This is a genomic window from Pseudomonas sp. ChxA, from assembly GCF_030263855.1.
GTDB lineage: Bacteria > Pseudomonadota > Gammaproteobacteria > Pseudomonadales > Pseudomonadaceae > Aquipseudomonas > Aquipseudomonas fluorescens_CB.
The window spans coordinates 171,529-285,227 of sequence record NZ_JARPMK010000002.1 but is presented as its reverse complement, the minus strand read 5'-3'; the positions used below and the strand labels follow the sequence as shown (position 1 = coordinate 285,227).

Here is a 113,699-nt window from a genome sequence, read left to right as displayed (position 1 = left end):
CGACCGCAGGCGTGAAACGTTTCAGTTTGTTGCGGCAAGGATAAAGCGCCTTCTCGTTTTGAGAAAGGGTAATTGGTGAGATGCATCATTTCAGATCTGGTAACAGTGACAGAACGTCGCTGCCATAATGGCTGTAGAGGCTGGCTTTTGTGGGAGCTGGTTTGCCTGTGATCGTCATAGGCATCTATACAAATATTGGGGTTTGGGGGGAGTACATATCCGTTGCTGCGGTAACGGCTACTTAGGGTTCCGCCCTTACGGCGGGTCACTTTTGGCAAACGCCCCAAAAGTAACCAAAAGGTCTGTGCCCCACCACTCGGCCCCTCGCTTAGGCTCGGTGTGCCCTCACTCCGGCTTGAATCCGTGGGCCGCCGCGATGGGCCATCCTTGGCCCAGCGCGGCTAACCCGGCGTCCTGCCGGGTTACCCACGGATTCAAGCCTGCGTTCGGCCATCGTGGTTAACGGGGCGCCTCAGATCAAAATCAAAAGCAGATCAAGATCAAGATCTACAGCACGGCGGCCTGAAAGCCGACCTGAGTGGTTGAAGCAAAAGCCAGATCAAGTGCGAAGCAAAAGCCTATCTGAATACACTGAAGAGCTGCTTTTCTGTGGGAGCTGGCTTGCCTGCGATGCAGACACCTTGGTGTATCAGGCACACAGAGTTGATGCCATCGCAGGCAAGCCAGCTCCCACCTTTGACCGAGTATGGCTTTGCTGTTGCTGTTGCTGTTGCTGTTGCTGTTGCTGTTGCTGTTGCTGTTGCTGTTGCTGTTGCTGTTGCTGTTGCTGTTGCTGTTGCTGTTGCTGTTGCTGTTGCTGTTGCTGTTGCTGTTGCTGTTGTTCCGGCCCTTACATCCTTTTCGATGACGAAGTCAGCGGTCTTTTGATCTGCGCTTTTGATCGTGACCTTGATCTGAAATCGCCCCGTCAAACACGATGGCCGCAATTCGACAGGGATTTGGGGGGTAAACCGGCAGGGATGCCGGTTTAGCCGCGCTGGGCCAAGGATGGCCCATCGCGGCGGCCCCCCAAATCGCTGTCGGATTGCGGGCATGCCGAGCCTAAGCGAGGCACCGAGTGTTGGGGCGAGGACTTTTTGGTTACTTTTGCGTCCTTGCAAAAGTGACCCGCTGTAAGAGCGGAACCATAGGCCGCCGTTACCGCAGCAACGGATATGCACCCCGACCACCCAGCCCCAAGACCGCCTCAACATTAACGTTGTGCGATAGCGATAGCGTCACCTCGGCACCCCAGTGAAACCGCTGTGCTGCTATCGCAGGCAAGCCAGCTCCCACAGAAGCCGGCTCAAACAGAGGAGTTGCGCTGCTTTCTAGAAGGTGGTGCGCACGCCGAACTGCACGCTGCGCCCAGGGGCCGGGGCGATATCGCGCAGGATCGAGCTGGCATAGCGCACGGTCTGGTTGGTGAGGTTTTCGCCATTGACAAACGCCAGCCATTGGCTGCCACCCACATTGAAGTGATAACCGGCGCTGGCGCCCAAGGTGGTGTAGCCGTCGGTGCCGCTTTCGTTATCCGGCACACGCCCTTGACCCGCAGCGTGTTCCACGTCGATCCGCGCCTGCCAGCGGTCCAGTTCCCACAGCAAGCCGCTGTTCAGGCGCAGAGGCGCAATACGTGGCAACGCTTCGCCAGTGTCCAGGTTGGTGGCGCGGGTGTAATCGCCCGACAGCTCGAGGGCGAACTTGCCGTAGGCGCCTTCGCCCAGCTTCCAGTGATCCTGGGCTTCGAAACCGGCGAAACGTGCGCGCACGCCGGAATATTTGTATTCCGGGATACCGCCCGCGTCTTCTTCACCTTCATCGTTCAGCGTGCGCCCAGTGCCCAGTAAGCCGATGTAGTTGGAGAAGCGGCTGTAGAACACGCCGAAACTGCCCTTGTGCGTGCCGTTGTCAAAGCGCAGTGCCAGGTCGCTGGACACGGCTTTCTCTTTCTTCAGGTTGGCATCACCCAACTCGTAAGTGCCGGTGGCGACGTGGGCGCCGTTGGCATACAGCTCGTAGAAGGTTGGCGCGCGCTCGGTGTAGCCCAGTGTCGCGGCCAGCGACCAGACCGGCGTAAGGCTGTACACCGCGCCGGACGACAGGCTGCCGGCGGTAAAGTCATTGGATTTATCGGCACCGGCAAAGCGTGCATTGCCTTTGGCATTCGGGTCGACGTTGGTGTGTTCCACACGCCCGCCAAGGCTGAGCTTGAGGCGCTCGGTGGCCTGCATTTCTTCGAGAATAAACAGCGCGCCGGCGTTGGTGTCGGTCTGCGGCACAAAGGCTTCTTCGCCCAGAGCCGAGAACTCATTGCGCGTCACTTGGGCGCCGACCACGCCATCGAACGGGCCGAGCGGCTGGTGGCGCGCTTCAACGCGGGCTTCATAGCCTTTGTTCTTGAAGATCGTACCGGTTTCGCCGCCTTCGATTTCACGGTGTTCGTAATCGGTGTAGCCCGCGTCGAGTTTTACCGAGGTGAACGGGCCCTGCAGGTTGCGGATCTCGGACGCAAAGGCGTAGTGATCCTGCTTCATGCGAATGCGCACGTCTTGCTCGGCGGGTGAACCGTAGTTGCTGTCGTAGTTGCTGTAGGACAGCCCGGCATAACCGTCGTCCCAGGTATAGGAACCGCCGACCGCGCCGCCATCCTGGCGCCCGTCGCTGTTGCCCAGTCGGCCACTTTTGCCGGGGCCGTCTTCGGTCTCTGGGGCATGGCGGCTGCGGGCCTGGCCGGGGATTTTGAGGTCGTTGAATTGCCGCGCATTCGCGTCCAGGTGCAAGGCGAAGGTGCCGTTGCCGGCTTCCAGTTTGCCCGCGCTGCTGCGGGTGGTGTCGGCGCCGCCGTAACGCAGTTCACCGGCACCGTGGATGCCTTCGATGGCCTCGGTGGGAATGCGGTTGTCGAAGGTGTTGACCACGCCGCCGATGGCGCTGCCGCCGTACAGCAGTGCAGCCGGGCCACGCACGATTTCGATGCGGTCGACGTTGATCGGGTCCAGCGGCACGGCGTGGTCATAGGACAGCGACGAGGCATCCAGCGCGCCCACGCCGTTGCGCAGGATGCGAATACGGTCGCCGTCCTGGCCACGAATGATCGGGCGGCTGGCGCCTGGGCCGAAGTACGACGACGACACGCCCGGCTGCTTGTTCAGGGTTTCACCGAGGCTGCCTTTTTGTTGCAGGGTCAGGTCGTCGCCTTCGAGTACCGTGGTGGGCGAGGCGAGTTGTGCGCTGCCCAACGGGTTGCCGGTAATGACTTGCGGTTGCAGCTCAAGGGCGTGGGCTTCGGAGCAGATCAACAGGGCGGCGGCGAGCGGGGTCAAGCGCCACAGAGAAGAGAGAGACATCAAACATTCCTTGGTCAAACGGCACAGAAAAGAGAAGGCTTAAAACGGTATCGGGCTTGATAATTATCGTTACAATATAACATCTCTTTTTTGCCTGAAAAGGGGAACTTTTTTCCAGGGGCTATATTCAATGCAGTGCTTCCACCTCTACGCCCCGTCGGCTAAGGTGCGCGGCTGTATTTCCTCTTTTTGCAAAAGGCCTGGCATGACCGCGACAAGCAACGACCCACTTCACGGCGTGACCCTGCAGCACGTCCTCACCACGTTGGTGGAGCACTACGAATGGAGCGGGCTGGCCGAACGCATCGATGTGCGCTGTTTCAAGAGCGACCCGAGCATCAAGTCGAGCCTGACCTTCCTGCGCAAAACGCCGTGGGCGCGGGAGAAAGTCGAAGGCTTGTACGTCAAGCTGATGCGTACCAAACGCCCGCTGGATTGAGGCCATGAAGCGGTATGTGGCCACAGCTGCGCTGGCTGGCTGGACAGGGCTGGCGATTCAGCAATACCTGATTTTCTATTCGCGCTGGGAGGCCGGCGCGAGCCTGTTGGGCGGGCTGATCAACTTTTTCAGTTTCTTCACCGTGCTGACCAACACCCTGGTGGTCGTGGTGTTGAGCTATGCACTGGTCAATCGCGAGTCGGCGGCAAAGCGCTTCTTCCTGGCGCCTACCGTCAGCAGCGCTATTGCTACGAGCATCGTCGTGGTGAGCCTGGCCTACAACCTGTTGCTCCGGCATTTGTGGAGCCCCACCGGCTTTCAATTTATTGCCGACGAGTTGTTGCACGACGTGTTGCCGGTGCTGTTCGTGATCTATTGGTGGCGTTGTGTGCCCAAGGGCGCGTTGCGCTTCAAGCACATTGGCGGTTGGGTGATTTACCCGCTGGTGTACTTCGGCTATGTGCTGCTGCGCGGGCATTTGTTGGGGCAGTATCAGTACCCGTTCATCGATGTGGACAGCCTCGGTTATCCACAGGTGTTTGTGAATGCCGGGGGGATTTTGGCGGGGTTTGTTGGGATTGCGTTGGCGATGGTGGGGTTGGACAAAGTTCTTAAACGGGCAGCGTAAAAATGTGGGAGCTGGCTTGCCTGCGATGGCGGTGCATCAGAAACAAATTGTCCAACTGACCCACCGCCATCGCAGGCAAGCCAGCTCCCACATTGGATCTTCAGTGGACTTGAGGGCTTTATTCTTCTTCGCTGTCCTCGGCACGCCAGTATCCCACGGCCTTGAGGAACGCCTCATTGACCTGGTGCGTGTCCAGCAACACGCGGCGCACCTGGCGTGACAGCTTGGTTTCCGTCGCGACAAAGCTGTACAGCGAGCCGCTCGGCAGGGTCAGGTTGCGCACCGTCTCCAGCAGGTCGTCCTGGCCGCGCACCACCCAAACCACCTGCACATCGGCGGCACTGTTCAGTGGTTGCTGTTCCGCCGCATTGGCGATTTCAATCACCGCCAGCACCTTGCGCCCGGCCGGCAATTCTTCCAGGCGACGGGCGATGGCCGGGATCGCGGTTTCATCCCCGATCAGCAAGTAGCTGTCGAAGATATCCGGCACGATCATCGAGCCGCGCGGCCCGCCGATGTACAGGTGCTGGCCGACTTGCACCTGATCGGCCCAGGTGGAGGCAGGGCCATCGCCGTGCAGCACGAAGTCGATATCCAGCTCGCCGATGCTCAGGTCGAAGCGCCGTGGCGTGTAGTCGCGCATGGCCGGTTGCGGGCCGTCGCCCTTGATGTTGAACGTGGGGCTTTCCAGTGCGGCCTGTTCGGCGGCGTTCTGGGGGAACAGCAGCTTGATGTGGTCGTCACTGCCCAGGCTGATAAAACCGGCCAGTTCCGGCCCGCCCAAAGTGACGCGGCGCATGCGTGGGGTGATGTCTACCACCCGCAGCACTTGCAGGCGGCGGCGTTTGATTTCGTGGGTAACGCGATGGATAGCTTGAGTATTCATTGGTCTTTCCCGTCGGCAATGGCTTGAGCGGTGCCGTTGAGCAGCGCCGCGACACGAACGATTTCTTCCGGGCTCCAGCGCCCGTGGTGCGAGTGCAAGGCGTGGCGCAGGTTATGCACCGCCTCGTGGATTTCCGGTGGGCGGTCGTGGCCACGCAGCGAGCGCTTGCTGACATCAATGCGCATGCGCACGCCTTCTAGGGCAACGGCTTGCTCGCTTAAGAAGAGACGACCGGCGTCGGTGATTGTGTAGCGTTTTTTTCCATTCTCGGCGTCGCCGCTGATCAACTCGCTCTCTTCGAGAAAGGTCAGGGTGGGGTAGATCACGCCGGGGCTGGGGCTGTAGGCGCCGTCGAAGAGGCTTTCGATCTGGCGGATCAGGTCGTAGCCGTGGCACGGCTGTTCGGCGATCAAGGCCGGCAGCAGCAACTTCAGGTCGCCAGGGGCGAATACCCGTGGGCCGCGGCCGCCGCGTTTTTCAAACTCGCTGCGATATTCGTGTCGCATCTGCAGGCTCTCCGTCACGTCAAGATATAACTTAAGATACAACTTAAGATATATCTTAAATTGACGGTAGCCCGAAACGACCAACGGTCATGATCAGGGCTGACATGCGCTCTGACTGCCGCCTTGCAGGTAAGGCGTCAAGATCGGTGCCATGCCTTTGAGCACCTGCACCGGCAGCGCCGAGGTGAACTTGAAGTTTTGCGCCGAACTGCCTGGCACAAAGGCGGTGAGGGTGCCAAAGTAGCGCTCGCCGATGTAGAACACGAACGTGGCGGTGCGGTTGATCGCTTTGGAACTGATCACCCGGCCACCGGCGCCCATCGCTTCGATGCGGTTGTCGCCGGTACCGGTCTTGCCCCCCATGGCCATCGGCGTGCCGTCGGCCTGTACGAAGCTGCCGGAAACACGTTTGGCCGTGCCCGCATCCACCACTTGTGATAACGCGCCGCGCAGCGCGGTAGCGACCTCGGACGGCATTACCCGTTTACCCGTATCGGGGGTGTTGACCACGCGGGTTTCGTAAGGCGTGTCGGCGCCAAAGCGCAGGCTGTCGATGCGCAGCACTTTGCCGCGCACGCCGTCGTTGAGGATGATGCCCATCAGTTCGGCGAGCGCGGCGGGACGATCGCCCGAGCTGCCAATCGCGGTGGCCAGCGACGGCACCAAGTGGTCGAACGGGTAGCCCACCGCCTGCCAGCGCTGGTGAATATCCAGGAACGCCTCGACCTCCAGCATGGTGCGGATGCGGCTGTCACGCGCACTTTGATGGCGGCTCTTGAACAGCCAGCTGTACACCTCCTGGCGTTCGAATTGGCTGGCCTTGACCACTTCGCTGAAGGTCGCGTCAGGGTGGTTGAGCAGGTAACCGAGCAGCCACAGGTCCAGCGGGTGGACCTTGGCGATATAGCCCTGATCGGGCAGATCATAGCGGCCGGGGCCGTAGTCGGTGTACAGGCGTTGCAGGCGTTCGTCGGTGAGCTTGTCGGTCGTTTTAGCGCTGATCAGATGTGAGCGGACAAAGCGGTCGAAGGTGTCTTGATCAGCCTCGGGGAACAGGTAGCGGTGCACGGCCGCCATGCGGATCGCCGTGGGGTGCAGCCCATCGAGGAAGGTTTCCAGGCGCGCCTGGGTGTCTTTTTTCTGGTACTTCTTCCAGAACTTGAGCAGGAAGGTGGTGCCCTCACGGTCGGCGAATTGGGCCAGGTATTCCTGGCGCCGCGGGTCGTCATCATCCTTGAGCAATTGCGCACTGTTGTTGGGGCCTGCGTAGGTGACATAGCGCTCCAGGTCGCGCATCAGCCGGATAAACGGCAGGTTGATCGACTCGCGCAAGGCGTCTCGCAGTGATGGGCTGCGGCCATTGTCCTGGTTACGGAAATTGTGGAAGTGGTGCATGCCGCCGCCGGTAAAAAAGTCTTCGTTGGGGTTGGCCGAGTAGGTCCGGTCGAGGGCCGCATCGAGCATGTTGGCCAGGGATTTTTCGGGGTTCTGGATCAGGTAATCGACCGCCCAACGGCTGATGCGGTCCTGCTCGGCGATCTCGGTTTTTTTCAGCACAGCGGGTGTTTGCGCGGCGTAGCGAGCATGCAGCTCGCTGATGATTTGCAGGTAGGTGGTGAGCACCCGCAGCTTGGCGGTGGAACCCAGTTCCAGCTTGCTGCCCTCGTTGATGTCGAAGGGCTGGTCGGTGTTGTCGGTTTGCACGCGCACCCGCGAGCCATCCGGGGTCAGTTCGAACAGGGTGAAGCTGTAGCGCACCTGGGGCGTGCTGGCCGGTGTGAGCAGGCGCTCGCCGAGCAGGCCCATTTTGCCGGCGAAGGCGGGGTCGGCCAGTTGCTTGAGGTAGTCGGTGGCCTGGCTTTGCAGCTCAGCCTGCAAGGTGCTGGTGGCCGCCAGGTCCAGGCGGTCGAGGTCGTACAGCGGGCGGTCGAGCAGAGCAGCGAGGCGGCTGCGGGCAACGCTGATGCCCTTGTTAGTGTCGATGGGCTGCACGGTCGGCTGTTGCTGCCAGTCACGGTAAGTGACATGGGATGCCAGGGCAGCCTTGAGCAACGGCGGGTCGATCACGGCGTTTTGCGCCAGCAGGCGCAGGTGGCTGTCGGTGAGTTGCGCCAGTTCCTCGCGCCCGTTGGCCAGGTAGTGAGACGGCCGGCGCTGGGCGATCATCAGCGACAGCACCTGGCGCAAAGCCAGGCCACGTTGCGGCACATGGCCGGCATCATTTTCGCTGCCGCTCAAGGCCTGGTTCACCTGTTTGAAGTCAGCGCCGTACCACACGCGCAAACCCTCGGCCATGCCATGCACTTCGCCATGCCCCGGCACGGCGGACAGCGGCACGCTGTTGAGGTAGTCGCGCACGATGTTCTGGCGTGCCACGCGGGTGTCTGGCCCAGTCTGGTAGGCGCGCACTCCTGCGGACAGCATCTGGCGCAATTTTTCACTGCCGGACAAGGTCAGGCCGTCGGGCGAATGCCGGTATTTTTCCAGCTGAGTGGCCAGGGTACTGCCGCCGGCACTCTGACCGGGCAGGTGCAATACCTTCGCGACTTGCGACCAGGCCGCCATGGCAAAGCGCGGCCAGTCCACCGCCGGGTTGGCCTGCGGCTGGGCGGGGTCGAGCATGTCACGGTTTTCGATGAACAACAGGCTATTGACCACCAGCGGCGGGATGGCGGCAAAACTTGAGTACAGCTGCTGCGGATATTCGAACTGGTACAGGGGCAAGGCGCGACAGTCGGTGATCGAAAGGCCGGCCTGGATTTTCTCCGGGTAAGGCACGAAGAGACCGTGGCCGGCGTAGCTCATCAGCGCTGGCGAAAACTGCACCTGGGACTCAATCACATAACCACGCTTGAGCAGGCGCGGCAAAAAGGTGCCGAGGTCGCTGTAGCCCAAGCGGCGGTCGAACGGGCCGGCGCCTGGGTAAACCATTGCCTGGCTGGGGCCGGGTTCAAGCCGGTAGGTGAGGTTGTGGGCCAGGCGGCTCAGTTGCCGGGCTTGCAGGGCGGATGTGCGTATCTCTTTGGCGGCGGCGAACCCCAGGGCAACCAGCACCATCAACACAATCAGCCAGAACAGGCGCCGCATGGGGTGGGGCCTGGGTTTATTTTTGGGTAAAGGCGCTGGGTCCGAACTGCCTTGTAATTTCGCAGCCTTGGTCGATTCGGTTTGCCACAGTGCGCCCATAGTCGATTGATCCTGCACGCAGATTGATCGGACTTGCCTGAAGCTTAGTCGCTGGGCGATCGCTGTGAGGGAATTGTGATTGGGTTGTCGGAATCTTCTTTGAGGGCGTGTGAATGCAGGGTGGGTTGCGACGTTTTGTCGCTCAACGCAGGTAAGATGCTCCTGTAAAGTGGCTTTTTGGCCGAGTCTTTCACTGAATTGTATGGTTTTTATAGTGAAAGACCCTGCTCCCGGCTTTTTATACTGCACGCCCCGCTGATCTTGCCCGGCAAGAAGGGCCCGTCCATGAGGCGGCCCCGGTTTCGACAAGGGCGCAGGCTTACCGGCCTGCCTCCTGGAAACTCGACGGACAATCCAATAACAAAATGAGGTTGTTTCCCTATGCCTGTCGGCAAACCACTGCCCCCTGGCGAGACCGCCCAAGGCGGCCCGCTCAAACGTGAACTGGGTGAACGGCATATCCGTTTGATGGCGCTCGGCGCTTGCATCGGTGTCGGCCTGTTTCTCGGCTCGGCCAAGGCCATCGAGATGGCCGGCCCGGCAATCATGCTCTCGTACATCATCGGTGGCCTGGCCATTCTGGTGATCATGCGGGCCCTCGGTGAGATGGCCGTGCATAACCCGGTAGCCGGCTCGTTCAGCCGTTATGCCCAGGATTACCTCGGCCCGTTGGCGGGCTTTCTCACGGGGTGGAATTATTGGTTCCTGTGGCTGGTAACCTGCGTGGCGGAAATCACCGCCGTGGCGGTGTACATGGGCGTCTGGTTCCCCGACACGCCCCGCTGGATTTGGGCCTTGGCGGCGCTGATCAGCATGGGCACGATCAACCTGATCGCCGTCAAGGCCTTTGGTGAGTTCGAGTTCTGGTTTGCGCTGATCAAGATCGTCACGATTATTGCCATGGTGATCGGCGGCGTCGGCATCATTGCGTTTGGCTTCGGTAACGACGGTGTGGCCTTGGGTATTTCCAACCTGTGGGCTCACGGCGGCTTCATGCCCAACGGCGTGCAGGGCGTGTTGATGTCCTTGCAGATGGTGATGTTCGCCTATCTGGGCGTCGAGATGATCGGCCTCACTGCCGGTGAAGCACGCAACCCGCAGAAGACTATTCCCAGCGCCATCGGCTCGGTGTTCTGGCGCATCCTGCTGTTCTACGTCGGCGCGTTGTTCGTGATCCTGTCGATCTACCCGTGGAATGAAATCGGCACCCAGGGCAGCCCGTTCGTGATGACGTTTGAACGTTTGGGCATCAAGACCGCTGCAGGCATCATCAATTTCGTGGTGATCACCGCCGCGCTGTCGTCCTGCAACGGCGGCATCTTCAGCACCGGGCGCATGCTCTACAGCCTGGCGCAGAACGGACAGGCGCCGGCGACTTTCGGCACCACCTCCAGCAATGGCGTACCGCGCAAGGCGCTGCTGCTGTCGATCTTCGCCTTGTTGCTGGGCGTGTTGCTCAACTACCTGGTGCCTGACCAGGTGTTTGTGTGGGTGACCTCCATCGCCACCTTCGGCGCGATCTGGACCTGGCTGATGATCCTGCTGGCCCAGCTCAAATTCCGCAAAGGCCTGAGCCCGGCCGAAGCGGCGGCCCTCAAGTACCGCATGTGGCTGTACCCGGTCAGTTCCTACCTGGCGCTGGCGTTCCTGGTGCTGGTGGTGGGCCTGATGGCGTACTTCCCGGATACGCGTGTGGCGCTGTATGTGGGGCCTGCGTTCCTGGTGCTGCTGACGGTGTTGTATTACGTGTTCAAGTTGCAGCCGACCAATGCGGCGGCACGCTCCGTAGCCTGACGGCCTGGCGCACAACAAAAAGCCCCTTGATCGGGGCTTTTTGTTTTCAGGCGGTGGCCATGCGTGTCGATTGGTCCAGCCGTTTATTGAACTCCAGCCAGGCGCCCAGCATCGCCATCAAGGCAACGCCCACGAGCGCGGTAAAAATCTGCATGGCAAAGGCATCACCGGCCATGGCGTTGACCATGTCCGCCAATGGCGCCAACAACACGCCAAGGCAGAACACTTCCAGCGAAAAGCGGCCCATCCGGCAGGTCTGCTGTGCCAGCCAGTTTTGCGTCCAGGCACGCCCCGGCAACAGTTTGGCGGTGACATAGGCCAAGGCCAGGAAATGCAGCAGACGCACCGGCGACAGGTCGGTCTTGCTGATCGGGTACAACAGTTCGCTGAGCGCGTGCGGCATCAATGCGTCATGCACATCGGGCCAGCGCCAGCCGATCGTGATCACGCCGGCCATCAATGCGTAGGTCGCGGCCGTCATGAACAACGGCTGCCGCAGCAGTGGCCGCTTATCCTGCGCGCGGGGTTGTTGCCCATGAATCGCCGCCGCGCCACCCAGCACGAACAGGAACTGCCAGGTCACCGGGTTGAAGTACCACACCCCGTCGGCAATCGCGGCCAGGTTCCAACCCAGGTGTGGCGCCAGCAGGTACACCGCCATCGACACCGCGACCACCCACAAGGTTTTGCGCAAGAGCCACGGCAACACCAGCGGCAGGCAGGCCAGCAGCACGATATACAAGGGCAACGGGTCCATCAGGTTGGGCTTGAAGCGCAGCAGCAGTTCATCCACCAAGGCTTGCTGTGGTTGGGTGACAAAGTGCGTCAGGCCCATCTCCTGCACCAGGTCGCGGGTTTCCACATGGCTGTTGGCGAAGAACACGATGCCCATCAGCATCGCCAGCAAGAAGATATGCACCACGTAAAGCACCCAGGTGCGCCGCAGGATCTTCAGGCAGGCCATCCAGTAGCCTTCGCGTTGCAAGACCTTGCTGTAGGCCAGCACTGAGGCGTAACCGGCAAGGAATACAAACACTTCAGCGGCGTCGCTGAAACCGAAATTACGCAGGGTGATCTGGCCGAGTGGGTTGTGGGGGACGTGATCCCAGAAGATAAAGATCAACGCCAGGCCCCGAAAAAAATCGATGCGCGGGTCGCGTCCGTTCAGCATGGCAGCGGGCTCTTGAACAGGGGTTTAAGTCATGACAGGCGAATGCGCGTGTTGTCACACGCCGCACGTCGGGCGGGCGCAGGTTGGCGGTATTTGTAAGCAATTGCAAAGGCTGGGTATTACTGAATGTCTCTAGACATCGATGACGACCAAGGTGCCGCAGCTACCGGGGCTTACAGCATGAGGAGTGCCGGCTTCTACCAGGTACATCTGGCCGGCAGCAACGTGTATTTGCTCGGTGCCGATGCTCAGGCACAACTGGCCGCTGACTACCAATAACCCCTCATTGTAGGCATGGGTTTCCTCTTCATAAGGCTGCTCATCCATACGCAACACCTTGATCCGCGCTGGGCCAACCTGGCCCAGTCGCGTGGATTTCCAACTGTCGGGCAGTTGCGCGGCAATGGCGCTGAAGTCGAGTAACGGCATGTGAAGCTCCTTGTTTCAACGATGCCGTCGGTGGTCCGGTTCAGCAGGGAGTGGGTGTTTTCAGAACGCGTCCATCAGCAAGACACGGCAGGGTTTGGCCTGGTACTCGTTGATTTTCGGCACCAGCCGGGTGAAGTGTTCCGTCTGGCAATGCGTGTCCAGCGCCGCCTGGTCGGGCCACTGCTCGATAAAGATAAAGTGCCCTGGGTCTTTTTGATCGATAAACAGGTCGTAGGCGATGCACAGTGGTTCCAGGCGGGTTTTCTCCACCAGTTCGGTGTACCAAGGGCGCACGGTGTCCAAGTGTTCAGGCTGGATAAAATCTTCAGCGATGACTTTCAACATGGCAGGCGTCCCTTACGCAGCGGCGACTTCATGTGGCTCAAAACTATCGGCCCGCGCCATCTGCCACATGCGCGAATAGAACTCGCCGTTCACCTCGCCGGTGAGCAACTCGCCAGGCTTGAGGAACACATGCAGCTGCGAGAACAGTTTGATCTCGGTCGCCGACATGCGCCGTACCAAATGCTTGGCCGACAACTGCGACGGATGATCCAGGCCGGCAGCGGCGAGCATTTCCGCCAAGGCGTGCAGCGTGTTGCGGTGGAAGTTGAACACGCGCTGGGCTTTGTCGGGCACCACCAGCGCACGCTGGCGCAGCGGGTCTTGTGTAGCCACGCCAGTCGGGCATTTGTTGGTGTGGCAGCTTTGCGACTGGATGCAGCCGATGGCGAACATAAAGCCGCGTGCCGAGTTGGCCCAGTCGGCGCCGATAGCCAGCACGCTGGCGATATCGAAGGCGCTGACGATCTTGCCGCTGGCGCCCAGCTTGATCTTGTCGCGCAGGTTCAGGCCCACCAGGGTGTTGTGCACAAACAGCAGGCCTTCACGCAGCGGCACGCCGATATGGTCGGTGAATTCCACCGGCGCGGCGCCGGTGCCGCCTTCCTTGCCGTCGACCACGATAAAGTCCGGAAGGATGCCGGTTTCGAGCATGGCCTTGGCGATGCCCATGAACTCCCACGGGTGGCCCAGGCAGAACTTGAAGCCCACCGGTTTGCCGCCGGACAGTTCACGCAGTTGCGCGATGAACTGCATCATCTCGATGGGCGTGGAAAACGCACTGTGGCGCGACGGCGAGATGCAGTCCTCGCCCATCATGATGCCGCGCGTCTCAGCAATTTCCTGGGTGACTTTGTGCTTGGGCAGAATCCCGCCGTGGCCGGGCTTGGCACCCTGGCTCATCTTGATTTCGATCATGCGCACTTGCGGGTTCTGCGCCTGCACGGCAAAACGTTCCGGGTCGAAACGGCCATCGCTGGTGCGGCAGCCGAAGTAGCCGCTGCCCAGTTCCCAGGTCAGGTCGCCGCCGTTTTCACGGTGGTAAGGGCTGATGCTGCCTTCGCCGGTGTCATGGGCAAAGTTGCCGAGCTTGGCGCCTTGGTTCAACGCGCGAATCGCATTGGCGCTCAACGAGCCGAAGCTCATGGCCGAGATGTTGAATACCGAGGCCGAGTAGGGTTGCGTGCACTGCGGGCCGCCGACCATCACGCGAAAGGCGCTGGGATCGCTGAGCGGCGCCGGGCGCATGGAGTGGCCGATGAACTCAAAGCCCGACTGGTACACGTCAATCAGAGTGCCGAAAGGCTTGTCGGCGGATTCGTTCTTGGCGCGTGAGTAAACCAAAGAACGCTGTGCCCGGGAAAAGGGCAGGGCGTCGCTGTCGGATTCGAGCAGGTATTGGCGGATCTCCGGGCGGATGGCTTCCACCAAGTAACGGATATTGCCCAGGATCGGGTAGTTGCGGCGCACCGCGTGCGGGCTTTGCAGCAGGTCGAAAAGGCCGATCAGGCTGAGGACGCCGGTGACCAGGGTGATGGGCCACAGCCACTCATGTTCGATAAAAGGTAGGCTGGCGAGGGTGAAAATAACGCACACGGCAAAGAAGGCGTAACGGCTTAATAACGACAGGCTCATACGGGTTTCCTTGGGTTCGGACTCATCGGCTAGGCGTTTTGCGCCTGAAGAAAGATCGAGAACAGCTCCGACTGGGATTTGATCCCTAGCTTGCTGTACATGTGTTTCTTATGGACTTTCACGGTTTCAACAGAGATTTCCAGCTTACGGGCGATTTCCTTGCTGGAGCAACCGCTGAGCATCAAGCGGCCTACATCCAGCTCGCGCGCAGTGAGTTGTGCGCCCCAGTCATCATTTTGAATCGGCGGTTGCGGCGCGCTCACCTGGTTCAGTTCATGGGGCAGGCGCTGGCGCAGCAGGCTCACCACCCACGGCTGGATCAGTGACAGCAGGGCAATTTGCTGTGGGTCAAAACGCTGTTTCGAACCCAGCGACAGGCACAGGGTGCGCCCGTCCGGCAGGTGGCAATTGAACTGGATTTCATCGGCCACCACGTTCAGGCGAAAGTAACGCTGGTAGTACTCGGTAAGCTCGAAATGCTCCGGCGCCACTTCCGCCAGGCGCAACAGGCCGGTGCGCGCGTGTTCGCGGCTGGCGATGTAGAACGGGTCGAGCAGGTACAGGCCGTTGAGGTAGTCCTGGAACAGATGGTCCGGCGTACCGTCGGCGCCTGGGCATTCGGCGAACACCAGCGGGCGGTGCTCACTGCTGAACAACAAGGCCACCCAACTGTCGGACGGCACGTATTGGTCCAACAGCCGCACCAGTTGGGTCCAGAAATTGGGCTGGTCCAGGGCGTCTATCATTTGCCCCACCGAACGGTGCCAGGCGATGTCTTGCAGCGTCATGCTCATCAATCTACCCCTATCGGGTTACCTCGGCCGCGTAATTCCCTGGCCGGTGTTGGCTGCGCATACTGCGGCACAGATAAAGAACAAGGAATACCCATGAAGGTCGAATTTGCCCAATTGGCAGGCCGCGATAACGGTACAGCTTACAACCTTGAGCGCGCCTTGGCGGCCATTGCTGCATGCGCCGCCGACACGCAACTGATCGTCTTCCCGGAAACCCACCTGATGGGCTTCCCGTCGTCCGAGACCGTCGCCGCTATTGCCGAACCGGTGGATGGCCCAACCGTTCAAGCGGTTATCCAGGCGGCCCGTGCGCGCAATATCGCCGTGGTCATCGGCATGGCCGAGCACGATGCTGGCCAATTCTATAACACCACCTTGCTGATTACGCCCGACGGCGTCGCCCTGCGTTATCGCAAGACGCACCTGTGGGCTTCGGATCGCGGCGTGTTCACCGCTGGCGATCGTTACGCCACCTGCCTGTGGAACGGCGTGCGCGTCGGCCTGCTGATTTGCTACGACATCGAGTTCCCGGAAACCGCTCGCGCCCTGGCGCAGTTGGGCGCCGAACTGCTGATCGTCACCAACGGCAACATGGACCCTTACGGCCCTACGCACCGCACCGCGATCATGGCCCGCGCCCAGGAGAACCAGGCGTTTGCGCTGATGGTCAACCGGGTCGAAGAGGGCGACGGCGACCTGTTGTTCGCCGGTGGCAGCGCCCTGGTGGACCCGATCGGCACTTTGCTGTTTGAAGCGGGGCGTGAGGAAGGGCAATTCACCGTCGAGCTGGATCTCGACCAATTGGTGGCGGCTCGCAAGGACTACCGCTACCTGGATGACCAGCGCTTGAAATTGCCCGGCGAGGTGATTGAGCGCAGCGATGGGACGCGCGAATTGCTGATCCCCCAAGCTTAAGACTGGCCCCTTGTGGCGAGGGAGCTTGCTCCCGCTGGGGCGCGTAGCGGCCCTAAGATTTTGGGGCCGCTGCGCAGCCCAGCGGGAGCAAGCTCCCTCGCCACAACAGCAGCATCAATCATAAAAATAGTTTGCGCTTCACCGACTTCAGTTCTGCCATAAATCTAATAAATCAGCGGAGAATCGCTCATGGCTCGTTTGCAACGCACCCTGTCGTTAGGGTCGGTGGTGCTGTTTGGCATCGCCTATATGACGCCGATCATTGTGCTCGGCACCTTCGGCATCCTCGCGCAATCCACCGGCGGTATGGTCCCGGCCGCGTACCTGGCGGCCCTGGTGGCGATGTTCTTTACCGCCATGAGTTATGGACGCATGGCCTCGGCATTCCCGGTGGCCGGTTCCGCCTACAGCTATGTGCGCAAGGCCATCAGCCCCAAGCTGGGCTTTATCGCCGGTTGGGCGGTGTTGCTCGACTACCTGTTCCTGCCCATGGCCATCTGGCTGATTGGCGCTGCGTACCTGCATTCGGCGTTCCCGGCGGTGCCGCAGTGGGTGTGGGTGCTGGCCTTTATCGGTATCACCACGGCAATCAATATCATCGGCCTGAAGCTCGCCAATGGCATCAACGCGCTGCTGATGCTGGTGCAATTTCTGGTGCTGATCGCGTTTGTCGCGCTGTGCATCCACTACATCGGTGGTGACGCGAGCAAGCCGCTATGGACCATCGCCCCTTTCTTCAACGGCCAGATGCACATGCCGCTGATCATGAGCGGCGCGGCCATCGCCTGCTATTCGTTCCTGGGCTTTGACGCGGTCAGCACCCTCACCGAAGAAACCCGCGACCCACGCCGCACCATCCCACGGGCGATCATGTTGATCACCCTGATCGGCGGCCTGATCTTCGTCGGTGTCTCGTACTTTGTGCAGATCGCTCACCCGTCGTTCGAATTCGCCGATGTGGATTCGGCGGCCTACGAGATTGCCCGCAACGTGGGCGGCGACCTGTTTGTGTCGATCTTCCTGATCGGCCTGATCGTTGGCCAGTTCGCCTCGGGGCTGTCGGCCCAGGCCAGCGGTTCGCGGCTGTTGTTTGCGATGGGCCGCGACGGCGTGTTGCCCAAGTCATTCTTCGGCACCTTGCATGCGCGCTTCGGCACGCCGGTCAACAGCATCCTGCTGTGTGCGGTGGTGGCCTTGCTGGCGTTGAAACTCGATGTGACCACCTCCACCTCATTCATCAACTTCGGTGCATTCCTGGCGTTCAGCCTGGTGAACCTGTCGGTGATCTTTCACTACTGGATCGGCGCCAAACAGCGCGGTGTGCGTGAGCTGATCCTGTTCCTGGTATTCCCGACCATCGGCCTGTTGGCGGACCTGTGGCTGATGGTCAGCCTTGATCACTTGGCGATTTACCTGGGCGTGGTGTGGTTGGCGATTGGCTTGGTGTACCTGGGTTTCCTCACGCGCGGTTTCTCGAAGCAACCACCGGAAATGGACTTCCAGGAAGCGGCATAGAAGCAGTCGGCCTATTCTTATTGCAATCGGTTCTCGTTTGGGCGCATGATTTGTGTTACTGTATAACACTTGAATCGCACCCAGACGCCCCGGAGGCCTTATGAAAGCTGGAATTCACCCCGACTACCGCACCGTGCTGTTCCACGACACCGCCGCCGATGTGTTCTTCCTGATCGGCTCTACCGCCGACAGCGATCGCACCCATACACACAGCGACGGCAACACTTACCCGTACATCCCGCTGGACGTGTCCAGCGCCTCGCACCCGATCTACACCGGCCAGCAGCGCAAGACCCAGGTCGAAGGCCGGATTGCCGGGTTCAACAAGCGTTTCGCTTCGTTTGGGTCGAGCCCGAAAAAAGCCGAGGCGTGATGCGTTTGTGTTTCACCTCGAAGGCCGCTGCCGTTTCTGGAGCGGCTTTTTTTTGCGCTGATATCGTAACGCCATCACTTTTCCGAGAAACCGACTAAACTACTCGGTAAACGCCAGGAAGGCAGACCCAGACCATAAGGACCGCACACCGACGATCCGAGGTGTCCCATGGGAGAGTCCGTTACTTTCAACGATGCCGACCGCCCCGTAGTGCTGTTGATTGACGCCCACCCGGACGTATTGCACAGCCTCATGCAGTTGCTGCGCCTGGAACCGTTCGAACTGCACAGCGCCACCTGCGCCGCCGACGCCCTGGCGCTTCTCGCCAGCCAACCGATCGACCTGGTGATGAGCGCCGCACGCCTGCCGGACATGGACGGCGCCTCGCTGCTGGCGCATATCCACCAACACTATCCACACACCGTGCGCATCCTGCTGACCGGCGAGACCGACCTGACGCTGATCATCAAAGCCATCAACGAAGGCCAGATCTACCGTTACCTGAGCAAACCCTGGAACGATGAGGAATTGCTGTTGGCCCTGCGCCAGTCCTTGGCTCACCAGCATTCCGAGCGTGAACGCGGGCGCCTGGAACAGCTGATCCAGCAGCAGAACGATGAACTCAAGCAACTCAACGCCAGCTTGGAAAAGCGCGTGGTTGCGCGCACCAGCGAGCTGCAGCAAACCGCCGATATGCTTGACCTTGCCTACGAGGAACTCAAACACAGCTACGCCACCGGCACCGAAGTGTTCTCGCTGCTGGCCAACTTGCGCCTGCCGCGCGCCAAGCAAACCAACCGGCAGATCATCGAACTGGTGCGCACTTGGTGTGTTGCCCACGGCGTGGATGAAGCGAGCAACCGTGACCTGACCATGGCCGCCGCGCTCTACAACATCGGCAAGTTGAGCTGGAGCGACAGTATGATGGCCTCGCCCTCGGACCTGCTGCACAGCAGCGACCGTGAGCGCTACCGTGCCTACGCGACCCAAAGTGAATCGTTGCTGATGACCCTGGAACCGATGAAAGATGCGGCGCGGCTGATTCGTCATCACCAGGAGCGCTGGGATGGCAGCGGGTTTCCCGACCATCTCAAGGGCGAAGCGATTCCCGCCGGTTCACGCCTGCTTAAACTCGCAGTGGACTTTATCGAGCTGCAAAAAGGCCTGATCCTCGAGCGCCAGATGAACAGCGACGAAGCGCTGCTGTACATCCGCAAATACGCCGGAAGGTTGTATGACCCGGTGATGGTTGAGGACTTTGTACTGGTCTGCGCCACTTACCTCAATGACGTGACCCTGGGCGACCCCAACGTGAAAGTGTTGGGCACCCGCGAGCTGGCAGAGGGCATGGTGCTGGCGCGCAACCTCAATGCCGACAACGGCATGTTGCTGCTCAATGCCGGCAAGGTGCTGAACCTGCCGTTGGTGGACAAGTTGATTGCGTTCGAGACCATGGAAGGCGCGCGGTACAGTGTGTTTATCAAGGAAGACGCAGTCATCCTGGGCTGAACACGCTTAAAACTGTGGGAGCTGGCAAGCCAGCTCCCACATTGGATTGCGGCGTGCCTGTGGCTCATGTGATCCTTGTGCTCTTTGCATCCAAGGAAGATCTCGAATGCCATCCGTTATCCGCATCGCCGCCGCCCTCCTGATCGGCAGCGACGGCCAAACCCTGCTGGTGCGCAAACGTGGCACCCAGGCCTTCATGCAGCCCGGCGGCAAGATCGATGCCGGTGAGCAACCCGTCGAGGCGCTGGCCCGTGAGCTGTACGAGGAACTTAACCTGCGTATCTCCCCGAGTGATGCAGTGTACTTGGGCAAATTTTCGGCGCCTGCCGCCAACGAGCCGGGTTTTACCGTGCAAGCCGAGCTGTTCCGAGTACACATCGACGTGCCGGTGACGCCCGCGGCCGAGATTGAAGAAGTGCGCTGGATCGACCCGGCCGGTGAGGGTGGTTTGCACTTGGCGCCGTTGACCCGCGATTTGATCCTGCCGTTTTACCGAAAGTCGCTCACTGCATGCTGATTCGCAAGCTGGGGGTGAATGACGCCGAGGCTTATCGGGCGTTGATGCTGGAGGCTTATGGCGCCTATCCCCAGGCGTTTACCTCGAGTGTGGCGGAGCGCGCGCGGATGCCGTTGAACTGGTGGGAAAAGCGCATTGAGAGCCCACTGGATTACTTGCTTGGCGCCTTTGAAGGGGGCGTCTTGGCCGGCATTGTCGGCCTGGCCTTCGAACCTCGGGAAAAGGCCCGGCACAAAGTGACGCTGTTCGGCATGTACGTGACTGAGGCTTATCAGCGCAAGGGCCTGGGCCATCAGTTGGTGGAGGCGGCACTCGATGCCGCGCGACGCCAGCCCGGCGTTTAACTGATCCAACTGACCGTCACCGCCGGCAACGACGCCGCCTTCGCGTTGTACCAGCGCTGCGGTTTTATTCAGTACGGCCTGGAACCGTTGGCGGTGCGGGTGGGGATCGAGTACTTCGACAAGATCCACATGTGGCGTGAACTCAAGGGCGACTGAAATTCCATAGGGGAGCCATAGTTCTGTGTGGGAGCTGGCTTGCCTGCGATGGCGGCTTTTGGTGGTGTACATATCCGTTGCTGCGGTAACGGCTGCCTATGGTTCCGCTCTTACAGCGGGTCACTTTTGTAAAGACACAAAAGTAACCAAAAAGTCTTCGCCCCAACACTCGGTGCCTCGCTTAGGCTCGGCATGCCCGCAATCCGACAGCGATTTGGGGGGCCGCCGCGATGGGCCATCCTTGGCCCAGCGCGGCTAAACCGGCATCCCTGCCGGTTTACCCCCCAAATCACTGTCGAATTGCGGCCATCGTGTTTAACGGGGCGATTTCAGATCAAGATCACGATCAAAAGCGCAGATCAAAAGACCGCTGACTTCGCCAGCGAAAAGGATGTAAGGGCCAGAGCAACAGCAACAGCAACAGCAACAGCAACAGCAACAGCAAAGCCATCCTCGGTCAAAGGTGGGAGCTGGCTTGCCTGCGATAGCATCAACTCGGTGTACCTGATACACCGAGGTGTCTGCATCGCAGGCAAGCCAGCTCCCACAGAAAAGCAGTTCTTCAGTGTATTCAGATAGGTTTTTGCTTCGCACTTGATCTGGCTTTTGATTCAACCACTCAGGTCGGCTTTCAGGCCGCCGTGCTGTAGATCTTGATCTTGATCTGCTTTTGATCTGAGGCGCCCCGTTAACCACGATGGCCGAACGCAGGCTTGAATCCGTGGGTAACCCGGCAGGACGCCGGGTTAGCCGCGCTGGGCCAAGGATGGCCCATCGCGGCGGCCCACGGATTCAAGCCGGAGTGAGGGCACACCGAGCCTAAGCGAGGTGCCAAGTGGTGGGGCACAGACCTTTTGGTTACTTTTGGGGCGTTTGCCAAAAGTGACCCGCCGTAAGGGCGGAACCCTAAGCAGCCGTTACCGCAGCAACGGATATACACCCAATACGCCAATATTTGTGTAGATACCTATGCTTCGACCGCGGTGCATCAGTCAATGAATGCCCCAACTGATCCACCGCAATCGCAGGCAAGCCAGCTCCCACATTAGAGTCCTGATTGTTTTCACCTTTGTGCGTGATTAACGCACGGCGCTGACCCCATCCAAGGTCGAAAACGACGTGTCCTTGGCCGTCAGCAAGAAGTCGCGCATATACGGCGCGTCCAGCATGTCCGCACGAATCCCCGCATACAACGTCGCAAACAAACCTTTCTCGCCCAAACGCTTGGCCTTCACATACCCACGCGAGCTGTATTCATGCAGCGCCCAATGCGGCATGCCGCACACGCCACGGCCGCTGGCCACCAGTTGCATCATCATCACCGTCAGCTCCGAGGTGCGCACCTGGGCAGGTTCCACGTCGGCGGGCTCCAGGAACCGCGTGAAAATGTCCAGGCGGTCGCGCTCCACCGGGTAGGTGATCAGGGTTTCGCTGAGCAGGTCCTGCGGCACAATGTACGACTTGTTCGCCAACGCATGCTGGTTGGCCACGGCCAGCATGGCTTCGTAGGTAAACAGCGGCACATAAGTGATGCCCGGCAATTCCAGCGGGTCGGAGGTCACCACCAGGTCCAGGTCGCCACGGGCCAGGGCCGGCAGCGGCGCGAAGGCAAAGCCTGAGGCCAGGTCCAGCTCGACTTCCGGCCAGGCATCGCGGAACTGGTCGATGGTCGGCATCAGCCACTGGAAGCAGCTGTGACATTCGATCGCCATATGCAAACGCCCAGCGGTGCCACCGGCCAGGCGCGCGATGTCGCGCTCGGCGCCGCGCAGTAAGGGCAGGGTGGCATCGGCCAGTTGCAACAGGCGCAAGCCGGCGCTGGTGAAGCGCAGCGGCTTGGTCTTGCGCACGAACAATGGCATGCCCAGGCGTTCTTCCAGTTCCTTGAACTGATGGGACAGAGCGGACTGGGTCAAGTGCAGGCGTTCGGCGGCTTCGACCAGGCTGTCGGCTTCGCGCAGGGCATGCAAGGTCTTGAGGTGGCGGATTTCGAGCACAGGCGCTCCATGAATATAATTTGTGATGAAGATATATGGCGTGAGTTTGTCTCATGTTGCTGTTCATGTCGACCATGACCGTTGGGCGCACTTCATCAAACTGTCACGTAACTGTGGCAGCGCGCTTGAACAAACTTCATCAGACTCGCGCTCTACTGGGGTTCTGCGTTTCGGTGTTTTTCATGCGCGTGTGGTTTTTACTGGCCGCTCTATTGTTCGGCCTGCCGTCTTTTGCGGCGTCTCGATGTGATGTCAATGTCTCGACTCAAACGGTCGACCTGGAACAGGTGAGCATCGCCTACCAGAGCATCGGCCGTGCGTCCGACCCTGCGTTGCTGCTGGTCATGGGCCTGGGCGGGCAGTTGATCCACTGGCCGGATGAAGTGGTGGTGGCCTTGTGCGAACAGGGTTTTCGGGTGATTCGCTACGACAACCGTGACGTTGGCTTGTCCACCTGGCGCCAGGCGCCCGCCAGCGCCAACCTGACGTTTGAAGTGCTGCGCTACAAGCTCGGTTTGCCGGTGGCGGCGCCGTACACGCTGACCGATATGGCCGACGATGCGTTGGGCTTGATGGACGCGCTGCAGATCCAGCAATTTCACGTGCTGGGCGCAAGCATGGGCGGCATGATCGCTCAGCACCTGGCGGCCATGGCGCCGCAGCGGGTCGAAAGCCTGACGCTGGTAATGACCAGTTCTGGCGCCGAAGGCCTGCCGGCGCCCAACGCGGCGTTGGTGCAGTTACTGTCGCGGCGCAGCGCGCCGAACCGTGAAGTGGCGCTGGAGCAACAAGCCGATTTGCTCGCAGCCCTGGGCAGCCCCAACGTGAAAGATGATCGCCAGGCGCTGCTGCATCAGGCCGCGCTGTCCTACGACCGCGCCTTCAACCCGGACGGCGTGAAGCGTCAGATCATGGCGATTCTGGCCGAGCCGAGCCGCGTGCCATTGCTTAACCAATTGCGCGTGCCGACCCTGGTGGTGCACGGCACCGCCGACCCGCTGTTGCCGGTAATGCACGGCGTACACCTGGCCGCGCATATCCAGGGCAGCCAGCTTAAGCTCATCCCGGGCATGGCCCACCGTTTCCAGGAAGCCTTCAAGGCGCCGCTGTTGACGGCTGTGTTGCCGTATCTCAAAGCCCATCGCGAAGATGCCGCGCATTGGGCGCAGATCGACCTAGGCGAGCCTTCGAAGGTGCTGTGAAGTTGGTGTATGGTGCAACCTTTATGGCGCACATTAATGCCAGCGAGGTTGCCACCATGAGTACTCCCCTGAAAATCGATTTCGTCAGCGACGTGTCTTGCCCCTGGTGCATCATCGGCCTGCGCGGCCTGACCGAAGCCCTCGACCAACTGGGTAGCGAGGTGCAGGCGGAGATTCATTTCCAGCCGTTTGAGCTGAACCCGAAGATGCCGGCCGAAGGGCAGAATATCGTCGAGCACATCACCGAAAAGTATGGCTCCACTGCCGAGCAATCCCAGGCCAACCGTGAGCGTATCCGCGACATGGGCGCGGCGCTGGGCTTTGCCTTTCGCACGGACGGGCAGAGCCGCATCTACAACACCTTCGATGCGCACCGGCTGCTGCATTGGGCGGGGCTTGAAGGGTTGCAGTACAACCTCAAGGAAGCGCTGTTCAAGGCGTATTTCAGCGATGGCCAGAACCCGTCCGACCACGCGACGCTGGCGATCATCGCCGAGAGTGTTGGGCTGGATATCCAGCGTGCGGCTGAAATTCTGGCGTCTGACGAGTACGCTGCTGAAGTCCGTGAGCAAGAGGAGTTGTGGATTACACGCGGTGTGACGTCAGTACCCACCATCGTGTTCAACGACCAGTACGCGGTCAGCGGTGGGCAGCCGGCTGAAGCCTTTGTGGGCGCGATTCGTCAGATCATCCAGGAAGCCAAAGCCTGAGCGCCGATGAATCTTCCTGTGGCACTTGGCTTGTGTGGGAGCTGGCTTGCCTGCGATGCAGGCGCTTCGGTCTGTCAGTCAGGCCACGGTGAGGCTATCGCAGGCAAGCCAGCTCCCACAGGGTCAGTCGAACTTGTAGCTGATCGCCGTCTGCACCTGGCCCTGGTTCACGTTGCCGGTTTCTTTGACGATGGTGCTGTTGGCCGCCGAGCCCACCAGGTGTGTCCAACTGGCGCTGGTCAACAGTGACCAATGGCTCGCCAGTGGGAACTCGAAACTCTGGGTCAGCGTCAGGTTCTGAAAGCCCGCGCTGGCGTTATAGGCGCGGATGCCGGACGCCGCTGACTCTTTATCGTCAACGCCAAAAAACGCCTGGGTCTGGCGCGCATCGGCAAAATGCGCCATCAGGCCGGTGCTGCCGATAATGCCGCCGCCCAGTGGGTAGCCCAGCTCGCCACCGACCTTGCCCAACACACCACTCTGATCACGTGGGCCGCCGACGGCCTGGCCGACCTGGGCGTACACGCGCCAGAACTCGGCCGGTGCGTACTGGATAAAACCTCCGACTTCGGCCATGTCCGGCACATCACGCAAGCCACGCAGCGAGCGATCGGCGGTACGGCCCGGCAGGTAATTGATATACGGGCCGGCGGTGAAACCGTTGGTATTGAGTGCGCTCCAGGTCAGGCCATCGTCGGTGCCCAGGCTCACATTGCCCCAGTCCAGATCGAAGTAGGGAATCGGCCGGGTTTCGTAGCGGCTGCCTGTCGGGTCATGGGGCTGGTAGCTGACGCCCGCGCCAACTTCGCCGGTAATGCCTTCGGCCAATACCGTGCTGGAAAAGCTCCACAGCCCCAGCAAGCCGGCGAATACAGCAGAAGTAACCTTGAACATGGAGCGTTTCCTTATCTGAACTTGCGCGCATTCACGCGCGAAGAGCCTCCCGGACGCAAGCACTCATCTTGTTTGTAGCAAGCTACAAAAATTGTAGCTCCTGCGACACAAATCCCCCTATATATCGCCAAAAAACCCAGCCCCGCTGGGCTTTGGCCAGTTGGCACAGTCTCTGCAATACCCCTGGCACAAGCGCAAAGAGCGCTACTCCTCAAGGTAAACGCAATGATCCAGTGGCATATCGTGTGCGACTTCGACGGGACCATCACCCCCACCGACGTCATCGACAACGTCCTCCAGCGCTTCGCCGGCCCCGAGTGGGAAACCATCGAACAGGAATGGCTGGATGGGCATATCGGTTCCCGCGAATGCCTGAGCCGTCAACTGGCGCTGATCAAGGCCACCCCAGCTGAACTGCTGGCGTACTTCGACAGCGTTGAAATCGACCCGGACTTCCCGGACTTCGTCGATCACGTCATGGGCCTGGGCGCGACCATCGAAGTGGTCAGCGACGGCATCGAGCAAGGCATCGCGCGCATCCTGTCGCGCAACTACGTGACCTTGCTGCCGATCCTCGCCAACCGCCTGCGCCAGGTCGACCAGAACAGCTGGCGCATCGACTTCCCGTATTCCAGCGACGCCTGCCGCGCCGCCTCCGGCAACTGCAAATGCAAATCCACGCCGCGCAACAAGCGTGTGCTGGTGATCGGCGACGGCAAGTCCGACATGTGCGTGGCCTCCACCGCCGACTTCGTCTTCGCCAAAGGCAGCCTCGCCAAGTACTGCGAAGCCAACAACATTGCCCATGCGCGCTTCGACACCTTTGCCGAATTGCCCGCATTGCTTGCCGCGTTGCCACAAGGCATCGCCGCTAACTCCGGCGCCTTTACCGCCGACCTCTCTGTTGAAAATCAGGAACTCTTCCACCATGTCTGATATTCGTATCGCTACCGCCGAAGACCAGATTCTTCTGGATAAAGAAGCCAAATACTGCTCCTACGGCGACACCGTCCACTACATCGAGCCGCCGCGTATTTTCAGCCGTTGCGAAGGCTCCTACGTGTGGGACACCGAAGACCAGGCCTACCTCGACCTGCAAATGTGGTACTCGGCCGTTAACTTCGGCTACGCCAACCCGCGCCTGAACAACGCGCTGAAACAGCAGATCGATACCCTGCCGCAAATCGCCAGCCAGTACTTGCACAAAGGCAAGATCGAGCTGTCGGAAATGATCGCAGTCGATGCCAAGAAAAAATTCGGCCTCGATGGTCGCGTGCACTTCAACGTCGGCGGTTCGCAGTCGATCGAAGACTCGTTGAAAGTGGTGCGTAACGCCTCCAACGGCAAGAGCCTGATGTTCGCCTTCGAAGGCGGCTACCACGGCCGCACCCTCGGCGCGTCGTCGATCACTTCCAGCTTCCGCTACCGTCGCCGCTACGGCCACTTTGGTGAACGCGCCAACTTCATTCCGTTCCCGTACCACTTCCGCGGCCCTAAAGGCATGACCAAAGAAGAGTACGGCAGCCACTGCGTGCAGCAGTTCGCACGTTTGTTCGAGACTGAATACAACGGCGTCTGGGACCCGAAAACCAACCAGTGCGAATACGCAGCGTTCTACGTCGAGCCGATCCAGGGCACCGGCGGCTACGTAATCCCGCCGATGAACTTCTACCGCGAATTGAAGCAAGTGCTGGATCAGCACGGCATCCTGATGGTGTCCGACGAAATCCAGATGGGTTTCTACCGTACCGGCAAACTGTGGTCGATCGAACACTTCGACGTACAGCCGGACGTGATCGTCTTCGGTAAGGCGCTGACCAACGGCCTCAACCCACTGGGCGGCATCTGGGCGCGTGAAGAGCTGATCAACCCGAAGGTCTTCCCGCCAGGTTCGACCCACTCCACCTTCGCCTCCAACCCACTGGGTACGGCGGTAGGCCTGGAAATGTTCAAGATGACCAGCGAAGTCGACTACGGCGCGATGGTCATGGCCAAGGGCAAATACTTCCTGGAAGGCCTGCAAGACTTGCAGAAACGTTTCCCTATCATCGGCGACGTCGACGGCCTGGGCCTGGCCCTGCGCTGCGAAATCTGCGGCCCGGATGGCTTCACGCCGGATAAGGCGACCCTGGATTACATGGTCGAAGAAGGCATGAAGGGCGACATGATCGTGGATGGCCAGAAACTCGGCCTGATCCTCGACGTGGGCGGCTACTACAAAAACGTGATCACCCTGGCACCGTCCCTGGAAATCAGCTACCCGGAAATCGACCTGGGCCTGAAACTCCTCGAGCAACTGCTGGTGCGGGCGACCACGCGGTGAACGCCATCGGGATCGACCTCGGTGAAGGTGGTGCCGGCTTCGTTCTCGGTGAAGGTCCGGTCGGGATCCTATTGATCCACGGCCTGACCGGCACCCCGACGGAATTGCGCCAGGTCGCCAAAGGCCTGGCCAAGGCCGGTAACTGCACGGTGTACGTGCCCACGCTGGCGGGGCACTGCGGCGATAACAGCGACCTGCAAGCCACCGGCTGGCTGGACTGGTACGAAGGGGTGCGCAAGACGTTTGCGCAGGTCAAGCAACGCCACGCGCAGGTGTTTGTCGGTGGCTTGTCCATGGGCGCGGTGATGTCGATGTACGTCGCCGCCGAACACCCAGGGCAAGTGGCCGGGCTGTTGATGTATTCGACCACCTTGAAGTACGACGGCTGGAGCATTCACAAGCTGGCGTTTTTGACGCCGTTGCTGATGAAGATCCCGTTCGGCGTGCACATCTGCCGTTTCGAAGAGAAGCCGCCTTACGGCATCAAGAACGAGCGCCTGCGGGCCATCGTCGAGCGTCAGATGAAGGAAGGCGAAAGCAGCGAGGCCGGCTTGCTGACCATGGAGGGCATCACGGTGCGTGAGTTGCACCGTATGAACGCCGTGGTCAAAAAGCGCATGCCCGAGGTCAAGGTGCCGGCGCTGGTGTTGCACTCCATCGAGGACGACATCACCAGCCGCTGGAACGCTGATTATGTCGAGCGTCACTTGGGCGGCCCGGTGACCAAGATTCTGCTGGATAACTGCTACCACATGATCACCGTCGACCTGCAATACCGCCGGGTGATCGAGTTGAGCGCAGAATTTGTCGAGCAACACGCCGCTCCGGCTGTGCAGGCGCCCGTGGACTATCGACAGCGGGCATCAGCCTAAGGACTAGACGTGATTACCGCCCAAGCCTTCTCGACTATCCGGGCCATCCCGCGTTGCGCCTGGAATGACTGCTTTCCTGCAGCCCTGGAGGATTGGGATTTTTACGTTGCCGTGGAAAACGCCGCGATCGATGATTTCAAGTGGCGTTACCTGGCCGTCTACGACGATGAAACGCTGGTGGCCGTTGCCGCCGCGTTCATCACTTATTATCGCCTCGACACCACGGTGTCGGGCGCCGGCAAGCGCTTTACCGAGCGCCTGGAGCGACTGTGGCCGGGTGTTTTGCGCTTGCAGTTGTACGCTATCGGCTCGCCGGTGGCCGAGCGTTGCGACGCGGGTATCGCCAGCCACGTGCCCCAGGAGCAGCGCCCACTGTTGATCAGGCATTTGCTTGAGGCGGCACGCCAGGATGCGAATACCTTCGGGATTGGCCTGGTGGCGGTCAAAGACGTGCCGACCAATGACCTCGACTGGGCAGACAATTGCCGCCAGGCAGGCTTTCAGAGCATGCCAAGCTTACCCAGCGGCTGGCTGACGGTGCCTTACGGCTCGGTGGACGCCTACTTGGGCTCGCTGTGCAAGGCGACCCGCAAAGACTTGCGCCGCAAGTTGCGCGCGCCAGGCCCACGGGTCGAATGGCGGCACACCATTGATGACGTGTTGCCCGAGGTGATGCGCCTGTACGAAGACACGCTCAGCCGCGCCGATTTGCAGTTCGAACGGCTGCCGGCGCGTTATTTCACCGGCATTCTTGAACAGCTGCAAGGGCGTGCGGTCTGTGCTCTTTACTGGGTGGACGAGCGCCTGGTGGCGTTCAACCTGGTGCTGTTGGACCAGCACCGGCTGATCGACAAGTTTTTCGGGCATGACCGTGAGTTCAGCCGTGAGTACAGTTTGTACTTTCGCTACTGGCTGACCAACGTCGACTACTGTATTGCACACAAGATCCCGGTGTATGAGTGCGGTCAGGAGGGCTATGCCAGTAAGCTGCGCCTGGGGTGCGAGTTCCAGGGCAACAGCATGTTTTTCCGTCACCGTAACCGGCTGCTCAACGGCCTGCTCAAACTCGTTAAAATGTACATAAGACCGGACCGTTCCGACCCTGCCATGGCTGCTGCGATAAGCGAAACCTGATGATCACCAAGACCCGCCAGAAAGCCCGCCCCTTTGCCATTTCGCGTTGGAGCGTCCAGCGCAAGCTGGTGCTGGCGTTCTGGCTGGTCAGCGTTATCCCGACCATGATCGCGGCCGAACTGGCGGCGACCACCTTGTCGCAGATTTTCGACAGCAACGTGCGCATCTGGTTGCAAGAGTCGACCAAGATCGTCAAGGACGAAATCGGCGACATCCTGCATGACAACGCGCGCATGGCCAAACTGTTCCTGCGCTACACCGCGCCACCGTCGAGCAAGCAAGCGGCCAAGCATGACCGCCTGACCGCCGACATCGCCGACGCCACCGATATCGATGTGGTCGCGCTGATTCGCGTGAGTGACCACAAAGTGGTGTTCAGCACCGCGGCCGACGATGTGGTCAAGCAGATCAACCTGACCAGCAACGCGGTCCTGCAGACCGTGCAAGTGGCCGGTGTGACCACGGGCCTGGTGGTCTCGACCTTCGAAACCACCCAGGAAGGCGTCGATTACCTGCTGCTGGTGGCCACGTACCTGGACAGCAGCTTCCTCACCAGCGTGGCCGATGTGCACTCCCTCGACCTGCGCCTGTACCTGGCCAACCCCCAAGGGTTTTCCGAGATATTCTCGACCCAGCGTTTTGAAAACCACCCTTCGCGCATCCCGAAGAGTGTCGAAACAGCCATGCGCGCCACCAAGCAGCCGAGCGAGCAGTTCACCAATAACTACAGCGGTTTGTACTGGCCGATCTTCAATGATGCCGGCGACCTGCAGGGTGTGATCTTCAGCGGCCTGCTGCGCCACACCAGCCTGGTGGGGCTGGTGAACCAGAGCAATCTGTTCGTGCTGATTTTCCTGCTCAGTTCTGCGTTGTCGCTGGGCGCGGGTGTCTTGGTGTCACGGCGCCTGACCAAACCGCTGCGCGATTTGTCCCAAGGCGTGGACGCAGTGATCTCGGGCAATTACGAGCACCGTGTATTGGTCACCGGCGGCGATGAGCTGGCGCAGCTGAGCAGCACCTTCAACCATATGACCGAGCGCCTGGGCGAGTTGCATCACCTTGAAGCGCAACTGCGCCGCCGCGACCGGCTGCATGCTTTGGGCGAAGTCGCCATGGGCCTGGCGCATGAGATTCGCAACCCGTTGGGCATCATCAAGACCGCCACCCAACTGCTGCACCGGCGTGTCGACCTGCCGGACACCGACAAGCGCCACTTGGAATACGTGATCAGCGAAGTCAGCCGCATCAACGACCTGATCACCGAGTTTCTGGATTTCGCCAAACCCAACCCGCCGCTGCGTGTGTTGCAGGCGGCGCGCCCAGTGGTGGAAGAAATCCTCGGCTTTTGCACCCCGGAGCTGGCCACCCATAACATCGATGCGCACATCGATGACCAGGCGCCCGGCGCGACGATCTACGCCGATGCCAAGCAACTCAAGCAGGCGTGCCTGAACCTGATCCTCAACGCCATCGACGCGATGCCCGAAGGCGGGCGCCTGACCTTGGGCATTCGCAGTGTGGACGGCAATACGGTGATCAGCATCGCCGACACCGGCCAAGGCATTCCGGCCGATATGATCGAGCGCATCTTCACACCATTCGTCACCACCAAGGCCTCCGGCACGGGCCTGGGGCTGGCTAAAGTCTATTCGATCATGGAAAGTCACGACGGCAGCATTGAATGCGCCAGTGAGAAAGATGCCGGCGCCACCTTCAGCCTGTACATTCCGGCCCATGGCGAAGACGACGGCGACGATGAGGAAGTTCATGACGCATAACGTATTGGTAGTCGACGACGAGCCCAAGCTCTGCGACTTGCTGTCATCGGCCTTGAGCCAGAACGGCATTCAGGTGTTTACCGCCGGCAACGGCCTGCACGCGCTCAAGGTGCTGGAGCAGGAAGACATCGACCTGGTGATCAGCGACTGGCGCATGCCGGGCATGGACGGGCCGGCGTTGCTGGCCGAGATAAAAGTGCGATTTCCGGAGTTGCCGGTGATCGTGATGACCGCCTACAGCACGGTGAAAAACGCTGTGCAGTCGATGCGCAACGGTGCCTATGACTACATTGCCAAACCGTTCGATATCGACGAGCTGGACATCACCGTGGCCAAGGCCTTGCAGTTTCGCGACATCATGCGCGACAACGCACGCCTGCGCGCCGAGCTGGATCACCATGCGCAGTTCGACAGCCTGGTGGGCGACAGCCCGGCGTTTCGCCAAGTGCTGCACGCGGTCGATTCGGTACGCGACAGCAACGCCACCATCCTGCTGACCGGCGAAAGCGGCACCGGCAAGGAAATGGTTGCGCGAGCGATTCACAAACATGGCAGCCGCGCCGACAAGCCCTTCGTGGCGGTCAACTGCGCGGCCATCCCCGAAGGCTTGTTGGAAAGCGAGATGTTCGGTCATCGCAAAGGCGCCTTTACCGGCGCCGTGGCCGACCGGGTCGGGCGCTTTATGCAGGCCGACCAGGGCACTTTGTTTCTGGACGAGGTGGGCGATATGCCTTTGGCGTTGCAGGCCAAGATTCTGCGGGCCTTGCAGGAGCGCGTGATCGAGCCGGTGGGCGACCCCCGCGAGCGCAAGGTGGATGTGCGCGTGATCGCCGCCACCAACAAAAACCTGCTGGATGCGGTGGCCAATAAAGAGTTTCGCGAAGACCTGTATTACCGCCTCAATGTATTCCCGATCCCATTGCCGGCCCTGCGCGAGCGCGCCGAAGACATCGTGCCCCTGGCCCGGCACTTCGCCCAGACCCTGAGCGCAACTGCCGGCAAACGCATCACCGGTTTCAGCCCCGAGGCGTTGCAGGCGATGGCCGCTTACCACTGGCCGGGCAATATCCGTGAGCTGCAAAACTGCGTGGAGCGGGCGACCATCGTGGCGGCTTCGCCGGTGATCGAAGACATTGACCTGCCCGCTTACCTGTTTGCGTCCAAGCCTGCCGAAGACGGCGTGACGGCGTTGCTCGGTGACACACCGGGCGTGCCTGCCGACCTGGATGCGGCGCTGGCTGAGGTCGAGAAAACCTACATCATGGCCGCGTTGAACGAGAGCAACGGCGTGCAGGCTGCGGCCGCGGCGAAGATCGGGATTTCCGAGAGGAGCTTCTGGTATCGGCTGAAGAAACTCGGGATTCAGGTCGAGAAGATCATCCGCTGATCTATCAGGCTCACCATGAAACCAAATGTGGGAGCTGGCTTGCCTGCGATGGCGGTGTATCAGCCAACTCATCTGGCACAGACATACCGCCATCGCAGGCAAGCCAGCTCCCACAGGTTTAACCGAGGTGTGTCAGGCGTGGACGCGCACCCACACGCTCACCAACACCGTCGCCGCCATCAGCCATGCCACCGCCGCCACGGCGAGTGACGCTTCAAGGCGCATGCGGTCGACCAGCACATACAGCGTCGCCAGATACACAAAATACGGAATGATCGACCACATCCCAAACAGGATCGTGGTCTTCAAGTCGTCCAACGAACGGCCTTTGCCGACAATGTAATGCGCGATCAGCGCGAACGTCGGAAACAGCGGCACCAGGCCTGCGATGTAGTAATTTCTGGTCTTGGCCAGCGCCGCCAGGATCAGCACCACCGCCGCGCCCAGGGCGGCTTTCAAGAGTAAGTCCATCAGTGGCTTAACCCGTATTTCTTGACCTTGTCGAACAGCGTGGTCTTGGCCATTCCCAGTTCCAGGCTGGCCTGGGTGAGGTTGCCGCCGCTGCGTTGCAGGGCGTCGTTGAGCAGGTTGCGCTCGAAGGCTTCCACCGCTTCGGTAAAGGCCAGGCCGTGATTGCTGGTGCCGGCGCCGCTTTTCTTGAAGGCCGGCAAGCCCAGGGCGAAACGCTCGGCAACGTTGCGCAGTTCACGCACGTTGCCTGGCCAGTCATGGCTCATCAGGGTCGACACGGTCTGGTTGTCCAACTCCGGTACGCTGCGGTCAAAACGCAGTGATGACTGCTGCAGGAAGTGTTCGAACAATTGCAGGATGTCTTCACGGCGTTCGCGTAGCGGTGGTAGTTCCAGGGTCACGACGTTGAGGCGGTAGTAAAGGTCGCTACGGAATTGGCTGGCGCGGCTCAGTTCGTCGAGGTCGGATTTGGTCGCGGCAATCACCCGGCAATCCACCGCCACGCTCTGGTTCGAGCCCAGGCGTTCCAAGGTGCGTTCCTGCAACACACGCAGCAGTTTGATCTGCAGGTTGATCGGCATGCTTTCCACTTCGTCGAGGAACAGCGTGCCCTCATGGGCGTGTTCGATCTTGCCGATGCGCCGCTTGCCCGCGCCGGTAAAGGCGTTGGCTTCGTGGCCGAATATTTCGCTTTCGAACAGGTTCTCCGGCAGGCCGCCGCAGTTCAGGGCAACGAACTGATGGTCGTGGCGTCGACTGAAATCGTGCAAGCAACGCGCGACCAGTTCCTTGCCGGTGCCGGTTTCGCCTTCAATCAGCACGTTGGCCGAGGTGTCGGCCACGTTAGCGATCAGCTCGCGCAGGTTCTGCATGGCGGGCGAGCGGCCGATGATGCGGCCTTCCAGCGAGTCGCGTTCGGCCAATTGGCGGCGCAGCGACCAGACTTCCCGTGCCAGCCCACGTTGCTCAAGCGCGCGGCGCGCCACGTCGACGAGGCGTTCGGGGGAGAAGGGTTTCTCCATGAAGTCGTAGGCGCCATTGCGCATGGCGCCGACCGCCATCGAGATATCGCCATGGCCGGTGATCAGCACCACCGGCAGGCTTTTATCCAGGGCCTTGAGGCGGGTCAGCAGCTCCAGGCCGTCGATGCCGGGCAGGCGAATATCGCTGATGACAATGCCGGCAAAGTTCTCGCCGATGCGCTTGAGCGCTTCCTCGGCACTGCCCACACCCACGCTGTGAATGTCTTCCAGCGCCAGGGCTTGCTGGCAGCCGAGCAGCACATGGGGGTCGTCTTCGACGATCAGAACGGTGAGGTCTTTAGGATCGGTACTCATCATGTCGACTCAGCTTTTTGGGTGCCCACCAACGGCAGACACAAGACAAAGGCAGTACCACCACTGGCCGGGTGCTCCACGGCGAGGTTGCCGCCGGTGGCCGCCGCGAGGCTGGCGGAAAGGGTCAGGCCCAGGCCCAGGCCTTGTTCGCCGGGTTTGGTGGTGAAGAACGGTTCGAATAAATGTTTGCGCGCTTCGGGGTCGATGCCGTGGCCATTGTCGCGCACTAGCAGGCGGTATTTGCCCTCGCTGTTGTGACCGTCCAGCCACAGTTCGGGCGCCGGTTGCGCCTGCATGGCGTCGAGCGCGTTGCCGATCAGGTTGACCAGGATCTGCTCCAGGCGGGTCTGGTCGATCTGCAATTGCGCGCTGGAGAAGTCACGGTGCACGGTCAACGGCAGGCCGTCCAGACGGGCGCCCAGTACCTGGAAGGCGGCGTCCACGGCTTTGCCGAGGTTGGCTTCGCCTTGGTCATCACCGCGCCGGGCAAACGAGCGCAGGCTGGCGGTGATGCGGCCCATGCGGTCGATCAGTTCGTTGATGGTCTTGAGGTTGGCGCTGGCGGTGTCGAGGGCACCACGCTCCAGGAAGCGCACGGTGTTACCCGACAGCGTGCGCAAGGCCGCCAGTGGCTGGTTGAGTTCATGGGCAATGCTGGTCGACATCTGGCCGATGGCCGCCAGCTTGCCGGCCTGCACCAGTTCATCCTGGGCGCGGCGCAGGGTTTCTTCGGCCTGGCGGCGCTCGCGGATCTGGCCCTTGAGCCGTTCGTTACTGGCGCGCAGGTCGGCGGTGCGTTCGGCAATCCGGCGTTCCAGCTGGCTGTTGGCTTCCTGCAAGGCTTCGCGCGCAGCGAGGCGGGTGGCGATGACTTTACGCCGCTCGTTCCAGGCAATCAGCAGGAACGCGACCAGGCCAAACGCCACCGCCACCAGAATCCCCTGATTGATCGCGGCGCGGCGCAGGTCGTTAAGTGGGGTCAGCAGGGTGAAGTTCCACGGCGTGTCACTGAGCGGGCGGGTCTGGGCCAGGTAGCTGACTTCGCGCTCGTCGGCCACCACTTCGCTGTTGGCCGGAAAGGTGAGTTTCTCGGTGCCTTCGTTCAGACGCTCGCGGGCCAACGGCTCCAGCTCGTTCAATGTCGCCCAGTAATATTGCAGGCTGTGGGCCAGGCGTTCCTTGGTGTCATCGCTCAGCGGGCGCACGGCCTTGAGGCGCCGGGCCGGGTCGCTGGAGAGAATGATGATGCCGTTCTCGTCGCTCACAAAGGCTTCCAGACGCGCGCGCTGCCAGCGTTCTTCGAGTGCTTCAAGGCGCACTTTGACCACGGCCACGCCGATGATCTTGCCGTGCTCTTCGAGGCCGTGGGCCAGGTAGTAACCAGGTTCGCCGTTGGTGCTGCCAATGCCATAGAAACGGCCGGGCTGGCCGCGTACGGCATTTTGGAAATAGGCACGGAAGGACAGGTCTTCACCCTGGTAACTGTCGGCATCGCGCCAGTTACTGGTGGCCAGCACGCGGCCGGTGGTGTCCATCACGTAGATGGCCCGACTGCGACTACGTCGGTTCAGGCCTTCGAGGTAATCGTTGACCGTTTGCCGGGTTTCCTGGCTCGGGTCGGCCAGCAGCTTGGAGACGCTGGACTCCAGCTCCAACAGGCTGGGCAGGTAGGTGTATTTGCTCAGCTCGCTTTCGACGGTGCGGGCATGCAGCTCCAGCTGGCGTTCGCCGTTGTCGCTGAGGGTGCGGATGCCATAGTACTCACTGACCCAGAAGCCGATGTAACCCAAGCCGATCATCAGGGCGATGATCAACGGCGGCAGGAACAGTTGGCGAATCAGACGAGGTTTCACGGCAAGTGATGGCGGTGCGGCGCGAAATTGGTTGGGGTCGCATTTCATCACAGATGCCTTGGGTCAGCTACCAATGTGAATACAAGGATCTTTGCCTGGGAATGCTGATCGTGGCGAGGGAGCTTGCTCCCGCTGGAGAGCGAAGCGCTCCCAGCTTTTGGGGCCGCTGCGCAGCCCAGCGGGAGCAAGCTCCCTCGCCACAGACAAGCCTGTCAGCACTGCCTGTATTCAGCGTACTTAGTGCTGCAGGATTTTCTCAAGGAAGTGCTGCGCGCGTTCGGAGCGGGCGCTGATGTCGCCGAAGAACTCCTCTTTCGGGCAGTCTTCGATGATCTTGCCGGCGTCCATGAAGATCACGCGGTCGGCCACTTTGCGCGCGAAGCCCATTTCGTGGGTCACGCACATCATGGTCATGCCTTCGTGGGCCAGTTGCACCATCACGTCGAGCACTTCGTTGACCATCTCCGGGTCGAGCGCCGAGGTCGGTTCGTCGAACAGCATGACGATCGGGTCCATGGCCAGGGCGCGGGCGATGGCCACACGTTGTTGCTGGCCGCCGGAGAGCTGGCCCGGGTGCTTGTGGGCGTGCGCCGACAGGCCAACACGGTCAAGCAGCTGCAGGCCTTTTTTGGTGGCTTCTTCCTTGCTGCGGCCCAATACCTTGATCTGCGCGATGGTCAGATTTTCGGTGATGGTCAGGTGCGGGAACAGTTCGAAGTGCTGGAACACCATGCCCACGCGCGAGCGCAGTTTGGGCAGGTTGGTCTTCGGGTCGGCGATGGAGGTGCCGTCGACCACGATGTCGCCCTTCTGGAACGGTTCCAGTGCGTTGACGCACTTGATCAAGGTGGATTTGCCCGAACCCGATGGCCCGCACACCACGATCACTTCGCCTTTTTTGACCTCAGTGCTGCAATCGGTCAGCACCTGGAAGTCGCCATACCACTTGTTGATGTTCTTGATAGAGATCATACGGCAAACCTTTTTTGCAGACGCTTGACCAGCAGCGAGGCGGAAAAGCTGATGATGAAGTAGACGACACCGGCGAAGATCAGGAACTCATTGGAGCGGCCGATGATGTCGCCGTTGGAACGGGCGGAGTTGAGGAAGTCCACCAGGCCCACGGTGTAGACCAGCGAGGTGTCCTGGAACAGGATGATCGACTGTTGCAGCAGCAACGGGGTCATCTTGCGGAACGCCTGGGGCAGGATGATCAGACGCATGGTCTGGCCATAGGTCATGCCCATCGCCTGGGCTGCGCCCATCTGGCCCTTGGGGATCGACTGCACGCCGGCCCGCACGATTTCACAGAAGTACGCGGCTTCGAACATCATGAAGGCCACGACGCAGGAGGTGAACGCGCCGATCGGGGTGTCTTCGCCGGTGATCCAGCGCAACACGAACGGCACCGCCAGGTAGAACCAGGTGATCACCAGCAGCAGCGGGATCGAGCGGAAGTAGTTCACATAGGCGCCGGCCAGGCGTGACAGCAATTTGCTCGACGACAGGCGCATCAGCGCCAGGACCGTACCCAACGCGATGCCGCCGACCACGCCCATGACCATCAACTGCAAGGTCATGACCATGCCGTTCCACAGGCCCGGGATGGCGGGGATGATACCGCTGAAATCGAAGTCCATTATTTACCCCCCACGGAGATCAGGCCGGGCACCGCGACTTTCTTCTCGATCACGCGCATCAGCAACATCAGGCTCATGTTCAAGGTGAAGTAGATCAACGTGGCCAGGGTGAAGGCTTCAAACAGGTTGGCCGAAAACTCGGCGGTCTGTTTGGTTTGCGCCAGCAGTTCCATCAAGCCGATCAAGGACGCCACGGAGGAGTTCTTGAACACGTTGAGGAATTCCGAGGTAAGCGGCGGAATGATGATGCGGTAGGCCTGGGGCAGCAGCACGTTCCAGTAGATCTGCGGCAGCTTGAAGCCCATGGCGCGCGCCGCAGCTTCTTGGCCACGTGGCAGCGCCTGGATGCCGGTACGCACTTGTTCGCACACACGGGCGGCGGTGAACAGGCCCAGGCACACGACAACGCTCAGGTAGGCCGAGGTGGTCGGGTTGAGGTCTTGTTTGTACCAGTCCTGCAGGTTCTGCGGCAGCATATCGGGCACCAGGAAGTACCAGATAAACAGCTGCACCAGCAGCGGCACGTTACGAAACAGTTCCACGTAGCAGGTCGCGATGCCCGCCACGATACGGTTTGGCACGGTGCGCATGACCCCCAGAATGGAGCCAAGCAACAAGGCGATAATCCATGCCACGACAGCGATGGCGATGGTCCAGCCCAAACCTGCGATGTACCAGTCGAGATAAGTCTCGCTGCCAACGCCGGTGGACTTGAAAAACACGCCCCAGTCCCAGTTGTAATTCATTAGGGTCTCCCCTCGAGATCGATCGATGTACAAGCACCCGCTTGGGGAAGATCCTTTCCCGCCTGACGGTGAACGCCAGGCACACGCGATCGGCTCGAAAACCGCCAGGTCGAGTGTTCCACATTGAAGCCAGCAGGTAGTAACAGACGCCTGAGGGAGCGGTGGCTCCCCCAGGGCATAAGCTTAGTCAGGTATCAGATTTTTACGTCAGGGGCTGGCTTGTCGCTTGGGTTAGCGATCAGCTCCTTAACCTTTTCGCTCATCGGGAAGTTCAGGTTCAGGCCTTTTGGTGGGATCGGGCTCTCGAACCACTTGCTGTAGATCTTGTTGATCTCGCCAGATTTGTACAGGGCGACGATGGCGTCATCCACGGCTTTCTTGAAGGCCGGGTCGTCTTTACGCACCATGCACGCGTAGGCTTCGAAGGACTGAGGAGTACCGGTGATGACCCAATCGTCCGGCTTCTTGGCCTTGGCTTCTTCGCCGGCCAGCAGGGCGTCGTCCATCATGAACGCAACGGCACGGCCGCTTTCGAGCATCTGGAAGGATTCGCCGTGGTCTTTGGCGGAGATGACGTTCATGCCCATTTGCTTGTCGGCATTCATCGCTTTGATGATGCGCTCGGACGTGGTGCCGGCGGTGGTCACGACGTTTTTGCCTTTCAGGTCGGCAAAGTCAGCGTAGGTTGGCTTGCCATCTTTGTCCTTCTTGACCAGCAGACGGGTGCCGATTTCGAAGATGTTGACGGTGAAATCAACTTGCTGGGCGCGTTCGGCGTTGTTGGTGGTGGAGCCGCACTCAAGGTCCGCAGTGCCGTTCTGGATCAGCGGGATACGAGTCTGCGAAGTCACCAGGTTGTACTTGGCCTTCAGGTCGGGTTTGTTCAGGTCTTTTTTCAGGGCTTCAACCACAGCCAACTGAACGTCGTGGGAGTAGCCCACGGGTTTGCCCGAGCCATCCGCGATGTAGGAAAACGGAATGGAGCTGTCGCGGTGAGCGAGGGTGATGGTGCCGGAGTCGTTGATTTTCTTCAGTGTGCCGGTGAGTTCGGCGGCGAAAACTGGAGTGCTGATCAGAGCAGCAGCGATAGCTGCGCCCAGGATATGGGGAACGATGCGCATCAATACTTCCTCGACATTTGTTTTTTTTATGAAGCCTGCTAAGCGGCTCTCTTTGTACTGCGAATGCCCATGACGGCTCCTAAGGCGCCTCAGGCAATCGTCAGGGAGTGTAGAGCATGAGTCGTGCCATACCGGAAATAAAAGGTTATTTGATTGATTTATAAGGAGATTAACTTTGTGTTACGAGGGATTTGTAGCGCTTTGGTCCGGCAAACCGAATGGGGTGGGGTGTGGTGTTCGGAAAACCGAATGCTCAGGAAGGTATTCCGAGCAGGGCTTTTGTGGGAGCTGGCTTGCCTGTGATGGTCATAGGCATCTATACAAATATTGGCGTCTGGGGGGAGTACATATCCGTTGCTGCGGTGATGGCTTCTATTGGTTCCGCTCTTATAGCGGGTCACTTTTGGCAAACGCCCCAAAAGTAACCAAAAGGTCTGTGCCCCACCACTCGGTGCCTCGCCTAGGCTCGGCATGCCCGCACTCCGGCTTGAATCCGTGGGCCGCCGCGATGGGCCATCCTTGGCCCAGCGCGGCTAACCCGGCGTCCTGCCGGGTTACCCACGGATTCAAGCCTGCGTTCGGCCATCGTGGTTAACGGGGCGCCTCAGATCAAAAGCAGATCAAGATCTACAGCACGGCGGCCTGAAAGCCGACCTGAGTGGTTAGATCAAAAGCTGAAGCGGATTTGCATACACCTGGGATCTGCTTTTCTGTGGGAGCTGGCTTGCCTGCGATGCAGACACCTCGGTACATCAGGCACACCGAGTTGATGCCTTCGCAGGCAAGCCAGCTCCCACCTTTGACCGAGTATGGCTCTGCTGTTGCTGTTGCTGTTGCTGTTGCTGTTGCTGTTGCTGTTGCTGTTGCTGTTGCTGTTGCTGTTGCTGTTGCTGTTGCTGTTGCTCTGGCCCTTACATCCTTTTCGATGACGAAGTCAGCGGTCTTTTGATCTGCGCTTTTGATCTTGATCTTGATCTGAAATCGCCCCGTCAAACACGATGGCCGGAATCTGACAGTGATTTGGGGGGTAAACCGGCAGGACGCCGGTTTAGCCGCGCTGGGCCAAGGATGGCCCATCGCGGCGGCCCCCCAAATCACTGTCGGATTACGGGCATGCCGAGCCTAAGCGAGGCACCGAGTGTTGGGGCGAGGACCTTTTGGTTACTTTTGCGTCCTTGCAAAAGTGACCCGCTGTAAGAGCGGAACCAATAGAAGCCATCACCGCAGCAACGGATATGTACACCACCAAAAGACCGCCATCGCAGGCCATCTCCCACAGGGGAAGGTGTACGCTTTAGAAGGTGTAGTCCGCCGACACCACCGCCGCACGCCCGTCACCCGGTACTGCCCAACCGTTGTTACGGATGCGCGTCAGGTATTCCTTGTCGAACAGGTTGTTGACGTTCAACTGCAGGTTCAGCTGTTTGTTGACCTTATAACCGAGCATCGCGCGCTGTACCGCGTAGCCAGGCGCAGTCGGTGCCCCGGCGGCGCTGACCAGGTACTGCTTGGATTGCGCGGTTATGCCGTAGCCCACTTGGAAGTCATACGGCAGGTCGTAAACCGTCCATAGGCTGGCTGCATGTTTGGGCGTGAACGGCAGCGGTTCGCCTTTCTGCGCGTCGAACCCGGTGGTTGCTAGGGTAAAGTCGCTGGCACTGCGCAGTACGCGGGTGTCGAGGTAGGTGTAGTTGGCGAAGACCTTCCACTTGTCCGTGATCGCGCCGCTCAGGCCCAGCGCAACGCCGTCTGCACGTGCCTTGCCGTCGAGCGATTGCGTGCCGCTGAGGTTGGTTGGGTCGTTGCTGGCGACTTTGTAGTTGGTGCGGTCATTACGGAAAACTGCGCCAGTGATCGACAGGGCGTTGTCGAAGAAGTCCCACTTGGTACCAATCTCATAGCTGACCGCGGTTTCCGGGGAGACGTTGCAGTTGTTGATGGCGGCCGTGTTGTTCTTGGCCGGGGTGTAGCAACTGCCGTTGACGCTGGCCTGGGACGGCGTCTTGCTATTGCCGTAGGCGATGTAGATGCTGCCGTTTTCGGCCGGCTTGTACACCAGCGCCAGGCGATAGGACGTCAGGTCATCCGCTTGGCCGAAGCGCCCGCCAGGGGTTTCCACGCCGGTGCTGGAGTAGGCATTGGTCACCGAACTGCCGGCGTTGTGCTCGTAGCGCAGGCCACCGTTGATTTCCCATTGCGGGTTGAGCTTGAGCGTGTCGAAGGCATAGGCGGCGCGGTTGTTAAGCGCACCGTCGATGTGCGCCGCACGGGTGAAGTTGACCGGGCCGGTCCACTCCGAGTTCGGGTCACTGAAGCTGACCGGTGGCGGCACGATGGTGCTGCCGTTGGCGTTGGTCAGCCATTTGCCGGTGTCCGCCTCGTATTCCTCGCGGCTGATGGCGATGCCGGTCACCAACGTGTGCTCGACGAAACCGGTGCTGAAGTGGCTGGTCACGTCAGTCTGGTTGGTGAACATTTTGTTCTGGGTGTTGCGCTCGTTACCCAGCGAGCCACCGCTTGGCTGGAAGTAGCCCGGCGCGAGGCCTGCGGTACACGGGGCGCCGGTGATCTGGGTGCCGGTGGCCAGGCAGCCGGCCTGGGCGCCTTCGGGGCCGGAGGCGCGCAGGTCTTGGCGCACGCGCTCGACGCGGGTGAAGTTGCGCACCGATACGGCGTCGTTGAAGTCGTGCTCGAGCTTCAGGCTGAACGCGTCCGAGGTGATTTGCTGGTCATTGATGTTGTGGTAGCCGTAGTAATCGCTCCAGCCCACGCCCGGCATCGGTTTGCCGTTGTAGATAGGGATGCCGTATTGCGGCGTGTTGTCGTCTTTCTGATGCTCATAACTGACGGTGACGCGTGTTGGCGTGCCCAGGCCGAAAGCGATCGAGGGCGCGATGCCCCAGCGCGAGTAATCTTCATAATCGCGGCCCGGCACGTCGTTACCATGGGCCATCAGGTTCAACCTGAAGGCGGTGGTGTCGTTGAGTTGCTGGTTGGTGTCCAGGGTGAGGCGCTTGTAGCTATCGGTGCCGATACCGGCGCTGATAGTGGTTTTATCGCGCAGCTCAGGTTGCTTGGTCACCAGGTTGATGGTGCCGCCGACTGCGCCGGAACCCGAATACACCGAGCTTGCGCCGCTGACCACTTCGACCTGTTCGAGGTTGAACGGGTCGGTGCGGCTGTATTGCGCGCTGTCGCGCACGCCGTCGACGTAGATGTCGCCGCTGGCCGAGAAGCCGCGCAGGTTGATGCTGTCGCCATAACCGCTGCCGCCTTCGCCGGCCCCAAAGGTGATGCCGGGCACGGTGCTGAGCACATCGCGCAGGGTCAGCAGGTTCTGGTCATGAATGACTTCCTTGGGCACCACCGTGATGGTCTGCGGCGTATCGCGCAGCAACTCGGTGTACTTGGGGGATGAGGGAGCGGCGGGGTTGTAAGTGCTCTGGCTCGGCGCCTGACCTTCGATACTGGTCGCGCCGAGCTGGATTACGCCCGTGCCGTCATCTGCTGCAGTCTCCGCTGCATAACTGAATCCTCCCTGCGCAGCCACTGCCAAACCCACTGCCGACGCGAGCAAATGTCGCGATGAAAGGGGGGCAGAACTGATCCCGGTAGCCATTGATTATTCTCGTGTGGGTGAAAGTGAGAGGCGATCGTAATTGATAAAGGATCTCAAATGTAATAGTTTGTAACGAAATAATTCATGAAACTTTTGCGGTCCTGGATCGCGGTGTAGGGCAGCCATGCAAAGCGACGCAGCGGATATCGGTGAAAACCCACGCACCTATGCACGTTGGGTCATGCATGCCGCGCAACTGGGCGATGCCGATGCGCAGGCGACGCTGGCCCAGTTGTTGCTCGACGGCCGTGGCGTGCAGAAGGATGAGGCGCTGGCGCTGAGCTGGTTTCGTATCGCCGCACGCCAGCGTCACCCCATGGCGATCAACATGATCGGGCGTTGCCTGGAGAACGGCTGGGGCTGCGTCATCGATCTGGCGGATGCGGCGCAGCATTATCGACAGGCCGCCGACCTGGGCCTGGATTGGGGGTTGTACAACTACGGGCAATTGCTCACCGGTGGGCGCGGTGTAGAGCGTGACCTGGGGGCGGCCTATGCGCTGTTTGCGCAGGCGGCGGACAAGGGGCACGCCAAGTCGATGAACCTGCTGGGGCGTTTCCACCATGAAGGTGTGGTGGTGCCCAAGGATGTGCGTCTAGCCAAAGCGTGGTATCAGCGCGCGGCGCAGGCCGGGGATTTTCGTGGGCAATATAACCACGCCGCAGAGTTGGTGGCGGAGGGCGATGAAGCCCAGGCCTGCGCATGGCTTGAGCGTGCGCTGGCGACGGCGACGCCGGGGTTTCTGCAGGCCGCTTACCCGGTGCTGCTGGGCTCGGCGTCCAGCGCGATTCGAGACATGGGCCTGCGTTATCAGCGCCAGGCACTCGCGACATAAAAAAAGCCCCTGGACCTCGCGGTACAGGGGCTTCTCGTTACTGCCTGCGATCAGGCTGCTTCAATCTTCGCGCGGTTCTGCTCAACCTTGGACAGGTAGCGCTGTACGTTGTCTTGCTCTTGCGGTGTGGTGAACAAGCCCAGCTTGGTCCGGCGCCACAGCACGTCCTGCGGTTGCGTTACCCATTCTTCGGCGCACAGGTAATCGACTTCGCGGGTGTACAGGCCGCCACCCAGGTGTTCGCCCAGGTCAGCCAACGATTGCACACCTTCGAGCAAGCGCCAGGTACGGCTGCCGTACGTGGTGGACCAGCGGCGTGCGATTTCGCTCGGCACCCAGTCAAACTTGGCGCGAATCGCTTCGGCCAAGGCTTCTGGCGTAGTCATGTTTTCGCCACCCGGCAGGCTCGCCGTGGCGGTCCAGCTTGGGCGCATCTGCGTGAAGAACGGCGCCAGTTGCGCCATCGCCGACTCGGCCAGCTTGCGGTAGGTGGTCAGCTTGCCACCGAACACCGACAGGATCGGCGCTTCACCGTTGCCGCCAGACAGCGACAGGGTGTAGTCACGCGTAATGGCCGACGGGTTGTCCGATTCGTCGTTGCACAGTGGGCGCACGCCGGAGTAGGTGTGCACGATGTCCTCGCGGCTCAGCTGCTTTTTGAAGTGCGCGTTGACCACGTTGAGCATGTAGTCGGTTTCACCTTCGGTAATCGCAACCTTCGCCGGGTCGCCGGTGTACTCACGGTCGGTGGTGCCGATGATGGTCAGGTGGTTCAGGTACGGAATAGTGAAGACGATGCGCTGGTCTTCGTTCTGCAGAATGTGCGCGTGCGCACCTTCGTAGAGTTTCGGCACGATCAGGTGGCTGCCCTGAATCAGGCGGATGCCGTAAGGCGAGTCCAGCTTCAGGTCTTCCTTGATGAACTTGGCGACCCACGGGCCGGCGGCATTCACCAAGGCGCGGGCGCGGATCGAAAACAGGCTGCCATCGGCGCGCTCCATGTTCATTTCCCACATGCCGTTGCTGCGATGTGCGCTGATGCAACGGGTCTGGGTGTGGATATGCGCGCCTTTTTCACGGGCGGCCATGGCATTGAGTACCACGAGGCGGGCGTCGTCGACCCAGCAATCGGAATATTCGAAGCCTTTGGTGATCTCACTTTTCAGCGGGCTGTCGGGGCCGAACTTGAGGCTCTTGGAACCGGCGAGTTTCTCGCGCTTGCCCAAGTGGTCGTACAGGAACAGGCCCGCGCGAATCATCCACGCCGGGCGCAGGTGCGGACGGTGCGGCAAGACAAAGCGCATCTGTTTGACGATGTGCGGGGCCTTGGCCAGCAGCACTTCACGTTCGGCCAGCGCCTCGCGCACCAAGCGGAATTCGTAATGTTCGAGGTAACGCAGGCCGCCGTGGATCAGCTTGCTGCTGGCCGAAGAGGTGTGGCTGGCCAAGTCGTCCTTTTCGCAAAGGAATACCGACAAACCGCGCCCGGCTGCGTCTGCTGCAATGCCGACGCCATTGATCCCGCCGCCAATTACGGCAACGTCATAGACTTCAGCAAGCGGTGGAGCAGGCAAGGTGGAAGGGTTCATCGGCTGGCCTCGCGATCTTTTTCGTCTTGGAATTCGAACATTAATGTTCATTTGCGAAAATGGTAGCTGATAAACGCGCGCACAGCCACCCGACTTCGATTGAAAAAACTCATCGAAGGGCAGAGAAAGGAAGAATTGTGAACATGAGCCTAGGGCATGCTCGGGAGTTTTGGTGTCGGATCTATCGCTATCGCGGGCAAGCCCGGCTCCCACAGTTGACCGGGTTCCAACATGAAAATGCGGTCAACTGTGGGAGCGGGCTTGCCCGCGATGGCGGTGCTACAGGCGCTAAACCACTTCCAGCCGAACTTTGTGCTGATTCAACAACTGCACCAACGCCGGCACCGGCTGCTGATCAGTCACCAAGCAATCCACCAGACTGATCGGCCCCAAGCGAATCATGGCATTGCGCCCGAATTTGCTTGAGTCCGCCGCCAGAATCACCTGGCGCGCATTGGCGATGATCGCCTGGGAAACCCTGACTTCCTGATAATCAAAGTCCAACAAGCTGCCATCTTCATCAATGCCGCTGATGCCCACCAAGGCAAAGTCGACCTTGAACTGGTTGATAAAGTCGACACTTGCCTGGCCCACCACACCGCCGTCACGGCGCACATTGCCGCCGGTCAACAGCACATCGAAGTCGTCCTTGGCACTGAGCATGGTCGCAACGTTGAGGTTGTTGGTGATGATTTTCAGGTGGTTGTGATTGAGCAGCGCACGCGCGATGGATTCGGTGGTGGTGCCGATATTGATAAACAGCGAGGCGTGATCAGGGATTTGCGCGGCAATGGCTTCGCCGATACGTTGTTTTTCGTCACGCATCTGGTCGGCACGCATGGCGTACGCGGTGTTCTCGACACTGGAGTCATAGGCCGCGCCGCCGTGGTAGCGGCGTAGCAGATTGGCGTCCGCCAGCTGGTTGATATCGCGGCGGATGGTTTGTGGGGTGACAACGAATAGCTGCGCCATCTCCTCGATACTGACGTAGCCGCGTTCGCGCACCAGTTCGAGGATTTGTTGTTGGCGGGGAGGCAGATTCATGGGGCGTCCTTTGGGCTGCCATACAAAAGTGGCCCATGATGCCGCAGCAATCGACTCCCCGCCAGTTACAACCCGATATGGGTCCGGCGGTTGGCTTATTCAGCGCCTTCGTGCGGTTCCCAGTCGCGGGTGCGGCTGACTGCTTTTTGCCAACCGGCGTAGAGCTTCTCTTTGGCGGCTTCATCAAGCTGTGGTTCGAATTCGCGCTCGATCACGGCCTTGCCACGCAGTTCGTCCAGGCTGCCCCAGAAACCGCAGGCCAGGCCTGCCAGGTACGCGGCGCCAAGTGCCGTGGTCTCGCGCATTTGCGGGCGCTCGACCTGGGTGCCGAGGATGTCGGCCTGGAACTGCATCAGGAAGTTGTTGGCCACCGCACCGCCGTCCACACGCAGGGCTTTGAGGCGTTCGCCCGAATCCTGTTGCATGGCGTCCAGCACGTCGCGGGTCTGGTAGGCAATCGACTCCAGGGCGGCACGAATAATGTGGTCCACGCGCACGCCACGGGTCAGGCCGAACAGTGCGCCACGGGCATACGGGTCCCAGTACGGAGCGCCCAGGCCGGTAAAGGCTGGCACCAGATACACGCCGTTGCTGTCCTTGACCTTGCCGGCGAAGTATTCGGTGTCGGTGGCGTCGGCGATGATTTTCAGCTCGTCACGCAGCCATTGCACGGTGGAACCACCGTTGAAGACTGCGCCTTCGAGGGCGTAAGCCACTTCACCACGTGGGCCGCAGGCGATGGTGGTGAGCATGCCGTGCTTGGACTTCACGGCTTTGTCGCCAGTGTTCATCAGCAGGAAGCAACCGGTGCCGTATGTGTTCTTGGCCTGGCCGGCTTCTACGCACATCTGGCCGAACAGTGCCGCTTGCTGGTCACCGGCAATCCCGCCGATGGCGATGCCGCTTTTGGTACGGCCGTAGATTTCCGAGGAGGACTTAACTTCCGGCAGCATTTCGCGCGGCACGTCAAGAATCTCCAGCATCTTCGCATCCCACTCCAGGGTATGGATGTTGAAGAGCATGGTGCGCGAGGCGTTGGTGTAGTCGGTGACGTGGGTCTTGCCGCCGGTAAATTTCCAGATCAGCCAGCTGTCGACGGTGCCGAACAGCAGCTCGCCATTACGCGCACGCTCACGGCTGCCTTCAACGTTGTCGAGGATCCACTTGAGCTTGGTGCCGGAGAAGTACGGGTCGGTGACCAGACCGGTGGTGTCGCTGATGTATTGCTCGTGGCCATCGCGCTTGAGCTGCTGGCAGATCTCGGTGCTGCGGCGGCACTGCCACACGATCGCGTTGTAGATCGGGCGGCCGGTGATCTTGTCCCAGACCACGGTGGTTTCACGCTGGTTAGTGATACCGATGGCGGCGACCTGGTCATGGTGCAGGCCGGCTTGTGCCAGGGCCTCGACCATCACCGCGCTCTGAGTAGCGAAGATTTCCATCGGGTCATGTTCGACCCAACCGGCTTGCGGGTAATGCTGAGCGAATTCACGCTGGGCGGTGCAGACCACGTTGGCGTCACGATCGAAGATGATCGCCCGCGAACTGGTGGTGCCCTGATCGAGGGCAATGATGTAGTTCTTATTCTGAATGTCGGTCATGTCAATTGCCTTGGACGAAATAAGGAAGTCAGAAATCAGCCTGGGCCGCGAAGGGCAGGGGACCAGGCCGGCGCTTTCAGGAAATACGAGTCTTGCCGTTGACAGCCGTGTCAGGTGTTTCTTCAGCTATAGCAGGTGCGGCGCTCGGCAGGTGGCGGGCAATCAGCCCGCGATACGCTGCAGCGCCGAGGCAGGCGCCGACAATCGGCGCGAAAATCGGTACCAGGAAATAAGGGATATCGCGGCCGCCAGTAAAGGCCATTTCACCCCAGCCGGCGAAAAAGGTCATCAGCTTGGGGCCGAAATCCCGCGCCGGGTTCATCGCAAAGCCGGTCAGCGGGCCCATGGCACTGCCGATAACTGCAATCAGCAGGCCGATCAACAGCGGGGCCAACGGGCCGCGGGGCAGGCCGTTGTTATCGTCGGTCAGGGCCATGATCACGCCCATCAGGATGGCGGTGATGACCATTTCCACCAGGAATGCCTGGGCCGTGCTCAGCAGCGCATGTGGGTAGGTGGAGAACACCGACGCCAATTCCAGGCTGGCCTGGGAGCCGCGAACCATATGGTGAGTTTGTTCGTAATCGAAAAAGAGGTTGCTGTACAGCGTGTAAACCAACGCCGCCGAGCAGAACGCGCCAGCGATTTGCGCGAGGATATAGAAGGGCAGTTTGCGCTTTTCGAAATCGGCAAAGATGCACAGGGCGATACTCACCGCCGGGTTGAGGTGCGCCCCGGAAATACCGGCGCTCAGGTAGATCGCCATGCTTACGCCGACCCCCCAGATGATACTGATTTCCCACAACCCGAAGCTTGCACCCGCGACCTTGAGCGCAGCGACACATCCTGTACCGAAGAAGATCAGAAGCGCAGTCCCCAGGAATTCGGCCATGCATTGGCTCGAAAGTGAAGGCTGTTGAAGAGCAGTAGTCATGGCAAACCTCGATTGTTGTTCTTGTTAGCGCACAGCCTCAACGAGCCGTTGCGCAGTTTTCACCGTAACCAGGATCCCCATCCTGGTTGCAGCTTCCCGCTGGAATACCGCAGGGCTATTCCTACAGTATTCGGAAACGAAAAAATATAGACAAGAATGACCGCTGTCAAAGGTCGAAAGTGAACCATTGGTCATTTTCGAACTATTGGTCTGGTGAATGATCACGGGCAGGGCTGCAAGTGCGCATGGCTGGAGGGGCGCACTAGAGCGTTTTGCGCGGGCTTGGCCTAGAATTGGCGATCTTTTTGCTGCGCCAGGAGTAGTCATGACCCCCGCACTGGACCTGTTGAAAAAAGTTCGCGCCGAACATCGCGTACACAGTTACGAGCATGACCCCAAGGCAGCGTCCTATGGCCTGGAGGCCGCGGAAAAATTGGGGCTCGACCCGGCGCAGGTGTTCAAGACCTTGCTGGCCAGCAGTGAGAAAGGCGAACTGTTGGTGGCGGTGGTGCCGGTCGTCGGAAGTCTGGACCTTAAGGCCCTGGCCCATGCGGCCGGCGTTAAAAAAGCCGAGATGGCCGACCCGGCGGCAGCGCAACGCTCTACCGGCTACCTGTTGGGGGGCATCAGCCCTTTAGGGCAGAAGAAGCGTTTGCGCACATTTATCGATGAGACCGCGCAACAGTTTGCGACGATTCATGTGAGCGCCGGCAGAAGGGGATTGGAAGTGGAACTGGCCGCAGCGGTGCTGGCCGAGCATACCCAAGCCAAGTTCGCCCCGATTGGGCGGGGCTGAAACTCACGTCTGAATGCACTAAAAAACCTAATGTGGGAGCTGGCTTGCCTGCGATGCAGACACCTCGGTCTATCAGACGGACCACAGTGATGCCATCGCAGGCAAGCCAGCTCCCACATTTTTTACCCGGTTTCGTCAGTTGGTCAGTGAGCGGGGCTGTAACGGCGAACGCCGGATTCGACCTGAGGAATCTGCGCCGCGGTACTGCCGGACGCTTGGAACAACACCAGATGCTCCGCCGCCACCCGAATCCCCACCTGCGCACCCACCTGATGGTCCGCATGGCTGGGGAAAATCGACTCCAGCTGTGCGCCGGTTGGCAGTTGCAGGCGGTACAAGGTCGAAGCGCCAAGGAAGGTCTTGCCGACGATCCGTGCCTTCAACGCACTGTCCGGTGCGTAAACGATGTCATCCGGGCGTAGCAACACATCCACCGCGCCACCGGTTGGCCAGGTGTAGGCACGGTTGCCACGCAAGTCACCCAGTTCGGTGCTGACCGATTCCGGTGAGCTCAATTGCCCACGAATGAAGTAACCCTGGCCGATAAAGCTGGCGACATAGGGCGTCTGCGGTTCGTGGTAGAGGTTGTAGGGCGTGTCCCACTGCTCAAGACGGCCTTCTTTGAATACGCCCACCTGATCACTCACAGCGAAAGCTTCTTCTTGATCATGGGTGACCAGAATCGCACTGGTGCCGCGTGCCTTGAGAATGTCGCGCACCTCATGGCTGAGCTTGCGCCGCAGTTCGCCATCGAGGTTGGAGAAGGGTTCGTCGAGCAGCAACAGTTGCGGTTCCGGCGCCAGCGCGCGGGCGAGGGCAACGCGTTGTTGCTGGCCGCCGGAAAGCTCGTGGGGGAAGCGCTTGCCGAGATTTTTCAGGTTGACCAGCTCCAGCAGTTCGGCAACCACGCGATCTTTTTGCGGGTGCTTGCGAATGCCGAAGGCGATGTTGTCGGCCACGCTCAAATGCGGAAACAGCGCGTAGTCCTGGAACACCATGCCGATGCGACGTTTCTCCGGCGCCAGGGTGAACCCGGCGCTGGAGATCACTTCGCCGGCCAGGCTGATTTCGCCCTCGTGCACCGGCTCAAACCCGGCAATCGCCCGCAGGGTCGTGGTTTTGCCGCAACCCGAGGAGCCCAGCAGGCAACCGATGTCGCCGGCATTGAGGTGCAGGTTGAGGTTCTGCACCACCCGTTGATCTTGATAGCCGCATGCCAGATTGCGCAGGTTCAGCAGTAATGGCTGGCTCATGCGTGGTGGTACGACGGCGGGACGAGGAATTCGAGCAGCGCCTTTTGCGCGTGCAGGCGGTTCTCGGCCTGGTCCCACGCCACCGAGCGCTCATCGTCGAGCAGGTCCAGGCTGATCTCTTCGCCACGGTGCGCGGGCAGGCAGTGCATGAACAGCACGTCCGGCGCGGCCAGGTCGAGCAGAGCACGGGTCACCTGGAACGGCGCGAACAACGCCAGGCGCTTGGCGGTTTCTTCCTCCTGGCCCATGGAGGTCCAGACGTCGGTGCTCACCAGATGCGCGCCGATGACCGCGTCACGCGGGTCACGCACCACGGTCACGCGATCGCCGGCCTGGGCCAGGAAACGTGCATCCGGCTCGTAGCCTTCGGGGCAGGCAACGCGCAGTTGGAAGTCGAACTGGATCGCCGCTTCTATATAGCTGTTGCACATGTTGTTGCCGTCGCCGATCCAGGCCACGGTCTTGCCCTGGATCGAGCCACGGTGCTCAAGGAAGGTTTGCATGTCGGCCAGCAACTGGCACGGGTGCAGATCATCGGACAGGCCGTTGATCACCGGTACGCGCGAGTTGGCGGAAAATTCGGTCACGGTGCTGTGGGCAAAGGTACGGATCATCACCGCATCGAGCATGCGCGACATCACGCGGGCAGCGTCGGCGATCGGCTCGCCACGGCCCAGTTGAGTGTCACGCGAGGACAGGAAGATGGCTTGGCCACCCAGCTGGATCATGCCGGCTTCGAACGACACGCGGGTGCGGGTCGACGACTTCTCGAAAATCATCCCGAGCACGCGGTTTTTCAAAGGCTCGAACAGTACGCCGCGGTTACGCAGGTCTTTAAGCTCAATGCCTCGACGGATCACGCTGACCAGCTCTTCGGGCGTGCAATCCATCAGGGAGAGAAAGTGCCTTGCGCTCATCATTAACTACCTTTTTGCAACAGACCGCAGATACTCAAAGCCTTGTTTATTGTGACAACGGGCGAGACCTGCGGCGAAAGCCGCACGGGGCGACGAAATAGGGGAAGGCGCGATCTTATAATTAAATGTCGCGTCTTACCAATAGGGCTACGGTTATTAAGGGTGTTCAAGAGGGGCGCCTGCGCGCTTTTGAAGACTGATTTCTGACAGCAGCGACCCATTTGTACACTGGCGCCGAGACCTTTTGCAATGTGTGGGGGCGGGCTCGGGCCAGGCTGCGTCGGTTTCAGAGGTGCTGTAGCAAGTTTTGAAACATTTGCTCACGGTCTGGCCTATGCCCTTTGATTCACGCGGCGAACGTTGCTGGTGCGCATCCAAGTGACGGGCCATAGTTGGGCCAAAGCCCAATAAAGAGACTGGCCATGACCAAGACTCTCCACCACCGTGCCTGCCATCTGTGTGAAGCCATCTGCGGCCTGACCCTGGAAACTACCCAGGCGGAAGACGGCAGCCTGGCGATCACTTCCATCAAGGGCGACCCGCTGGATACGTTCAGTCGCGGACACATCTGCCCCAAGGCCGTGGCGCTGCAGGATATCCAGAACGACCCGGACCGCTTGCACCAGCCCATGCTGCGCGTGGGCAGCGACTGGCAGCCGATCCCGTGGGATGAAGCCTTTGCGCTGGTAGCCGAACGTCTGGCGGGCATCCAGGCACGACACGGGCAGAATGCGGTGGCGGTGTATCAGGGTAACCCCAGCGTGCATAACTATGGGTTGATGACCCACAGCAACTACTTCCTTGGCTTGCTGAAGACGCGAAATCGGTTTTCCGCGACCTCGGTGGACCAGTTACCCCATCACCTCACCAGCCACCTGATGTACGGCCATGGCTTGTTGCTGCCGATTCCGGATATCGACGACACCGACTTCATGCTGATCCTGGGCGGCAACCCGTTGGCGTCCAACGGCAGCATCATGACCGTGCCCGATGTGGAGAAACGCCTCAAGGCCATCCAGGCCCGTGGCGGCAAAGTGGTGGTGGTTGACCCACGGCGCAGCGAGACGGCGGCGATTGCCGATCAACATGTGTTCGTGCGGCCCGGTGGCGACGCCGCGTTGCTGTTCGGGCTGCTCAATACCTTGTTCAGCGAAAACCTGACCCGCGACAGCCATTTGCCGATTGCCGGCCTGGAGGATGTGCGCCAGGCGATTGCCGGGTTTACCGCTGAAGCCATGAGCCGCCAGTGTGCGGTGCCTGCCGAGCAGATCCGCCAGTTGGCGCGGGACTTCGCCGCGGCGGACAAGGCCGTGTGCTACGGGCGCATGGGCGTATCGACTCAGGCATTCGGCACGCTGTGCCATTGGCTGGTGCAATTGATCAACCTGGTCACGGGCAACCTCGACCGTGTCGGTGGCGCCCTGTGCACCACGCCGGCAGTGGACCTGGTGGCCTCCACTGGCGGTGGGCACTTCAATCGCTGGCAAAGCCGGGTGTCCGGGCGTCCTGAGTACGGTGGCGAGTTGCCCGTATCGGCCCTGGCCGAAGAAATGCTCACCGAAGGTGAAGGGCAGATCCGCGCCCTGGTGACGGTGGCCGGAAACCCGGTGCTGTCCACGCCTAACGGTCGCCAACTGGAGAAGGCCCTGGACGGCTTGGAGTTCATGGTCAGCGTCGACCTGTATATCAACGAAACCACGCGTTATGCCGACCTGATCTTGCCGTCTACTTCGGCGCTGGAAAACGATCACTACGACACCACGTTCAATATGTTTGCGGTGCGTAACGTCACCCGCTTCAATCGCGCGATTCTGCCCAAGCCTGCCGGCGCGTTGCATGATTGGGAGATCTTTGTCGGTTTGGCCAAGGCCTTCGCTGCGCACACTGGCGCCGTGCTCAAACCGACCATGGCGCCGGCACAGATGATCGACTTTGGCTTGCGCGCCGGGGTCTATGGCGATGCGTCCGAGCACAAACTGTCGGTGGCCATGCTCGCCGATCATCCCCATGGCGTGAACCTGGGGCCGCTCAAGCCGAACCTGGCCGCGCGCTTGAAAACCGCCGATGGCCACGTGCAAGCGGCGCCTGCGGTGATCCTGGCAGATCTGGCGCGCTTTGCGGCGCAGCCGGTGCCAATGGTCAATGAACTGTTACTGATCGGCCGTCGGCATGTACGCAGCAACAATTCCTGGATGCATAACTATCACCGCCTGGTGAAGGGCAAGCCGCGCCATCAACTGCACATGCATCCCGACGACCTTGCCAGCCGACAATTGAGCGATGGGCAGTGGGTGCGCGTCAGCTCGCGCATTGGCGATATCGAAGTGGAAGTAGTGGCCAGCCTGGACATGATGCCCGGCGTGGTCAGCCTGCCTCACGGCTGGGGGCACGGTCGGCCGGGCGTGCGCATGAGCATCGCCAGCAGCCAGCCTGGGGCCAGCGCCAATGACCTGACCGACGAGCGGCAATTGGACGAATTGTCTGGAAACGCCGCGCTCAACGGCGTGCCGGTGCAGGTGGCCGCCGCATAAGGCCCGAGCACTGCGCTGGAATTTTGCGTTACAATGCGCCACCGTGCCGACCTGTGAGTCGCAAAGTTCCAGCCGAGGTGTTCCATGGATATCATCGAAACGATCAAAGAGCAGATTGCCAATAACACCATTCTGCTTTACATGAAGGGCGCCCCGAACGCTCCTCAGTGCGGTTTCTCCGCGAAGGCTTCCCAGGCCATCATGGCGTGCGGCGAGAAATTCGCTTACGTGGATATCCTGCAAAACCCGGAAATCCGCGCCAACCTGCCGAAGTACGCCAACTGGCCAACTTTCCCACAGCTGTGGGTAGCCGGTGAGCTGGTCGGCGGTAGCGATATCATCACTGAGATGGCTGCTGATGGTTCGTTGCAAGCGCTGATCAAAGAAGCAGCGGTAAACGCGGCAGCCAAGACTGACGCGTAATGCGCCAGCAATAAAAAGCCCCGCTTCTCGAAAGAGAGCGGGGCTTTTTTGTGATCGTTCCCACGCTCCGCGTGGTAATGCATCCTGTGACGCTCTGCGTCACCATGCTCAAGCATATTCCCCGCGCAGAACGTGGGAACGATCTTCAGCGCTTATTCACCCATCTGCGATTGCAGGTAGTTTTCCAGGCTGACTTTAACGATCAAGCCCAGCTGGGTTTCCAGCCAGTCGATATGCTCTTCCTGATCTTCGAGGATATCTTCGAGCAGCTCACGGCTGCCGAAGTCGCCTTTGGTTTCGCAGTGAGCAATGGCGGCCTTGAGGTCGCTGTGGCTCTTCTGCTCGAACTTGAGGTCGCTGCTGATCATTTCCTGGGTGTGCTCGCCGATGTTCAGCTTGCCCAGGTCCTGTACGTTCGGCAGGCCTTCCAGGAACAGGATGCGCTTGATCAGCGCGTCTGCGTCCTTCATGGCCTTGATCGATTCTTTGTATTCACGCTTGCCGAGCTTTTCCAGGCCCCAATCGTCGTACATGCGCGCATGCAGAAAGTACTGATTGATCGCGACCAGTTCATTGGCAAGGATTTTGTTGAGTTGCTGGATGACTGAGATGTCGCCTTTCATGACTGGGGTCCTGCCCTGTAATAGCTGTGTATAAGGCGGAGTTTGAGCGGCGAAATCCTTAGTGTCAAACCTAAGTTATTGAATAATAAATGAAAATTAATCGGAATAAGAATGTTTGTGTTCCGCGTCTTGGCGCTAACTAATTGAATTACGGGCATAAAAAAACCGGACACTAAGTCCGGTTCTTCAAAACGCGCCTATTTAAGCGTGTGTAAATTCTGCTGAGTAGGGGAGCGCGGCCTGAGCTGTTTGCAGCTGCGTCAGGGTTTCCCGTACCACTTGCTTGGCGAGGCAAGCACATTTGCCGCACTGGCTGGCAACGCCGGTGGTTTCACGTACTTCCTTGTAGCTGCAGCAACCTTCGTAGATTGCTTCGCGGATTTGTCCGTCGGTGACGCCAGTGCAGAGGCAGACATACATAAGGGAGAACCATCGCGGGTTTAAGGCTTAAGTGCGATGGATCTTAATGTTAACGAGAATGATTGTCAAAGTAGATTCGCAGGCTATTGCCAGGTACCTGCGACGCGCTGACGAACGGTTTTTTCAGTGTATGATGGTCGGTCTTCACGAAGCGTGACTGCGTCACGGGGCTGTCGCTTAACTGCGCCAGACTTGGGCCGGTCCTTTTACTTCAATCGTCACCCCTACATCAGGAGATACCCAATGAGCGTACTCGTCGGCAAACAAGCCCCGGATTTTGACGTACCTGCCGTCCTCGGCAATGGCGAAATCGTAGACAGCTTCAAACTGTCTGAGGCCATCAAAGGCAAATACGGCCTGGTGTTCTTCTACCCGCTGGACTTCACCTTCGTATGCCCGTCGGAGCTGATCGCTCTGGACCACCGCATGGACGATTTCAAGGCGCGCAACGTTGAAGTGGTCGCCGTTTCCATCGACTCCCATTTCACCCACAACGCCTGGCGCAACACTGCCATCAATGATGGCGGCATCGGCAAAGTCAAATACACCATGGCTGCCGACATGAAGCACGACATTGCCAAGGCCTACGACGTTGAGTCCGAAGGCGGCGTGGCGTTCCGTGGCGCGTTCCTGATCGACGACAAGGGCGTTGTACGCTCGCAGATCATCAACGACCTGCCGCTGGGCCGTAACATGGAAGAACTGATCCGTCTGGTCGACGCCCTGCAATTCCACGAAGAGCACGGCGAAGTCTGCCCTGCCAACTGGAAAAAAGGCGACAAAGGCATGAACGCTTCGCCAGAAGGCGTTGCGGCTTACCTGACCGAGAACGCTGGCAAGCTGTAAGCCTCGTTTCAGGTACAAAAAAACCGGCCCGTGAGGGCCGGTTTTTTATGCACCGCATTTTTGACTCTGTGGCGAGCGAGCCTGTTGTGGCTAGCAAGCTTCTGTGGCGAGGGAGCTTGCTCCCGCTGGGCTGCGAAGCGGCCCCAAATCCTGACACCGCGGTTTAACAGGTCAACCGCGGCGGTTTTATTGGGGGCCGCTGCGCAGCCCAGCGGGAGCAAGCTCCCTCGCCACAAGCCTCAGTCGCCGAAGTCTTCCCAGCCGCCCATCTGTTTCCAGCGGTTGACGATGCCGCAGAACAGTTCGGCAGTCTTCTCGGTGTCGTAGCGGGCCGAGTGGGCCTCACGACCGTCAAAGTCGATACCGGCTGCCTGGCAGGCTTTCGCCAGTACCGTCTGGCCATACGCCAAACCGGCGAGGGTGGCGGTGTCGAAGCTGGAGAACGGGTGAAACGGGTTGCGCTTCATGTCCAGCCGCGCCACGGCAGCATTCAGGAAGCCCAGATCGAAACTGCTGTTGTGGCCAACCAGAATCGCGCGTTTGCAGCCATTGGCCTTCAACGCTTTGCGCACACCACGGAAGATATCGGTCAGCGCCGCTTCTTCACTCACGGCCATGCGCAGTGGGTGATCGAGCTTGATCCCGGTGAACTCCAGGGCGGCAGCTTCGATATTTGCGCCTTCAAACGGCTCCACACGGAAGAAGTGGGTGTGTTCCGGGAACACAAAGCCCTGTTCATCCATGCCGATGGTGGTCGCGGCGATTTCCAGCAACGCGTCGGTGGCGCAGTTGAAACCACCGGTTTCTACGTCGATGACAACCGGCAGATAGCCGCGAAACCGCTCGGCCATCGGGTGGCGAGAACCGCCACCACTGTGCTCGTGTTCGTCGTCGTAATGGTCTTCACTCACTTGCTTTCCTCCAGCAGGCGCCAGCGCAGTGTTTCACCGGCGCGCAGCGGGATAACAGTCAGCTCGCCAAACGGCAGGCTGGCAGGGGCGGTCCAGTCTTCACGAACCAGGGTAATGCGGTCGGTGTTCGCCGGCAGGCCGTAGAAACGCGGGCCGTTGAGGCTGGCGAAGGCTTCAAGCTTGTCCAGGGCGTTGCGCGTCTCGAATGCTTCGGCATACAGCTCGATGGCGGCATACGCGGTGTAGCAACCGGCACAGCCGCACGCAGCTTCTTTGGCGTGCTGGGCGTGGGGCGCCGAGTCGGTGCCGAGGAAGAACTTCGGGCTACCGCTGGTAGCGGCGTCCAGCAGGGCCACCTGGTGGGTGTTGCGCTTGAGGATCGGCAGGCAATAGAAGTGCGGACGAATCCCGCCCACCAGCATGTGGTTGCGGTTGTAGAGCAGGTGATGCGCGGTGATGGTTGCGCCGACGTTGGCTGAAGCCTCGTTGACGAACTGCACGGCGTCGGCGGTGGTGATGTGTTCGAACACGACCTTGAGGGTCGGGAACAGCTCGACCACGCGGCGCATATGCTCGTCGATGAAGATCTTTTCACGATCAAACACATCCACGTCGCCACGGGTGACTTCACCGTGGATCAACAGCGGCATGCCGACTTCAGCCATGGCTTCGATCGCTGGCAGGATCTTGTCGATACTGGTCACGCCGGAGTCGGAGTTGGTGGTCGCGCCCGCCGGGTACAGCTTGGCGGCATATACGAAACCGCTGGCCTTGGCCTCGCGAATCTCGGCAGGCTCGGTGCGGTCGGTGAGGTAGAGCACCATCAACGGTTCGAAGCGGCTGCCGGCCGGTCGTGCAGCGAGGATACGCTGGCGATAGGCATCGGCTTGCTCGGCATTACGCACCGGAGGTACCAGGTTAGGCATGATAATCGCGCGGCCAAACGTGCGCGCTACATCGGCCACGGTTTGGGGTAACGCAGCACCATCGCGAAGATGAATATGCCAGTCGTCGGGACGCAGCAGGGTCAGGCGGTCGGACATTGGGGATTCCAGGCGGGTCAATCTGGTGGGAATGCTACCGGAAAAGACTCTTGCAGGCACTCGCTATCAAGTTTTGCCGCACGTGTCCGATATCCCTGGGTATGCCTTAACGACGTATGACGCTTTGAAGTGTTGTAGAAACCAGTGGAGCCTCCCGTGCGCCAGCATTATCTAGCCCTGCTCAGTGTGTTCGCCAGCCTGCCTGCGATGGCACTCACATTCCAGACACGTCTGGAGAATATTGAGTGGAAGGTGGAAGGCGACCAATTCGAGTGCCGCCTGGCCCAGCCGATCACCGATTTCGGCTCGGGTGAGTTCGTGCGCCGGGCTGGCGAGCAGGCGACATTTCGCCTGAAAGCCTATAGCGGCGCGCTCGGAGCGGGCTCGGCGACCTTGTTGGCGGCGGCTGCACCCTGGCAGCCGGGCCGTGGTGATATCAACCTGGGCGCCGTGCGTGTTGGCAGTGGCGACGTGCTGTTCAACAGCTCCCAGGCCCAGGCTGGGCGTTTGTTCACGGGTTTGCTGGAGGGGCGTAGCCCGACGGTGCGGCATTACGGGCGTGAGGGCGGCTACTCGGAGGTCCGCCTGTTGCCGGTGAAATTCAACAAGGCCTTCAACGACTATCAACTGTGCACCACCAAGCTGTTGCCGATGAATTACGATCAGGTCAAACAGACTGAAGTCGGCTTCCCCGGTGGCGGTATCGAGTTGGACGCCGCTGCCAAGAAGAAGCTGGACGTGATACTCGCGTTCATGAAAGCCGACCCGACGGTTAATCACGTCGAGCTCAATGGTCATTCCGACAACAGCGGTAACCGCCTGACCAACCGTGACGTTTCGCGTCGTCGTGCCCTGGCGGTGATGGACTACTTCAAGGCCAATGGCATTCAGGAGTCGCAGATCACCCTGCGTTTTCACGGTGAAAGCTACCCACTGGCGCCCAATACCAATGCCGCCAACCGCGCCCGCAATCGCCGCGTGAATATTCAGCTCGAACGCGTGGCTGCCCCCGAAAAACCGGCACCCCAGGCCACTGGCCCGAGCAGTGCGGCACACACGTCATAAGGTGCGACCATCGGTCGCCCACTCGACATAATCTGTCGCTTTATCTTCATTTGCTGTCGCGCCTCTGTAAATTCACGGTTTTGGTCGGTAGAATCGACGGCTTTCCGTACAACCCCGTGGAGTGATGGCATGGCCGACGTAAACAAGGTCGTTCTCGCGTATTCCGGCGGCCTGGACACTTCGGTGATCCTCAAGTGGCTGCAGGATACTTATAACTGTGAAGTGGTGACCTTCACCGCTGACCTGGGTCAGGGCGAAGAGGTCGAACCTGCACGTGCCAAGGCGCAAGCCATGGGCGTGAAAGAGATCTACATTGACGACCTGCGCGAAGAATTCGTCCGCGATTTCGTCTTCCCGATGTTTCGCGCCAACACCGTCTACGAAGGCGAGTACCTGCTGGGTACTTCCATCGCGCGTCCGCTGATCGCCAAACGCCTGATCGAAATCGCCAACGAAACCGGCGCCGACGCCATTTCCCATGGTGCTACCGGCAAGGGCAACGACCAGGTGCGTTTCGAACTGGGCGCCTACGCCCTCAAGCCAGGCGTGAAAGTGATTGCTCCTTGGCGTGAATGGGACCTGCTGTCCCGTGAAAAGCTGATGGATTACGCTGAAAAGCACGCAATCCCGATCGAGCGTCACGGCAAGAAGAAGTCCCCGTACTCGATGGATGCCAACTTGCTGCACATCTCCTATGAAGGCGGCGTGCTGGAAGACACCTGGACCGAGCACGAAGAAGACATGTGGAAATGGACCGTCTCCCCGGAGAACGCTCCAGACAAGGCCCAGTACCTGGAACTGACCTACCGCAACGGCGACATCGTTGCACTGGACGGCGTCGAAATGACCCCGGCCACCGTGCTGGCGACCCTGAACCGTATCGGTGGCGAACACGGTATCGGCCGTCTCGACATCGTCGAGAACCGCTACGTGGGCATGAAGTCCCGTGGTTGCTACGAAACCCCAGGCGGCACCATCATGCTGCGCGCTCACCGCGCCATTGAGTCGATCACCCTGGACCGTGAAGTGGCTCACCTCAAAGACGAGCTGATGCCCAAGTACGCCAGCCTGATCTACACCGGTTACTGGTGGAGCCCGGAGCGTCTGATGCTGCAACAGATGATCGACGCCTCCCAGGTCCACGTGAACGGCGTTGTGCGCCTGAAGCTGTACAAGGGCAACGTGATCGTTACTGGTCGCAAATCCGATGAGTCGCTGTTCGACGCCAACATCGCCACCTTCGAAGAAGATGGCGGCGCCTACAACCAGGCGGACGCGGCAGGCTTCATCAAGCTGAACGCGCTGCGTATGCGCATCGCTGCCAACAAGGGTCGCAAGCTGTTCTGAGTGCTTGCCTCGTTGTAAAAAATGGCCCCTTGTTCCAGGGGCCATTTTTTTTGCCCGTATATAAAGGCAGGCGCTTTAAATACAGCCCGATGTTTAAGCGATGCGCTGTCGTTTAAGTTTTGTTGAATATCGAAGTTGAACGCGGCCGTTTCAGCGGCAATGTGTTTATTTCTGTACGACTGAATGAATTTTTTACACCTGCACAGGAACTATGTCTTACGGAAAATTCACTACCTAAGTACAGCGAGTATGTAGGGCGCTGAAACTTCTGTAGGAAATAGGGATGTAAATAGGTATGTTGAATGGAACTGAATCAGTTGATTTTTTTTCAGCTGTTCGCTGGCCTTGCTGCGACAAGCAAGGGGTATTTCCTGAAAGTCATGTGCGGTACATTTACCTCGTACCCATTCTGCGGTGCATATTTCACTCAAAATATGTATGGCCCCGGAAAGTTCTGAAGGGTTCCATAAAACCTGACGCACCAGAGTTTGTGTTTTTTTGTAGGTTAATTCCTATATCGTTGTGGGTTGGGTCTCTGCTTGCTGTTGCTTGGGGGGGAGCGCTATGCCAACTAGGAAACGACTAGGCTATTGTGCTTGCTCTAAATAATTCGAACAGCGAAATTGGACTTTCTCATGAATAAAGTGCTGATCGTGGATGATCATCCCGTCATTCGTCTTGCTGTGCGCATGCTAATGGAACGTCATGGTTATGAAGTCGTTGCCGAGACTGATAACGGCGTCGATGCGTTGCAACTTGCACGGGAACATATGCCGGACATTGTCATACTGGATATCGGAATACCCAAGCTCGATGGCCTGGAAGTCATTTGCAGGCTGGCCTCCACCAAGCAGGCTACACCCGTCAAGGTGCTGGTGCTGACGTCCCAGGCGCCTGGCCATTTCTCCATGCGCTGCATGCAGGCGGGGGCGGCGGGCTACGTGTGCAAGCAGCAGGACCTGACCGAGTTGTTGAGCGCCATCAAGGCGGTGCTCTCCGGCTACAGCTATTTCCCCAACCAGGCGCTCAACTCGGTACGCTCGACCATGGGCAATGCCAGCGAGGCGGATATGGTTGAACGTTTGTCGGGTCGCGAGATGATGGTGCTGCAGCAACTGGCCCGAGGCAAAACCAACAAGGAAATTGCCGATGGCATGTTCCTGAGCAACAAAACCGTCAGCACCTATAAGACTCGGCTGTTGCTCAAGCTCAATGCGCGTTCCCTCGTGGACCTGATCGAACTGGCCCAACGCAACGGCCTCGTATAGAAACGGGTGCGGTTGCGCACCAAAGCCCGAATAACCGGCAAAAAAAAGCCTCCGTCAGGAGGCTTCCGGCTGTCAGCGCATCGATCAGAGGTCGAAGTCGTAATCGGCCAGTTGTTTTTGCAAGCGTCGCTCTTCCAACAGGTTGTCGATAGTGCGGCGTTTGCTCAAATTGGTCTTGGCCACCTCTGCCACAGGGGCGTCCCCTTCGTCATCCGTCACTTCAACGAGATCGTCTTCTACATCCAGTTGTTCTTTGCCAGTGCTCATAAGGTTAACTCCAGGCTAAGACTGCCGTTGGCGCCCCTTATAACGATAATCCACGAACGGGTAAAAAAGATTTTTTCAATCGACTGATCGAGAAAACCAATGAACCCTCAATCGTCGCTGGTTTTGTCCTTGTATTCGCACAGGTCTTCGATGCGGCAACTCCCGCAGCGAGGCTTACGGGCCTGGCACACATAGCGCCCGTGCAGGATCAGCCAGTGGTGGGAGTCGAGCAGATAGGGCTTGGGCACAAACTTCATCAACTGCTTTTCTACCTCGACCACATTCTTGCCACGCGCGATGCCGGTTCGGTTGCTGACGCGGAAAATATGCGTGTCCACAGCCATGGTCAGTTGCCGGAACGCGGTATTGAGCACCACGTTCGCGGTTTTGCGGCCTACGCCGGGAAGGGCTTCCAGGGCTTCGTGGGTTTGTGGCACTTCACTGCCGTGCAGCTCAACCAACAGGCGGCAGGTCTCAATGACATTCTTGGCCTTGCTGTTGTACAGGCCGATCGTCTTGATGTACTCCGACAAACCCTCCACACCCAAGGCATAAATGGCTGCTGGCGTGTTGGCAACCGGGTAGAGCTTGGCCGTAGCCTTGTTGACGCCGACGTCCGTGGATTGTGCCGACAGGATCACCGCAATCAGCAACTCGAACGGCGACGAATAGGCCAGCTCGGTCTTGGGTTCCGGATTGTCTTCATGAAACCTGCGGAAAATTTCCAGGCGTTTTGCGGCGTTCATGGGGCAGTTGTTTCCTTGCAGGCGATCAGCGCGATTGTAGCAATACACAAGGCAGGGTTACGCGCTGTTATGAGCATCCACTTGGCGTTGCGCGTCATCGAGTTTGCTTTGCGCCTCGGCCAGTTGCTGTGGGGTGGCGTTTAGATCCTGGGCTTTCTTCAATGCTGCGCGGTGCATGGCCAGCTGGATTTTAGCGCGCTTGAGGTCGGCGCTATTACTCGGCGCCCTTGCTGGCGTCGGTGTGCTCTGTACTTCCAGTGCGGCCAGCGCCTGCTCCGCTGCTTCGAACTGCTGCTGCAGCACGATCAACTGCGACTGCTGTTCAAAAGTCGGCGGGTGACCAAATGCCTTGAGGGACTTATGCAGTTGGGCGCGGCTCATGGCAACGGTGATCTTGGCTTTTTTTACCGCTGTATCCCGGGCCGCCTGAGCGTGATCGGCTTGCACAGGGGCAACCGGTGGGGCCAAACGTTTAGCCCGCGCCAGGCGCTCGGCGAGTTTATGCGCTTCCTCGCGTTGCAGCCGCGCATTGCGTTGCTCAAAGCGCCGCCGCGCGCGGTCGCGCTTGAGGCCGCGTTCGTGGTGTTGCAGGTCATTGGCTGCCAGGCCGCCGACAATCGCCAGCACAGTGGTCGCTGGACGCATTTCAATGCAATCCACAGGGCAGGGCGCAACACACAGGTCGCAGCCGGTGCACTCATCCATGATCACGGTGTGCATCAACTTGGCGGCGCCGACAATCGCATCCACCGGGCACGCCTGGATGCATTTGGTGCAGCCGATGCATTCGGCTTCGCGAATGTAGGCGACCTGGGCCGGGGCTTCGCCGCGACGGGTGTCCAGTTCCAACACCGGCACGCGCAACAGTTGGGCCAGGCCAGCAATGGTTTCCTGCCCTCCGGGCGGGCACTTATTGATCGCCTCGCCTTGCGCGATACCCTCGGCGTAAGGCTTGCAACCCGGATGCCCGCATTTGCCGCATTGGGTCTGCGGCAGCAGCGCGTCGATACGTTGAATCAAGTTCATGGGGTGATCATTGGTATGCCGGTTGAATAAACAGGGCCTGTTGGAGTGGCTAGTGAGCCTGTTGTGGTGAGCGGGCTTTCTGTGGTGAGCGGCTTTTTGTGGTGAGTAGACCTTCTGTGGTGAGCGGGCTTTTTGTGGTGAGTAGGATTTCTGTGGTGAGCGGGCTTTTTGTGGCGAGCGGGCTTGCCCCGCGTTGGGGCGCGGAGCGGCCCTTGGTACAGACACTCGGTTTAACAGGCATAGTGCGGCGACTTTATTGGGGCTGCTGCGCAGCCCAACGCGGGGCAAGCCCGCTCGCCACAAGAAGCCCGCTCGCCACAAAAAATCCCGTTTGCCACAGAAAGCCCGTCTGCCACGCCAGGCCAGCTGACCGCAGACGGGCTTTGCAGGCTTACTTGATACGCTGACCCGGCTTGGCACCGCTGTCCGGGCTCAACAGGTAGATCTCTTCGCCGCCAGGGCCGGCCGCCATCACCATACCTTCGGAAATACCGAACTTCATTTTGCGTGGCTTGAGGTTGGCGATCATCATGGTCAGGCGACCATCGAGCTTGGACGGGTCCGGGTAGGCGCTCTTGATGCCGGAGAACACGTTACGTTGTTCGCCACCCAGGTCCAGGGTCAGGCGCAGCAGCTTGTCGGCACCTTCTACGGCCTCGGCCTTGACGATCAGCGCAACGCGCAGGTCGACGGCGGCAAACGCGTCGAAGTCGATTTCTGCCGAGATCGGATCCTTGGCCAGCTCACCGTTACCGGCGGGCGCAGCTGAACCGGTGTCGGTCTGGCTGGCGACCAGATCTTCTTTCGAAGCGTCGGTCATGGCCTGGACTTTCACTGGGTCAATACGCGTCATCAACGGCTTGAACTCATTCAACTGATGGTTGCTCAGCAGCGTGGCGTGGTCGTTCCAGGTCAGCGGCGCGACGTTGAGGAATGCCTCGGCATCAGCGGCCAGTAATGGCAGCACCGGCTTGAGGAAAATCACCAATTGACGGAACAGGTTGACGCCCGTGGCACAGATAGCCTGGACTTCAGCTTGCTTGCCTTCCTGCTTGTTCAGCGACCACGGCGCCTTGTCGGCGATCCAGGCGTTGGCGCGGTCGGCCAGGCCCATGATCTCGCGCATGGCGCGGGCAAAGTCACGGGCTTCATAGGCGTCGGCGATGCTTGGCGCGGCGGACAGGAAGGCTTCGGTCAGTTCCGGTGCGGCGTTTTCAGCCACCAGTAAACCGGCATTGCCCTTGTGGATAAACCCGGCGCAACGGCTGGCGATGTTGACCACTTTGCCGACCAGGTCCGAGTTGACCTTCTGTACGAAGTCTTCCAGGTTCAGGTCCAGGTCGTCGACACCACGGCCCAGCTTGGCGGCGTAGTAGTAGCGCAGGTATTCCGGCGACAGGTGGTCCAGGTAAGTGCGCGCCTTGATAAAGGTGCCACGGGACTTGGACATTTTCTGGCCATTGACCGTCAGGTAGCCGTGTACGGCGATACCGGTTGGCTTGCGATAGCCCGAACCTTCGAGCATGGCCGGCCAGAACAGCGCGTGGAAATTGACGATGTCCTTGCCGATGAAGTGGTACAGCTCGGCGGTGGAGTCCTTGGCCCAGAACGCGTCGAAGTCCAGCGCAGGCGTGCGGTCGCAGAGGTTCTTGAAGCTGGCCATGTAGCCAATCGGCGCGTCCAGCCACACATAGAAGTACTTGCCCGGCTCGCCCGGGATCTCGAAGCCGAAGTACGGCGCATCGCGGGAGATGTCCCACTGCTGCAGGCCGCTGTCGAGCCATTCGGAGAGTTTGTTGGCCACGGCGTCCTGCAAGGTGCCGCTGCGGGTCCAGGTTTGCAGCATCTGCTGGAAGTCCGGGAGCTTGAAGAAGAAGTGCTGGGAATCCTTGAGCACCGGGGTGGCGCCGGAGATTGCCGACTTCGGGTTCTTCAAGTCAGTCGGGGCGTAGGTTGCACCACATTTTTCGCAGTTGTCGCCGTACTGGTCTTCGGTGCCGCATTTAGGGCAGGTGCCCTTGATGAAACGGTCGGCCAGGAACATTTTCTTTTCCGGGTCGAAATATTGGGTCACCGAACGCTGGTCGATGTGCCCGGCTTCCTTCAAACGCAGGTAGATCTGGCTCGACAGCTCGCGGTTTTCTTCGGAGTGGGTCGAGTGGAAGTTGTCGAAGTCGACCAGGAACTCGGCAAAGTCGGCGCTGTGTTCAGCCTGCACATTGGCGATCAGTTGTTCCGGGGTGATGCCTTCCTTCTCGGCGCGCAACATGATGGCCGAACCGTGGGCGTCGTCCGCGCAGACATAAATGCATTGGTTGCCGCGATGCTTCTGGAAGCGCACCCACATATCGGTCTGGATGTACTCAAGCATATGGCCAAGATGGATGGAACCATTGGCATAGGGCAGGGCGCTGGTGACGAGGATCTTGCGTGGCTCGGACATGGGGCTCGGCTACTTGATGAAACGGAGGTCGGCCACTATAAAGCGCCGGGAAATATATTTCACCCCGTGGCGCTGTTTCTGAATCTTCCCAAGGCTCGAAAGCATGCCGTTGGGCGGCCGGAACGGTTAGGATAGCCGCCTGTTTCAGTCAGTCTTTTTTCGGGAGTAGCCCATGAGCGCCGTCAATCGCGCAGCGGTGGAAGCCGTTCTTCGCCAGTACACCGACCCCTATTTGAACCAGGACCCGGTCAGCGCCGGCTGTGTACGTGCCATTGAAGTCCAGGGCGACCAGGTGTCGGTCCAGTTGGAACTGGGCTACGCCGCCGGTTTGTTCAAGAGCGGCTGGGCGCAGATGCTGCAAATGGCCATCGAAGGCCTGGAGGGCGTGCGTTCGGCCAAGGTCGACATCGAGTGCGTGATCGCCGCGCACAAGGCCCAGGCGCAGATCCCTGGCCTTGCCAACGTCAAGAATGTTATCGCCGTGGCCTCCGGCAAGGGCGGCGTGGGTAAATCCACTACCGCCGCGAACCTGGCGCTGGCGCTGGCCCGAGAGGGGGCGCGCGTGGGCATCCTCGACGCCGATATCTACGGCCCAAGCCAGGGCGTGATGTTCGGCATCGCCGAAGGCACACGGCCCAAGGTCAAGGACCAGAAGTGGTTTGTGCCGATTGAGTCCCTGGGCGTGGAAGTGATGTCCATGGCCTTCCTCACCGACGACAACACACCGATGGTCTGGCGCGGGCCGATGGTCTCCGGCGCCTTGCTGCAACTGGTCACCCAGACCGCCTGGGGCGACCTCGATTACCTGGTGATCGACATGCCGCCAGGCACCGGCGATATCCAGCTGACCCTGGCGCAAAAGGTGCCGGTGGCCGGTTCGGTGATCGTGACCACGCCTCAGGACCTGGCGCTGCTGGATGCCAGAAAAGGCGTGGAGATGTTCCGCAAGGTCAACATCCCGGTGCTGGGCGTCGTGGAAAACATGGCGGTACACATCTGCTCCAACTGCGGCCACGCCGAGCATTTGTTTGGTGAAGGTGGCGGCGAGAAGTTGGCGACCCAATACGGGGTTGAATTGCTGGCGTCGTTGCCGCTGGCGATGGAAATTCGTGAGCAGGCCGACGGCGGCAAGCCCACCGTGGCTGCAGAGCCCGATGGACCGATCGCTATGGTGTATCAGGAGTTGGCCCGGCATGTAGGCGCGCGGATCGTCCTGCAGGAAGCGGCGGCACCGGCGATGCCGACCATCACTGTCAGCGACGACTGAGTCGTCTGAATGAAAAAAGCCTCGACGTTGTCGGGGCTTTTTTATGCGTGTTGATCAGTCAACGGTTCTCAATTACGCGTTTGCGCAATTGCACGTGTAAGCATTTGCTTACTTTTTCGTAAGTGTTTGGTTTTTTTACCGGGCATGTCCATCTCGAAACGGTGAACGAATTTTCTATCCTTATGAAAAATAACAATTATTTATACTTGAATGGGCGTTCAAGTCTGTCAGCCGATCACTTGGATCCCATTGAACTTCCCTCGGAACTCTCTAAGATCAGCCCTGTGTCCACGGATTGGCACAGCCATCAAGGAACGATGGTTGAAGGAACGTCGCAGGATGCGATTCATCAGGATGATGAAAAGGAATACAGGGACTAGGGAAAAAATGTGGGCGGGTCATACCGCCCCTTTTTTTTGCCTGCAGAAAAGTGAAACCGACCACCCAGAAACGCAAAAAGGCCCGCAAGGGGCCTTTTTTATTGGGCGGCGGCGCTTTCAGCGCTCGAGGTCTGCAATCTTACCTTTCTTGCCATCCCACTCCGCTGCGTCAGGCATCGGATCTTTACGTTCAGTGATATTTGGCCAGACTTCCGCCAGCTCGACGTTCAACTGAATAAATTCCTGCATCTCTGCCGGGACTTCGTCCTCGGAGAAAATAGCGACGGCCGGGCATTCTGGTTCACACAGGGCGCAGTCAATGCACTCATCCGGGTGGATAACCAGGAAGTTCGGGCCTTCGTAGAAGCAGTCCACCGGACACACTTCGACGCAGTCGGTGTACTTGCACTTGATGCAGTTGTCGGTAACGACGAAGGTCATTTCTAATTCTCTCCTCAGGCGGCGGCAGCGAAACCCTTTGTGGCAGGGCTCGCGAGGTTCGGGAGCGATAGCCTGCAGGCCAGGCTAATAACCTGCAGCATCCCAAACCGCGCGAGAGTCTACCAGCTTGCAAGCCCGTGCGTTATATCCGAACTTGCAGTGCATATAACATTTCGAGCGCTTTGCGCGGCGTCAAGCCGTCCAGGTCAAGCTTTGCCAGCTCATCCAGCACCGGATGGGGCAGGCTGGCGAACATATCACTCTGGTGCGGCGCGCTGGGTTTGCTGCTGGTTTTGGCCGGGCTTGCCACAGGAATCTCATGGGGCAGGGCGGTTTCTTCCAGGCGGCTCAAGTGTTCGCGGGCACGGGTGATGACCTGCGCGGGAACCCCCGCCAACTGCGCCACGGCCAAACCGTAACTTTGGCTCGCCGGCCCCGGCAGCACGTGGTGCAGGAACACGATGCGCTCGTTGTGCTCGGTGGCATTGAGATGCACGTTGGCCACCAGCGGCTCGCTTTCCGGCAACACCGTCAGCTCGAAATAGTGCGTGGCGAACAGCGTATAGGCGCGCAAATGCGCCAAACGCTCAGCCGCCGCCCACGCCAGCGACAGACCATCGAAGGTGCTGGTGCCGCGTCCCACTTCGTCCATCAACACCAGGCTGCGTTCGGTGGCGTTGTGCAGGATGTTGGCGGTTTCGCTCATTTCCACCATAAAGGTCGAACGCCCACCGGCGAGGTCATCACTGGAACCGATCCGCGTGAAGATGCGGTCCACCAGCGACAACTCGCAACTGGCCGCCGGCACAAAGCTACCGATGTGCGCCAGCAACACGATCAAGGCGGTCTGGCGCATGTAGGTGGATTTACCACCCATGTTGGGACCGGTGATCACCAGCATGCGCGTGTCGTCATCCAGCGACAGGTCGTTGGCCACAAACGGCGTGGTCAACACCTGCTCCACCACCGGGTGGCGGCCCTGCACGATACGCATGCACGGCTCACTGACAAAACGCGGGCAATTCAGGTCAAGGTTCAGCGCACGCTCGGCCAGGTTGCTCAGCACATCCAGTTCCGCCAGGGCGGCGGCGGTGTCTTGCAGCGGCGCCAAGCGGCTGATCAAATCTTCGAGCAACGCTTCATACAGCATCTTTTCGCGCGCCAGGGCACGGCTCTTGGCCGACAGGGCCTTGTCTTCGAACTCTTTAAGCTCCGGCGTAATGAAACGCTCGGCACCTTTAAGGGTTTGGCGGCGCTGATAGTCAATCGGCGCCGACTCGGCCTGTTTGCTTGGCAACTCAATAAAGTAGCCGTGTACGCGGTTGTAGCCGACCTTCAAGTTGGCCAGGCCGGTGCGGGCTTTTTCGCGGGCCTCCAGATCAATCAGGAATTGCCCGGCGTTTTCGCTCAGCGATTGCAGCTCGTCCAGCTCGCTGTCGTAACCGGTTTTAAGCACGCCGCCGTCACGGATGATCGCCGGCGGGTTGTCGATAATGGCTTTTTCCAGCAGCGCTGCAAGGTCCGGGTAAGTGCCGGCCGTTACGGCGAGTTGTTGCAGGTGCGGCGTGTCCAGCTCGGTCATGGCCACTTGCAACTGCGGCAGCGCGCTCAAGGCATCGCGCAGGCGCGCCAAGTCACGTGGCCGCGCATTGCGCAGGCCAATCCGCGCAAGGATGCGCTCGATATCGCCGATTTCTTTAAGCTGCGGCTGCAGGTTCTCAAAGCGATAGCGATCCAGCAGGCAAGTAATAGATGTCTGGCGCGCTTGAAGCACGGTCAAGTCGCGCAGTGGGCGGTTCAACCAACGGGTCAGCAAGCGGCTGCCCATGGCCGTCTGGCAACGGTCGACCACCGATTGCAGCGTGTTATCGCGGCCACCGGCCAGGTTGGTGTCCAGCTCCAGGTTCCGACGGCTGGCGCCATCGAGCACCACGGTGTCATCCAGGCGCTCATGGCGCAGGCTGCGCAAATGCGGCAGGGCGGTGCGCTGGGTTTCCTTCGCGTAGCTGAGCAAGCAACCGGCAGCGCCGATGGCCAGGGTCAAGGTCTCGCAGCCGAAGCCTTTAAGGTCCTGCACCGAGAACTGCTGGCACAGGCTTTTCAGCGCCGTATCGCGCTCAAAATCCCACGGCGCACGCCGCTTGGTCCCACGGCGTTTTTCCGCCGGTAGATCCTTGGGCCAATCATCCGGAATCAACAACTCCACCGGATTGATGCGCTCAAGCTCCGCCAGCAGGTTCTCCCAGCCCTTGATCTCCAGCACACTGAAGTTGCCACTGGTGATATCCAGCACCGACAGGCCAAACAAACGCTCATCGCCCAACACCGCTGCGATCAGGTTGTCACGACGCTCATCCAGCAACGCCTCATCACTCACCGTGCCCGGCGTAATAATGCGCACCACCTGACGTTCCACCGGCCCTTTGCTGGTCGCCGGGTCGCCGATCTGCTCACAGATCACCACCGATTCGCCCAGCTTCACCAGCTTGACCAGGTAGCCTTCCAACGAATGGTAAGGAATCCCACACATCGGAATCGACTGCCCCGCCGACTGCCCACGCGCGGTCAGTGTGATGTCCAGCAGCTTGGCGGCCTTCTTCGAGTCTTCGTAGAAGATCTCGTAGAAGTCGCCCATGCGATAGAACATCAACTGATCAGGGTGCTGGTTTTTCAGGCGCCAGTACTGCTGCATCATCGGGGTGTGGGAAGACAGATCGGAGGTGTTTTTACTCATCAGATAGTTAGCAAATTCGTTAAAAGGAGTGGGGCAAAGATGGGGCCCTTGGCCCTGCTAATTTTGCGATGGCGGCAAGGTTAACACGCGAGGTCGAGGGTTCGCAGGTCACAAACAGCCAGGTAAAACCTAAAATGGCGCAACGCCCAATGGCCAACACTCTCAAGAATGAACACCAAACCCGTGGCGAGGGAGCTTGCTCCCGTTGGACTGCGCAGCAGTCCCATGCTCTTGAAGCAAAGAGCAGGGGCCGCTTCGCAGCCCAGCGGGAGCAAGCTCCCTCGCCACAGGTTAGCGGTGCTTGTGCTTCTCTTAAGTGATCGGAGGGAGCTGAATTGGCAGCGACGGAGGCGAGGGTAGTGTGGCAAGAAGCTAAGCGCCCTCACCACAGCTTAACGGTTGCCCGCTCTGTTCAATTCGTGCTCAACCGTACTCCGCCGTTCATGTTCAGCGCTGCAAGGCGCGCGTCGAATGCCTGCATAAAGTCTCGGTAACCATTTTTCCCCTTCAAGGGGTCGGGTAGATCGTTGAAGTAGCCCAATTTGCGGCCTGGCAACAGCGCTTCCACAATACTGTGGTGCCCGCCAGCAACCATTACTGCCGTGTGGGTGAGTAAAAGCGTCTCAACCTGTGCCCGTTCAACTGGGGTGCGCTGGGCTTGGGGTTTCTGCATTTCCAGCGCCTGAAGAATAAATTGCATGCTGCCTGAAGCGCCGCCGATGAAAGGAACGCCACTTTTGCTGAACTGCCTGGCCGTCGAGGATTCGGGGGCTCTCATAAAGTCAGCTTTGGCATGAACGATTCCTTGCTTGAAGAAATTCTCCGTTGACGGACGACGATGCAATTCGTCTGCAATACCGGCATGGCGGTTAAACAGGCTGCTGTCTCGAACCTGGTCTTGGCGCCGCATTGTGCGCCCGCGATCGGTAAAGAAAGGCTGTTCACGGATGGCATGGTGCAGTCCTGGATTGGTGAGTTCCAACAGCGCCCCTGTAAGGTCGAGCATCTGTTTGAAGTCCAGCGTATCCAGCAGGCGCTTTATCAGTTCCGTTGCGGGCTCTCGTCGTTTAACCCCTTCATTAATATTCTTTTTTACTGCATCTGCATGACTGAATCTCGCCATCTGCGCGGCATGCGTCGCCGTAGTCATGCCAGGTGTCTGACGTAAGTGAGTGTCGTAGGCCTGTTTGTAATTATGGGTGGTCGCGATCAAATTGAAGATATGCGGCAGAAACAACTTTGTTTGCGCCGGGCTTATATTTTCCAGCGTTTTGACAGCCCAACTTGATTCGCGTTGAGTCGCGCCCACGTCATTCTGTCGATGATCAAGTTCTGCCGGGCCACGGTTCTGATTGATCAATGCTTGATTGAGCCCGGTCCTGGCCTCTTGCGGCCTTTGGCTGGAAGACGCGATTGCGTTGGGCGACGGCAAAGGCGGCACGGTGGGAAGTTTGATACCCACGTACTTCCCGCTGGGGCCATCATGAGTGCCCAGTGCGTGCAATTCGAACCCGTGGTTTGCATCCACGCTGAAACTGGCACGAATAGTCACTTTGGCACCATTCACCATGACATTCGCTTCGTAAACGGCGTGCGGGCTATTCAACGTGGGCGGCGTTTTCAGGCTGATGGGGCCTTTGCCTAAATTATTCTGGAAGAGCTGTGCCAACGCCTGCTCATCAGTTGTACCCGCTTGGCCTTTTTGTGCCAGGGCATCCAGTGATCGCTTGCTGATTGACTGCTGGTAAAGCCACTGCGGGAAACTGACCACGGGAGCAGTGGCAGGTTGTTGGGCGCCGGTGATCGCTGGCGGCTGTGCAGGAACCTGGTTATAGCGAGCTGGATAGTTCGAGGTGGGATACATAACGAGTGATTTCAGCGCCAAGTGGGTGATAGCTAGTGAGTGGAGTGATCGGCGCTGAGGTTCCGGAGTGGGACGGCAAACATTTGGGGGCCGGCGCGTTCCTCGTAGCACCGACCCTGCTTGATGGTTAAATCCCTAAAGCGCTGCATACACCAGTGATGACAGCCGGCCAGGCCGAGGGTCAATCATCGAATGACTGCCCGAAGTCGTGGTGACAAACCCAAAGCTCACTCGCCTCTCGGGGTCGGCGAAGCTTATCGGACCACCCAGCCCGATATGGCCAAAGGTGCCCGGGCCCATTGCGTGGGAAGCCGCTGGGTCACGTTGCTGTTCCAGCATGCAGCCCAAGCCATAACGCATTGGGCGCATCCAGACCCGATCCATGCCGTGACTGTGCTCTCGTGTGAATTCACTGAGCAGTTCGCGACCGATAAAGTGTCCGGCCATTAATGCCGTGTAAAAACCGGCTAAACCGTGCGCTGTGCCATGCCCGCACACCGCCGGTTGCTGATAGGCCCACCAGCGTGGGTCACTGGTTCGCCTGGGCACCATTCCGGGGTTGGTGAAGGCGAGTGTCGCGATGTGCGATGGCTCGTTTTTGAGCACCGTGCGCAACGCTTGCGAGTAACTGTCACCGACTCGTCCGCTGGCATTGTCGAAACGAGCAATGCGATGAAAGTCTTTTGCGTCCACGCCTAGGTGAACGTCGAGGGCGTGGGGATCTAGAATCTCTTCATGGATAAAGACACAGGGATCACGCCCGTCCACCCGGCGAATCAGCTCACCCAGGATCCAGCCAAACGTCGTGGTGCCATACCCCAGGTCTGTCCCCGCTTCCCACCAAAGCGGCTCGGCCTCCAGGACTCGCACCATATGCTCCCAGTCATACATCATGGCGTTATGGCCGGGGGCTCGCAGTGCCGGAAGGCCCGCGGTGTGATTCATCACCTGACGCAAGGTGACCTTGGCTTTGCCGTTTTGGGCGAACTCTGGCCAGTAGCGGGCCACGGATGCATCCAACTCCAGCTTGCCCTGTTCAACCAGCATCAGCACGGCCACCGCGACGTAGGGTTTTACCACGCAAAAGGTATTGGCCAGCGTGTCGTGCCGCCACGGCGTGGTGCCTTCCTGATCCGCCGTACCGGCCCATAAGTCGATAACGCGCTTTCCGTCTACTTGCACGCATAGCCCTGCACCACGTTCCTGCGGATCATCAAAAATGTCCTCGAAGGCCTGCCTGACCGCTGCGAACTGCTGCGCACAGATCCCTTGTGCTTTCATACTTCAGACTCCTTGTCGTTGTAGTGCTGCCCTTGATACGTGCGAGCGCGATGGCACTCACCCCCGCGACCGCGTGTGAGCGTGCTTAGTGGAATAACGATTCGCGCGCTTGTAGGTGCCGAAGTCATTGAACCTGACACCGGCTTGCGCCATGACTTTATGCGCATAGGCTGCCGTCATCTGGCGAAGATAGAACGGGTCTCTGACCACAAAGTGATGAATGCTGTGCGTGCTGCCAAAGTTGAAACAGAACAACTGAAACGGCCACAACCACCAGGGGTTCATCACTTGAGTTTGTTGTAATGGATTGCGCGGGGCAACATCGCCATAATAGTGCATGTTTGAACTGATAAAGAACAGGCAGAACTGGCGTATTAAATTGGGTGCGATAAGAATAACAATGGCGCTATTAACTATCTCCATTAACCCCAGCGTTGCAGCGGAAGGGTGAGCCTCCTGGCCCAGGATTGAGCCAAGCCAGACAGTTGCGTGGTAGCCAAGGAACACATACCAGCACCCCCAATACAACAGGCCAAACGGTGTATTGAGCCGAATAATCTTGCCTAACAACTTTACCTTTTGCCGCCATCCAGGTGCAAAAATCGCGTTGAGAAAACCAAATATAAAACCATCCATCAGTTTCAATAAGCGCAGTATTCCCCACGGGCTACCACTGGTCGTTATCCAGGCCTCGACATCTGAGGCAGTTCCGGATTCCTTGTGATGATGAAAGTGCAGACTGCGTCTTAACCAGGGACTGGGCATGCCCGGTCGGGCCAGCCAGCAAAAAAACATCATGGCATTATGGGCCAGTGGCTTTTTTCTGAAATAAAGACGATGAATCAAGTCGTGCTCGATTTCATGAATAAACGAAGTCAGTAGCGCATTGATAAAAATACACAGCCATGCGGGTATAAAACCCTTGATGTAGAGACCTCCTGTGATAACCATGCCCGCTAGCGAAAACACCATGACACTCGCGCCCAGCGCATTCTGGTGTTGCAAAACAGGATAACGTTCGCGCAGGTAATTACCATGCTCGGTAATGCTGCGGGTGACCGTATCGATCTTTTCCTGATCGGTAGTTAGCCGATCAACTTCAACGGCTTTTTCCAAGACTTTCATCCATTCATCCTCTGCTTGCGTCAGGGAATTGCCAGCCTTGTCAAGCCGGCCACGTCAACTGTTTGAAACTGTAAAGCAATAGGTGTTTAACGCTGTTGCGTAAATCCACTGAATGCAAAATCGACGCTGTGTCAAAAACTTGTTAGGATTAATCCAGGCCTCGAAATGATAAGACAAGTTCAAGTCTTTGCAACTGTGTATTTTGGGTGGGTCCAGTGTTACGGATGTGTAAGGAATTAGTGATTTAGTTACAGTTTGTACAAGTATAAAAAGGACTTTGTACAACTATTGCCAAGGAGGCACCATGAGATCGCATCGCATTAGATATTTCCGGCACTCTCTGCAAGCGCCTTGCGATAGCATCGAGAAAATACCCAGCCGTGATGTATTTGACGCGGTGTTTTGCGATGAGGCAGCAGACGAGGCGGTGAATCGCGCTGGCCTGGAAAGGCTTATTCGCTACCTGCAGTGCGGGGATACCGTGGTGGTCGATAGCATGACCTCGCTGACTTCCAGTACCGAACAACTGTGTAGTCTTATTCGGCGGCTGGTGGAAAAACAGGTAACGCTGGAGTTTCTAAACGAAAACCTGATTTTCCGGCATGACTGTCTTGAGGTTGTGGAGACCATCATTGCGGTAATGGAGCGGATTGCAGCGTTCGAACGCGCCACAAGGAGGGAAAAACAGGCAACCGGAATCGCTGCCGCAAAGGTCCGTGGGTGCTACGGCGGTCGCAAGAAAAAACTGTCCGACAATCAGGTGGTGAGTTTAATTGGCCGAGCCAGCGCAGGAGAAAACAAATCTAAATTGGCGCGTGATTTTGATATCAGTCGTCAGACACTTTATCGTTATTTGAAACCTACATAGGGCTTGTCAGCGGCCGAATGCAGCCGGGCAGAGGTGGAAAATTTTTGATATTGCATAAAATATGCAATTTAGCATTTGCCAACCCCAAAAACTCCCGGCACTATCGCCGTTATGCAAAAACGCAACGTTTCAACCGTCTTAAGAGAGCTGCTGGACCGCGACCGGATCTCCCCCACGGAGCTTCACCGGCGTACTGGCGTGCCTCAATCCACACTCTCGCGGATCCTCAGCGGCAAGATCGTTGATCCGTCGGACAAGCACATCTCGCGTATCGCCGAGTACTTCCGCGTCAGCACCGACCACCTGCGCGGGCGCGCGGCGCTGGGCGCTGGGCGCGATGACGGGCGCGACCCGATGCATTCGGAACTCAAGGATATAAGCCTGTGGGACGACGACACGCCCGTTAATGATGACGAGGTGTCGATCCCCTTTTTGCGCGAGGTTGAATTGGCTGCTGGATCAGGAAGATTCGTCATCGAGGAAAGCGAGAAGGCCAGCCTGCGGTTCGGCAAGCGCAGCCTTCGCCACAACGGTGTGCAGTTTGACCAGGCCAAATGCGTGACAGTGCGTGGCAACAGTATGTTGCCGGTGCTGCGCGACGGCGCGACGGTCGGGGTGAATGCGGGCAAGAGCGGCATTGGTGACATCGTCGATGGCGACTTGTATGCCATCAATCACAATGGCCAATTGCGGGTGAAACAGCTCTATCGCCTGCCTTCCGGGATTCGCCTGCGCAGTTTCAATCGCGATGAGCACCCGGACGAGGACTATAGCTTCCAGGATATCCAGGATGAGCAAATCAGCATCCTCGGCCATGTGTTCTGGTGGGGCATGTACGCCCGTTAACCTTCATGCGTAAGACAAAGCCCGCCCCTGTGCGGGCTTTTTTTCGACCTTAAAAAACCGGCAAACCCCTGGCCCATCTGGGTCTCAATGCACTGATGCATTCCTTGAGTAAAAATAAATGCATTTGTGCATTGACTGTATATGCATACATGCATATTCTCCATCTCAAGCCAGCCAACAAGGTGGTGGAGGCGGCAAGGATGCTGCCAAGGAAAGTGACAAGGACGCCACGCAATATCGGCAAGGACGCCATCGAAGCGATGGCAGGGATGCCAGGCAACACCGGCAAGGATGCCGACGCTCTTTAGTTACACCGCTTCAAAAAAAACAGGCAGCGATGAACCGGCCTTAACGGTTCAGAGGGTTGGCAACTGACCCGGGTGTGCAGCGTAAAGCACCAGAAGCAGTTATCCGGCAGACAGGGATCGTGGTCGGAAAAACATTGAGGAAAGAACCGTACCGCGCCAGTAGCGCCGAACGTTCGAGGAAATCATTACTGAAAGGCCCGGGCAACCGGGCTTTTTGGAATGCCGACCTATCGAAGCATGTGTAAATGAAGAATGGACTATTGAGTGCTCAGCCAGGAGGCGTGACATGACAAATGAACAACAAGCGTTAGCGGAAATGCCTATCTGGCTGGTCATCGTATTGGCAGTGATCGGCGGTGTATCCGGTGAAATGTGGCGCGCCGACAAGGAGGGCGCACGTGGCTGGTCGCTGATCCGTCGCCTGGCCCTGCGCTCCGGCGCGTGCATGGTCTGCGGCGTTTCAGCCTTGATGCTGTGCTACGCCGCCGGCATGTCGATCTGGACCGCCGGCGCCATTGGCTGCCTCACCGCAATGGCCGGCGCCGATGTCGCCATCGGCCTTTATGAACGCTGGGCGGCCAAGCGCATCGGGGTCAACCAAGGCTCCGGTCAAGACCCGCAGTAACCGTTGCAAGGACGCTATTTAATATGACCCTTATCGAAAAACCCTCCCAACTGCCCCTTGCCATTAGCGCGGCGCTGCATGCGGCCTTCCCGGCCTTGAAGGTCGGCAATCACCAGGATTTTCAGGGCGCCCTGGATAAAACCGGCGTGTTGATCACGGTCGAAGGCAATGGGCCGGGCATTCGCTCTCGTGAAGGGCGCAAGGCTCACGCCCTGACGATTTCGCTCCGGGCCATGGTGGCGCCGGGTGCGCTGCCATTTGATGCCTGCGACCTGGCCAGCCAACTGATGGACCAGGTGCTGGATAACCGTTGGGGCCTGCCCTTGGCCCAGTGTGATTTGCCGATAAATATCGTCGCCGCTCCGGTTGCTGCAACAACAGCAGAAACGGACTACGACACCTGGACTGTTTCCTTCACCCAGACCGTCTACATCGGGCCGGTGTTACTCACAGATCCTACCGGCCAGCCGCTGTTTGCCCGCACCTGGGAAGTGTCGAACATCGACGATCCCGACCAATACAAACCACTGGCGGAGTAGCCCATGTTCGACGCGCTGTTACGCATGCAACTGGGGCCGATTGTCGAACGCCTGGCAGAGATGGAAACCCAACTTGAAGACCTGTATCGACGCGCCGAGAGTTTTTGCCGGATCGGCACGTGTCAGTCGATCGACGCCGCCAGCAATACCTGCAAGGTCAGCCACGGTGATTTGCTCACGCCGGCCATCCGCTTTTTCAACCCCAGCGCAGGCGCACAAACCGAAACGCGCATCCCGTCGGTGGGCGAGCAATGCCTGTTGCTCAACTACGGCGGCGGCGAAGGCGGTGGTCAGTCGGTGGCCTTGTTCGGCCTTAACAGTAGTCAATTTCCGCCAGTCTCCAGCGTTGCGACATTGACCCGGCGGCGCCATCAGGACGGTACCCAAAGCGACTACGACGACGCCAGCCACACCTTCAATTGGGTCAACGGCCCCACCACGTTCAGCGGTTCGCGCGAACAGGTAGACGTCAAGGTCGGCGCCGCCAGCTTGGTCATGAGCGCTCAGAACATCACCCTGCAAATCGGCGGCACCAGCCTGGTACTGGACGCTGGCGGCGCGCACTTCAGCGGCCCGCTGGTGGACCATCAAGGCCGCGTCATCAGCCCTCGATAAGGACATCCCATGCTCGGCATCGATCGAAACACCGGGGCAGCCGTCGATGACTGGCTGCAGTTCGTGCAGCGCGCCACCCGAGCGCTGACCACCCCCGTGGGCACTCGGCAGAAACGCCCGCTGTACGGCTCGCTGATCCCGCAATTGCTCGGCCAGAACCTCGGCGACGACCTGCTGATACTCGCCCAAAGCCACGCCGCGCAGGCGTTCTACAACAGCCACAACGGCATCGGCGATTTCCAACCCCAGGTCATCGTCGCCACCCGCCAAGGCGCCGGCTTGTTGTTGCGCTTCGCCGGCACCTGGAAAAACCGCCAACAAACCTTCGAGGTCGTGACATGAGCATGCTGATCCCCGGCCAGAACCAACTGGCGGAACCGGCCATCATTGCGGTGGATGAGTTCGAGCCGCTATTGGCCGAATTCAAGGCGTTTGTTGTGGACTACGTCGCCACCCGAGCACCGCAAAGCGCGGCCAAACTCAAGGTCAGCCTCGACAACGAAAGCGAGTTGCTGACCCTGGCCCTGGAAGCCTTTTGTGTAAGGCTGCAAACCCACGAACGCAAATACAATGCCCGTATCAAGCAGATGCTCGCGTGGTGGGCCACCGGCAGCAACCTGGATGCACGCCTGGCCGATATGGGCCTGGAACGCCAAGTGCTCGACCCCGGCGACCCGGCTGCGTTTCCGCCGGTGCCGCCGACGCTGGAAAGTAACGACGACGCTCGCCTGCGTTATTACCTGGCGCCCCACGCGCCGGCAGCAGGCTCGCGGATGCAGTATCGGCGAGAGGTTTTTACCCTGGGTGAACGGCCGTCGGTGAAGGTGCAAAGCGCGACGCCGGGCGTGGTGACGGTCAGCTACACCTTTGATCCGGACGGCTATGCGGCGCAGGTCAAGGACGGCAACGGGCGTCGAATCGCGCCTGGCGAAGTGATGATCACGGTGCTCTCTCGCGAAGGCGACGGCAGCCCATCCGCCGATTTGCTTGACGGTGTTCGCCGCCATTTCGCACGGCCGGATGTGCGGCCGGAGACGGATCTGGTCAGCGTGCAAGCTGCGCAAATTCTGCGTTACAAGATCCGTGTGGTCGCGAAGATCAATGCCGGTCCGGACTCGGGGCTCACTCAGGTAGCGGCGCAGAAATTACTGCAAGACTACGCAGAGTTATGTCATCGCCTGGAAGGGCGGGTGGATCCCAGCTGGATCGACTATGCGATCCATAGCGCAGGGGCTGCGCAACTGCAGATCGTTGAACCGCTCGAACCCATTATCAGTAACGCCTTCCAGGCCCCGTACTGCACGGGTGTCGAGGTGGAGGTGCGCACGCTATGAGTGAGCACAAAGCGAGTTTGTTGCCAGCCAACAGCTCACCGTTGGAAAAGGCTCTGGACGTGGGATTCGGGCAATTGCTCGACCGGGTCATGCCGCCGTTTCCTGCGTTAATGAATCCACTGCAAACCCCTGGCGAATTCCTGCCTTACCTGGCCGCCGACCGCGGCGTCAGTGAATGGGACGCCGACGCCAGCGAAACCGAAAAGCGTCTTACCGTGGCCTTGTCCTGGCAGATCCAGCGTCAGGCAGGCACGCCCAAGGCGTTGAGTTATGCGGTGGAGTCGCTGGGGTTCACGCCCAATATCAGCGCCTGGTATCAGCAGCGACCAAGGGCGATGCCCTACACCTTCGACGTGCAGGCGATCATCGGGCGCAGTTGGTCCAGTGGTGATCACAATCGTTTGATTCGCCGTATCAACGCGGCCAAGAGCGAGCGGGACCAGGCGACCATCACCATCGTGCATGAAACACGAGGGCGGCTTGCGCTCACTCAAGTGCTCCATGCGCCGTTAAGTGACGGCGAGTTGTATCTGGACGGAGCGCTGCCGGACGTTGCGCTGGTTGCCCGGCTTAACAGCGCTGGGGTTGCCCAGCACTACACCATTAACGACTACGACCTCAGGGCGCAGCCATGACAGATGATATTACGCGCCTGGTGCGCTTCACTTCCAAGGGTTTGGATGAAGTGTTGCAGGCAAAGAACCAAGGCTTGAAAGGCGAGATCACCCACATCGGCGCCGGTACTGGCCGCTACAACCCGGACGGCACCGAAGTGGCCTTGCGCGACGAGCGCCAGCGTGTCGCCATTGTGGATTACGAGGACTTGGGCGAGCGCCAACTCAGGATGGCCGCGCTGTTTGATGGCGACGGTGAATATGAGATTGGCGAGTTCGGTTTTTACCTCGCCAGTGGGACCCTGCTGGCGGTGTATTCCGTGGCGGGGAAGTTGCTGACCTATAAAGCGTCGGCGGCACGGGTGCTGCAAAAGTTTACGCTGGATATTTCGCCGTTGCCAACAGACAGTGTGACGGTGGTAGTGGGCAGTGAAAACCTCAATGTCTTATTGACCGAAGAATTCGCTCAACTGGCGGCAGCCAGCGTTGACAACATGGCGAGGCATGTGGGGATTTTGTTTCGCGTCATGAGTATGGAAACCAAATAGATATTTTACAGGGAGTTTAAACGATGAGTTTGGAAACGGTAATCGCCGGCTTGGTGTCGGCATGCAATGCGTTGACGGATACGGTCAACAAAAAGATTTCATTGATAGATCAACGCGTCGCTGCGGCAACTGAACAGGTTCCAGCTGCTGTTCGAGCAGAGGTTAACAAGGCGTTATATGTCGACTCTTCCAGCGGTGTGGACACTAATAGTGGTTTGACTCCCGATAAGCCGCTTAAAACTATTGCGGCGGCGGTGAGCAGAGTTATGTTGTGCGGCTCCGCGACTATTTTTTTGCGACGCGGTAAGGTTTATGAAGTCGGTCGGGGCCTGGGCGGCACCAACGTTGATAATATGTCGATTCTATTTGTGCCCTACGGTACGGAAGCCTCTAAACCAATTGTGCGCGGGGCATTGGTGCGCTTTTCTGATTCCAATACTTATGTGTGTGGTGGGTTCTCTGCCTTCACCGAGATGTCTATCAAGTTTACGGACTGCCGAATCGAAACTGGGCTGGCTAATGGAGTGACGCAATACGGTCCCGATTACGGAGGTTTGTTTACTCGCGACGGTGGTTTTGGTGAGAGTGTGAGTTTTAAACTCTTCTTTCATAAGTGTGAAGTCGTTGTTCAAGACGTGCCGCTGTTCAGCACGTATTACGGGTTTATTCAACTTAGCCTTGCGCAGACGACAATCAGTAAAGGTGGGACACAGAGCACAATCGTGAATGTCGGTGTGCCTAAAATGGTTGATATCAGTAGCGTGTCTATTGTTGGTTTCGGCGCTGGGGCAACGCTGGATAATCTGCTTACTTTGGCGCCAGGTTCCTACACCGCCAGGCAGGTCAATACAACTATTTCTGCATAAGGAGTTTTTAAGTGAGAACAGTTACTTACAAGGGCTCGATCTACGTCAATCCAGACGCAGTGAGTCTTCAGCATATCGGTTTGTCGTCTGACGATGCGGCTGAGGTTATGGCACTGCTGGTTAGCAGTGAAACGCTGCAACGTCGAGACGAGCTACTGCAAGTCGCGGCGATACGCATCGCACCGCTGTTGGATGCACAAGAGTTGGGGAAGGCAACCGATGACGAGTTGGCACGGCTGCAAGCCTGGAGGCTGTATCGAGTCGAACTGAACCGCCTCGACAAGCAGGCAGGTTTCCCATCCTCAATCGATTGGCCTATAGCGCCAATCCAGTGACTGACACGACCGCGAAAGCGGTTTTTTTTCGCCCACTGAATTTTCCAATTCAGAAGGCATTTTTGCGTCTGGAGAAACTTACCCATGGCCAACCGCCAAACCTACACCGTCCTCATCCCATTCCCCACCGGAGGTGGCCACTGGTCCACCGCCGGCGAGGAGCTGGAACTGCTCGACGTCGAAGCATCCGCCCTGCGCACCGCTGGCCGCCTGGAACTGACCAGCGTCCTCAACTCCACCCCCAAGAAGGCTGACTAATCATGGCTGAGGTTTTGAACTTCGAGCACAACGGCATCACCGTGAATGCCACTGAATCCCCCGAGGCCATGGGTGGCCTGGGCGACAACGTTATCGGCCTGGTCGGCACCGCGCCGAATGCCCACGCGTCGATTCCGAAAAACGCGCCGTTTCGCATCAACAGCTTCACCACCCAAGCGCTGCTGGACCCGACCGGCGCCGAGTCGGGCACGCTGTTTCAGGCGGTGTACCAGATCCTCAAAGTGGTGAAGGTGCCGGTCTATGTGGTGATCGTGGAGGAGGGCGCAACCCCGGCCGACACCCTCAATAACGTGATCGGCGGCAACGAGCCGACCACCGGCCGCAAGCTGGGCCTGGCTGCACTGGCCAGCGTCCCTGAAGACCTGACCATCATTGGCGCGCCAGGCTTCACCGGCACCAAGGCTGTGGCGGGTGAGTTCGCTGCCTTTGGCAAGCGCATCAAGGCCCGTGTGGTGCTGGACGGCAAGGACGTCTCGGTCGCTGACCAAGTGACCTACAGCGGCGAACTGGGCGGTGCCGACCTCGGTTTCGACCGTTGCCTGCTGGTGCACAACCTGCCGTCGGTGTACTCCAAGGCGGCGAAGAAGAACGTGTTCCTGTCGCCATCTTCGCTGGCGATCGCCGCGCTGGCCAAGGTCAAGCAATGGGAAAGCCCAGGCAATCAGGTGACGTTCGCCGAGGACGTTTCCCGTGTGGTCGAGTACAACATCCTCGACACTTCTACCGAAGGCGACCTGCTCAACCGTTACGGCGTGAGCTACTACGCGCGCACTGTCCTTGGCGGTTTTTCGCTGCTGGGTAACCGCTCCATCACCGGCAAGTTCATCAGCTACGTCGGCCTGGAAGATGCCATCAGCCGCAAGCTGGTCAAGGCCGGCCAGAAAGCCATGGCCAAGAACCTTACCAAGTCGTTCATGGACCAGGAGGTCAAGCGCATCAACGACTGGCTGCAAACCCTGGTGGCCGACGAAACCATTCCCGGCGGCAGTGTGTACCTGCACCCGGAATTGAACAGTGTCGAGAAGTACAAGAACGGCACCTGGTTCATCGTCATCGACTACGGCCGCTACGCGCCGAACGAACACATGATTTATCAACTCAATGCCCGCGATGAAATCATCGAGCAATTCCTGGAGGACGTTCTCTAATGTTTACCAACCGTGTAAGACAGGCCATTGCGGCCACCCTTCAAGGCCTGCCGTTGTCCGCGACGGTGGAGGAGTTCACTCCGCCGAAGATCGAGTTCGACATGGAACCCATGTCCGGCGGGCGCTTCATCGCCGAAGAAATGGCCAAGAGTGGCCAGGTGCTCGGCGCAACCCTGGTGCTACAAGGTGCCGGCCCGGAAATCATGTTGGCCCTGGGCGTGCGCTTGGGTGACGACATTTTGCTGAACGTGCGAGAAGCCGGCCAGGATCAGGACGGCAAAACCTACTTCACCTACCACACGGTCGGCGGCAAGCTCAAATCCCTGGAGGAGGCGAAGCTGAAAATGGGCGAGAAGGCCACCACCACCCTCGTTCTGTCCTGCCGCACCTACAACCGTCTGGAAAATGGTATTTCGGTGATCGACATCGACGTGCGCACCCAGAAGTTCGTACTCAACGGCGTCGACATTCTCGGCGATGCACGCCGCGCGGTGCTGATGCCTTAAAGGCAAAGCGGGCACGGTCAATGTGGGAGCTGGCTTGCCTGCGATGGCATCACCTCGGTGCACCAGACATACCGAGTCGCCTGCATCGCGGGCAAGCCCGGCTCCCACATTGGCTGTGTTTAACCTCAAAAATGCTTAACAAGGAATTGCCCCATGGCCTGGATGCCACCGCTGCACATTCTGCTGTCCCCGATCACCGCCGACACTGGCGCGACGATCCAGCAGGTTCAACTCAAGCCGTTGTTTTACGCCGCGCAAAAAGACGCGCTGGCCCGGGCCGGTGATGACGAGGACGACCAGTTTTTTGAACTGGCGAAACTCGCCACCGGCCTGTCGGAAAAAGAGCTCGATCAGCTCAAGCGCCCGGACTACGTGAGCATCGCTCAGTACGTACATGACATGTCGACACGCCCTACGTCGTTCTTCCTGGATCAGCCTGAAGAAGCGAACCACGACCAGCCTGTTCAGCTGTTGCTGGCCCTCGACGCGGCCGGTCGCAGCCTGACCGAACTGCCCCTGGAAATGCCCGCCCTGCGCGCCACCAAGGTGATGAAAAAACTCGCCACCAACAAAGAACGCGCCGAGTTCATCACCGCTCATTGCACCGGTTTGATGATCCCCGATCTCGCCGGCCTGAGCGTGCCCGACTGGACGGAACTGCAGGAGCGCATCGACGATTTTTTAAATCAACCGGCGGACTTCTTTCGCAGCGCGACATCGAAGTAATCCTCGATGTGGTGCCGCTGATTTACTCGGTCAATGAAGCAGAAATTCTCGACTGGGACGCCGGCAAAGCATTGCGCCGCTACGACATCGCGATCACTCGCCTTGGCGTTAAACAGGAGTAAGCGGGATGCACAATCCATATTCGCTCGCGTATGCCATGGCCAAGGATGGCCAAGGTATTTTTAGCAACGCAGACGGCGCAAAGGAGGGCGAGATTGTCAGCCCAGGCCCTTTGGTCTCTGGTGGTCTCGCAGAGGCGCCGTCGTTGTCCGCGATGAGTCTGGCGCTGACCAATGCAGGTTTGCAACTCAATGGCCTCTCGCTGTCCCTGGGGTTAGTGCGCAACAGCGTGGACGCGCTGGAAGACGCCTTGTCGCGGCTGAGGGCGGTGGACGTTGAACCGTCTAAAGTCGATCAGCGTAGTGAGCAGAAGACGACCACCGAGGTTAGGTCGAGCGCATCGCAAGATCGGAGCTTGGTCCGTGACGCCATGACGTTGCGCGATGTAAAGAGCCTCGATCCGGTCGCAGCCTTTCAGCAATCGTTTGCTGCACCCGCCGTCGCGGAAAAAACCACCACTCAATTGCGAGAGGAGTCCTCAAAGAGTGAGGAGCGGCTCTCCACCACGCTGAAGCTCGCGCCGGTGCTCGGGGAGGACTGGTGGCTGCAAGCCAAGACCCGTGTGATGGACCGCGCCAACACCATAGCGGGTGAGTCGCCCACAGCTGTCACCGCTGTAAAAATGGCTGAGGTGGTCGTTTTGCCGGTTATTTCCCCCGTCATTACTGGCTTTTTTTCGGGCTTGGGAGAGACGATCAAAACCCGGGTAACGGGTAACTTGGTTGACGTAACGCTTGGCAAGTTGCCTGGAGTCGCCGGCAAGCTATTCAAGAGTGATGGCTTTAAAAAGGATAAGTCCTGCTGCTGTGCTGCTGCAGTTCAAGCCTCACCCAGTAGCCGCCGCGTCAGCCGTAGACGTTCTTCTGCCAGGAAGAAGAATACCCAACCGCCAAAATCGCAGAATAAGAAGACGCAGCGCGCGCAGAACAAGCAAGGTTCGCAGAAGAAACAGGTTTCCGTGGCCAAGCCAGCTGCTACCAGGCTTGCATCTACAAAAAGCGGCGGCGTGATGGCAACGCTGCGCGGTGTGTCCGAGCGCTTTGCCAAGTCCTTTTTCCCTGCGCAGTCGAATGGTTTTCACGCCGGTGGCCCTACTCAGGGGATGCAACTGCGCGAGGTCCAGGCAATTAGTCGAAAGCAGGGCGCTGATTACCGTCAACCGGCTGCTGGCAGAGGGCCGGGGCTGATGGCGGCCTTGGAGCGAGGGCTTGTCCCTCTGCCTTCTGATGGGCTTATGACAGCTCTGCCAAACACACAGACCTTCAGCCATGAGCGCTCAACTGAGGCGCTGCCTCACGCGCTGAAGCTGCCGGCCTCCGGCCTGTCAGGCGCGGTGAGCAAGCTGGAGTCCGCCGCCGCCCGCCGCCTCGGCCCGATGAGGTATGTCGACACTGCTATGGACGTGGTGCAGGGCGTACGTAACGGCGACGCCAAAGCCGTCGGTGCAGGCCTCACCACTGCGGGTGGCGCCTGGGCAGGAGCCTCGGCCGGCGCGGCCATTGGCACGTTGATTTTCCCCGGTGTCGGCACCGCTGTCGGCGGCGCCATTGGTGGTTTGCTTGGCAGTGAAGCGGGCACCTGGCTGGGTGACAAGTTGTTCGGCTCAACCGACCGACTGCCTGCACCCGGTGCAGTGAGCAAAGAGCTCAACGCCGCACGTACCGACAATGTGCAAGTCACCCTCGCGCCGAGCATTCAGATTACCGGCGTGAACCCCGCCGATGCCCAGCAAGTCGTCAACCAGGTGATCCAGGCCCTGCAATTTCAGTGCATGCCGATGGTCACCGACACCCTTGGCATTCGGCGCAACGCGGCGCTGGCCGATCCACCAGGAGGTGATTGATGCAACAACAAATGGTCCTTGGCGACTTTATTTTTGGCCTGTCCCGTGGCTTTGCCTATTCCGGGCTGGTGCGTACCACTGATGGCGGCTGGAGTGACCTGGCGATTATTGCCAGCAAACCCCAGTCGCGGCAAAGCGGCCAGAAGCTGGAGAAGCTCACGTTCACCGGCACAGCGATGTACGCCATCGGCATGCAGCGCCTGGACGAGTTGCGCGCCCTGCAAAATGCGCGTGCACCCTTGCCGCTGGTCGATGGCATCGGCCGTAACTGGGGCCTGTGGCGGATCAATTCGGTAATGGAAACCCAGAGCAACGTGATCGATGACGGCACTGCCATGGTCATGGCCTGGACTATGGAACTGGAGGAATTCGTCAATGCGTAGAGTGCGAAGTATTGCCGGTGATTCGGTCAACCTGTTGCTCTACCGCGAATTGGGCCGTTGCGATGACGCGGCGGAAGAAACCCTTTGGCGTCTGAACCCCGAGCTTGCCGAATACGGGCCGGTACTGCCCGCCGGCGTGTGGGTCATCGTGCCGGAAATACAAACGCGGCCAGCTGCTGTGCGGCCGGTTCTGGCGTGGGATTAAGGAGGCAACATGGCACAGGGATTTACGCCGATCGTGGAGTTTTATGGCGCTAATGCCGCGCTGCTTAATCAACGCCTGATGCATTGGAGCCATACCGACGCTGCAGGTATCGAGTCTGACCGACTGGAGTTGACCCTCAATATCGAGGGGCTGGAAGGTTTGCCCAGCCTGAGCGGCAAGATCGGTTTACGCGTGGGTTACCAGGAATCGGGGCTGGTAGAAAAAGGCGAGTTCGTGATCACCCAGCGCACGCCCGTGCTGTTTCCCATGCGCTTGATGATCGTTGCGACAGCCGCACCTTTCAGCATGCTCGACGCCAGCGGTTATCGTCAGCGACGGTCGGCCAGTTACGGGCCAACCACGCTGGGCGCACTGTTTCGCCAACTGGTCAGTCGTCACGGTTTTTCACCGCGTGTGGCTCCTGCGCTGGAAGGCATTGCGATTGCCCATATCGACCAGTCCAATGAAAGCGACATGGCGTTTATCACCCGCCTTGCCAAGCGCTACAGCGCGGTCACCAAACCAATCAACGAGCTGTATGTGCTGGCCGAAGCGGGGCAGGTCAAATCGCTGTCCGGGCAACTATTACCGCAGGTGAAGCTGTCCGTGACCCAGGACAATCGCCCCGGTGATCAAGCCTTCATCACCGCCAAACTCGACGAAACGTCCCGCTCCAAATACATGGGCAGCCGCGTGACCTGGTGGGATGCCGCAGGTGGCAAACAGCAGGTAGTCGAGGTGGGGGTGGCCCCGTTCAAAACCTTGCGCCAGCGCTGCCAGAACCAAGCCGAGGCGCGTGCCGTGGCTGAAGGCGAACTGCGACGTGTGGGACGCGAAGGTTTGAAACTGCTGATCGATTGCCCTGGCAACCCTTTGTTGGCTGCCGAAGGCGTGTTGTTGCTGGATGAAACCTGGCCTTCGTATATGCAGGGCCAGTGGTCGATGAAACAGGTGGTGCATGTTGGCGATCCGGCGACGGGGTATCGCAGTTCGATCACGGCGAATGGGTTGTCGGCGTGAACAGGTAAGTCATTCGCAGCAGCAGTTCACTGATGTTGGAGGAACTTATTTTGAAAGAGCTTCGATGCGGAAACTGCAAAAAACTCCTTGCTCGAATAGGTGAGGTTACAGAACTCCAGATCAAATGTTCCCGTTGCGGGACGTTGAACCATGTGAAGGCCATGCGCCTCGAGCCATCGCCCATGAGCGCCATACGCCCAATTCAGAGGCCTGAACTTAATTCAGCTCAGTAACGGAGTTTAAAATGGAAAACGCAAATTCGGCGTCTCAAACCTTGCAAGATCTTTGGACGCAAGTGCAACCGGTGGATAACACCGGCATGCTTAGGCGCGTGGTTTTTGGGGACGGCAAGTTTTATGCGGCTGGTGGCAACGGTCTTCCCACAACCACTCAGCTTGTCAGCGGAGGCGCGACTGGTACAGCGTGGACCAAGCTTAAGGACGTCGTCACCTCTGATAGCGGAAAGGTCCTCAACGATCTGTACTGGAACGGTCTTGGGACACAGCTTCAAGCCCTTTCTCAATCCGGCAATGTGGTCTACGGCAGCACAGCACGCCCTGAAAGGGCTTGGACAAACATTACGGCAACTGTTCGCGTGTCCGGAGACTTGCAAGGCATTGTGTATTATCAGCCAATTTCCGGCAGCGACGCGACCTGGATACTGGTTGGGTCTAACGGTAAAGTCTTTTCCCGTTATGGCGATTGGTCAGGCCAGGTGGAGCGCACTACGACCTTCACTTCTGGCGAGACTGTGCACTGCGTCAACGTCATTGGCGTTTTTGTGTTGGTTGCGGGATCGAATGGGAAGCTGCTTAGCGCTGTGAAGATGGCGACGGGTGATTCGCAATCTTTCGCGACCAGAACCAGCACCTTCGGCACTAGCACCATCCTTTCCATGAAGCTTTGCAACGGGAAAATGTTTATCGTTGGTGCGGATGGCAAGATGGCATATTCATCCGATGGGCTTACCTGGACTGCTGTTGGAGATACCAGTTTCGGTGGAACCATCATCCGCGACATTGCTTACGGTAATGGCAAGTATGTAGCTGTCGGCGACGGCGGCAAGACAGCCGTTTCCGAGGATGGGATCGGCTGGGTTCAGCAAGCCAACACTTTCGCAGGAACCGATATCCGGAGCGTCGCCTACGGCAACGGCAATTTTATAGCTGTTGGTGCAGGCGGCAAGATTGCTTACTGGACTCCATGATCTTCTATCTCCTTGCGTAATAGAGCCCAGCCGTCGCGCTGGGCTTTTTATTGCCTAATTTTCCCCAAGCCCTCAGAGCCTCTGACTTGTCACGCTGATGAGGGACCTATTCAGGGCCTCAGCATTCGCTGGGGCTTTTCGTGTCTGGAGGTTCAGCATGCTGCTCAGAAGTCTCGAAGAGGCGAAGCTATTTGTGGTGGTCGACGGCATCGCATGCGCCTACTACGCGCAGATCGGTGCAACCGAAATCGAAAATGCAAAACAGGCCGACTCGATTACACCAGAGCAGCGCTGGTTCCTGAAAGGGCTCACCTTCGGACCTATCAATCGTTAATTCCAGGCCTCGCCATTGAACGGGGACGTTTGCCTTAAGCCGTTCGTCCATTGATTGGCACTGACCATGACCTGCCAGCCTCCCATGTTCAAGCGCGGATATCCCGAGCATAAAAACGGAGAGTCAGCATGGACATCGATAAGAATGCGCCAGGCAACATTTCTCAGCAGGAAGTCACACGCGGCACTGATAACGAGACAGGGCATGACCCAAGGCGTGATGAGGACAAGATCCCGCTGCCGCCTGACGACGATGCACCTCTCGAAGAGGATATGTCGGATGTGGACGCCGCTGATTCAGTAGCGAGCGAGCATCCTGACCACTGAGTAAATTCAGCTAACAAACCCGGCGATTGTGTCGGGTTTTTTATTGCCCACGGAAAGGGTAATTCAGCAAAAGGAATTTGCAGATGTTGACAGAATTCAGATGCGGTAACTGCAAAAGACTTCTCGCCCGCACGGGTGGGTTTACAGAGCTCCAGATCAAATGTTCCCGATGCGGGACGTTGAATCATGTGAAGCCCGCGAGCCTCGAGCAATCGCCTTTGAGCGACATGAAAGCGGAATCCTCCGCGATAAATCATTCGACTCGATAGGTGATTACACATACGGCCCTAACAGCTCAACTGTCTGGGCAAGCTACACGCAGGGCAAGGGCGGTACTTCTTGCGTAATGCAGAATGATGGCAACTTGGTGATTTACAACGCCAGTGGCGCTGCAATCTGGCATACGCATACAGGCGGTAATCCAGATGCTGTGTTGAGTCTTCAACCAAGCGGTCGCTTGACCATTACCCAGGCGCGTCATGTGTGGGCTCGGTTTGGCTACACGCCATCGCTCCTGGCTCGAAAGGTTTACTACCCGAACAACGCTGACCCAATGACCAACAACACCAAGCCATACCCAACCCAAATCGGGACGATCGGTTACGAGTTCTAAGCGCTGATGCGTTGCTTTAGTTCGGGCCCACGGCATTGCACTGGGCCTGAATACCAGCAGGTCAACAACTTCACTTCATCGTCTCTGAGAGCGCCAGGTCGCAGCATTCGCGTGCGGTTAATTCAAAGCGTGCGTGCTGCGTATTAGCTAAAGGATGGATAGGAAAGAGGGAGGCTCTATGTTTACGATTGACTACAACACTTATCGCACGCTTAAACCTTACGGCAAACGTGTACGTTTCCTGGTGTTGCACTACACCGCGTTGGACTTTTCTGGCTCGGTCAAATCGCTGACTACCGGGGCTGCAAGTGCGCATTATCTGATCCCGGATCCAACCGATCCGAGCTACATTGCGGCGGGCTTCAAGGGGCAGAAGATTTTCAGTCTGGTGGCGGAAGAGGACCGTGCGTGGCACGCAGGTGTCAGCCAGTGGGCCGGTCGTTCAGGGTTGAACGACACCTCTATCGGTATCGAGATTGTTAACCAGGCCACGGATGTCGACGGCGTTTTCACGTTCCCTGACTACCAGGCTTCGCAAATCAGAGCCCTCAAGCAATTGGCGAGGAACATCCTGCAACGTTACCCGGACATGTCGCCGAAAAATGTGGTAGGCCATTCCGATATTGCAGTCGGTCGCAAATCAGACCCGGGCCCCAAGCTTCCCTGGAAAGACCTTGCGCAGGCAGGTATTGGCGCCTGGTACGAGGATTCAGTCAAAGACAAATACCTCCAGCAATTCAGTGGCGAAATGCCTGAGCGTGAGCAAGTGGTTCAGGCATTTTCCCGCTATGGCTATGGCATTGAAACGCCCACTTCTGATGGTTTTTTCAGTGCGCTGGTACGGGCTTTTCAACTGCACTTTCGGCCTGAAAACCATGATGGCGTGCTGGATTGCGAAACCTGCGCGATCTTGTATGCACTGAATGAAAAATACGCCTGAGTGCGTGCGGCATTCAAAGCTCGATCTTCATTTCGAAGCGCCGAGGAGGGCAACATGGTCCTGTCCGAGCAACAGTTAGTTAAAGTCTTACCACGCTCACGGCTTAAAGCCGGCGTTTTCATTTCTGCGTTAAACGCGGCCATGTCACACCACCAAATCATCACACCTGAGCGCATGGCCGCATTTCTTGCTCAAGTCGGCCACGAATCCGGCCAGTTGCTCTATGTGCGAGAACTGGGCAGCGATCAATACCTGAGTAAATACGACACCGGCACCCTGGCCGCGCGTTTGGGCAACACCCCCGAGGCCGACGGCGATGGTCAGAAGTACCGGGGCAGGGGGCTTATCCAGATCACGGGGCGGCGCAATTACCTGGCCTGCAGCCAAGCGTTATTCGGCGACGAGCGCCTGTTGCAGCAACCGCAATTGCTGGAGCAGCCGCAATGGGCATGTGAGTCTGCCGCATGGTTCTGGCAGAGCAATGGTTTGAACGAACTCGCCGATAAAGACCAGTTCACCACTATTACCCGACGCATCAATGGCGGGCTGAACGGGCTGGACGAGCGTTTGCAACTGTGGGCGCGGGCGAAGGCGGTGTTGGGCGTTTCCTGAGGTAGCGTGCGCGTCGTCGGCCGTTAGCGTCTTGATGCACTCTGCAACTTGCATGGCCGATAGGCTCCTGTAGGGTAGGCAAACCCCCGCCCATTCCTGGAGACGACCGTGAAGGAAATCACTCAACTGGCCGCTGAACTGGGTCGCCGTTTGCAGGTGCTCAATGCTCACGTCACCACTGCCGAGTCGTGTACCGGTGGCGGTATCGCCGAAGCCATCACGCGCATACCGGGCAGTTCGGCGTGGTTTGAGGCCGGGTATGTCACTTACTCCAATCGGCAGAAGACCCGCCAGTTGGGCGTGCCGGAGGCGTTGTTCCCCAAGGTCGGCGCCGTCAGCCAGGAAGTGGTGGAGGCGATGGTGCGCGGTGCGCAGGAAAAAAGCCTGTCGCGCTTTGCCGTGGCGGTCAGCGGTGTCGCGGGGCCGGATGGCGGTTCGCCGGACAAACCGGTGGGCACTGTATGGCTGGCGTTTGGGGTGGGCGATGAGGTGACGGCTGAGCTGGCGCACTTCCCCGGCAACCGCGATGAGGTCCGCCGACAAACGGTAAAGGCCGCGCTGGAGGGCTTGTTGCGACGAACTGCAGCAGAAATCGAAAATCAGGGGTAGGCGATCCTGGATCTTTGTGGAACAATACTGTCTACTTATACAGGTGTTGGCCGTCAGGCCTTATTGATTACGTGAGGACTTTAATGGACGACAACAAGAAGAAAGCCTTGGCTGCGGCCCTGGGTCAGATCGAACGTCAATTCGGCAAGGGTGCCGTAATGCGTATGGGCGATCACGACCGTCAGGCGATCCCGGCTATTTCCACTGGCTCTCTGGGTCTGGACATCGCACTCGGCATTGGCGGCCTGCCAAAAGGCCGTATCGTTGAAATCTACGGTCCTGAATCTTCCGGTAAAACCACCCTGACCCTGTCGGTGATTGCCCAGGCGCAAAAAATGGGCGCCACCTGTGCGTTCGTCGACGCCGAACATGCCCTGGACCCGGAATACGCCGGCAAACTGGGCGTCAATGTTGACGACCTGCTGGTTTCCCAACCGGACACCGGTGAGCAAGCCCTGGAAATCACCGACATGTTGGTGCGCTCCAACGCCATCGACGTGATCGTGGTCGACTCCGTGGCTGCCTTGGTACCGAAAGCTGAAATCGAAGGCGAAATGGGCGACATGCACGTGGGCCTGCAAGCCCGTCTGATGTCCCAGGCGCTGCGTAAAATTACCGGTAACATCAAGAACGCCAACTGCCTGGTGATCTTCATCAACCAGATCCGTATGAAGATCGGCGTAATGTTCGGCAGCCCGGAAACCACTACCGGTGGTAACGCGCTGAAGTTCTACGCTTCGGTCCGTCTGGACATCCGCCGTACCGGCGCGGTGAAGGAAGGTGACGAGGTTGTTGGTAGCGAAACCCGCGTTAAAGTCGTGAAGAACAAAGTGGCTCCTCCATTCCGTCAGGCTGAGTTCCAGATTCTCTACGGCAAGGGTATCTACCTGAACGGCGAGATGATCGACCTGGGCGTACTGCACGGTTTCGTCGAGAAGTCCGGTGCCTGGTACGCCTACAACGGCAGCAAGATCGGTCAGGGTAAAGCCAACTCGGCCAAGTTCCTGGCGGACAATCCGGATATCGCTGCCACGCTTGAGAAGCAGATTCGCGACAAGCTGCTGACCGCAGCGCCAGACGTGAAAGCTGCCGCCAACCGCGAGCCGGTTGAAGAAGTAGAAGAAGCCGACACTGATATCTGAAGCAAACGATGACTGTGGTACTGGATACACTCGTCGCCGTTCGGCGCACCGCGATGGACCTGCTCGCTCGCCGCGAGCATGGTCGAGTCGAGCTGACGCGTAAACTGCGTCAGCGCGGTGCAGAGCCCGAGATGATCGAAACAGCCCTGGACCGTTTGACGGAAGAGGGGCTGCTTTCCGAAGCCCGTTACCTTGAAAGCTTTGTCTCCTACCGTGCGCGCTCCGGCTACGGCCCAGCGCGAATTCGTGAAGAACTGAGCCAGCGTGGTCTGCAGCGCGCTGATATCGACCTCGCCCTGCGTGAGTGCGGTATCAGTTGGCAGTCGCAGTTGGAAGATACCTGGCGTCGCAAGTTTGCCGGCCATCTGCCGATTGATGCCAGAGAGCGTGCAAAGCAAGGCCGCTTCTTGAGTTATCGTGGGTTTTCGATGGAAATGATCAGCCGGCTACTCAGCGGTCGAGACATGGATGATTAAGTCTTCAGGGTGGTAAAAATCTAAATGTGGGAGCTGGCTTGCCTGCGATGGCAGTGGGTAAGCCACCTATAAGCTAGCTGGCAAACCGCAATCGCAGGTAAGCCAGCTCCCACATTGGAATATGTTGGTTGCCGGGATGCCAAATCCCGATAAAACAAAAGGCCCACTACGACAGTAGTGGGCCTTTTTTTTTGCCTCAAAAAATCACGCCGGCTCCGGCGCAGCCCGCTGCTGTGTCTTCCCTTGAGCCTGGGCCCAGTTCTCCGGCAAATTGATGTAGTCCACCAACTCCCGCAGGCGGCCCTGATCACGGCCATTGAAGTTGAACACCAGACGGGTCAAATGGCTGAACCTGGGCTCATCGTGCTCCTCGCCTGTGTAAGCAAGCTGTTGAAACTCACCACTCAGGCGCAGGCTGGCGAACTCTGTCTGCAAATGGGCCAAGGCCCGCTCACTAAGCCGGTGGTTCATACGCACCACAAACTCACGCTTCAACCAACGCGTAGAGTGGAAGTTGGCATAAAATTGGTTGATCTCCGCCACTGCCTCTTCAGCGCTGTAGACCAGGCGGATCAGCTTGAGGTCGGTGGGCAGGATATAGCGATTGGCTTCTAACTGGCTGCGAATGAAGTCCAGCGCGCCTTGCCAGAAACCACCGCCTGGGGCATCCAGCAGCACCACCGGCACCAGCGGGCTCTTGCCGGTCTGGATCAGGGTCAGCACTTCCAGCGCTTCATCCAGGGTGCCGAAACCGCCTGGGCACAGCACCAGCGCGTCGGCTTCCTTGACGAAGAACAACTTGCGAGTAAAAAAGAAGTGGAAAGACAGCAGGTTGTCGGTGCCATCAATGGTCGGGTTGGCGTGCTGTTCAAATGGCAGGGTGATGTTGAAACCCAGGCTGTGCTGCAGGCCAGCGCCTTCGTGGGCGGCAGCCATGATACCGCCGCCACCGCCGGTGATCACCATCAGGTCCGATTGTGCCAGCAGTGCGCCGACTTCCCGGGCCAAGGCGTACAAGGGGCTTTCGACCGGCGTGCGTGCCGAGCCGAACACGGTCACCTTGCGGCGGCCCTTGAACTGTTCCAGTACGCGGAAGGCGTTCTCCAACTCGCGGATCGCCTGCAAGGTGATCTTGGCGTTCCAGCGGTTGCGGTCGTCCTGCGCCATGCGCAGCACGGTGAGGATCATATCGCGATAAAGGGGGATATTCGGGCTATTGGGAGCGACCAACTGGAGTTGTGCGTCGACCTGCTGCGTGAGGTCAGCGCCGTTTGCTTCAAAATGACGGAGCAGGCGGTCATTCGGTTCGTAAGGCATTCAACTTCTCCTTCTTCACAGAACCTGGGCCATCGGCGAGAGATTCGTCCGCGGCCACGACACTGCATGTGTCGCTGCACGCCCTAGACGTTGCACGGTGTTCGCCAGGCGGCAAAACGGGCTCTGTATGTTCCTTGTGATTTAGAAACCTTTGCACTGCAAGTAGCAGGACGGCAACCCTCTTTTGCCCTGAAAATGTTACAGAACGGCGTGGAAAACGCTGTAGATGGGCTGCCGGGATGGTTTGATCATGAGCCGAAAAACCCATGGCTGGCAACCGCTTATTGGTCACTCATCACGCAGTTTAGTCGTTGCCAGGCAAATGCAGCGGGGGATGTGTGCGCCACTGGACAGTAGCGCACGATAATTGAACGGCGGTTTACTTTTTCTTCTTGGCCGGTGCCGGGCAATCGGCTTCCACAAACTTGACCGACGCTACTGGGCGGTTGGTCTTGTTCTCGGTGATTTCGTAACGCATCACGGCGCCCTTGGCCATCAGCTCGCGGTAGCCTGGGTTCAGGCACACACTTTGACCCAGCTGGAAATACACAGCCTTTTGGTTGGCGCGCATCTGTTCGGCACGATCAGGTTGCACACTGAGGTGATCGATCAGTTGCATGCCTTCCACGGTGTAGGCAACTTCCAGGGTCTTGTCATCGATTTCCCGGGGCAGGTCCTTGTTGCTCTCGGCCGCGACGCTCTGCAGCTTCCTGTTCATTTGGGCCTCGAGCAGCGACGCCGCGTGGGCGCCCATGGGCAGGACCAGCGCGAGGGCGACGGATGGGGCAACAAGGCGCAGCATGGAACGCAGCATGAAACTCTCCTGATTCGGTTACTGGTGCATAGACCAGCCACTGCGCTGTGCGTTCAGTGGCGCGCAATTATAGGGGAGCGCTTGCCACTACAGCCAGGCGTATCGCTGGTAAACTGCGGCCACTTAAGCCTTCTTCGAGTTTTGCCTGTGTCGATTGACCCCTGCTCGCGGTGTACCCGATGAGCCACGCCGTCTCCCGCTTGCGTACCCAGCGCCTGGCGCGCGCCGTCCGCCCGTTTCTCAACCGTGGCTCGCGGGCCGAACGTTGCCCCGGTTGCCGGGTCATTCCCGAGTACTGCCTGTGCGCCTGGCGCCCAACGGTGCAGGCCCGCTCCGCCATGTGCCTGCTGATGCATGACGTGGAACCGATGAAACCCAGCAACACCGGTTGGCTGATCGCCGACGTCATCGACGACACCACCGCGTTCGCCTGGTCGCGCACAGAAGTGGACCCCGAGTTGCTGGCCCTGTTGGCCGACCCGCAATGGCAGCCTTATATCGTGTTTCCGGGCGAATTCGTTGCACCTGAGCGGGTGTGCAGCGAGGTCAAGGTGCAAGACGGCAAGCGCCCGTTGTTCATCCTGCTGGACGGCACCTGGAGCGAAGCGCGCAAGATGTTCCGCAAAAGCCCTTATCTCGCGCACTTGCCGGTGTTGAGTCTGGCGCCCGAACAGCTGTCGCGCTACAAACTGCGCCGGTCCAAGCGCGATGATCATTTCTGTACCGCCGAGGTTGCGGCATTGTGTCTGGAGTTGGCCGACGACCCAGTGGCCAGCGAAGTACTGGACGCCTACCTTGATGTATTCAGCACACATTACCTGGCCGCTAAATTCCAATTGCCGGTGGACCTGTCGGACAGCGTGCACACGCGGCTCGCGCCCTATATCCCTGGGGTATAACCAGACGACGTTTGCATGATGGCACCGTAAACCCGCAACCGGCTAAAATGCCCATGGGCGTAGTGCTTGACCCCCCAGGCTACGCTGGGCATGCTGGGCGCCGATTGGGGCGTAACCGTGTTTTTTCAGCGTCGTTTCCAGTGTTTTTGACGTTGAACGCGCCCTGTGGCGATGGCTGCCTGGCCGCGCCTTGTGTACTGGCGAACCCTGAACCCATCAGGGTTCCCATAAAAAACAGGATCATTTAATCAATGGCCACATACGAAATCCTGATAGCCGATGACCATCCGCTGTTTCGCAGTGCGCTGCATCAGGCCGTCACCTTGGGCCTTGGCCCCGACGTGAACCTGGTCGAAGTCGCCAGCATTGCCGAACTGGAAGCCCGCCTTAACGAAAAATCCGACTGGGACCTGGTGCTGCTCGACCTGAACATGCCCGGTGCCTATGGTTTCTCGGGGCTGGTGCTGTTGCGCGGGCAATACCCGCAAATTCCGGTGGTGATGGTCTCGGCCCAGGAAGACGCCGATGTCGTGGTGCGCTCCAAGGAGTTCGGCGCCAGCGGCTTCATTCCCAAGTCCAGCGCCATGGAAGACATCCAGAACGCTGTGCGCAAGGTGCTCGATGGTGATGTGTCCTGGCCGCCGCAAGCGTTTGAAGAAATCAACGTGTCCGACGAAGCCAAGGCCGCCCGTGATGGCCTTGCCAGCCTGACGCCGCAGCAGTTCCGAGTGCTGACCATGGTGTGCGAAGGCTTGTTGAACAAGCAGATTGCGTACGAGCTGAGTGTGTCGGAAGCGACCATCAAGGCCCACGTGACGGCGATTTTCCGCAAGCTCGGCGTGCGCACACGCACTCAGGCGGCGCTGCTCTTGCAACAACTTGAGTCAATTTCGCAGCATTAAGCTGTACCCGATTCACGCTTTTTTGACTTTGCGTGATCTAGTTTCCCCACTTCTTTGGTTCAGTTGCCTACATCTATGTCGCCTTTCAAGGGTCAAACCGGTATCAAACGTATCTTCAACGCAGGGGGCTATTCCCTGGATGGCCTGCGCGCAGCTTTCACCGGCGAAGCGGCTTTCCGTCAGTTGGTGTTGCTGAACGTGATCCTGATCCCGCTGAGTTTCTTCCTGCACGTCAGTCGAGTCGAGCGCGCCTTGCTCATCGCAGTCTGCCTGCTGGCCTTGATCGTTGAGTTGCTCAACTCGGCGGTGGAAGCGGCTATCGACCGGATTTCCCTCGACCGCCACCCACTGTCGAAAAACGCCAAGGACATGGGCAGCGCCGCGCAATTTGTGGCGCTGACCATGATCACCCTGGTGTGGGCCGTGATCCTGATCTAAGCCTCAGGCAATGTTCGGCAGCACGATCTCGTCGCTGCGCTGAACTCCGGCGGTGAACGCGCGGCACAGTTCCAGGAACTCGCGCATCGCCGAGGTCTGGTACTTCTGTTTATGCCAGATGAAGTAGAACTGCCGGGCCAGGTCCAGGTCCGGGGTTTCCACCGGTACCAAGCTGCCACGACGGAACGCATCGCGCAGCGCCAGCCGGGAAATACAGCCAATCCCCAACCCAGACTCCACTGCACGTTTGATCGCTTCGGTGTGCTCCAACTCCAGGCGGATATTCAGCGCGCTGCGGTGATGGCGCATGGCTTGGTCAAAGGTCAGACGCGTGCCAGAGCCTTGTTCGCGCAGGATCCACGCTTCATGGGTCAACTCTTCCATGGTCGCCACACCGCGCTTGGCCAAGTGATGCTGCGGCGCACAGAACACCACCAACTCATCCTCGACCCAGGTTTGTACCTCGATGTCCGGGTGGCTGCAGTCGCCCTCGATTAGACCCAGGTCAATTTCGTAATGCGCCACTTGGTGCACGATATTGGCAGTATTCTGCACATGCAGCTTCACTTGGCTCTCGGGGTGCTGCTGCATGAAGCTGCCGATCAGCAGCGTGGCCAGGTAATTGCCGATGGTCAGGGTGGCGCCGACCGCCAGGGAGCCAAAGCCGGACTTGCCGTTGAGCAGGTCTTCGATCTCCTTGGCCTGGTCCAGCAGGGCCACGGCCTGGGGCAATAGCTGATGGCCGAGGGCGTTGAGGCTCAGGCGTTTGCCCGCGCGGTCGAATAATTGGCAGCTGGATTGACGCTCCAGCTCGGTGATTGAGGTGCTGGCGGCGGATTGAGATAAGGCCAGAAGGCCAGCAGCGCGTGAGACGCTTTCCTGCTGGGCGACGGCGACGAAGACTTGCAGTTGACGTAGAGTAAATCGCATATCGATATAACCGATAACCCTTATCTTAATAATCCAGTTAACAGATATTGTCGCCGCCATTAGAATGCTGTGCAATTGCGCATCTCATCTTTGGCGCAGAACCATTTCCAGGAGTTCCCCGTACATGAGCAACATGAACCACGAACGTGTCCTCAGTGTTCATCACTGGAACGACACGCTGTTCAGCTTCAAGTGCACCCGCGATCCGGGCCTGCGCTTCGAGAACGGTCAGTTCGTGATGATCGGCCTGCAACAGCCCAACGGCCGCCCACTCATGCGCGCGTACTCCATTGCCAGCCCGAACTGGGAAGAGCATCTGGAGTTCTTCAGCATCAAGGTGCCCGATGGCCCGCTGACTTCCCAATTGCAGCACTTGAAGGAAGGCGACGAGATCATCATCAGCAAAAAGCCGACAGGCACCCTGGTGCTTGACGATTTGAAGCCGGGCAAACATCTGTACCTGCTCAGCACCGGTACCGGTCTGGCGCCGTTCATGAGCGTGATCCAGGACCCGGAAACCTACGAGCGCTTCGAAAAAGTGATCCTGTGCCACGGCGTGCGTTACGTCAACGAAGTCGCTTACCGCGAATTCATCACCGAGCACCTGCCGCAGAACGAATTCTTCGGTGAGGCGTTGCGTGACAAGTTGATCTACTACCCGACCGTGACCCGCGAGCCGTTCGAAAACGAAGGCCGCCTGACCGACCTGATGCGCAGCGGCAAGCTGTTCAGCGACATCGGCCTGCCACCGATCAACCCCGAGGACGACCGCGCCATGCTGTGCGGCAGCCCAAGCATGTTGGACGAGACCAGCGAAGTGCTGAACAGCTTCGGCCTTAAAGTTTCGCCACGTATGCGTGAGCCGGGTGATTACTTGATCGAGCGTGCGTTCGTCGAGAAGTAAACACTGCTCAAAAAAACTGTGGGAGCCGGCTTATGTGGGAGCTGGCTTGCCTGCGAAAGCATCACCTCAGTTCAACTGAACGACCGAGGTGTCTGCATCGCAGGCAAGCCAGCTCCCACATGAGCGGCTCCCACAGTTGTTTCGGCGTTTACTTGGCTGGAACCACTTCCAGCACACAAATCAGGCCCGCCTCGGGATAGTGCCAGCGCACATCCACATCCCAGAATTGCGCGCCGTATTCACGCTCAGGCCCTGGCGTCTGATACGCCGGCCGTGGGTCCTGGGCCAAACACTGCTCGATCAATGCCACCAGCGGCTCATCAAGGCGCTGCGCATGGCCTTGCGCCTGCAACAGGGCGGCCTTCAGCCACTGCACGGGAATCAACTGCGGCGCGCTGCTGGCAATATCATTGGTGGCGGTGTCAATGATGTCCGCGTACGGCACGTACGGCTTGATATCCAGCACCGGCGTGCCGTCGAGCAAATCGATCCCGGAAACCCACAAGCGGCCCGGCTCGACCTTATCCAGCTTCACCACCGACTGGCCAATGCCGTTGGGGCGGTGCGTCGCGCGGGTGGCGAACACGCCCATGGACGTGTTGCCGCCCAGGCGCGGCGGCCGCACCTTGAGGCGCGGCTTGTCTTCCAGGGCCTGGTGGAACAGAAACAGCAGCCACACATGGCTGACCTGTTCCAGGCCCTGCACCGCCTCGCCCTGGTCGAACGGCGCCACCAGCTCCAGCACGCCGCGGGCGGCCGGGGCCAACTGCGGCTGACGCGGGATGGCGAACTTCTCCTTGAAGCAGGAGCGCACGAAGCCGACGGGCGAGACGTGGTAGGTCATTACTGATGCCTCAAGTTACAAGCTGCAAGCCACAAGCTTCTAACTTGCAGCTTGAGGCTCGTCGCTGTTCTTAAGCTCTGACGCGCAGGGTCAGGCCCTTGAGGAAGTTGCGCAGCAACTGGTCGCCACAGGTGCGGTAGTTGGTGTGGCCGAACTTACGGAACAGCGCGCTCAGCTCAGGCTTGGACACCGGGAACTCAGCGGCCTTGAGGATGGCGTGCATGTCGTCTTCCTTGAGTTCGAAGGCCACGCGCAGCTTCTTGAGGATGATGTTGTTGGTCACCGGGGTTTCGATCGGCTGCGGCGGACGGCTTTCGTCCTTGCCACGCTTGAAGATCACCAGGCCATCAAGGAAGTGCGCCATGACGTCGTCCGGGCAGAACACAAAACCTTCTTCCTCGTCTTTCTTGAGGTAGGTCAGCAGGTCTTCCTTGGTGACGTCCATGCCGCCGAGCTTGATGATCTCGACCATCTTGTTGTCGCTGATGTCGAGCATGTAGCGCACGCTGCGCAATACGTCGTTGTGAATCATGGTGGGCAATCCTGGTATTCAACTGAGGGCACCGCGCAAAGTTGCCGGTGCCGAGAAAAGGGGAGCGGCTTAGAACTTCTCTTTGCCGGACAGGTAACGCCATTGGCCGACCGGCACCTTGCCGATGGACACGCCACCGATGCGGATGCGGCGGATGGCGATGACTTTCAGGCCGACCGCTTCGCAAAACAGGGCGATCACGCCCGGTTGCGGGTTTTTCAGGGCAAACCGCAGACGGTTTTCGTTCTGCCAGCTGGCTTTGACGGCCGGCAGCTCTTTGCCTTTGTAGGTCAGGCCGTGGTTCAGGCGGTTCAGGCCGTGGGCAACCATGTCGCCTTCGACCTCGACCACGTATTCCTGCTCGATCTTGGCGGCATCGGCGGTCAGCTTGCGCAGAATCTTCCAGTCCTGGGTGAACACCAGCAGGCCGCTGGCCTTGGCCTGCAGGTCGGCGCTGGCGGTCAGGCGCAGGAAGTGACCCTTGAGCGGGCGCTTGCTGAAACGGTGCTCTTCGGACAGGGTTTCGGCGCTGATCGAGGCCATCGCCGTTTCAACATCCACACCCACCGGGGCGTGTAGCAAGATAGTCACCGGTTCCGGCACAGTGGCTTTAGCCTCTGGGTCCAGCTCGACCTTTTGGGTGGTGACTTTGAATTGCGGCTCGTCGATCACTTCACCGTCCACCGAGACCCAGCCGCCTTCGATAAACAGCTCAGCCTCCCGACGGGAGCAACCGACCAGTTCGATAAGGCGTTTGGAAAGGCGTATGGGGTCAGTCATGACGAGGGCCGTAGCAAAAGGGGGCGGCTATTGTACCTGTGTGGCGCCGGTTAATCCCGGACCCATTTCAGCACAGTGGCTTTTTGTGGACGCGGGCTTGTGTGGGAGTCGGGCTTGCCCGCGATGCAGACACCTCGGTCGTGCATTTGGGATCGAGGTGATGCCATCGCAGGCAAGCCAGCTCCCACACAAACCGACTCCCACACTTGTTCGGTGTTCAGTCAGCCACTGCGCAGTTGCTGTTGGCGCAAGCGCATGTGCAGCAGCGGGTAGGGCTGGCCAAGGCCATCATGCTCCGCCCGTCCGATCACCTCGAAACCCTGCTTGAAGTAAAACCCCAGGGCCTGCGGGTTTTGCTCATTGACGTCCAGCGCATCGGCATTCAGGTGCTCGATCGCGTACCGCAGCAATTGCCGCCCCAAGCCCTGGCCACGGTAGTGCGGGTCGATAAACAGCATCTCGACCTTGCCCGCTGCCACCCCGGCAAACCCGGTGATGTGCTGGCGCGCGTCCTTGGTGCAAATCAGCATTACCGCGTCCAGGTAGCGCGTCAGCACCAGTTCCTTGAGCACTACGATGTAGCTGTCCGGCAGGAAGTCGTGGGTCGCTCGCACGGAGTCTTCCCAAATTTGCGCCAATTGCGCGTAGTCGCTGGTTTTAGGTGTGTGGATAACCGAATGCTGACGCATGCCCGCTGCCCCTTGCCGATGATCGGCGCTGATGGGCAAACGATAGACCTAAAAAAGCCCCGCATCTTGTTCAGACACGAGGCTTTTTCAATTTTTACACAGATCGTTCCCACGCTCTGCGTGGGAATGCCTCGCTGGACGCTCTGCGTCCGCTTTTGGGAACGATCGGAGTCTTATCAGTCGCGCTTTTCAGCCCACAGGTCGTACTCGTCGGCATCCGTCACGGTACACCAGACCTTGTCACCCGGCTTCAAGCCGCTGGCATCGTCGATAAACACGTTACCGTCGATTTCCGGCGCGTCGAAGAAGCAACGGCCCACTGCGCCTTGCTCGTCGACTTCGTCGATCAGCACTTCGATTTCCTTGCCGATGCGCAGTTGCAGGCGCGCCGAGCTGATGGCCTGCTGGTGCGCCATGAAACGCTCCCAACGCTCCTGCTTGACGTCGTCCGGCACAATGGCCGCATCCAGCAGGTTGGCTGGAGCGCCTTCGACCGGCGAGTACTGGAAGCAACCCACGCGGTCCAGCTGCGCTTCGGTCAGCCAGTCCAGCAGGTACTGGAAGTCTTCTTCGGTTTCGCCTGGGAAGCCGACGATAAAGGTCGAACGGATGATCAGCTCCGGGCAGATCTCGCGCCAGTTCTTGATGCGCGCCAGGGTCTTGTCTTCGAAGGCCGGGCGTTTCATGGCCTTGAGAACTTTGGGGCTGGCGTGCTGGAACGGGATGTCCAGGTACGGCAGGATCTTGCCGGCGGCCATCAATGGGATCAGCTCGTCGACGTGCGGGTACGGGTAAACGTAGTGCAGGCGCACCCACACGCCCAGGCTGCTCAAGGCTTCGCACAGTTCGGTCATGCGGGTTTTCACCGGCGCGCCGTTCCAGAAACCGGTGCGGTATTTCACGTCGACGCCATAGGCGCTGGTGTCCTGGGAGATCACCAACAGCTCTTTAACGCCGGATTTGACCAGGCGCTGGGCCTCGTCGAGTACATCACCCACCGGGCGGCTGACGAGCTTGCCGCGCATCGACGGGATGATGCAGAAGCTGCAGCTGTGGTTGCAGCCTTCGGAAATCTTCAGGTACGCATAGTGGCGCGGCGTCAGCTTGATGCCTTGCGGCGGCACCAGGTCGATCAGCGGGTTGTGGTCCTGGCGCGGCGGCACCACTTGGTGTACGGCATTGACCACCTGCTCGTACTGCTGCGGGCCGGTCACGGCCAGCACGCTTGGGTGCACGTTGCGGATATTGCCTTCTTCCACGCCCATGCAGCCGGTGACGATGACCTTGCCGTTTTCCTTGATGGCTTCGCCGATCACTTCCAGAGACTCAGCCTTGGCCGAGTCGATGAAGCCGCAGGTATTGACCACCACCACGTCGGCGTCCTGGTAGGTGGACACAACGTCATAGCCTTCCATACGCAGTTGCGTAAGGATGCGCTCGGAGTCGACCAGAGCCTTCGGGCAACCCAGGGATACAAAGCCGACCTTGGGGTTGGCTTTTGCGATGGTGGTGGACATGTCTAACCTCGGTATTGAATGACGCCGCCAGTCGGGCACGACACGGCGGTAGACGGGCGCTTGGTGCGCCTCTGATCAAAAAGTGCGCAATTCTATCGACGGGCAGCGCGATTGACCAGCTTTATGCAGGGAAATGCGACGAGTGCGGCATGGTTGTCAGTCGCCCGCAGTGGGTGTTTTGCCAGGATCTGGTTGCAATCCTGGCCCACTCGCTACCGCTGAACCTGTGCCACGTCGGCTTGTGCGCGGACTCGGCTAAGGGAATTTCTGTGCACGTAATTTAACGCCGGCTTTTCAATCAACAGCCACGACAGTGTGGCAAGCATAACGACCACTACAAGGGTCGCCAGCATTGAAGCGTAAAAACCCAGGTCGGTGGTGTTAATCATGAGCTGTTGCACAGGGAATGCATAAAGATACATCCCATAGGAAATATCAAATCGAGATTTAATAATTCGATCTTTGTAAAGCGTCCCTACTGACAAGACCAAAAGACTGACGCCGATGCTCGCAAGCACCATAACAAATGGGGTATTTAGCGAGACCAGAATAAGTGCCGCCGACAGTACGCCAGTCATTATCTTTGCTTTCGAGCTGCTGAACACATGCCGATAAAAATGTAACGAAGCACCTACAAAGAAAGCAATTCCGACGGTGGAGTACACTAAAAGCTTCGGCGCCAGTGGGTGTGTCGACTGGGTGCAAAGATAGGTCGTTATACAAAAAGCCATCGTCATAATCAACGGCACGGCCGCTTTACGTAAAACCATCAGCGCCAATGCGAGCGCGATATAGAAGCCGAATTCAATTTTTAGCGTCCACAAGCTACCGTTAAACGAGTCCTTGAATATAAAGCCGCTGGTAATGTCACCTATGTCTGCGCGACCAAAAGCCGACACCTTCAAAAAGTCGGTTAATGCTTCCAGGCTGAACGCAAAATTAAAGCCGCCTTTATGGCTGAACGCCGTGCCAAAGATGTAAACCATGACAAAGGCACAGGCGATTAAAGCAGGGAAAATTCGCGCTATTCGTTTCGCCATGTAATGTGAAAAACGAGGTGTGTTTAAAAAGCTTTGAGTAATCAGGAAACCGGAAATGGCAAAGAAGGCCAGTACTGCAATCGCGCCTAACGAGGTATAGCCTTGCACAATAGGTTCTTGCAGACCCGCGAGGGCGTAATGGTGACTGACCAATACCGCCAGTGCCGCGAGGTGCCTTATTGCATCAAATGAGTTGTCGCGATTAATCACGCAGTGCTCCGCATGTCATATGGTTTCCGTTAAAAATTTTGTGCATGACGGTCCTCAGTACGGTGGATTTTTACGTTTTAATGCTGCAAGTGCAGGGCGAAAAGAGGCTATCCGAACAGTGTCGGTTTTCAAAGTCTTTAATGGCCTGAGGCTCGAAGTCGTCGAGCGCGCTTACCTGATGGAGCGCCCGCGCGATCCTGGCTGCCACTGCGTAGCTTGCAAACGATTAGTGCTGCTCTCACTATGCGCGCGCTCAATAGTACTTACGTCAAGGACCTAATCCCGTGCACAAAATTTCCGCATTGCAGGCGGCCAGGGGTCTGGCTGCGCTCGCAGTCATTGCCTTTCACTCACTTTTTATCAATGCAAAGTACGTTGCTGGCGCTACCTGGCTACCGGACATGTTCGTGTTTGGGCAAACCGGTGTGGATTTGTTCTTTGTTATCAGCGGCTTCGTCATGGTGCTGGCGTCGGCCAATAAGTTCGGTGCGCGGGGTGAAGTGCTCGGTTTCCTTAAAGGCCGCTTCTTACGCATCTATCCGGTGTATTGGGTGTATTTTTTCGCGGTGATGCTGGTGTTCCTGCTCAAGCCCGGCATGGTCAACAGCTCCCAGGCGGGCGAAGTCAGTCTGCTGAGTTCGTTCCTGTTGTTGCCGGACGCTAATCTGCCACTGGTCATGGTTGCCTGGTCGTTGATCCACGAAGTCTGGTTTTACCTGGTGTTCGCGCTCATTTTGCTGCTGCCACGACGGTGGATGCCGTTGGTATTCGTTGCATGGCTTTGCGCCATCCTTGCTGCCTCGGTGCTGTATACGAGCCCGGCCAACCCCTATCTACGGGTAATCAAGCACGAATTTTCCATTGAGTTCATCTTCGGCGCGCTGGCCGGCCTGCTGTATTTGAAGGTGGTCGGTGGGGCATTCCAGTGGCGCTTGCCTGGCGCTCTGGTCGGCCTGGTTGGTGTGGGCCTGCTGGCTTATGCGCTGTTAACGGGAACTGTCGATGGGTCGGATGTCATCCAGTCCATCTCTCTGCAACGCGCACTGATCGTGGGCGGTGGCTACACCTTATTGTTACTGGCCTTGGCGCTCCAGGAGTTCAAGTCTCAATGGCGGGTGCCCGGCGTTCTCACGTCATTGGGTGACATGTCCTACTCACTGTATCTGTCGCATATCCTTACGCTGAGCGTGTGCGGTCGACTCTGGGTGGCCTTTGGCAGTGCTGAAGGTGGGCTTATGGCCTCTGTGGTGTTCTGGGCGATATCCCTGCCGGTGGTGATTGCTGTTGGGTACATGAGCTACAGGTTTGTAGAGCGTCCTTTGACTCGGCGTCTTTCTCGACGTCGAGCAGGGCGCGTGAGTGCTCAGTCAGTCGTCAACTAATCATCAACCTTTGCGCTATGCTTCGCGCCGTTGCGCACGGGTGAAACCCCGGGGTCAATAAAACGTCTGTTACGAGAAGTAAAACAGCGCATGCTAGGGTCAGCTTAGGCGCGTTGTTTATAAAAGACCTCAGGTCAAAGGGCAGGAGTGGTTGATGGGTCAGGCAAATAGTCAGGCGGCAGGTGCCGAGCATTCCAACGCAAAGCCGATTGGCATGCTGGTGGCGGCGGTCGGGGTGGTTTACGGCGATATCGGTACCAGCCCGCTCTATACCCTTAAAGAAGTGTTTACCGGTGGTTACGGCGTGCAGGTCAACCATGATGGCGTGCTGGGTATCCTGGCGCTGATTTTCTGGTCGCTGATCTGGGTTGTATCGATCAAATACATGCTGTTCGTGCTGCGCGCCGACAACCAGGGCGAGGGCGGCATCATGGCGCTGACGGCACTGGCACGGCGGGCGGCAGGCACGCGCAAGCGCCTGCGCAGTTTTTTGGTGGTGTGCGGCCTGTGCGGTGCGGCGCTGTTCTACGGCGATAGCATGATCACCCCGGCGATTTCGGTGTTGTCGGCCATTGAAGGTCTGGAGTTGGCGTTCGATGGCCTGGACAAATGGGTCGTGCCGATTGCCCTGGTGGTGCTGGTGGCGCTGTTCCTGATCCAGAAACACGGCACCGACCGCATCGGCAAGCTGTTCGGGCCGGTGATGGTCACTTGGTTTCTGGTGCTCGGCGGCCTTGGGATCTACGGCATCACCTTGCACCCTGAAGTGCTCAGCGCGATGAACCCGATGTGGGCCGTGCGGTTCTTTGAGGCTCACCCAGGCATTGGCGTGGCGATTCTTGGCGCCGTGGTGCTGGCACTGACCGGCGCCGAGGCGCTGTACGCCGACATGGGCCACTTCGGGCGCAAACCCATTGCCCGCGCCTGGTTCATCCTGGTGTTGCCGGCGCTGGTGCTCAATTATTTCGGCCAGGGCGCCATGCTGCTTGGCGACCCGGAAGCCGCGCGCAACCCGTTCTACCTGCTGGCGCCGAGCTGGGCGCTGATCCCGCTGGTGGTGTTGTCCACCCTGGCCACGGTGATTGCCTCCCAGGCGGTGATTTCCGGCGCGTTCTCGTTGACGCGCCAGGCGATCCAGCTGGGTTACATCCCACGCATGCACATTCAGCACACCTCCAGCGCGGAGCAGGGTCAGATTTACATCGGCGCGGTGAACTGGTCGCTGATGGTCGGCGTGATCCTGCTGGTGATTGGCTTCGAGTCCTCCAACGCACTGGCCTCGGCCTATGGCGTGGCGGTGACCGGGACCATGCTGATGACCACCATCCTGGTGTCGGCAGTGATGCTGCTGCTGTGGAAGTGGCCACCGATCCTGGCGGTGCCGGTGCTGGTCTGCTGCCTGTTGGTCGACGGCCTGTACTTTGCCGCCAACGTGCCGAAGATCATCCAGGGCGGCGCCTTCCCGGTGCTCGCGGGGATTGTGCTGTTCGTGCTGATGACCACCTGGAAGCGCGGCAAACAGCTGCTGGTCGAGCGCCTCGACGAAGGCGGCCTGCCGTTGCCGATCTTTATCAGCAGCATCCGCGTGCAGCCGCCCCACCGCGTGCAGGGCACGGCGGTGTTCCTCACCGCGCGGCCCGACGCCGTGCCCCACGCGCTGTTGCACAACCTGCTGCATAACCAGGTGTTGCACGAGCAGGTGGTGCTGTTGACGGTGGTCTACGAGGACATTCCCCGCGTGCCGGTCACGCGGCGTTTCGAGGTCGATGCCTACGGCGAAGGCTTCTTCCGGGTCATCCTGCATTTCGGGTTTGCGGATGAACCGGACGTGCCCGAAGCCCTGAAGCTGTGCCATCTGGACGAGCTGGACTTCAGCCCGATGCGCACTACCTACTTCCTCAGCCGCGAAACCGTGATCGCCTCGCGAATCAAAGGCATGGCGCGCTGGCGCGAAGCGCTGTTTGCGTTCATGTTGAAAAACGCCAACGGCAACCTGCGCTTCTTCAAACTCCCGGTAAACCGGGTGATCGAGCTGGGCACCCAGGTCGAGATGTAATCTTTTGCAACACGGGAGCCGTCACGCGGCTCCCGCTTTCCTTTCTGAACCCTGTGCAATCCAGCGTTGTCGACTAGGCTCTAAGCACTGTTTGAATAGTGCCCACAGAACCCAGAAGAGGTGCGCCATGAGTCAGCTGCTCGAACCCTACACCCTCCGTCAATTGACCCTTCTTAACCGCATCGCCGTCTCGCCGATGTGCCAATACTCGTCCGACGATGGCTTGGCCAATGACTGGCATCTGGTGCACCTGGGCAGCCGCGCCGTCGGTGGCGCCGGGCTGATTTTTACCGAAGCCACCGCCGTCACCGCCGATGCCCGCATCACCGCCCAGGACCTGGGCTTGTGGAACGACGCGCAGATCGAACCGTTGCAACGCATCACCCGTTTTATTGCCGCCCAAGGCGCGGTGGCGGGTATTCAGCTGGCGCATGCCGGGCGCAAGGCCAGCACCCACCGGCCGTGGATCGGCAAGCACGGCAGCGTCAAGCCGGAGGAGGGCGGCTGGGTGCCGGTGGGCCCCTCGCCGATTGCCTTTGACCCGAATCACACGCAACCCAAGCCACTCGATGAAGGGCAGATCCAGCAGGTGATTGCCGACTTTGTCGCCGCCGCCAAACGCGCGCTGACTGCCGGTTTCGAAGTGGTGGAAATCCACGCCGCCCACGGTTACCTGTTGCATCAATTCCTCTCACCGATCAGCAACCAGCGTCAGGACCACTACGGCGGCTCGTTTGAAAACCGCATCCGCCTGGTGCTCGAAGTCACCACGGCGGTGCGCGCCGTCTGGCCCCAAGAGCTGCCGCTATTTGTGCGGGTGTCGGCCACCGATTGGGTCGAAGATGGCTGGAACCCCGATGAAACCGTGGAGCTGGCGCGCCGCCTCAAAGACCTGGGCGTGGACCTGATCGACGTGTCTTCCGGTGGCACCGCCGCCAACGCCGAGATTCCCACCGGCCCGGGTTATCAAACGCGGTTTGCCGAGCGCGTACGCAAAGAATCCGGTATCGCCACCGGCACGGTGGGCATGATTACTGAACCGGCCCAGGCGGAACACATCCTGCGCACCTGCCAGGCCGACATCATCTTCCTCGCCCGTGAGCTGTTGCGTGATCCTTACTGGCCGCTGCATGCCGACGATGACCTGGGTGGGCGCAAAGCCATCTGGCCCGCGCAGTACCAGCGGGCGACTCACCGTGATCAGCCGATTCATGAGTCTGACCTGAGGGATTGAACCCGCGTCTGCCTGCAATAAACCCACCTGACTCGGTGGGTTTTTTGTTGCCCGCGTTTAACGCATGCCTGATCCTGAGTGGCTAAAAGCAGGAGGCCGTCATGTGGGTTGAACGAGCATTAACCGAGAGCGATATCCCGTTGCTGGCAAGCATCGACCGTACTGAGGTGATTCACCACTGCTATCGCGTGGAAGCCGGCGAGCTGGCGCTGTACGCCGATCATCACGATATGCGCGGCTGGCCCGAGGGTGAGGCGCAGCAGGACGCCGTGGCGTCGCTCGCTTGCCTTAAGCGGGGAGGCTGGTTATGGGGCGTGTTCGACGGGCCTGCGCTGGTGGCGGCCGTGGTGGTGGACAGTCACACCTTGCATAACCAGGGCATGTCGATGCGGCAGTTGAAGTTCCTGCACGTGAGCCTTGAGGCGCGTGGCCTGGGGCTGGGCGGGCGGTTGTTCGCGCTGGCGTGCGAGCAGGGCCGGCGGGTAGGGGTGGATGCCTTGTATGTCTCGGCCACCGAATCGCAGAACACCGTGGATTTTTATCTGCGCCAAGGCTGTTGCCTGCTGCGAGAGCCTGATCCGCAGCTGTATGCGCGAGAGCCTCACGATATCCACCTTTACCGGCCGCTGCG

General features: G+C 59.2%; 111 protein-coding genes and 1 pseudogene (1 of these 112 running past the window's edge). 65 read left to right on the top strand and 47 right to left on the bottom strand.

The features are described 5' to 3' along the window. Positions 1-706: 706 nt before the first annotated feature. Positions 707-868, top strand: coding sequence for a hypothetical protein (locus tag P5706_RS27000; protein ID WP_285683147.1), 162 nt, complete (start codon positions 707-709; stop codon positions 866-868). A gap of 463 nt (positions 869-1,331) precedes the next feature. Here the strand turns inward: P5706_RS27000 and P5706_RS26995 are convergent, their stop codons facing one another. Continuing rightward, entirely contained in the window at positions 1,332-3,350 is a 2,019-nt protein-coding gene (locus tag P5706_RS26995; protein WP_285683145.1) for a TonB-dependent receptor, read from the bottom strand. A gap of 205 nt (positions 3,351-3,555) precedes the next feature. Between P5706_RS26995 and P5706_RS26990 the strand changes: the two genes are divergently transcribed. Both P5706_RS26990 and P5706_RS26985 read left to right on the top strand, forming a co-directional pair. Next, positions 3,556-3,789, top strand: coding sequence for a VF530 family protein (locus P5706_RS26990; RefSeq protein WP_010212838.1), 234 nt, complete (start codon positions 3,556-3,558; stop codon positions 3,787-3,789). A gap of 4 nt (positions 3,790-3,793) precedes the next feature. Further along, positions 3,794-4,417 carry a Pr6Pr family membrane protein gene (locus P5706_RS26985; RefSeq protein ID WP_200434436.1) on the top strand — a complete coding sequence of 208 codons (624 nt, stop codon included), beginning with the start codon at positions 3,794-3,796 and terminating at the stop codon, positions 4,415-4,417. 118 nt (positions 4,418-4,535) lie between these two features. On the opposite strand, the gene P5706_RS26980 is transcribed toward P5706_RS26985, so the two are convergent. The 3 genes from P5706_RS26980 to P5706_RS26970 form a co-directional block, all read right to left on the bottom strand. After that, the gene (locus P5706_RS26980; RefSeq protein ID WP_285683142.1) at positions 4,536-5,303 is read right to left on the bottom strand and encodes a siderophore-interacting protein; all 768 of its coding nucleotides are present in this window, start codon (positions 5,301-5,303) and stop codon (positions 4,536-4,538) included. Then, positions 5,300-5,809 carry a PadR family transcriptional regulator gene (locus P5706_RS26975; protein WP_200434437.1) on the bottom strand — a complete coding sequence of 170 codons (510 nt, stop codon included), beginning with the start codon at positions 5,807-5,809 and terminating at the stop codon, positions 5,300-5,302. Before P5706_RS26975 ends, P5706_RS26980 begins: the two co-directional genes overlap by 4 nt. Positions 5,810-5,902: 93 nt before the next feature. Then, positions 5,903-8,995, bottom strand: coding sequence for a transglycosylase domain-containing protein (locus P5706_RS26970; RefSeq protein ID WP_285683140.1), 3,093 nt, complete (start codon positions 8,993-8,995; stop codon positions 5,903-5,905). 381 nt (positions 8,996-9,376) lie between these two features. Between P5706_RS26970 and P5706_RS26965 the strand changes: the two genes are divergently transcribed. Continuing rightward, positions 9,377-10,789, top strand: coding sequence for an amino acid permease (locus tag P5706_RS26965; RefSeq protein WP_200434439.1), 1,413 nt, complete (start codon positions 9,377-9,379; stop codon positions 10,787-10,789). A gap of 46 nt (positions 10,790-10,835) precedes the next feature. On the opposite strand, the gene P5706_RS26960 is transcribed toward P5706_RS26965, so the two are convergent. The 5 genes from P5706_RS26960 to P5706_RS26940 form a co-directional block, all read right to left on the bottom strand. Next, positions 10,836-11,960, bottom strand: a complete 1,125-nt coding sequence (locus P5706_RS26960) for an OpgC domain-containing protein (protein WP_285683137.1) — start codon at positions 11,958-11,960, stop codon at positions 10,836-10,838. Between the two features lie 132 nt (positions 11,961-12,092). Next, on the bottom strand, positions 12,093-12,389 hold the full coding sequence (locus tag P5706_RS26955; protein ID WP_200434441.1) for a cupin domain-containing protein: 297 nt from the start codon (positions 12,387-12,389) through the stop codon (positions 12,093-12,095). A gap of 60 nt (positions 12,390-12,449) precedes the next feature. Beyond that, complete coding sequence (locus P5706_RS26950) at positions 12,450-12,734, bottom strand: putative quinol monooxygenase (protein ID WP_200434442.1); 285 nt, start codon at positions 12,732-12,734, stop codon at positions 12,450-12,452. Positions 12,735-12,746: 12 nt separating this feature from the next. After that, positions 12,747-14,366 (bottom strand): FMN-binding glutamate synthase family protein, encoded by a 1,620-nt coding sequence (locus tag P5706_RS26945; RefSeq protein WP_285683134.1) that lies wholly within the window; start codon positions 14,364-14,366, stop codon positions 12,747-12,749. Positions 14,367-14,395: 29 nt separating this feature from the next. Then, complete coding sequence (locus P5706_RS26940; RefSeq protein ID WP_200434444.1) at positions 14,396-15,160, bottom strand: helix-turn-helix transcriptional regulator; 765 nt, start codon at positions 15,158-15,160, stop codon at positions 14,396-14,398. Positions 15,161-15,253: 93 nt separating this feature from the next. On the opposite strand from P5706_RS26940, the gene P5706_RS26935 reads away from it, so the two are divergent. From P5706_RS26935 to P5706_RS26910, 6 genes and pseudogenes are all read left to right on the top strand, one after another. Beyond that, positions 15,254-16,075: a carbon-nitrogen hydrolase family protein gene (locus P5706_RS26935; protein WP_285683132.1), complete on the top strand. Its 822-nt coding sequence runs from the start codon at positions 15,254-15,256 to the stop codon at positions 16,073-16,075. Between the two features lie 189 nt (positions 16,076-16,264). Continuing rightward, a complete protein-coding gene (locus tag P5706_RS26930) occupies positions 16,265-17,590 on the top strand; it encodes an APC family permease (protein WP_200434446.1) in 1,326 nt (441 codons plus the stop codon). 100 nt (positions 17,591-17,690) lie between these two features. Continuing rightward, positions 17,691-17,963 (top strand): type B 50S ribosomal protein L31, encoded by a 273-nt coding sequence (locus P5706_RS26925; RefSeq protein ID WP_058421518.1) that lies wholly within the window; start codon positions 17,691-17,693, stop codon positions 17,961-17,963. A gap of 168 nt (positions 17,964-18,131) precedes the next feature. After that, entirely contained in the window at positions 18,132-19,472 is a 1,341-nt protein-coding gene (nosR, locus tag P5706_RS26920; protein ID WP_200434447.1) for a response regulator c-di-GMP phosphodiesterase, NosR family, read from the top strand. A 106-nt stretch (positions 19,473-19,578) separates the two neighbouring features. Continuing rightward, on the top strand, positions 19,579-19,989 hold the full coding sequence (locus tag P5706_RS26915) for an NUDIX hydrolase (RefSeq protein WP_285683127.1): 411 nt from the start codon (positions 19,579-19,581) through the stop codon (positions 19,987-19,989). Then, positions 19,983-20,489: pseudogene (locus tag P5706_RS26910) on the top strand (GNAT family N-acetyltransferase). Before P5706_RS26915 ends, P5706_RS26910 begins: the two are co-directional and overlap by 7 nt. A gap of 1,079 nt (positions 20,490-21,568) precedes the next feature. Here P5706_RS26910 and metR read toward each other — a convergent pair. Beyond that, complete coding sequence (metR, locus tag P5706_RS26905) at positions 21,569-22,486, bottom strand: transcriptional regulator MetR (protein ID WP_056858838.1); 918 nt, start codon at positions 22,484-22,486, stop codon at positions 21,569-21,571. 182 nt (positions 22,487-22,668) lie between these two features. On the opposite strand from metR, the gene P5706_RS26900 reads away from it, so the two are divergent. Continuing rightward, on the top strand, positions 22,669-23,688 hold the full coding sequence (locus P5706_RS26900; protein ID WP_200434457.1) for an alpha/beta fold hydrolase: 1,020 nt from the start codon (positions 22,669-22,671) through the stop codon (positions 23,686-23,688). A gap of 56 nt (positions 23,689-23,744) precedes the next feature. Beyond that, positions 23,745-24,398, top strand: coding sequence for a DsbA family oxidoreductase (locus P5706_RS26895; RefSeq protein WP_200434449.1), 654 nt, complete (start codon positions 23,745-23,747; stop codon positions 24,396-24,398). 123 nt (positions 24,399-24,521) lie between these two features. Here the strand turns inward: P5706_RS26895 and P5706_RS26890 are convergent, their stop codons facing one another. Then, the gene (locus tag P5706_RS26890) at positions 24,522-25,292 is read right to left on the bottom strand and encodes a MipA/OmpV family protein (protein WP_285683125.1); all 771 of its coding nucleotides are present in this window, start codon (positions 25,290-25,292) and stop codon (positions 24,522-24,524) included. A gap of 225 nt (positions 25,293-25,517) precedes the next feature. Between P5706_RS26890 and P5706_RS26885 the strand changes: the two genes are divergently transcribed. From P5706_RS26885 to P5706_RS26860, 6 genes are read left to right on the top strand one after another with little or no spacing between them, the layout of a single operon-like run. Beyond that, complete coding sequence (locus tag P5706_RS26885) at positions 25,518-26,228, top strand: MtnX-like HAD-IB family phosphatase (RefSeq protein ID WP_138816626.1); 711 nt, start codon at positions 25,518-25,520, stop codon at positions 26,226-26,228. Continuing rightward, positions 26,221-27,615: an aspartate aminotransferase family protein gene (locus P5706_RS26880; protein WP_285683122.1), complete on the top strand. Its 1,395-nt coding sequence runs from the start codon at positions 26,221-26,223 to the stop codon at positions 27,613-27,615. The genes P5706_RS26885 and P5706_RS26880 overlap by 8 nt, the downstream gene beginning before the upstream one ends. Beyond that, entirely contained in the window at positions 27,612-28,487 is an 876-nt protein-coding gene (locus P5706_RS26875; RefSeq protein ID WP_285683120.1) for an alpha/beta hydrolase, read from the top strand. The genes P5706_RS26880 and P5706_RS26875 overlap by 4 nt, the downstream gene beginning before the upstream one ends. Positions 28,488-28,496: 9 nt before the next feature. Continuing rightward, positions 28,497-29,621, top strand: coding sequence for a GNAT family N-acetyltransferase (locus tag P5706_RS26870; protein WP_200434452.1), 1,125 nt, complete (start codon positions 28,497-28,499; stop codon positions 29,619-29,621). Then, positions 29,621-31,399 carry a sensor histidine kinase gene (locus P5706_RS26865; RefSeq protein WP_285683118.1) on the top strand — a complete coding sequence of 593 codons (1,779 nt, stop codon included), beginning with the start codon at positions 29,621-29,623 and terminating at the stop codon, positions 31,397-31,399. The genes P5706_RS26870 and P5706_RS26865 overlap by 1 nt, the downstream gene beginning before the upstream one ends. Beyond that, positions 31,389-32,786, top strand: a complete 1,398-nt coding sequence (locus P5706_RS26860; protein WP_056858830.1) for a sigma-54-dependent transcriptional regulator — start codon at positions 31,389-31,391, stop codon at positions 32,784-32,786. Before P5706_RS26865 ends, P5706_RS26860 begins: the two co-directional genes overlap by 11 nt. 132 nt (positions 32,787-32,918) lie before the next feature. On the opposite strand, the gene P5706_RS26855 is transcribed toward P5706_RS26860, so the two are convergent. The 8 genes from P5706_RS26855 to P5706_RS26820 form a co-directional block, all read right to left on the bottom strand. Beyond that, entirely contained in the window at positions 32,919-33,257 is a 339-nt protein-coding gene (locus tag P5706_RS26855) for a GlpM family protein (RefSeq protein ID WP_285683115.1), read from the bottom strand. Then, positions 33,257-34,594, bottom strand: coding sequence for a two-component response regulator AauR (aauR, locus tag P5706_RS26850; protein ID WP_200434455.1), 1,338 nt, complete (start codon positions 34,592-34,594; stop codon positions 33,257-33,259). Before aauR ends, P5706_RS26855 begins: the two co-directional genes overlap by 1 nt. Further along, on the bottom strand, positions 34,594-36,495 hold the full coding sequence (gene aauS / locus P5706_RS26845) for a two-component sensor histidine kinase AauS (RefSeq protein ID WP_285683113.1): 1,902 nt from the start codon (positions 36,493-36,495) through the stop codon (positions 34,594-34,596). Before aauS ends, aauR begins: the two co-directional genes overlap by 1 nt. A 189-nt stretch (positions 36,496-36,684) precedes the next feature. Next, positions 36,685-37,419, bottom strand: a complete 735-nt coding sequence (locus P5706_RS26840; protein ID WP_003188952.1) for an amino acid ABC transporter ATP-binding protein — start codon at positions 37,417-37,419, stop codon at positions 36,685-36,687. Beyond that, on the bottom strand, positions 37,416-38,087 hold the full coding sequence (locus P5706_RS26835) for an amino acid ABC transporter permease (protein WP_017137030.1): 672 nt from the start codon (positions 38,085-38,087) through the stop codon (positions 37,416-37,418). The genes P5706_RS26840 and P5706_RS26835 overlap by 4 nt, the downstream gene beginning before the upstream one ends. After that, positions 38,087-38,833: an amino acid ABC transporter permease gene (locus P5706_RS26830; protein ID WP_099548514.1), complete on the bottom strand. Its 747-nt coding sequence runs from the start codon at positions 38,831-38,833 to the stop codon at positions 38,087-38,089. Before P5706_RS26830 ends, P5706_RS26835 begins: the two co-directional genes overlap by 1 nt. 194 nt (positions 38,834-39,027) lie before the next feature. Continuing rightward, the gene (locus P5706_RS26825; RefSeq protein WP_138816611.1) at positions 39,028-39,954 is read right to left on the bottom strand and encodes a glutamate/aspartate ABC transporter substrate-binding protein; all 927 of its coding nucleotides are present in this window, start codon (positions 39,952-39,954) and stop codon (positions 39,028-39,030) included. A gap of 1,294 nt (positions 39,955-41,248) precedes the next feature. Next, a complete protein-coding gene (locus tag P5706_RS26820; protein ID WP_285683107.1) occupies positions 41,249-43,573 on the bottom strand; it encodes a TonB-dependent receptor in 2,325 nt (774 codons plus the stop codon). A gap of 124 nt (positions 43,574-43,697) precedes the next feature. On the opposite strand from P5706_RS26820, the gene P5706_RS26815 reads away from it, so the two are divergent. Next, positions 43,698-44,408 (top strand): tetratricopeptide repeat protein, encoded by a 711-nt coding sequence (locus tag P5706_RS26815; protein WP_285683105.1) that lies wholly within the window; start codon positions 43,698-43,700, stop codon positions 44,406-44,408. Positions 44,409-44,458: 50 nt separating this feature from the next. Here P5706_RS26815 and glpD read toward each other — a convergent pair whose 3' ends face one another. From glpD to P5706_RS26795, 4 genes are all read right to left on the bottom strand, one after another. After that, on the bottom strand, positions 44,459-45,997 hold the full coding sequence (glpD, locus tag P5706_RS26810; RefSeq protein ID WP_200433022.1) for a glycerol-3-phosphate dehydrogenase: 1,539 nt from the start codon (positions 45,995-45,997) through the stop codon (positions 44,459-44,461). Positions 45,998-46,285: 288 nt separating this feature from the next. Beyond that, entirely contained in the window at positions 46,286-47,041 is a 756-nt protein-coding gene (locus P5706_RS26805) for a DeoR/GlpR family transcriptional regulator (protein ID WP_010212755.1), read from the bottom strand. 95 nt (positions 47,042-47,136) lie between these two features. After that, positions 47,137-48,642, bottom strand: a complete 1,506-nt coding sequence (glpK, locus tag P5706_RS26800; RefSeq protein WP_017137034.1) for a glycerol kinase GlpK — start codon at positions 48,640-48,642, stop codon at positions 47,137-47,139. A gap of 76 nt (positions 48,643-48,718) precedes the next feature. Then, positions 48,719-49,576: an MIP/aquaporin family protein gene (locus P5706_RS26795; RefSeq protein WP_012722481.1), complete on the bottom strand. Its 858-nt coding sequence runs from the start codon at positions 49,574-49,576 to the stop codon at positions 48,719-48,721. A 325-nt stretch (positions 49,577-49,901) separates the two neighbouring features. Between P5706_RS26795 and ybaK the strand changes: the two genes are divergently transcribed. Next, complete coding sequence (gene ybaK, locus P5706_RS26790; RefSeq protein WP_138816601.1) at positions 49,902-50,372, top strand: Cys-tRNA(Pro) deacylase; 471 nt, start codon at positions 49,902-49,904, stop codon at positions 50,370-50,372. A gap of 143 nt (positions 50,373-50,515) precedes the next feature. Here the strand turns inward: ybaK and P5706_RS26785 are convergent, their stop codons facing one another. Together P5706_RS26785 and argF are read right to left on the bottom strand one after the other, a co-directional pair. Further along, positions 50,516-51,625 carry an ABC transporter ATP-binding protein gene (locus P5706_RS26785; RefSeq protein ID WP_056857628.1) on the bottom strand — a complete coding sequence of 370 codons (1,110 nt, stop codon included), beginning with the start codon at positions 51,623-51,625 and terminating at the stop codon, positions 50,516-50,518. Then, entirely contained in the window at positions 51,622-52,542 is a 921-nt protein-coding gene (argF, locus tag P5706_RS26780) for an ornithine carbamoyltransferase (RefSeq protein ID WP_069786197.1), read from the bottom strand. Before argF ends, P5706_RS26785 begins: the two co-directional genes overlap by 4 nt. A 422-nt stretch (positions 52,543-52,964) precedes the next feature. Here argF and P5706_RS26775 point away from each other — a divergent pair, with 422 nt between their 5' ends. Continuing rightward, the gene (locus P5706_RS26775; RefSeq protein WP_285683098.1) at positions 52,965-55,073 is read left to right on the top strand and encodes a molybdopterin oxidoreductase family protein; all 2,109 of its coding nucleotides are present in this window, start codon (positions 52,965-52,967) and stop codon (positions 55,071-55,073) included. A gap of 84 nt (positions 55,074-55,157) precedes the next feature. Continuing rightward, entirely contained in the window at positions 55,158-55,496 is a 339-nt protein-coding gene (gene grxD / locus P5706_RS26770; protein ID WP_058421605.1) for a Grx4 family monothiol glutaredoxin, read from the top strand. A 152-nt stretch (positions 55,497-55,648) separates the two neighbouring features. Here grxD and bfr read toward each other — a convergent pair whose 3' ends face one another. Both bfr and P5706_RS26760 read right to left on the bottom strand, forming a co-directional pair. Continuing rightward, positions 55,649-56,119: a bacterioferritin gene (gene bfr / locus P5706_RS26765; RefSeq protein WP_017137040.1), complete on the bottom strand. Its 471-nt coding sequence runs from the start codon at positions 56,117-56,119 to the stop codon at positions 55,649-55,651. Positions 56,120-56,320: 201 nt separating this feature from the next. Beyond that, positions 56,321-56,539 carry a bacterioferritin-associated ferredoxin gene (locus tag P5706_RS26760; protein ID WP_010564137.1) on the bottom strand — a complete coding sequence of 73 codons (219 nt, stop codon included), beginning with the start codon at positions 56,537-56,539 and terminating at the stop codon, positions 56,321-56,323. A 243-nt stretch (positions 56,540-56,782) separates the two neighbouring features. Here P5706_RS26760 and P5706_RS26755 point away from each other — a divergent pair, with 243 nt between their 5' ends. Further along, positions 56,783-57,385 carry a peroxiredoxin gene (locus tag P5706_RS26755; RefSeq protein ID WP_003172097.1) on the top strand — a complete coding sequence of 201 codons (603 nt, stop codon included), beginning with the start codon at positions 56,783-56,785 and terminating at the stop codon, positions 57,383-57,385. 239 nt (positions 57,386-57,624) lie between these two features. On the opposite strand, the gene rnt is transcribed toward P5706_RS26755, so the two are convergent. After that, complete coding sequence (gene rnt, locus P5706_RS26750; RefSeq protein ID WP_135287645.1) at positions 57,625-58,296, bottom strand: ribonuclease T; 672 nt, start codon at positions 58,294-58,296, stop codon at positions 57,625-57,627. Continuing rightward, positions 58,293-59,339 (bottom strand): dihydroorotase, encoded by a 1,047-nt coding sequence (pyrC, locus tag P5706_RS26745; RefSeq protein WP_200433019.1) that lies wholly within the window; start codon positions 59,337-59,339, stop codon positions 58,293-58,295. The genes rnt and pyrC overlap by 4 nt, the downstream gene beginning before the upstream one ends. Before the next feature lie 156 nt (positions 59,340-59,495). On the opposite strand from pyrC, the gene P5706_RS26740 reads away from it, so the two are divergent. The 3 genes from P5706_RS26740 (at position 59,496) to P5706_RS26730 (ending at position 63,019) form a co-directional block, all read left to right on the top strand. Further along, positions 59,496-60,404 carry a flagellar protein MotY gene (locus P5706_RS26740; protein ID WP_099548518.1) on the top strand — a complete coding sequence of 303 codons (909 nt, stop codon included), beginning with the start codon at positions 59,496-59,498 and terminating at the stop codon, positions 60,402-60,404. A 129-nt stretch (positions 60,405-60,533) separates the two neighbouring features. Next, positions 60,534-61,751, top strand: a complete 1,218-nt coding sequence (locus P5706_RS26735; protein WP_003208700.1) for an argininosuccinate synthase — start codon at positions 60,534-60,536, stop codon at positions 61,749-61,751. A gap of 635 nt (positions 61,752-62,386) precedes the next feature. Continuing rightward, positions 62,387-63,019 (top strand): response regulator transcription factor, encoded by a 633-nt coding sequence (locus P5706_RS26730; RefSeq protein ID WP_017137044.1) that lies wholly within the window; start codon positions 62,387-62,389, stop codon positions 63,017-63,019. Between the two features lie 84 nt (positions 63,020-63,103). Here P5706_RS26730 and P5706_RS26725 read toward each other — a convergent pair whose 3' ends face one another. The 4 genes from P5706_RS26725 to metG form a co-directional block, all read right to left on the bottom strand. Next, a complete protein-coding gene (locus P5706_RS26725; protein WP_058421608.1) occupies positions 63,104-63,286 on the bottom strand; it encodes a PA3496 family putative envelope integrity protein in 183 nt (60 codons plus the stop codon). Between the two features lie 107 nt (positions 63,287-63,393). After that, the gene (nth, locus tag P5706_RS26720; protein WP_285683096.1) at positions 63,394-64,032 is read right to left on the bottom strand and encodes an endonuclease III; all 639 of its coding nucleotides are present in this window, start codon (positions 64,030-64,032) and stop codon (positions 63,394-63,396) included. Between the two features lie 57 nt (positions 64,033-64,089). Further along, positions 64,090-65,058: an electron transport complex subunit RsxB gene (rsxB, locus tag P5706_RS26715; protein WP_285683095.1), complete on the bottom strand. Its 969-nt coding sequence runs from the start codon at positions 65,056-65,058 to the stop codon at positions 64,090-64,092. 391 nt (positions 65,059-65,449) lie between these two features. Continuing rightward, a complete protein-coding gene (metG, locus tag P5706_RS26710) occupies positions 65,450-67,501 on the bottom strand; it encodes a methionine--tRNA ligase (RefSeq protein ID WP_285683094.1) in 2,052 nt (683 codons plus the stop codon). Between the two features lie 172 nt (positions 67,502-67,673). Here metG and apbC point away from each other — a divergent pair, with 172 nt between their 5' ends. Beyond that, a complete protein-coding gene (gene apbC / locus P5706_RS26705) occupies positions 67,674-68,768 on the top strand; it encodes an iron-sulfur cluster carrier protein ApbC (protein WP_285683093.1) in 1,095 nt (364 codons plus the stop codon). A gap of 497 nt (positions 68,769-69,265) precedes the next feature. Here the strand turns inward: apbC and fdxA are convergent, their stop codons facing one another. From fdxA to P5706_RS26680, 5 genes are all read right to left on the bottom strand, one after another. Continuing rightward, entirely contained in the window at positions 69,266-69,589 is a 324-nt protein-coding gene (gene fdxA / locus P5706_RS26700; protein ID WP_200433015.1) for a ferredoxin FdxA, read from the bottom strand. 142 nt (positions 69,590-69,731) lie between these two features. Continuing rightward, complete coding sequence (gene mutS / locus P5706_RS26695) at positions 69,732-72,323, bottom strand: DNA mismatch repair protein MutS (RefSeq protein WP_285683092.1); 2,592 nt, start codon at positions 72,321-72,323, stop codon at positions 69,732-69,734. A 412-nt stretch (positions 72,324-72,735) separates the two neighbouring features. Beyond that, a complete protein-coding gene (locus P5706_RS26690; protein ID WP_285683091.1) occupies positions 72,736-74,208 on the bottom strand; it encodes a hypothetical protein in 1,473 nt (490 codons plus the stop codon). A gap of 114 nt (positions 74,209-74,322) precedes the next feature. Continuing rightward, positions 74,323-75,468, bottom strand: a complete 1,146-nt coding sequence (locus P5706_RS26685) for a serine hydrolase domain-containing protein (protein WP_285683089.1) — start codon at positions 75,466-75,468, stop codon at positions 74,323-74,325. 57 nt (positions 75,469-75,525) lie between these two features. Further along, positions 75,526-76,593 carry a fatty acid desaturase gene (locus P5706_RS26680; protein WP_285683087.1) on the bottom strand — a complete coding sequence of 356 codons (1,068 nt, stop codon included), beginning with the start codon at positions 76,591-76,593 and terminating at the stop codon, positions 75,526-75,528. Between the two features lie 304 nt (positions 76,594-76,897). Between P5706_RS26680 and P5706_RS26675 the strand changes: the two genes are divergently transcribed. The 30 genes from P5706_RS26675 (at position 76,898) to recX (ending at position 96,580) form a co-directional block, all read left to right on the top strand. After that, positions 76,898-77,461, top strand: coding sequence for a recombinase family protein (locus P5706_RS26675; RefSeq protein WP_285683085.1), 564 nt, complete (start codon positions 76,898-76,900; stop codon positions 77,459-77,461). 111 nt (positions 77,462-77,572) lie between these two features. Then, positions 77,573-78,307 (top strand): LexA family transcriptional regulator, encoded by a 735-nt coding sequence (locus P5706_RS26670; protein ID WP_082463551.1) that lies wholly within the window; start codon positions 77,573-77,575, stop codon positions 78,305-78,307. Between the two features lie 149 nt (positions 78,308-78,456). Beyond that, complete coding sequence (locus P5706_RS26665) at positions 78,457-78,615, top strand: hypothetical protein (RefSeq protein ID WP_285683080.1); 159 nt, start codon at positions 78,457-78,459, stop codon at positions 78,613-78,615. 286 nt (positions 78,616-78,901) lie between these two features. Then, on the top strand, positions 78,902-79,240 hold the full coding sequence (locus tag P5706_RS26660) for a phage holin family protein (protein WP_053254660.1): 339 nt from the start codon (positions 78,902-78,904) through the stop codon (positions 79,238-79,240). Positions 79,241-79,263: 23 nt separating this feature from the next. After that, positions 79,264-79,779 (top strand): hypothetical protein, encoded by a 516-nt coding sequence (locus P5706_RS26655; protein ID WP_285683077.1) that lies wholly within the window; start codon positions 79,264-79,266, stop codon positions 79,777-79,779. Positions 79,780-79,782: 3 nt separating this feature from the next. Then, positions 79,783-80,394 carry a phage baseplate assembly protein V gene (locus tag P5706_RS26650; RefSeq protein ID WP_285683075.1) on the top strand — a complete coding sequence of 204 codons (612 nt, stop codon included), beginning with the start codon at positions 79,783-79,785 and terminating at the stop codon, positions 80,392-80,394. Positions 80,395-80,403: 9 nt separating this feature from the next. Next, positions 80,404-80,736, top strand: a complete 333-nt coding sequence (locus P5706_RS26645; RefSeq protein WP_053254663.1) for a hypothetical protein — start codon at positions 80,404-80,406, stop codon at positions 80,734-80,736. Next, positions 80,733-81,728, top strand: a complete 996-nt coding sequence (locus P5706_RS26640; RefSeq protein WP_285683071.1) for a baseplate J/gp47 family protein — start codon at positions 80,733-80,735, stop codon at positions 81,726-81,728. The genes P5706_RS26645 and P5706_RS26640 overlap by 4 nt, the downstream gene beginning before the upstream one ends. Beyond that, positions 81,725-82,363 carry a phage tail protein I gene (locus tag P5706_RS26635; protein WP_285683070.1) on the top strand — a complete coding sequence of 213 codons (639 nt, stop codon included), beginning with the start codon at positions 81,725-81,727 and terminating at the stop codon, positions 82,361-82,363. Before P5706_RS26640 ends, P5706_RS26635 begins: the two co-directional genes overlap by 4 nt. Beyond that, positions 82,360-82,890, top strand: coding sequence for a hypothetical protein (locus P5706_RS26630; RefSeq protein WP_177032753.1), 531 nt, complete (start codon positions 82,360-82,362; stop codon positions 82,888-82,890). Before P5706_RS26635 ends, P5706_RS26630 begins: the two co-directional genes overlap by 4 nt. A 23-nt stretch (positions 82,891-82,913) precedes the next feature. Continuing rightward, on the top strand, positions 82,914-83,756 hold the full coding sequence (locus tag P5706_RS26625; RefSeq protein WP_285683067.1) for a hypothetical protein: 843 nt from the start codon (positions 82,914-82,916) through the stop codon (positions 83,754-83,756). Positions 83,757-83,767: 11 nt separating this feature from the next. Next, positions 83,768-84,091 (top strand): tail fiber assembly protein, encoded by a 324-nt coding sequence (locus tag P5706_RS26620; RefSeq protein WP_285683065.1) that lies wholly within the window; start codon positions 83,768-83,770, stop codon positions 84,089-84,091. A gap of 84 nt (positions 84,092-84,175) precedes the next feature. Beyond that, positions 84,176-84,349 carry a hypothetical protein gene (locus P5706_RS26615; protein WP_163005422.1) on the top strand — a complete coding sequence of 58 codons (174 nt, stop codon included), beginning with the start codon at positions 84,176-84,178 and terminating at the stop codon, positions 84,347-84,349. A 2-nt stretch (positions 84,350-84,351) separates the two neighbouring features. Then, positions 84,352-85,518 carry a phage tail sheath protein gene (locus P5706_RS26610; RefSeq protein ID WP_200433001.1) on the top strand — a complete coding sequence of 389 codons (1,167 nt, stop codon included), beginning with the start codon at positions 84,352-84,354 and terminating at the stop codon, positions 85,516-85,518. After that, positions 85,518-86,024, top strand: coding sequence for a phage major tail tube protein (locus tag P5706_RS26605; RefSeq protein ID WP_200433000.1), 507 nt, complete (start codon positions 85,518-85,520; stop codon positions 86,022-86,024). The genes P5706_RS26610 and P5706_RS26605 overlap by 1 nt, the downstream gene beginning before the upstream one ends. A gap of 153 nt (positions 86,025-86,177) precedes the next feature. Next, positions 86,178-86,750 (top strand): phage tail assembly protein, encoded by a 573-nt coding sequence (locus P5706_RS26600; RefSeq protein WP_285683062.1) that lies wholly within the window; start codon positions 86,178-86,180, stop codon positions 86,748-86,750. A 127-nt stretch (positions 86,751-86,877) separates the two neighbouring features. Further along, positions 86,878-88,713, top strand: a complete 1,836-nt coding sequence (locus P5706_RS26595; RefSeq protein ID WP_285683060.1) for a glycine zipper domain-containing protein — start codon at positions 86,878-86,880, stop codon at positions 88,711-88,713. Further along, entirely contained in the window at positions 88,713-89,096 is a 384-nt protein-coding gene (locus tag P5706_RS26590) for a phage tail protein (protein ID WP_017137070.1), read from the top strand. Before P5706_RS26595 ends, P5706_RS26590 begins: the two co-directional genes overlap by 1 nt. Further along, a complete protein-coding gene (locus P5706_RS26585) occupies positions 89,089-89,301 on the top strand; it encodes a tail protein X (protein ID WP_177032743.1) in 213 nt (70 codons plus the stop codon). Before P5706_RS26590 ends, P5706_RS26585 begins: the two co-directional genes overlap by 8 nt. Before the next feature lie 9 nt (positions 89,302-89,310). After that, the gene (locus tag P5706_RS26580; protein WP_285683053.1) at positions 89,311-90,321 is read left to right on the top strand and encodes a contractile injection system protein, VgrG/Pvc8 family; all 1,011 of its coding nucleotides are present in this window, start codon (positions 89,311-89,313) and stop codon (positions 90,319-90,321) included. 47 nt (positions 90,322-90,368) lie between these two features. Then, a complete protein-coding gene (locus P5706_RS26575) occupies positions 90,369-90,554 on the top strand; it encodes a Com family DNA-binding transcriptional regulator (RefSeq protein WP_200433025.1) in 186 nt (61 codons plus the stop codon). Between the two features lie 11 nt (positions 90,555-90,565). Continuing rightward, on the top strand, positions 90,566-91,528 hold the full coding sequence (locus P5706_RS26570; protein ID WP_200432995.1) for a DUF6242 domain-containing protein: 963 nt from the start codon (positions 90,566-90,568) through the stop codon (positions 91,526-91,528). Positions 91,529-91,685: 157 nt separating this feature from the next. Then, entirely contained in the window at positions 91,686-91,862 is a 177-nt protein-coding gene (locus P5706_RS26565; RefSeq protein ID WP_170036415.1) for a hypothetical protein, read from the top strand. 128 nt (positions 91,863-91,990) lie between these two features. Beyond that, complete coding sequence (locus tag P5706_RS26560) at positions 91,991-92,188, top strand: hypothetical protein (RefSeq protein WP_200432994.1); 198 nt, start codon at positions 91,991-91,993, stop codon at positions 92,186-92,188. A gap of 83 nt (positions 92,189-92,271) precedes the next feature. Then, positions 92,272-92,457, top strand: coding sequence for a zinc finger domain-containing protein (locus P5706_RS26555; RefSeq protein ID WP_425540583.1), 186 nt, complete (start codon positions 92,272-92,274; stop codon positions 92,455-92,457). Positions 92,458-92,979: 522 nt separating this feature from the next. Further along, the gene (locus tag P5706_RS26550) at positions 92,980-93,741 is read left to right on the top strand and encodes an N-acetylmuramoyl-L-alanine amidase (protein WP_170036530.1); all 762 of its coding nucleotides are present in this window, start codon (positions 92,980-92,982) and stop codon (positions 93,739-93,741) included. Positions 93,742-93,795: 54 nt separating this feature from the next. Further along, entirely contained in the window at positions 93,796-94,353 is a 558-nt protein-coding gene (locus tag P5706_RS26545; RefSeq protein WP_200432992.1) for a glycoside hydrolase family 19 protein, read from the top strand. Positions 94,354-94,461: 108 nt separating this feature from the next. Then, the gene (locus P5706_RS26540) at positions 94,462-94,962 is read left to right on the top strand and encodes a CinA family protein (RefSeq protein ID WP_200432991.1); all 501 of its coding nucleotides are present in this window, start codon (positions 94,462-94,464) and stop codon (positions 94,960-94,962) included. A gap of 83 nt (positions 94,963-95,045) precedes the next feature. Then, positions 95,046-96,104, top strand: a complete 1,059-nt coding sequence (gene recA, locus P5706_RS26535; RefSeq protein ID WP_003189042.1) for a recombinase RecA — start codon at positions 95,046-95,048, stop codon at positions 96,102-96,104. A gap of 8 nt (positions 96,105-96,112) precedes the next feature. Beyond that, positions 96,113-96,580 (top strand): recombination regulator RecX, encoded by a 468-nt coding sequence (gene recX, locus P5706_RS26530; RefSeq protein WP_110624373.1) that lies wholly within the window; start codon positions 96,113-96,115, stop codon positions 96,578-96,580. Between the two features lie 204 nt (positions 96,581-96,784). Here the strand turns inward: recX and P5706_RS26525 are convergent, their stop codons facing one another. After that, a complete protein-coding gene (locus P5706_RS26525; RefSeq protein WP_200432990.1) occupies positions 96,785-97,897 on the bottom strand; it encodes an LOG family protein in 1,113 nt (370 codons plus the stop codon). 379 nt (positions 97,898-98,276) lie between these two features. Next, positions 98,277-98,711 carry a PA3611 family quorum-sensing-regulated virulence factor gene (locus P5706_RS26520; protein WP_200432989.1) on the bottom strand — a complete coding sequence of 145 codons (435 nt, stop codon included), beginning with the start codon at positions 98,709-98,711 and terminating at the stop codon, positions 98,277-98,279. Between the two features lie 179 nt (positions 98,712-98,890). Between P5706_RS26520 and P5706_RS26515 the strand changes: the two genes are divergently transcribed. The 3 genes from P5706_RS26515 (at position 98,891) to P5706_RS26505 (ending at position 100,950) form a co-directional block, all read left to right on the top strand. Beyond that, positions 98,891-99,610 (top strand): tRNA-uridine aminocarboxypropyltransferase, encoded by a 720-nt coding sequence (locus P5706_RS26515; RefSeq protein ID WP_285683043.1) that lies wholly within the window; start codon positions 98,891-98,893, stop codon positions 99,608-99,610. Positions 99,611-99,861: 251 nt separating this feature from the next. Beyond that, complete coding sequence (gene erdR / locus P5706_RS26510) at positions 99,862-100,512, top strand: response regulator transcription factor ErdR (protein ID WP_056857592.1); 651 nt, start codon at positions 99,862-99,864, stop codon at positions 100,510-100,512. A gap of 75 nt (positions 100,513-100,587) precedes the next feature. After that, on the top strand, positions 100,588-100,950 hold the full coding sequence (locus tag P5706_RS26505) for a diacylglycerol kinase (protein ID WP_017137081.1): 363 nt from the start codon (positions 100,588-100,590) through the stop codon (positions 100,948-100,950). Positions 100,951-100,953: 3 nt separating this feature from the next. Here the strand turns inward: P5706_RS26505 and P5706_RS26500 are convergent, their stop codons facing one another. Further along, positions 100,954-101,880 carry a LysR family transcriptional regulator gene (locus P5706_RS26500; protein WP_026013711.1) on the bottom strand — a complete coding sequence of 309 codons (927 nt, stop codon included), beginning with the start codon at positions 101,878-101,880 and terminating at the stop codon, positions 100,954-100,956. Between the two features lie 124 nt (positions 101,881-102,004). On the opposite strand from P5706_RS26500, the gene fpr reads away from it, so the two are divergent. Further along, positions 102,005-102,784 carry a ferredoxin-NADP reductase gene (gene fpr, locus P5706_RS26495; RefSeq protein ID WP_003189055.1) on the top strand — a complete coding sequence of 260 codons (780 nt, stop codon included), beginning with the start codon at positions 102,005-102,007 and terminating at the stop codon, positions 102,782-102,784. Positions 102,785-102,932: 148 nt separating this feature from the next. On the opposite strand, the gene tsaA is transcribed toward fpr, so the two are convergent. The 6 genes from tsaA to P5706_RS26465 all read right to left on the bottom strand — a co-directional run bounded on the left by tsaA (position 102,933) and on the right by P5706_RS26465 (position 108,396). Next, the gene (tsaA, locus tag P5706_RS26490; protein WP_200432987.1) at positions 102,933-103,628 is read right to left on the bottom strand and encodes a tRNA (N6-threonylcarbamoyladenosine(37)-N6)-methyltransferase TrmO; all 696 of its coding nucleotides are present in this window, start codon (positions 103,626-103,628) and stop codon (positions 102,933-102,935) included. A 70-nt stretch (positions 103,629-103,698) separates the two neighbouring features. Further along, the gene (locus P5706_RS26485; protein ID WP_003189058.1) at positions 103,699-104,160 is read right to left on the bottom strand and encodes a YehS family protein; all 462 of its coding nucleotides are present in this window, start codon (positions 104,158-104,160) and stop codon (positions 103,699-103,701) included. Between the two features lie 69 nt (positions 104,161-104,229). Beyond that, complete coding sequence (locus P5706_RS26480; protein ID WP_058421638.1) at positions 104,230-104,940, bottom strand: rRNA pseudouridine synthase; 711 nt, start codon at positions 104,938-104,940, stop codon at positions 104,230-104,232. Positions 104,941-105,161: 221 nt separating this feature from the next. Next, a complete protein-coding gene (locus P5706_RS26475; RefSeq protein ID WP_285683036.1) occupies positions 105,162-105,629 on the bottom strand; it encodes a GNAT family N-acetyltransferase in 468 nt (155 codons plus the stop codon). 176 nt (positions 105,630-105,805) lie between these two features. Then, positions 105,806-107,146, bottom strand: coding sequence for a 30S ribosomal protein S12 methylthiotransferase RimO (gene rimO, locus P5706_RS26470; protein ID WP_058421640.1), 1,341 nt, complete (start codon positions 107,144-107,146; stop codon positions 105,806-105,808). Between the two features lie 212 nt (positions 107,147-107,358). Next, the gene (locus P5706_RS26465) at positions 107,359-108,396 is read right to left on the bottom strand and encodes an acyltransferase family protein (RefSeq protein WP_285683034.1); all 1,038 of its coding nucleotides are present in this window, start codon (positions 108,394-108,396) and stop codon (positions 107,359-107,361) included. Positions 108,397-108,680: 284 nt separating this feature from the next. Here P5706_RS26465 and P5706_RS26460 point away from each other — a divergent pair, with 284 nt between their 5' ends. From P5706_RS26460 to P5706_RS26445, 4 genes are all read left to right on the top strand, one after another. Then, the gene (locus tag P5706_RS26460; protein WP_285683031.1) at positions 108,681-109,778 is read left to right on the top strand and encodes an acyltransferase family protein; all 1,098 of its coding nucleotides are present in this window, start codon (positions 108,681-108,683) and stop codon (positions 109,776-109,778) included. Positions 109,779-109,932: 154 nt separating this feature from the next. After that, complete coding sequence (locus tag P5706_RS26455) at positions 109,933-111,834, top strand: potassium transporter Kup (protein WP_138816501.1); 1,902 nt, start codon at positions 109,933-109,935, stop codon at positions 111,832-111,834. Between the two features lie 127 nt (positions 111,835-111,961). Next, complete coding sequence (locus P5706_RS26450; RefSeq protein ID WP_285683029.1) at positions 111,962-113,068, top strand: NADH:flavin oxidoreductase/NADH oxidase; 1,107 nt, start codon at positions 111,962-111,964, stop codon at positions 113,066-113,068. Between the two features lie 101 nt (positions 113,069-113,169). Next, positions 113,170-113,699 carry the 5' portion of a GNAT family N-acetyltransferase gene (locus tag P5706_RS26445; protein ID WP_285683028.1) on the top strand. Its footprint extends 16 nt past the window's final position, so the window shows 530 of its 546 coding nt (coding positions 1-530); its start codon is at positions 113,170-113,172; its stop codon lies off the right edge, out of view.

Excerpts from the sequence above, each read along its gene's own strand:
- erdR (WP_056857592.1), top strand. The coding sequence starts at position 99,862 with ATGGCCACATACGAAATCCTGATAGCCGATGACCATCCGCTGTTTCGC.
- P5706_RS26725 (WP_058421608.1), bottom strand. The coding sequence starts at position 63,286 with ATGAGCACTGGCAAAGAACAACTGGATGTAGAAGACGATCTCGTTGAA.
- bfr (WP_017137040.1), bottom strand. The coding sequence starts at position 56,119 with ATGAAAGGCGACATCTCAGTCATCCAGCAACTCAACAAAATCCTTGCC.
- tsaA (WP_200432987.1), bottom strand. The coding sequence starts at position 103,628 with ATGACCTACCACGTCTCGCCCGTCGGCTTCGTGCGCTCCTGCTTCAAG.
- P5706_RS26505 (WP_017137081.1), top strand. The coding sequence starts at position 100,588 with ATGTCGCCTTTCAAGGGTCAAACCGGTATCAAACGTATCTTCAACGCA.
- P5706_RS26915 (WP_285683127.1), top strand. The coding sequence starts at position 19,579 with ATGCCATCCGTTATCCGCATCGCCGCCGCCCTCCTGATCGGCAGCGAC.
- P5706_RS26975 (WP_200434437.1), bottom strand. The coding sequence starts at position 5,809 with ATGCGACACGAATATCGCAGCGAGTTTGAAAAACGCGGCGGCCGCGGC.
- P5706_RS27000 (WP_285683147.1), top strand. The coding sequence starts at position 707 with ATGGCTTTGCTGTTGCTGTTGCTGTTGCTGTTGCTGTTGCTGTTGCTG.
- P5706_RS26545 (WP_200432992.1), top strand. The coding sequence starts at position 93,796 with ATGGTCCTGTCCGAGCAACAGTTAGTTAAAGTCTTACCACGCTCACGG.
- P5706_RS26610 (WP_200433001.1), top strand. The coding sequence starts at position 84,352 with ATGGCTGAGGTTTTGAACTTCGAGCACAACGGCATCACCGTGAATGCC.
- P5706_RS26615 (WP_163005422.1), top strand. The coding sequence starts at position 84,176 with ATGGCCAACCGCCAAACCTACACCGTCCTCATCCCATTCCCCACCGGA.
- P5706_RS26945 (WP_285683134.1), bottom strand. The coding sequence starts at position 14,366 with ATGAGCCTGTCGTTATTAAGCCGTTACGCCTTCTTTGCCGTGTGCGTT.
- P5706_RS26515 (WP_285683043.1), top strand. The coding sequence starts at position 98,891 with ATGAGCCACGCCGTCTCCCGCTTGCGTACCCAGCGCCTGGCGCGCGCC.
- P5706_RS26820 (WP_285683107.1), bottom strand. The coding sequence starts at position 43,573 with ATGGCTACCGGGATCAGTTCTGCCCCCCTTTCATCGCGACATTTGCTC.
- P5706_RS26525 (WP_200432990.1), bottom strand. The coding sequence starts at position 97,897 with ATGCCTTACGAACCGAATGACCGCCTGCTCCGTCATTTTGAAGCAAAC.
- pyrC (WP_200433019.1), bottom strand. The coding sequence starts at position 59,339 with ATGTCCGACCGCCTGACCCTGCTGCGTCCCGACGACTGGCATATTCAT.
- P5706_RS26660 (WP_053254660.1), top strand. The coding sequence starts at position 78,902 with ATGACAAATGAACAACAAGCGTTAGCGGAAATGCCTATCTGGCTGGTC.
- mutS (WP_285683092.1), bottom strand. The coding sequence starts at position 72,323 with ATGAGTAAAAACACCTCCGATCTGTCTTCCCACACCCCGATGATGCAG.
- P5706_RS26930 (WP_200434446.1), top strand. The coding sequence starts at position 16,265 with ATGGCTCGTTTGCAACGCACCCTGTCGTTAGGGTCGGTGGTGCTGTTT.
- P5706_RS26485 (WP_003189058.1), bottom strand. The coding sequence starts at position 104,160 with ATGATTCACAACGACGTATTGCGCAGCGTGCGCTACATGCTCGACATC.
- P5706_RS26950 (WP_200434442.1), bottom strand. The coding sequence starts at position 12,734 with ATGTTGAAAGTCATCGCTGAAGATTTTATCCAGCCTGAACACTTGGAC.
- grxD (WP_058421605.1), top strand. The coding sequence starts at position 55,158 with ATGGATATCATCGAAACGATCAAAGAGCAGATTGCCAATAACACCATT.
- recX (WP_110624373.1), top strand. The coding sequence starts at position 96,113 with ATGACTGTGGTACTGGATACACTCGTCGCCGTTCGGCGCACCGCGATG.
- P5706_RS26785 (WP_056857628.1), bottom strand. The coding sequence starts at position 51,625 with ATGAGCCAGCCATTACTGCTGAACCTGCGCAATCTGGCATGCGGCTAT.
- P5706_RS26860 (WP_056858830.1), top strand. The coding sequence starts at position 31,389 with ATGACGCATAACGTATTGGTAGTCGACGACGAGCCCAAGCTCTGCGAC.
- P5706_RS26680 (WP_285683087.1), bottom strand. The coding sequence starts at position 76,593 with ATGAAAGTCTTGGAAAAAGCCGTTGAAGTTGATCGGCTAACTACCGAT.
- P5706_RS26970 (WP_285683140.1), bottom strand. The coding sequence starts at position 8,995 with ATGGGCGCACTGTGGCAAACCGAATCGACCAAGGCTGCGAAATTACAA.
- P5706_RS26580 (WP_285683053.1), top strand. The coding sequence starts at position 89,311 with ATGGCACAGGGATTTACGCCGATCGTGGAGTTTTATGGCGCTAATGCC.
- P5706_RS26855 (WP_285683115.1), bottom strand. The coding sequence starts at position 33,257 with ATGGACTTACTCTTGAAAGCCGCCCTGGGCGCGGCGGTGGTGCTGATC.
- glpD (WP_200433022.1), bottom strand. The coding sequence starts at position 45,997 with ATGAACCCTTCCACCTTGCCTGCTCCACCGCTTGCTGAAGTCTATGAC.
- P5706_RS26900 (WP_200434457.1), top strand. The coding sequence starts at position 22,669 with ATGCGCGTGTGGTTTTTACTGGCCGCTCTATTGTTCGGCCTGCCGTCT.
- P5706_RS26805 (WP_010212755.1), bottom strand. The coding sequence starts at position 47,041 with ATGAATCTGCCTCCCCGCCAACAACAAATCCTCGAACTGGTGCGCGAA.
- P5706_RS26760 (WP_010564137.1), bottom strand. The coding sequence starts at position 56,539 with ATGTATGTCTGCCTCTGCACTGGCGTCACCGACGGACAAATCCGCGAA.
- P5706_RS26600 (WP_285683062.1), top strand. The coding sequence starts at position 86,178 with ATGGCCTGGATGCCACCGCTGCACATTCTGCTGTCCCCGATCACCGCC.
- P5706_RS26500 (WP_026013711.1), bottom strand. The coding sequence starts at position 101,880 with ATGCGATTTACTCTACGTCAACTGCAAGTCTTCGTCGCCGTCGCCCAG.
- metG (WP_285683094.1), bottom strand. The coding sequence starts at position 67,501 with ATGTCCGAGCCACGCAAGATCCTCGTCACCAGCGCCCTGCCCTATGCC.
- P5706_RS26480 (WP_058421638.1), bottom strand. The coding sequence starts at position 104,940 with ATGACTGACCCCATACGCCTTTCCAAACGCCTTATCGAACTGGTCGGT.
- P5706_RS26520 (WP_200432989.1), bottom strand. The coding sequence starts at position 98,711 with ATGCTGCGTTCCATGCTGCGCCTTGTTGCCCCATCCGTCGCCCTCGCG.
- rimO (WP_058421640.1), bottom strand. The coding sequence starts at position 107,146 with ATGTCCACCACCATCGCAAAAGCCAACCCCAAGGTCGGCTTTGTATCC.
- P5706_RS26555 (WP_425540583.1), top strand. The coding sequence starts at position 92,272 with ATGTTGACAGAATTCAGATGCGGTAACTGCAAAAGACTTCTCGCCCGC.
- ybaK (WP_138816601.1), top strand. The coding sequence starts at position 49,902 with ATGACCCCCGCACTGGACCTGTTGAAAAAAGTTCGCGCCGAACATCGC.
- P5706_RS26675 (WP_285683085.1), top strand. The coding sequence starts at position 76,898 with ATGAGATCGCATCGCATTAGATATTTCCGGCACTCTCTGCAAGCGCCT.
- P5706_RS26670 (WP_082463551.1), top strand. The coding sequence starts at position 77,573 with ATGCAAAAACGCAACGTTTCAACCGTCTTAAGAGAGCTGCTGGACCGC.
- P5706_RS26605 (WP_200433000.1), top strand. The coding sequence starts at position 85,518 with ATGTTTACCAACCGTGTAAGACAGGCCATTGCGGCCACCCTTCAAGGC.
- P5706_RS26955 (WP_200434441.1), bottom strand. The coding sequence starts at position 12,389 with ATGCCGTTACTCGACTTCAGCGCCATTGCCGCGCAACTGCCCGACAGT.
- P5706_RS26755 (WP_003172097.1), top strand. The coding sequence starts at position 56,783 with ATGAGCGTACTCGTCGGCAAACAAGCCCCGGATTTTGACGTACCTGCC.
- P5706_RS26730 (WP_017137044.1), top strand. The coding sequence starts at position 62,387 with ATGAATAAAGTGCTGATCGTGGATGATCATCCCGTCATTCGTCTTGCT.
- P5706_RS26925 (WP_058421518.1), top strand. The coding sequence starts at position 17,691 with ATGAAAGCTGGAATTCACCCCGACTACCGCACCGTGCTGTTCCACGAC.
- P5706_RS26995 (WP_285683145.1), bottom strand. The coding sequence starts at position 3,350 with ATGTCTCTCTCTTCTCTGTGGCGCTTGACCCCGCTCGCCGCCGCCCTG.
- P5706_RS26815 (WP_285683105.1), top strand. The coding sequence starts at position 43,698 with ATGCAAAGCGACGCAGCGGATATCGGTGAAAACCCACGCACCTATGCA.
- P5706_RS26455 (WP_138816501.1), top strand. The coding sequence starts at position 109,933 with ATGGGTCAGGCAAATAGTCAGGCGGCAGGTGCCGAGCATTCCAACGCA.
- P5706_RS26590 (WP_017137070.1), top strand. The coding sequence starts at position 88,713 with ATGCAACAACAAATGGTCCTTGGCGACTTTATTTTTGGCCTGTCCCGT.
- P5706_RS26665 (WP_285683080.1), top strand. The coding sequence starts at position 78,457 with ATGCATATTCTCCATCTCAAGCCAGCCAACAAGGTGGTGGAGGCGGCA.
- P5706_RS26960 (WP_285683137.1), bottom strand. The coding sequence starts at position 11,960 with ATGCTGAACGGACGCGACCCGCGCATCGATTTTTTTCGGGGCCTGGCG.
- glpK (WP_017137034.1), bottom strand. The coding sequence starts at position 48,642 with ATGACCGACATTCAGAATAAGAACTACATCATTGCCCTCGATCAGGGC.
- P5706_RS26640 (WP_285683071.1), top strand. The coding sequence starts at position 80,733 with ATGAGCATGCTGATCCCCGGCCAGAACCAACTGGCGGAACCGGCCATC.
- P5706_RS26570 (WP_200432995.1), top strand. The coding sequence starts at position 90,566 with ATGGAAAACGCAAATTCGGCGTCTCAAACCTTGCAAGATCTTTGGACG.
- argF (WP_069786197.1), bottom strand. The coding sequence starts at position 52,542 with ATGAGCGCAAGGCACTTTCTCTCCCTGATGGATTGCACGCCCGAAGAG.
- nth (WP_285683096.1), bottom strand. The coding sequence starts at position 64,032 with ATGAACGCCGCAAAACGCCTGGAAATTTTCCGCAGGTTTCATGAAGAC.
- recA (WP_003189042.1), top strand. The coding sequence starts at position 95,046 with ATGGACGACAACAAGAAGAAAGCCTTGGCTGCGGCCCTGGGTCAGATC.
- P5706_RS26880 (WP_285683122.1), top strand. The coding sequence starts at position 26,221 with ATGTCTGATATTCGTATCGCTACCGCCGAAGACCAGATTCTTCTGGAT.
- P5706_RS26625 (WP_285683067.1), top strand. The coding sequence starts at position 82,914 with ATGAGTTTGGAAACGGTAATCGCCGGCTTGGTGTCGGCATGCAATGCG.
- aauS (WP_285683113.1), bottom strand. The coding sequence starts at position 36,495 with ATGAAATGCGACCCCAACCAATTTCGCGCCGCACCGCCATCACTTGCC.
- P5706_RS26835 (WP_017137030.1), bottom strand. The coding sequence starts at position 38,087 with ATGGACTTCGATTTCAGCGGTATCATCCCCGCCATCCCGGGCCTGTGG.
- P5706_RS26565 (WP_170036415.1), top strand. The coding sequence starts at position 91,686 with ATGCTGCTCAGAAGTCTCGAAGAGGCGAAGCTATTTGTGGTGGTCGAC.
- P5706_RS26550 (WP_170036530.1), top strand. The coding sequence starts at position 92,980 with ATGTTTACGATTGACTACAACACTTATCGCACGCTTAAACCTTACGGC.
- P5706_RS26830 (WP_099548514.1), bottom strand. The coding sequence starts at position 38,833 with ATGAATTACAACTGGGACTGGGGCGTGTTTTTCAAGTCCACCGGCGTT.
- P5706_RS26795 (WP_012722481.1), bottom strand. The coding sequence starts at position 49,576 with ATGACTACTGCTCTTCAACAGCCTTCACTTTCGAGCCAATGCATGGCC.
- P5706_RS26890 (WP_285683125.1), bottom strand. The coding sequence starts at position 25,292 with ATGTTCAAGGTTACTTCTGCTGTATTCGCCGGCTTGCTGGGGCTGTGG.
- P5706_RS26775 (WP_285683098.1), top strand. The coding sequence starts at position 52,965 with ATGACCAAGACTCTCCACCACCGTGCCTGCCATCTGTGTGAAGCCATC.
- fpr (WP_003189055.1), top strand. The coding sequence starts at position 102,005 with ATGAGCAACATGAACCACGAACGTGTCCTCAGTGTTCATCACTGGAAC.
- P5706_RS26645 (WP_053254663.1), top strand. The coding sequence starts at position 80,404 with ATGCTCGGCATCGATCGAAACACCGGGGCAGCCGTCGATGACTGGCTG.
- P5706_RS26965 (WP_200434439.1), top strand. The coding sequence starts at position 9,377 with ATGCCTGTCGGCAAACCACTGCCCCCTGGCGAGACCGCCCAAGGCGGC.
- P5706_RS26935 (WP_285683132.1), top strand. The coding sequence starts at position 15,254 with ATGAAGGTCGAATTTGCCCAATTGGCAGGCCGCGATAACGGTACAGCT.
- P5706_RS26655 (WP_285683077.1), top strand. The coding sequence starts at position 79,264 with ATGACCCTTATCGAAAAACCCTCCCAACTGCCCCTTGCCATTAGCGCG.
- P5706_RS26475 (WP_285683036.1), bottom strand. The coding sequence starts at position 105,629 with ATGCGTCAGCATTCGGTTATCCACACACCTAAAACCAGCGACTACGCG.
- P5706_RS26635 (WP_285683070.1), top strand. The coding sequence starts at position 81,725 with ATGAGTGAGCACAAAGCGAGTTTGTTGCCAGCCAACAGCTCACCGTTG.
- P5706_RS26560 (WP_200432994.1), top strand. The coding sequence starts at position 91,991 with ATGGACATCGATAAGAATGCGCCAGGCAACATTTCTCAGCAGGAAGTC.
- aauR (WP_200434455.1), bottom strand. The coding sequence starts at position 34,594 with ATGAGTACCGATCCTAAAGACCTCACCGTTCTGATCGTCGAAGACGAC.
- P5706_RS26595 (WP_285683060.1), top strand. The coding sequence starts at position 86,878 with ATGCACAATCCATATTCGCTCGCGTATGCCATGGCCAAGGATGGCCAA.
- P5706_RS26895 (WP_200434449.1), top strand. The coding sequence starts at position 23,745 with ATGAGTACTCCCCTGAAAATCGATTTCGTCAGCGACGTGTCTTGCCCC.
- P5706_RS26825 (WP_138816611.1), bottom strand. The coding sequence starts at position 39,954 with ATGCGCATCGTTCCCCATATCCTGGGCGCAGCTATCGCTGCTGCTCTG.
- P5706_RS26840 (WP_003188952.1), bottom strand. The coding sequence starts at position 37,419 with ATGATCTCTATCAAGAACATCAACAAGTGGTATGGCGACTTCCAGGTG.
- P5706_RS26450 (WP_285683029.1), top strand. The coding sequence starts at position 111,962 with ATGAGTCAGCTGCTCGAACCCTACACCCTCCGTCAATTGACCCTTCTT.
- P5706_RS26650 (WP_285683075.1), top strand. The coding sequence starts at position 79,783 with ATGTTCGACGCGCTGTTACGCATGCAACTGGGGCCGATTGTCGAACGC.
- apbC (WP_285683093.1), top strand. The coding sequence starts at position 67,674 with ATGAGCGCCGTCAATCGCGCAGCGGTGGAAGCCGTTCTTCGCCAGTAC.
- P5706_RS26585 (WP_177032743.1), top strand. The coding sequence starts at position 89,089 with ATGCGTAGAGTGCGAAGTATTGCCGGTGATTCGGTCAACCTGTTGCTC.
- P5706_RS26990 (WP_010212838.1), top strand. The coding sequence starts at position 3,556 with ATGACCGCGACAAGCAACGACCCACTTCACGGCGTGACCCTGCAGCAC.
- P5706_RS26735 (WP_003208700.1), top strand. The coding sequence starts at position 60,534 with ATGGCCGACGTAAACAAGGTCGTTCTCGCGTATTCCGGCGGCCTGGAC.
- fdxA (WP_200433015.1), bottom strand. The coding sequence starts at position 69,589 with ATGACCTTCGTCGTTACCGACAACTGCATCAAGTGCAAGTACACCGAC.
- P5706_RS26630 (WP_177032753.1), top strand. The coding sequence starts at position 82,360 with ATGACAGATGATATTACGCGCCTGGTGCGCTTCACTTCCAAGGGTTTG.
- P5706_RS26980 (WP_285683142.1), bottom strand. The coding sequence starts at position 5,303 with ATGAATACTCAAGCTATCCATCGCGTTACCCACGAAATCAAACGCCGC.
- P5706_RS26940 (WP_200434444.1), bottom strand. The coding sequence starts at position 15,160 with ATGAGCATGACGCTGCAAGACATCGCCTGGCACCGTTCGGTGGGGCAA.
- nosR (WP_200434447.1), top strand. The coding sequence starts at position 18,132 with ATGGGAGAGTCCGTTACTTTCAACGATGCCGACCGCCCCGTAGTGCTG.
- P5706_RS26685 (WP_285683089.1), bottom strand. The coding sequence starts at position 75,468 with ATGAAAGCACAAGGGATCTGTGCGCAGCAGTTCGCAGCGGTCAGGCAG.
- P5706_RS26885 (WP_138816626.1), top strand. The coding sequence starts at position 25,518 with ATGATCCAGTGGCATATCGTGTGCGACTTCGACGGGACCATCACCCCC.
- P5706_RS26865 (WP_285683118.1), top strand. The coding sequence starts at position 29,621 with ATGATCACCAAGACCCGCCAGAAAGCCCGCCCCTTTGCCATTTCGCGT.
- P5706_RS26985 (WP_200434436.1), top strand. The coding sequence starts at position 3,794 with ATGAAGCGGTATGTGGCCACAGCTGCGCTGGCTGGCTGGACAGGGCTG.
- rsxB (WP_285683095.1), bottom strand. The coding sequence starts at position 65,058 with ATGAACTTGATTCAACGTATCGACGCGCTGCTGCCGCAGACCCAATGC.